Source organism: Pseudomonas sp. MPDS (assembly GCF_013283895.1).
Taxonomy (GTDB): domain Bacteria; phylum Pseudomonadota; class Gammaproteobacteria; order Pseudomonadales; family Pseudomonadaceae; genus Aquipseudomonas; species Aquipseudomonas rhizophila.
The window spans coordinates 6015892-6128925 of sequence record NZ_CP054128.1; the positions used below are offsets into that span (position 1 = coordinate 6015892).

Sequence of the window (113034 nt, forward strand, 5' to 3'; positions counted from 1 at the left end):
ATCGGGCCGCTGGTGGGGGCATTGTCGGCGGGCAACAGGGTGATGCTCAAGCTGAGCGAATCGACCCCTGCCACCGGGTTGCTGCTCAAACAACTGCTGGCGCGCATTTTCCCTCAGGATCTGGTGTGCGTGGTGCTCGGCGAGGCTGAGGTCGGCATGGCGTTTTCCAGGTTGCCCTTCGACCACTTGCTGTTCACCGGCGCCACCAGCATTGGCAAGCACGTGATGCGCGCCGCCGCCGAGAACCTGACCCCGGTCACGCTCGAACTGGGAGGCAAATCGCCCGCCATCGTATCCGCGGACGTGCCCGTCAAAGACGCCGCCGAGCGCATTGCATTCGGCAAAACCCTGAATGCCGGACAAACCTGTGTCGCGCCAGACTACGTACTGGTGCCGCAGAACCGTGTCGGCGAATTCGTTGAAGCGTATCGCGAAGCGGTTCGCGGGTTTTATCCGACCCTGACTGACAATCCGGACTACACCGCGATCATCAACGAACGACAATTGGCGCGACTCAACGGCTACATAAGCGATGCCACCAGCAAGGGCGCATTGCTGATCGAGTTGTTCGATCGAGGTCAGGGGCGACGCATGGCCCACAACCTGTTGCTCAACGTCAGCGATGACATGACCGTCATGCAGGACGAAATCTTCGGCCCGCTGCTGCCCATCGTGCCTTATCAGGACCTGGACCAGGCATTTGCCTACATCAATCAGCGGCCTCGCCCGCTGGCGCTCTACTACTTTGGCTACAACAAGGCCGAGCATCATCGCGTGCTCAACGAGACCCATTCCGGTGGCGTTTGCCTGAACGATACGCTGCTGCACGTCGCCCAGGACGACCTGCCCTTCGGCGGCATTGGCGCCTCGGGGATGGGGCACTACCACGGTCACGAAGGCTTCCTGACGTTCAGCAAGGCCAAGGGCGTACTGAGCAAACAGCGGTTCAACGCGGCGAAACTGATTTATCCACCATACGGCAAGCCCCTCCAGAAACTGATCCAGAAGTTGTTTGTCCGTTAGCAGCAGTCTTTCCGGGTAATAACAATAATGAATCCAAGCCTGACCGATACACCTGCCCTCTCACGACGCGGCCTGTTGCAGTTCAGCCTCGGCGCCAGCGCCTTCCTGGTCACCGTCGGGCTGGGTGCCAGCCTGAGCGGTTGCGGCCCCAGCCGCTCGGCCAGCGGTTTTGTAGCCTTGCGTGACAACGACCTGCCGTTTTTGCGCGCCGTCATTCCCGTGATGCTGGACGGCTCCGTGGTCGCTGAAAAGCTTCCTGGCGCCGCTGAAGCGACCTTGCAAAGCCTGGACACCACCCTGGCTCATCTGTCCCCATCCATGCTCAAGCTCACGCACCAGTTATTCGACGTGCTCACGCTGGGCGTTACCCGTGGGCCACTGACCGGAATCTGGGGCTCGTGGGAAAACGCCAGCGTCGATGACATCCAGAAATTTCTCGGTCGGTGGGAAAACAGCTCGCTGGACCTGCTTCGCCAGGGGCACAGCTCGTTGCTGCAAATGGTCATGATGGCGTGGTACAGCCAGGCCGAGGCCTGGGCGCATTGTGGATACCCGGGACCGCCAACGGTTTAACAGTCACATCCAAACCCTGTGGGAGCGAGCCTGCTCGCGATGGCGGTATGTCAGTCAATACAGGCGCAGCTGATCCGACGCCGTCGCGAGCAGGCTCGCTCCCACAAGGGGGCATCACATACTCATAACAATAAGAGAGCACCAACATGCCCGTACTCGACCCCTTCCGCGAAGGTCTTGCCCGCGGCTGGACCACCTACAACGGTGCGCAGTTGACCCAGGACCTGACCCTGGAAGCGGACGTTGCGATCATCGGCAGCGGCGCCGGCGGGGGCACCACGGCAGAAATTCTCAGCGCCGCCGGCTACAAGGTGGTGTTGATCGAGGAGGGCCCCCTCAAGACCAGCCATGACTTCAAGCTGCTCGAGGACCAGGCCTACACCAGCCTTTACCAGGAAGGCCTCGGACGCATGAGCAAGGACGGCGCCATCACCATTCTTCAGGGGCGCGCGGTGGGTGGCACGACATTGATCAACTGGACCTCCTGTTTCCGCACGCCCGATCAGACCCTGGATCACTGGGCCACCGAGCACAACGTCAAGGGCCACAGCCCCGAGGAAATGGCGCCCTGGTTCGAAAAAATGGAACAGCGCCTTGGGGTGGCGCCCTGGCAGGTTCCGCCCAATGCCAACAACGACGTGATCCGCAAAGGCTGTGAACAGCTGGGCTATAGCTGGCACGTCATCCCGCGCAATGTGCGCGGTTGCTGGAACCTGGGCTATTGCGGCATGGGCTGCCCGACCAACGCCAAGCAGTCGATGCTGGTCACCACCATTCCGGCCACGCTGGACAAGGGTGGCGCGCTGCTTTACCTGGCACGGGCCGAACGGCTGATGATCAAAAACGCTGCGGTTGTCGGCCTCGAATGCCTGGCCATGGACGAACGTTGTGTGGCACCGACAGGACGGCACGTCACGGTCAAGGCGCGGCACTACGTACTGGCCGGCGGCAGCATCAACAGCCCGGCCTTGCTGTTGCGCTCCGAAGCGCCCGACCCGCACGGACGCCTGGGTAAACGCACCTTCCTGCACTTGGTAAACATGTCGGCCGGTCAATTCGACGAGGTGATCAATCCGTTCTACGGCGCACCACAATCGATTTATTCAGATCATTTCCAGTGGCAGGACGGCGCCACCGGCAAGATGTCCTACAAACTGGAAGTTCCGCCCCTGCACCCGGCCCTCGCCGCCGCGCTACTGGGCGGGTTTGGCAGCGAGAACGCCGAGCATATGGCGCAACTGCCCCACACCCACGCCATGCTGGCGCTGTTGCGCGATGGTTTTCACCCCGACAGCAGCGGCGGCAACGTTCAGTTGCGCAGCGACGGCACACCTGTGCTCGACTATGCGGTGTCTCCTTATGCCTGGGACGGCTTGCGCCGGGCGTTTCACAGCATGGCCGAGATTCAGTTTGCCGGCGGCGCCAGGGCGGTCATGCCAATGCACAGTGACGCCCGTTACGTGAAAAACCTGGCCCAGGCCCGTACGCTGATCGACGGCCTGGACCTGGCCTTGTACCGCACGCGCCTGGGCAGCGCCCATGTGATGGGTGGTTGCGCCATGGGCGAAGATCCGAAAAGCGCCGTCACCGACAGCCTTGGGCGACATCATCAATTGAGTAATCTTTCCATCCATGACGGCTCGCTGTTCCCCACCAGCATTGGCGCCAATCCGCAATTATCGGTGTATGGGCTGACGGCACAATTGGCCACATCCCTGGCCGATCGCTTGAAAAACCCATGAGTTGGCGGATTATTCGCACTGTCTATAGTGCTTACTTACCTTACAGCCGACTTGGCCGACCGAGTAGGCTGCGATACCATCCGACTCCCCAACGGACACCCGCCAGGACGACGCGATGAACCGAGTGTTGTACCCAGGTACCTTCGACCCTATTACCAAGGGCCATGGCGATCTGGTCGAACGCGCCTCGCGCCTGTTCGACCATGTGATCATCGCCGTCGCCGCCAGCCCGAAGAAAAACCCGCTGTTCCCGCTGGAGCAACGTGTGGAGCTGGCCCGCGAGGTCACCAAACATCTGCCCAATGTGGAAGTGGTCGGCTTCTCGACGCTGCTGGCGCACTTTGCCAAGGAAAAGAACGCCAATGTGTTCCTGCGTGGCCTGCGTGCGGTCTCGGACTTCGAATACGAGTTCCAACTGGCCAACATGAACCGCCAGTTGGCGCCGGACGTCGAAAGCCTGTTCCTGACGCCGTCGGAGCGCTACTCCTTCATTTCCTCGACCCTGGTGCGGGAAATTGCGGCGTTGGGCGGCGATATCACCAAGTTCGTCCACCCGGCCGTGGCCGATGCGTTGACCCTGCGCTTCAAGAAATAACCCGCTGGCTGCGATCCGCTTCGCAGCCAACACAGCGCAGTCCATCGCGCCCGCGTGCACTGCGCTCGCCAATGCGGCACAATTGCGCACATACGTTTTTCAGATGCCCGGGCCCAACGCCCCGGCAGGAGCCTGCATGTCCCTGATCATCACCGACGACTGCATCAATTGCGACGTCTGCGAACCCGAGTGCCCGAACGAGGCCATCTCCCAAGGCGAAGAGATCTACGTCATCGACCCGAACCTGTGCACCCAGTGTGTCGGCCATTACGACGAACCTCAGTGCCAACAGGTCTGCCCGGTAGATTGCATTCCGCTGGACGAGGCCCATCCGGAAACGGAAGAACAGTTGATGGCGAAATATCGCAAGATTACTGGCAAGGTTTGAGCCAGGTAGTTCTGTAGGGCCTGTGCCGGCCTCATCGCGAGCAGGCTCGCTCCCACAGGGTTCTGTGGTGGCGACACCATTCATGTCTTAAGCAAAATCCCTTGTGGGAGCGAGCCTGCTCGCGATGAGGCCAGCAGCCACAGCGACATCACTCCTGCTCAAACCCCTCCCCAACACACCCCAGGCACCGCACAAACGTCGCCTTCGCCGGGTCCACCACCAACGCCTTCCCCGCATCGCCGACGCCAGCGCCCAACGCCGTAAAGGGTAACGACACCACAAATGCCCCGGCACCGATCACGGTGGCGGCGAGCAGCAGCGGACGGGCGATCAGCAGGTCGCCGATCATGGCGTAGGCCGGCGGATTCTGGATGGTGTAGCGCGGGTCGCCGCTGCCGCTGTTCGCCTGGGCAGGCAAACCGAGACACAACAGCAGCGCGAGAACGACAGGTCGGAGCAGATTCATCGGGCGATCCTTCGGCTAGGCAGTATGACAACTGACTATAAGACTATAGACCGCAGGACGGATCAGCTCTGACAGCGTGGGCACCAGACGCTGGCGCGCTGGCCCAGGCGAATCTCCCGCAGCCCCGTACCGCAGACCTTACATGACTCGCCGCCCCGGCCATACACGAAGAGTTCCTGCTGGAAGTAACCCGGCTGGCCGTCTCCCCCGATGAAATCACGTAGCGTCGTACCGCCGCGCTCGATGGCATGGGCAAGGATGCGTTTGATCTCGATCGCCAGTTTCAGATAGCGCGCCCGGGAAATGCCCCCGGCTTCGCGGCGTGGGTCGATCCCGGCGGCGAACAGCGCTTCGGTCGCATAGATATTGCCCACCCCCACCACCACCGCGTTATCCATGATGAACGGCTTGACCGCCATGGAGCGTCCTCGGGAAAGCTGGAACAGACGCTCGCCATCGAATAGATCGGTCAACGGTTCCGGCCCGAGGCGAATCAGCAATTCGTGGTTGAGCGGGTCGAGGCTCCAGAGCATCGCCCCGAAGCGGCGCGGGTCGGTGTAGCGCAAGGCCAGGCCGGATTCCAGTTCGATGTCCACATGCTCATGTTTGGCGGCAGGCATGCCGACTTCCACCAAGCGCAGGTTACCGGACATGCCCAAGTGGCTGATCAAGGTGCCAACTTCGGCGTTGATCAGCAGGTACTTGGCCCGCCGCTCCACCAGCACTATCCGCTGACCCGACAGTCGCACATCAAGGTCTTCGGGGATCGGCCAGCGCAAGCGCCGGTCGCGTACGACCACACGGCTGACACGCTGCCCTTCCAGGTGGGGCGCAATTCCGCGGCGGGTGGTTTCGACTTCCGGCAGTTCTGGCATGGGGGTTCTCGAATAAGGCGAAGGCCTGGTGCTGGTTTTCGATGCTTAGCGCGTGGCGAGGTCGCGAATTTCCTGCTTCTGGGTCTGGAAATCGTATTCCGACAAACCGATGTAATCGAGCACCAGAGCGCCGACACAGGCCCACTCATGATCGACCGGCTGATTGCCCAGGACCCGGTGCGATGAGCAGATGTTTTCGGACATTTTCAGGATCGCCAGCAGGTTTTTCAGCTGACTGTTGTTGCGTGACGTCTCATCGCTGAAAATCGCCAGGGCGTTGTGATGGTTGGCGATGGCCTGGCTGACATGGTCCGGCAGGCGCCAGGATTTGGAAGTGTAGTACCCGACCACCGCATGGTTGGTGTTGAATTCGCGGTTCTCGGTGTCCACCACCCGGCACTCGGCGCTGGCATTGGCGTAGGCCTGCTCCAGCACACTCATGTAGTTGGGGAACTGCTTGAGCATCAACGGCACGCCGCAATCATGGAACAGCCCCAAGGCGTAGGCTTCATCACCGTTTTCCAGACCGACGCGCTTGGCCAGGGTCAGGCAGGTCATCGCCACGTCCTGGGCCGTATCCCAGAAGCGATTGAGGGTGACGATGGCATCATCGTGCAGCTCGCCCTTGATCGACTGCGCGTTGATCAGGTTGATGATCGAACGGCTGCCCAGCAGGTTCACCGCGCGCTGGATCGAAGTGATCTTGTTGCGCAGGCCGTAGTACGGCGAATTGACGATCTTGAGCAAGGCACCCGAGAGGCCCGGGTCATGGGAGATCAGCTTGGCAATGGTCTCCAGGTCCGGATCAGGCATGTACTGCTCCATCTGCAGATCCACCATGATCTGCGGCTGGGGCGGCACACTGATGCCTTGCAGGGACTGTTGGATCTGTTCGGCGGAAAGCTCTTGGGACATGGGCATACACTCTGGGTCAGGCGGCGATTCTAACCCTTAAAGATGGATCCGATACACCGTCGGGCAAATCGCGCCACATGTCCATCACAAGCCCCGCACAGGCCGCAACACGCTATACTCCCGCTCTTTTTTCCGGAGCGACGTCATGTCCCTGCCCAGCCTGCGCCTCAAAGCCAACGCCGACCGTCGCCTGCGCGCCGGCCATCTGTGGGTCTACAGCAACGAAATCGATGTAGCCGCTACCCCGCTGCACGGCTTCAAGGCCGGCGACCAGGCCATCCTCGAAGCCGCTGGCGGCAAGCCGTTGGGCATCGTCGCGATGAGCCCCAACAACCTGATCTGCGCCCGCCTGCTGTCCCGTGACGTGAAGCTGCCGCTGGACAAATCCCTGCTGGTGCATCGTCTCAACGTGGCGCTGTCGTTGCGTGAGCGCTTGTTCGACAAGCCGTTCTATCGCCTGGTCTACGGCGACTCCGACCTGCTGCCTGGCCTTGTAGTCGACCGTTTCGGCGACATCCTGGTGGTGCAGATCGCCTCGGCCACCATGGAAGCCCACAAGGACGACGTGATCGCCGCCCTGACCCAGGTGCTCAAGCCCAGCGGCATCCTGTTCAAGAACGATTCCGCCGCCCGCGATGCCGAAGGCCTGAACCGCTACGTCGAGACAGTGTTCGGCCTCGTACCGGAGTGGGTCGCCCTGGAAGAGAACGGCGTGAAGTTCGAAGCTCCAGTCATGGCAGGTCAGAAAACCGGCTGGTTCTACGACCACCGCATGAACCGCGCACGCCTGGCGCCGTATGCCAAAGGCAAGCGCGTACTGGATCTGTTCAGCTACATCGGCGGTTGGGGCGTGCAGGCCGCGGCGTTCGGTGCCAGCGAAGTATTCTGCGTCGACGCCTCGGCCTTCGCCCTCGATGGCGTAGAGCGCAACGCGGCGTTGAATGGCTTTGCCGAAAAGCTGACCTGCATTGAAGGCGACGTGTTCGAAGCCCTGAAAGAACTCAAGGCCAGTGAAGAGCGTTTCGACGTCATCGTTGCCGACCCGCCAGCGTTCATCAAGCGCAAGAAAGACCTGAAAAACGGTGAAGGCGCCTATCGCCGCCTCAACGAACAGGCCATGCGCCTGCTCAGCAAGGATGGCATCCTGGTCAGCGCTTCGTGCTCGATGCACCTGCCCGAAGACGACCTGCAAAACATCCTGCTGACCAGCGCCCGGCACCTGGACCGCAACATCCAGCTGCTCGAACGCGGGGGCCAGGGACCGGACCATCCGGTACACCCAGCCATCGCCGAGACCCGCTACATCAAGAGCATCACCTGCCGGTTGCTGCCCAACAGCTGAATCATTTGCTGACCCTTATTAAACGCAGCCCTGGCTGCGTTTTTTTTGCACGTGTGAAAAGTTACCGAGCGCTTAAGCAAAAGCCTACAAAATAACTTTTTGTATGAGTCATCCCACATTATTACTGGAACTTTCCTACTCAATATCCGCTTGCCAAGCACTCATTAAAAACTATGATTGAACTGTCACTTCGCAAGTGATGACCCTCGAAAAAAACAACATTTATTCAAACCTCTTATTCAAAAAAGGAGCTGTATCATGAAAGCAATCAATCTGGAAGCTAACAAGATCGCAAACCTGGCCGGCCTGATTGTTCCAACAGGCCGCTAAGTAAGTAAAGGGTGGAGCTGAGGAGTGCCGGCGCCTCAGCCCATCCATGCTCGCCCCCTCAGCGGAAAACCTTAATGCATATAAATCCGTGCGTTTTCATACTTGCGCGCCCGCCGCACCAGATTGTATGGAACTATGAGCAGCACACTCAGTTCGAGCTCGATCTGCATTATTCAACGCGACTGGCACAACTTATTCACAACCCTTCACACTTCGACACTTGCAACCCCATCGACATTGAATTCCTGAATGCCGGCATATTGACTGCAGAACCCAAGGAAGCCCTCGAATGGCGATGGGACGAGTTATCCAGAATATTTCATATCGGCACAAAAAATATTCCTTGCGAAAGTGTTCCCCAAAATGTCGAGGAATGGGCAACCCTGTACCTGCAGCATTGCCAAGAGGTTCTATCATCACCGCCGCCGGCCTGCCGCATAAAACCGTGCCCGGTTGACCTGATTGCCTTGACGCCCTGCTCCCTGGTCGACATCGAGGACGTTTCGCTGGGGCAGACGCTTGTCAGTCGAAGCACCTCTCGCTCATTCAGCGAACGAGCCATTTCAATCGAGCAGGTCAGCACCCTCCTCTACCTGACCCTGGGTTACCTGAACGAGCGCCCTTTTGCTCACGAGACCGGTCATCCCGAAACGCTGGGCGCGCGACGCAGTAGCCCCTCGGGCGGCGGCCTGAATGCCTGCGAAGGTTACCTGTACGTGCGTCACGTGGCCGGGCTGGAACCGGGAATCTACGCCTACCACCCGGCCGAACATGCCTTGAGCCTGATCCGATCACTTCCGGATGAACCCCTGGGCCAATTGTTAGCCGGACAGCACTTCATCAATCCGTTGCCATTCGGGCTATTCATCACTTCGCGCTTCGACAAGCTCTGGTGGAAGTACGAACACTCGCGCGCCTATCGAATGGCGTTTGTCGAAACGGGCCACGTGTCCCAGACCTTTTTGATGGTGGCGACTGCGCTGGGCCTCAAGACCTGGCTGACCGGGGCATTGAGCGACCGTCAGGTAGAACGGCTGCTTGACCTTGAAGACACTCCCGAACAGCCGTTGTTTTTTGTCGGTTGCGGTCATGGCGATGGGCAGGTCCACTGCCAGGCGCTGATGGCGCTGGTCAATGGCCAGGACTCTGCATCATGACCTTCACTCAGAGGCCGCGCTACACCTTGGGCGACTGGGATAACAAAGCTGCGGTGCGCGTGCGCAAAAACCACTACCGCCTACCCGACGATCTGGAGCATCAACTCGCCAGTCGGGACTGGTTTGCGCCAGCCTTCATACCCTATATCGAACATCCGCTGATCAATAAGGCGGGGCGCGCCATTGCCCAACGCCTGGCGGCCAATCATCTGGTGTACTTCCTCGACTACACCACCTTGCTCGAACACCGGGTGGTCAATCGCGCAGTGGAAACCATCGTCCATGGCGAACTGAGCTTACCCATCCCCAGCCAGATGAAAACCGCCGCCCTGCAGCTCTACACCGACGAGGGTTACCACGCACTGTTTTCCAATGAAGTGGCCGAACAGATCGTCGCCCTGTACGACATCCGCGACCGCTCGCTCCCCAGGCGCATCGACCGCCTGGTGGGCGTGATCGAAGCCACAAGCCCCCCGGATCGCCCTCTGGCGTGGTTTCTGCTGGGGTTCGTTTCCGAAACGATCATCGCCAAGGAGCTGCTGTCCATTACCCGCGAGACCTTGGTCTCCACGGTTTACCAGATGCTCAGGGATCATCTCGAGGACGAGGCACGCCATAGTCGCTATTTCAGCGAGGTGTTCCAGTATCTGTGGTCCGCCCTGGCCCCTGACCAGCGTGCTCTGGCCGCAAAGCTGCTGCTGGACATCATCGGCCTTTACTTCGAGCCCGACATCCCTTGGTTAACGCGCAGCCTCGCCAGCGTCGGCTTTGACGAACAGGACGCGTTGAAGATCGTTGCAAACCTCCTGCAACCGGACGCTCACGCCCAGCGAGTTCGCTCGGGGGCAGTCTCGACCTTCACAGCCATGCAGCAGGCAGGTTTCTTCGAAGACGGCCCCAATCGGCAGAGGTTCTTCCAGGCGGGGTTTCTCGATGGCTGACACTCATGATCTCGCCACACGCAAAACGGCCACTGTCGGCTTATTGTTGATGCTGACCTTGCTCGGCGTATTCCCCATCGATGTGGTGCTGCCTTCGTTTCCGGCGCTGTCCGAACACTTTGAGCGTCCATCGCCCGATATTGCCCTGTCTGTCAGCCTGTTCGCAGTGGGGATCGCAATGTCCCAACTGCTGGTCGGCCCGCTTTCCGACGCCATGGGACGAAGGAACCTGTTGCTGATCGGGATCATCGTCTCGGCCATTGGCGCGACCGGGTGCGTCGTGGCCAATGACTACTGGTCCTTCCTGCTTTTCCGGGTCATCCAAGCCGTGGGATGCGGTTGTTTCGTGCTCTCTCAGGCACTGATCCAGGACCTGTTTACAGGTCAGGAGCAGCAGCGATTACGGATTTTCCTGGTCACCTGCGGCGGCATTTTCATTTCCGTTTCGCCCTTGGCCGGCACCGGACTGCAAAGCTGGATGGGCTGGCGCGGCAGCTTCCTGGTATTCATTGCCCTGGCTGTCAGTGTGTTCTTGAGCGCCAGTCTTCTACTCAAGCCTTTGCCAGCGGATAGCCAACCCAGGCGCCCGGACTTCATTGCGTCCTACCGGACGGTATGCAGTGACTTCAACTTCATGGCCTACTGGCTGACGTCAGCATTGGCTTTTTCCTGCCATTTCTCGTTCATCGTCATCTCACCGCTGGTTTTCATTGACCAGCTGCAACTGTCGCCGCAGGCATTTTCGCTGACGTTGCTGGGCTACGGGCTGGCCTATATCGGCGGTGGAGCGGTCGCGGCCGTGCTGAGCAACCGGATCGACCCACAGACGCAAATCCTCACGGGGCTGTGCCTGATCCTGACGGCGGGAGTGTTGATGCTTGGGCTCTCCAGCCATCTGGGCTTGTCGGTCACCACGCTGCTGCTGCCCATGATCGTGTGCACCGCCGGAACGACCATTGCTCGTGCGGCCGCCCACACCCGGGCGATGAATATCTTCCCCGAGCAAGCAGGTACATCGGCCTCGGCAGGCAGCGTGCTGATCTTCATTGTCGGCGGTTTGACCAGCGCCGCGCTCAGCCTCACTCCGCTGGACCTGCAAACCACCCTGGCTCTATGCCTGATGTTGCTCAGCCTCCTGGGGCTGGCACTCAATGGTCTGCTCCGGCATCGTCACAGGACGCTGTTGACGGGTTGAACATCGCCAGTCGTCATCCCGAGCACGACATTGGCACCCGATCAGCGCTTTGCGTCATTTCATCCTGACGCCAGGGGTGTAGAATCGCGACATTCATCGCCATTCATCCCCGGCGGGTTTATGAGCTCATGCTGAGGCGCGCAGCGATCCTGCAAAGTCATCGGCCACTTCCGGACACACGGCCAAACCCGGGTGTTCCAGACGTCAACAGAAGCTCACTTCCCATTGATACCTGATACGTACCTGATTTGCCGCCCGGAGTGCTCCATGCCTGATTACCGCTCGAAAACATCCACCCATGGCCGCAACATGGCCGGCGCCCGTGCATTGTGGCGCGCCACGGGGATGAAGGATGACGACTTCAAGAAGCCGATCATCGCCATTGCCAACTCCTTCACCCAGTTCGTGCCAGGCCATGTTCACCTCAAGGACCTGGGTCAACTGGTTGCCCGGGAAATCGAACGCGCGGGTGGCGTAGCCAAAGAGTTCAACACCATTGCCGTGGATGACGGTATCGCCATGGGCCACGACGGCATGCTTTATTCGCTGCCCAGTCGCGAGATCATCGCCGACTCCGTCGAATACATGGTCAATGCCCATTGCGCCGACGCCATCGTGTGCATTTCCAACTGCGACAAGATCACCCCCGGCATGCTCATGGCGGCCTTGCGCCTGAACATCCCGGTGATCTTCGTTTCCGGCGGCCCGATGGAAGCCGGCAAGACCAAGCTCGCCAGCCATGGCCTTGACCTGGTGGACGCCATGGTGATCGCCGCCGACTCCAGCGCTTCCGACGAAAAGGTCGCGGAGTATGAGCGCAGCGCCTGTCCGACCTGCGGTTCGTGCTCCGGCATGTTCACCGCCAACTCGATGAACTGCCTGACCGAAGCCCTTGGCCTGGCCCTGCCGGGCAACGGTTCGACCCTCGCCACCCACAGCGATCGCGAACAGCTGTTCCTGCAGGCCGGCCGGACCATCGTCGAGCTGTGCAAGCGTTACTACGGCGAGGATGACGAGTCGGTGCTGCCGCGCAACATCGCCAACTTCAAGGCGTTCGAAAACGCCATGACCCTGGACATCGCCATGGGCGGCTCCACCAACACCATCCTGCATTTGCTGGCCGCCGCCCAGGAAGCCGAGATCGATTTCGACCTGCGCGACATCGACCGTCTGTCCCGTCACGTGCCGCAGCTGTGCAAGGTCGCGCCGAACATCCAGAAGTACCACATGGAAGACGTGCACCGCGCTGGCGGGATCTTCAGCATCCTCGGCTCCCTGGCCCGTGGTGGCCTGTTGCACACCGACCTGCCGACCGTACACAGCAAAACCATGGCCGAAGCCATCGCCAAGTGGGACATCACCCAGACCACCGACGAAGCCGTGCATCATTTCTTCAAGGCCGGCCCGGCAGGTATTCCAACGCAAACGGCGTTCAGCCAATCGACTCGTTGGGAAACCCTGGACGATGACCGTGAAAACGGCTGCATCCGCAGCGTCGAGCACGCGTACTCCAAAGAAGGTGGCCTGGCTGTGCTGTACGGCAACATCGCTCTGGATGGCTGCGTGGTGAAAACCGCCGGCGTCGACGAATCGATCCATGTGTTCGAAGGCAACGCCAAGATTTTCGAAAGCCAGGATAGCGCCGTGCGCGGGATCCTCGCCGACGAAGTGAAGGCCGGCGATATCGTGATCATCCGCTACGAAGGGCCAAAAGGTGGTCCGGGCATGCAGGAAATGCTTTACCCCACGTCCTACCTGAAGTCCAAAGGACTGGGTAAAGACTGCGCACTGCTGACCGATGGCCGTTTCTCCGGCGGCACCTCGGGCCTGTCCATCGGCCACGCTTCACCGGAAGCCGCTGCTGGCGGTGCCATCGGCCTGGTGCGCGACGGCGACAAAGTCCTGATCGACATTCCGAACCGCTCGATCAACCTGCTGATCAGCGATGAAGAACTGGCCGGACGCCGTGTTGAACAGGACAACAAAGGCTGGAAGCCGGTGGAAGTGCGTCCGCGCAAAGTCACCACCGCCCTCAAGGCCTATGCCCTGCTCGCCACCAGCGCCGACAAGGGCGCGGTGCGTAACAAGGCGATGCTCGACGGGTTGTAAGCGTCCATAAACAGCAATAAAAATGCCCCACTCAAGGTGGGGCATTTTTTTGCAGTGAAACAAACCATCGGTGATCAACTGTGGAGCGAGCCTGCTCGCGATAACGTTCAGTAACATCTCAGTTGGCTGACACACCGTCATCGCGAGCAGGCTCGCTCCCACAAGGAGTCCTGGGGTTTACTGGATATCTTCCGGCTTGACGATCACCCAGTTCTTGTCCGCCGTCACTGGCAGCCCTTCCTTGGCCTGGGCCGCGGCGTGCTTGGCCATCATGCCGTTGATCTGGTCCATGTACTTGTCCTTGCGGTTGACCCACAGGTGAATGCCGCCCTTGGCCACGTTCACATCGTGGAACAGCATGTAGCCGTCGCTGCTGGGGGTGTCGCCAGCCACAAGCACCGGTTTTTTCCATTCGTCGATGTACGTCAGGATTGCCGCGTGCTTGCCGGCCATCCAGGTCGCCGGAGTCCACAGATACGGTGTGTACTCAAGGCTCAGGTTGGCCTTCTCGTCATATTTGCCATTGCTGATCTGCTTGCGGGCGGTGGTCAGTTCGCCGGTCTTGCGATCCTTGAGCAACGTGGTCACGCCGATGATGTTCTGCGGCTTGAGGTTGTAGCCGTACTTCGGATCGGCGGCGACCATGCGCACCAATTCTTCCGAAGCCGCGGTCATGACATAGACCTCGATGCCGTTTTCCATCAGTTTGTTGTACAGCTCGACCTGACCGGTGAAAATCTTCGGCGGGTTGACGTTGTAGTTGACCACCTTGTCGCCGTCGTAATACGTGGTCGGGACCGGCTTGCCAGAAGCCATCAATTCGTCGACGTAGCCTTTGAGTTCTTTGAGGGTAAAGCCGGAAAACACCTGGGCGACCCAGGGGTAGCAGACCATGTCGTCCACTTCGCACAAACGGTAGTAGTAGCTGAACAGGCTTTCCTTGTGTTCGGCCGTGTCTTTGAACGGCATCAGCTTCAGAGATGGGTCGAGGGTTTCGCGGGTGATGAGGCCCTTGTTCTCCATGAACGGCAGCAACGACTCTTCCAGGTCGTAGCGGTAACTGGTGTTGTCCATGTCGAACACCGCGTAGTTACCTTTGTTGGCGTTGGCCGCGATCATCGCGTCCAGCGCCTTGGCCTGTTCCGCTGGCCAGTGCTTGAGCTCAGTGGCGAGCGCCTGGCCAACGAGGCCCAGGCCCATGGCGACAACGAGAAGGTGAGGTGCAAGCTTCATCGGCGTTTCTCCAAGGTTCAAAGAACTCGACGCTAACAAATGCTCATGACGTTTCTCTCCTGCCCGCGACCGCTTGCGTCTTGATACCGCCAGCGGCATGCCCATAAACGTCATTGCCTTATTCCATAAACGACAATCTACATACCTTTTTATTATTAATTCATTAGATATCAGGCTGTTAGGCTTCCCGCCTCGCAGTCGCGGCTTCAGGCGACTGGCACAAGTCCTATCGGAGTTTTTTTGATGAATCTGCCGCTGATCCTCAATCTGCTGGTGTTCCTCGCCTTGCTGTTTGGTCTGGCGCAAACCCGTCACAGCACCTGGAGCCTGGCCAAAAAAGTCCTGCTGGCATTGGTGCTGGGCGTGGTGTTCGGCACCGTCCTGCACACGATTTACGGCGCCGGCAACCCGGTGTTGAAAGCCTCGATCGGCTGGTTTGACCTGGTGGGCAACGGCTATGTGCAGTTGCTGCAAATGATCGTGATTCCGCTGGTCTTCGCTTCAATTCTCAGCGCGGTAGCGCGCCTGCATAACGCCTCATCCCTGGGCAAGATCAGCTTCCTGACCATCGGCACACTGCTGTTCACCACCGCCATCGCCGCCCTTATCGGTATCGGCCTGACCAACCTGTTCGGTCTCACCGCCGAAGGCCTGGTGGCCGGCACCCAGGAAATCGCACGCCTGCAGGTGATCCAGAGCGACTATGCCGGCAAGGTCGCAGACCTGAATATCCCGCAGTTGCTGCTCTCGTTCGTTCCGCAAAACCCCTTTGCCGACCTGGCCCGGGCCAAGCCGACCTCGATCATCAGCGTGGTGATATTCGCGGCCTTCCTGGGTGTCGCGGCACTGCAATTGCTCAAGGATGACGTGGAAAAAGGTCAGAAAGTGATCAATGCCATCGACACCCTGCAAAGCTGGGTGACACGTCTGGTGCGGCTGGTGATGAAGCTGACCCCGTACGGCGTGCTGGCGCTGATGACCAAAGTGGTGGCCGGCTCCAACGTCCAGGACATCGTCAAGCTTGGCAGTTTCGTGGTGGTGTCGTACCTGGGGCTGGGCCTGATGTTCGTGGTTCACGGTCTGCTGGTGTCCGCCGCTGGGATCAACCCGCTACGCTTTTTCCGCAAGATATGGCCGGTCCTGACCTTCGCCTTCACCAGCCGCTCCAGCGCCGCGACCATCCCGCTGAGTATCGAAGCCCAGACCAGCCGCCTCGGCATTCCACGGGCCATTGCCAGCTTCAGCGCGTCGTTCGGCGCCACCATCGGCCAGAACGGCTGCGCCGGCCTCTACCCGGCCATGCTGGCGGTGATGGTCGCGCCGACCGTGGGCATCAACCCGCTGGATCCGGTGTGGCTCGCGACGCTGGTAGCGATCGTGACCTTGAGCTCGGCCGGGGTGGCCGGTGTCGGTGGAGGCGCGACATTTGCCGCGCTAATCGTGCTGCCGGCCATGGGCTTGCCGGTTTCACTGGTGGCGCTGCTGATTTCCGTCGAGCCACTGATCGACATGGGCCGCACAGCGTTGAACGTCAGCGGTTCGATCACTGCCGGGGTGATCACCAGCCAGGTGATGCAGCAGACCGACAAGGCTTTGCTGGATGCCGAGGAGCATGGGGAGTTGGTGCAGGCTTGATTGCCCGATACTTGTGGGAGTAAAGCTTGCTCGCGAAGAACGGATGCGGTTCGACTGAAGCGCCGCGTCGTCTGAATCGCGAGCAAGCTTTGCTCCCACATGGCTTACAGCTTTTCCCACACCTCAAAGCTGTAGGCCGGCTTGTCGCCCTCGGCCGGGTTCGGCTGGTTCGACACCTGTTTCCACTGGCTCGAATCGAACGCCGGAAACCAGGCATCGCCGTCCGGGCTCAGCGCCACACGGGTCAGGTACAGTCGGTCCGCCTGCTCCAGGGCCTGGGCGTACAACTGGGCGCCGCCGATCAACATCAGTTCGTCGACACCCTGCTGCAACGCCCACGCCTCGGCCCGTTCCACCGCTGCCTCCAGCGTGGAAAAGACTTCCGCGCCCTCCAGCACGAGGCCAGACTGACGACTGACCACGATGTTCAAGCGCCCCGGCAGCGGCCGCCCCAGGGAGTCCCAGGTCTTGCGGCCCATGATGATGGGCTTGCCCAAGGTGGTAGCCTTGAAGTATTTAAAATCCCCCGGCAAGTGCCAGGGCATGCTGTTGTCGACGCCGATCACACGGTTTTCACCGAGGGCTGCGATCAGGCTTAAAGGGAGTGTTTTTTTCATGCCGGCGAGGATACCAGAGGCCACAGCGGTTATGCTCAACCCTCATTTGCGACGGAAGCGCCTGTGTCTGAGCCTCTGACAGAACTGCACGACCTCTGGTTGACCGAGACGGTACGTCTGCGTGAAGAACACGCCGGCCCGCTCGAAGATCAGGAGGCCAATCGCCTGGCCCGCGCGGCGGGTGGCGATTTATCCAGCCGTATCCGTCACCGCGCCCGCTGGCTGGCCGAGCGCGACGGGCTCAGCCAGGCCTTGCATCACTGGCTGCAAGGGGCGCGCCTGGCGCTGATCATAATGGCTGTACTCGCCATCATCAGTGGCGCTGGCCTGGGCTTTGCCGCACTCGGCGACGGACGCACGCCGGTCAATGTGTTCTGGGCCCTGGGCAGCCTGTTGGCGTTGAACCTGATCTTGCTTATCGGCTGGGCCCTGGGCCTGATCTTTGCGGGTGAGCAAGGTGCAGCGCTGGGACGCTTGTGGTTGTGGCTCAGCGAAAAACTCGCCCGCGATGCCAAGGCTGCGCAACTGGCGCCGGCCCTGCTGCTGTTATTGCAACGACACAAGCTCAATCGCTGGGCCCTCGGTGCGCTGGTCAATGGTTTGTGGTTGCTGGCGATGCTCAGCGCGCTGGTCATCGTACTGATGCTGATGGCCACCCGGCGCTACGGTTTTGTATGGGAAACCACCATTCTCGGCGGTGAGACCTTTGTCGTCATGACCCAGGCCCTCGGCGCCCTGCCCGCCCTACTGGGTTTGAGCGGTCCAACCGAAGAGATGATTCGCGCCAGTGGCGACGCCGCGCTGAATATCGAAAGCGCCCGCCAGGCCTGGGCCGCTTGGCTGGTGGGCGTGACGCTGGTCTACGGCGTGTTGCCGCGCCTGTGTCTGGCGCTGTTGTGCCTGTGGCGCTGGCGTCGCGGCCGCGCCACGCTTCGCCTGGACTTGAACCTGCCAGGTTATGCCCAACTGCGGGAGCGGCTGATGCCCAGTAGCGAGCGCCTGGGCATCAGCGATGCCGCGCCCGCGCAATTGCATCAAATTGAAAGTGACGTTGGCGCGCTGCAAAGCGACGGTGCGCTGCTGGTGGCAATCGAACTGGACGACCGGCCTTGGCCACCGAAACTGCCAGGCACGGTGAAAAACGCCGGAGTGCTCGACAGCCGCGAATCGCGCCACAAACTCCTCGAACAACTGTCACGCTTTCCTCCCGCGCGCCTGGCGATTGCCTGCGACCCACGACGCTCACCGGATCGTGGCAGCCTGGCGCTGATCGCCGAGCTGGCCCGCAGCGCCAGCGCCACCCGCATCTGGTTGTTGCAGGCACCGCCCGGGCAAGCGCTGGACGCTGAACGCCTGGGCGATTGGCACAACGCGCTGCAACAGTTGCAATTGCCCTTCGCGGACTGCGCGCCTTTGAACTGGCTGGAGACCGGCCATGACTGAACCCACCAAGCCGCTGAAGCTGGCCGTGGTTGGCCACACCAATGTGGGCAAAACCTCCTTGCTTCGCACACTGACCCGGGACGTCGGCTTCGGCGAAGTGTCCCACCGCCCCAGCACAACCCGACACGTCGAGGGCGCGCGCCTGTCGGTGGACGGCGAAGCGTTGCTGGAGCTGTACGACACGCCGGGCCTGGAAGACGCCATCGCCCTGCTTGACTACCTCGAACGCTTGGAGCGCCCCGGTGAGCGCTTGGACGGGCCGGCACGCCTGGCGCGATTCCTGGACGGCAGCGAGGCACGACAACGCTTCGAACAGGAAGCCAAAGTGCTGCGACAATTGCTCGCCAGCGATGCCGGACTCTATGTGATCGATGCGCGAGAGCCGGTGCTGGCCAAGTACCGGGATGAGCTTCAAGTACTCGCCAGTTGCGGCAAACCGCTTCTGCCAGTGTTGAATTTCGTCAGCAGCGCCAGCCACCGCGAGCCCGACTGGCGTGAAGCCCTGGCACGGCTGGGGCTGCACGCTCTGGTACGTTTCGACAGCGTCGCCCCGCCCGAGGATGGCGAGCGACGCCTGTATGAAAGCCTGGCGCTGTTGCTGGAAAGCGCCCGTGGGCAACTGGAACGACTGGTCGCCGATCAACAGGCCCAACGCTTGGCCCGTCAGCAGAGCGCGCAGCGCTTGATCGCCGAACTGCTGATCGATTGCGCCGCTTGCCGACGCAGCGTAGCCAGCGATGCCGAGCTGGAACGACAGGCCATCAGCGAGCTGCGCAACGCCGTACGTCAACGGGAGCAGCGCTGCGTCGAAGCCTTGCTCAAGCTCTACGCCTTCCGTCCCCAGGACGCCGCGGCCAGCGATTTGCCTCTACTTGACGGCCGCTGGGGCGATGACCTGTTCAATCCTGACACCCTCAAACAGCTGGGTGTGCGTGTGGGTGGTGGGATCGCCGCGGGCGCAGCGGCCGGTGCCGGCGTGGATTTGCTGGTGGGCGGTCTGACCCTCGGCGCCGCCGCCCTGGCCGGCGCCATTGCCGGTGGCGCCCTGCAAACCGCCCGCAGCTACGGGAACAGGTTGATGGGCAAGCTCAAGGGCCAGCGGGAGCTGACAGTGGACGACAGTGTGCTACGCCTGTTGGCCCTGCGCCAACGGCAACTGTTGCAAGCCCTCAACCAGCGCGGCCATGCGGCAATGGACAGCATCCACATCGCCACACCCCAGGATAAAACCTGGCGCGAGGGCAAACTGCCCGAAGCGCTGAACAAGGCCAGAGCGTACCCGCAATGGTCGTCGCTTAATCCGCAGGCGCGGTTGAGCCAATCGGAACGCCAGGAACAGATCGAGCAGTTGGCCGAGCAGCTCTAGATGACACAACCCCTGTGGCAAGGGGATTTGTGGGAGCAAGGCTTGCCCGCGATGAGAGCGTCGCTACCGGTGCTTATTCGTCGGTCAAGGCCCTGAGCGCCGCCGCAGCGTCTGCCAATTCCAACTCACTGAACACTTGCACCCCATGACGTTTGAGCAAGGCCGCCGTCACGCCTTCGCCAGGCACTTTCACGCCGCTGAACGTGCCGTCGTAGGTCAACAGATTGCCGCACGACGGGCTGTTGGCCTTGAGCACGGCGATACGGATAGCGTGTTCGCGCACCCGCTCCAGCGCTTGATACGCGCCGGACAGAAACTGTTCACTGACGTCTTCACCCTCGGTGGTGATTACCGTCGCCTGGCCGGCGAGCACCTGCGTGCCTTGCCCACCGGGAATTTCTGCCGCCGCCCGAGGCGTGGGCAAGCCGCCGGCGACTTCCGGGCACAGCGGCACGACCCGACCTTCGTCGAGCCAACGTTGAAGCTGATCGAACGGGCCACTGGCACCGCCGTCGTAGCGCACGCGATGTCCGAGCAGGCAGCGGCTGACGAGGATCTTTTCCATGCTCAGAACACCTCGGTGCCGCGGCGCCGGAACCAGCCGGTCAAGGACAGGCGATCCCGCGCAGCAGGCAGGACTTCATGGGGGATGTCCCCCGACAGGAACACCACCAGACAACCGCCGGTGGGCACCACGTCGTGCTCCACGCCATCGTCCAGGTACATGCGTAACTGGCCGCCATGCTCCGGCAACCAGGCGTCGTTGAGGTAAAGCACCGCCGACACCATGCGTCGATCGTCATCGCGAAAGCGGTCGACGTGCTTGAGGTAGAAGGCGCCGGGAGGGTACAGCGCGAAGTGGCTTTCGAAATCCTCCAGCCCCAGGAACAACCCGCGATTGATCGCCTCCCGCAAGCTGTCCATCAAGCCCAGGTAACGGTCGCACGCTTGCGCCTGACCGGGCTCGATCCATTGGATACGATCACCCCGAATCCCTTCACGAATCTCCGAAAACGGCCCACGTCCGACCGCCGCCGGAGCCAGCTCGCCTTCGGCGGCGCGCTGGCGACATTCGGCTGCCAGGGCGCGGGTCAGCGCATCCGGCAGGAAGATATTCTGCTGCGACCAGCCGCGCTCGGCCAGGTCGTCGACGATACGTAACAGCAGTGGGTGATCAGAAGGTATTTGCATGGCGCGCATAGTATTCCTGTGCCTGCAAAACCGACAGCGCCGCGCAGCGGGTTTGTCACGCCTGATGGCGCAGGCGCAGGAACTTGATACGAATTCTCGACAAGTCCCCACACCCCACGGAGAATAGTCGGCTGCTGACAGGAGTCCCTATGCGCCGTTTGCTTTTCTCATTGTTGATGTTCTGTGCGTTGCCCGCCTGGGCAGACAGCTACGACCAGTTGTACAAGGTCGCCGGCTGGCCGGAACAACGGGCGCATTTCAATGACGCCTTGAGCGCCGCGCAGCAGCGTTACCAGAGCAGCCTGCCACCGGCAGTGTTCCAGGCACTGGTCAACAACAGCAATCAACGCTTTGCCCCCCAGGCCATGGACCAGCGGGCCGAGGCGCAATTGCGCAAGAACCTCACTGACCCAGCCCCGGCCCTGAGTTTTTTTCAGTCGCCCCTGGGCCGCAAAGTCGTGGCAGCCGAGCTGCTGGCGACCCGTCGCGACCAATTGGCGAAGAACGCCAAGGGCCTGCCGAAGATGCAAGTCAGTGACAACCGCCTATTGATCATCGGCCATCTGGCCCAGTCCCTGCCCGCCCGCGAGGCCGGCGCGGAAGTCAGCCTGGCGATCGCCGGCGTGGCGGCGGACAGCCTGAGCTCGATGATCCCCGGCCTGCTGGGTGCTGGCCAGGCCCAGGGCATGCTGAACGGTCAGCGCCAGCGTCTGATGGAGCAGATCGGCGCGGACTTGAACAACACGCTGCTGTACGTCTACCGCGACCTGACGGACACCGAGCTGGAGGAGTTCGCCACCTTCGCCGAGTCGGCTGAGGGCCAGGCTTATTATCAAGCGGCCTTGGCAGCGATTCGGGCGGGGTTGGCGGTGGGGCAAACTCTCGGGCAATAGATAGATCTTCAGCGCCCCTGACACCGCTATCGCGAGCAGGCTCGCTCCCACAGGGTGTTTGAGTGAACTCAGATTTTGTGATCGTCGAAAAACCCGTGTGGGAGCGAGCCTGCTCTGGATAGCAATAGCCCGGTCAGCGCCGAACCCGGCTCATCCGCTTCGTCAGAAATCCAAACATCTCCTGCCGCATCGCCAGCGCCTCATTCGCCAGGTGATGCCGACCTTCGGGCAACATCAGCACCTGGGGCCGATCGAACTTGCTGCGCAACACTTGCAGGTTATGCGCCCAATCCACCGTCATGTCCGCCTGGCCCTGCACGATCAAGGGCTGGCGCGGGCTGCTCGGGGCGACTTCGATACGCTTGATCCATTGCCCCAACGCTCCGACCCACGCGGTGGGCAGGCGCAGCGGTTGCAACGGGTCGGCTTGCAGGAATGGCAGGAAGTCCGGGTCGGTGGAGTTCTCGCTGAAACGTCGGGCGATGCCGGTTACAAAGGGTTTGAGCAAGTAGTAACTCAGGCGCGACCAGCCCCAGGCCCGCGGCCGTACCAAGGGCGACAGCAGTATGACCTGACCTTGGGCAGGGCTGTGCTGGCCTTGGTTGAGCACGTGATCAACCACGATGGCCCCTCCGGTGCTTTGTCCGCACAGATGCCAGGGTTGCGGCAGCTCCAGCGTCCCGGCCTCGGTCAGCAGGGCTTGCAACGTGGCCTGGTACTCGGCGAAATCACCGATGCTGGCGCGTTCGCCACTGGACAGGCCGTGGCCCGGCAGGTCGCAGGCGATCACGGCGAATTTCTGCTCCAGCGCCCACTCGATCAAGTGCCGGTACAACCCCATATGGTCGTAATAGCCGTGGAACAGAAACAGCGTCGCTAGCGCTTTTTCCGGCCACCAGACCTGACCGACCAGCTCATATCCGTCTATCTCGAAACGCCCCAGGCCCTTGCGCAACGTGCGGTGGGGGAAATCCAGGCCGTAGAACCGCTGATAAGCCAGCGCCTGCGCAGACAGCGGCTGCCACTGAGCCAAAGGTTGCAGGCTGGCACGCAGGTGATCGGGGTCGAAACTGACGGGCATAGGATTTCCACATAAAAGCGCAACGCGCGAAACAGACTTTGTAGGCCTGCGATATTCATCTGTCGCGCCAGGCATGGCAAGCTACGCGGCCTCAGAGGATCGACTCCATGCGCCCGTCCCACCGCACGACCTTGCTTGCCCTCGGGTGCGCCGCCGTGTTGTGGATCGCCTACGACTGGTTCCAGGGCCGCTTTCTGCGAGCGTTCAGCGAACACACGGCGGTATTTTCCGGCGACCCTTTGCGCCTCCCCCCCGGCCTGGCCGGCCCTGGCCCGATCCGTCTGGTGCATTTCTGGGATCCCGCCTGCCCATGCAACGTCGGCAACCAACAGCACCTTTCCGAGCTGGTGGAGAAATACGCCCCCCAAGGCGTCGAGTTTTATGCAGTCCAAAAAACCGGCAGTCAGGGCCAATTGCCGACCACGCTGAGCAGCCTCAAACCGCTTTCGGTGCTCCCCGGCTCAAGCCAGATTCCCGCCAGCCCGGCGGTGGCGATCTGGGATCGCAGCGGCAAACTGGCGTACTTCGGCCCCTACAGCGAAGGCCTGACCTGCAATTCGAGCAACAGCTTCATCGAGCCGATTCTCGAGGCCCTGAGCAGCGGCCGGGCGGTGAATGCGACCCACACGCTGGCGGTAGGGTGTTATTGCCCGTGGGGGCAGGACACATCCGCCAAAGAATAGGCCGCAGGGAAAATCCCCCAAGCAAGGATACGCAGACACCCGGCGGCATGTTAAACATGGGAATAAACAGCGAAACCATGGGACCGCTGTCACTCAATAAGGATTTAGCATGAAACGCAGCCTCATCGCCTTCCTGTCATTGGTCGTCACCGCCATCATCGTCGCGGGCGGCTACCTCTACAGCAAGCAGCCCACCCGCCAGGGCACGGTGCAGCTGCAAGGTCTGCAAGGCTCGGTGACCGTGCGCTACGACGAACGCGGCGTGCCGCATATCCGTGCTGAAAACGAAACCGACCTGTACCGCGCCCTGGGTTATGTCCATGCCCAGGACCGGCTGTTTCAAATGGAGATCATGCGCCGCCTCGCCCGTGGCGAACTGGCCGAGGTGCTCGGGCCGAAGCTGCTCGACACCGACAAACTGATGCGCAGCCTGCGCATTCGCGAACGCGCCGCGACCTATCTGACGGAACAGGACCCACAGTCCCCGGCCTGGATCGCGATGCAGGCGTACCTGGATGGCATCAACCGCTATCAGGAAACCCACACCAGGCCGGTGGAGTTCGATGTGCTGGGCATCCCCAAGCGTCCTTTCACCGCCGAGGACACCGTGAGCATTGCCGGCTACATGGCCTACAGCTTTGCGGCCGCGTTTCGCACCGAGCCGCTTTTGACTTACGTGCGCGATCAGCTTGGCAGCGACTACCTGAACATTTTCGACCTCGACTGGCAGCCCAAGGGCGTGCTGGCCGAGACTCGCAAGAGCGGCCTGCCCCTGGCCGCCGCCGACTGGAAAGACCTCAACACCCTGGCCCGTCTCAGTGAACAGGCCCTGGCCGAAAACGGCCTGCCGCAGTTCGAAGGCAGCAACGCCTGGGCGGTCTCCGGCAGCCGCACCCACAGCGGCAAACCGTTGCTGGCGGGCGACCCGCATATCCGCTTTTCCGCGCCCTCGGTGTGGTACGAGGCGCACCTGTCGGCCCCGGGTTTCGAGCTTTACGGGCATTACCAGGCGCTGATGCCCTTTGCGACGCTGGGCATGAACAAGGATTTCGGCTGGAGCGTCACGATGTTCCAGAACGACGACCTGGACCTGATCGTCGAACGGGTCAACCCGGATAATCCCGAGCAGGTCTGGTATCGCGACCAATGGGTGGACATGACCCGCAGCGAACAACAGATCGCAGTCAAGGGCCAGGCGCCGGTGACGCTGCAACTGCGCCAGTCGCCCCATGGCCCGATCGTCAACGACGCCCTCGGCGCCAACGCCGGCAAGACACCTATCGCCATGTGGTGGGGGTTCCTGGAAAGCCGCAACCCGATCCTCGAAGCCTTCTACCAGCTCAATCGCGCCGACACCCTGACCAAGGCTCGCAGCGCGTCAGCCAAGATCCACGCGCCAGGGCTGAATGTGGTGTGGGCCAACGCCAAGGGCGATATCGGCTGGTGGGCCGCGGCGCAATTGCCCAAGCGGCCGGCCGGCGTGAAGCCCGGTTTCATGCTCGATGGCGGCAGCGCAGAGGCGCAGAAGGAAGGCTTCTACCCTTTCAGCAGCAACCCCCAGGAAGAGAACCCGGCCCGAGGCTACATCGTGTCGGCCAATTTCCAGCCGGTATCGGCCAGCGGCATCGAGATTGCGGGTTACTACAACCTTGCCGATCGCGGCCAGAAACTCAACCTCCAACTGGGCGACAAGCAGGCCAAGTGGGACATCGAAACCACCCGCAAACTGCAATTGGGCACCACCACCGCCTACGGCCCGCGTTTGCTCGCGCCTTTGCTGCCGGCGCTGCGTAACGGGGTCAGCGACCCCCAGGAGCGCAAATGGGTGGAACAACTGGCCCAATGGCAGGGCGACTATCCGCTGGACTCCATAAGCGCCACGCTGTTCAACCAGTTCCTCTTCAACCTGGCCGACGCCGCGCTGCACGATGAATTGGGCGACGGGCTCTTCGAAACCGCGCTGTCGACCCGAGTGATCGACGCCGCGCTGCCACGCCTGGCGGCATCAGAGGATTCGCCCTGGTGGGACGATCGCACCACCCCCGGCAAGGAGACCCGTGCCGACACGGTGATGAGGGCCTGGGGCAAGAGTCTGGCGCACCTGAAGGCCACCCTGGGTGACGATGCCAGCCAATGGCAATGGGGCAAGGCGCACACCCTCACCCACGGTCATCCGCTGGGCCTGCAAAAGCCGCTGGATCGGATCTTCAACGTCGGCCCCTTTGCTGCTCCCGGTACCCATGAAGTGCCCAACAACCTCTCGGCCAAAATCGGTCCGGCGCCCTGGCCAGTGACCTATGGCCCGTCCACCCGACGCATTATCGACTTTGCCGATCCGGCCCACAGCATCACGGTCAACCCCGTCGGCCAAAGCGGCGTGCCGTTCGACGCGCATTACGCGGATCAGGCCGAGGCTTACATCGAAGGGCTGTACTACCAGGCGCATCTGGCCGAAATAGAAGTGATGGCCAATACCCGCAGCACCTTGAAGCTGCTGCCGGTCGGGGCTAAGCCTTGAGCCCAATGACGGGTAACGCTTTTCATCAATCAACAGGCTTGGACGCTATTTATGGTCAAGACTGGAAGGGTTTAACAACTACCCCCTCTTTATGGAGTCAACCCCATGTTCATCAACTGGTCCGAACTGCTGCCCACCATCAAAAGTGCCTTCGGCGCCCTGGGCAAAAGCAATCCGAAAATGGTCAAGGCCTACATGGCCCTGGATGAAGCCGCGGCCGATAACAACGTGCTGGATGCCAAGACCCGGGAGCTGATCTCCATCGCCGTGGCGATCACGACCCGCTGCGACGGCTGCATCGGCGTGCATACCGATGCGGCCATCAAGGCCGGCGCCACCCGCGAAGAGATCGCCGCCACCCTGGCCACCGCGGTTTCTCTGAATGCCGGCGCGGCGTATATCTACTCCCTGCGGGCGCTGGAAGCACATGATGCGTTGAAGAAGTGAGAGGCGATCACTGAGATCTTCATTGACTGCTACGCCGCTATCGCGAGCAGGCTCGCTTCCACATTGGATTTGGGCCTGATCCCGGATTTGTGGGCAACAAAAAGACCTGTGGGAGCCTCGCTGTCCCTGGAAAGGATGGCTAAATAAACCATCCAAGACAGTTGCTCCCACAGTGACTCAGCGTCCGGTCAGACCGGCGCGGCTGCCCGGCGCGGGTCTGGCTGTTTCCAGGAGTCGGCGGCGCTTTCTTCGATGGCTTGCTGGATCGCCCGCTTGCGGTTTTCTTCGGCGCGGTGGCTGAAGTACCAGACCAGGAAAGTCACCAACGATACGGCCAGCAGGATCAGGCTCGCCACGGCATTGATTTCCGGTTTGACCCCCAGGCGTACCGCCGAGAACACTTCCATCGGCAACGTTGTCGAGCCCGGGCCGGAGACGAAACTCGCCAGCACCAGATCGTCCAGCGACAAGGCGAACGACATCATGCCCCCCGCCGCCAGCGATGGCGCGATCATCGGGATGGTGATCAGGAAGAACACCTTCCACGGCCGCGCCCCCAGGTCCATGGCCGCTTCTTCGATAGACAGGTCCAGTTCACGCAAGCGTGCCGAGACCACCACCGCCACATAGGCCGAGCAGAACGTGGTGTGGGCGATCCAGATCGTGACGATGCCACGTTCCTGGGGCCAGCCGATCATCTGCGCCATCGCCACGAACAGCAGCAACAGCGACAGACCGGTGATCACCTCCGGCATCACCAATGGTGCGGTGACCAGGCCGCCGAACAGCGTGCGACCCTTGAAATGGGTAATACGGGTCAACACGAAGGCCGCCAGTGTCCCCAGGGCCACTGCGGCGATCGCCGTATAGCAGGCGATTTCCAGCGAGCGCACCACCGAGCCCATCAACTGGCTGTTGTCCAGCAGACCGACGTACCACTTGATCGACCAGCCGCCCCACACCGTCACCAGTTTCGAAGCGTTGAAGGAGTAAATCACCAGGATCAGCATTGGCGCATAGATGAACAGCAGACCCAGCACCAGCATCAGGCTTGAAAAACTGAAGCGCTTCATTCCTTGCCCTCCATTTCTTTGGCCTGACTGCGGTTGAACAGGATGATGGGCACGATCAGGATCGCCAGCATCACCACTGCCAGCGCGGACGCCACCGGCCAGTCACGGTTGTTGAAGAATTCCTGCCACAGCACTTTGCCGATCATCAGGGTTTCCGGGCCACCCAGCAGTTCCGGGATCACGAACTCGCCCACCACCGGGATGAACACCAGCATGCAGCCGGCGATGATGCCGTTCTTGGACAACGGTACGGTGATTTTCCAGAAACTGTTGAAGGTGCTCGACCCCAGGTCGGACGCCGCCTCCAGTAGGCTCGGGTCGTGCTTCACCAGGTTGGCGTAGAGCGGCAGGATCATGAACGGCAGGTACGAGTAGACGATGCCGATGTAGACCGCCAGATTGGTGTTGAGGATCTGCAGCGGTTCGCTGATCCAGCCCATGCTCATCAAAAAGCCGTTGAGCAGACCGTTGTTGCTGAGGATACCCATCCACGCATAGACGCGGATCAGGATCGCGGTCCAGGTCGGCATCATGATCAGCAGCAGGAGCACCGTTTGCAGGTCCGGGCGGGCCTTGGCGATGGCGTAGGCCATCGGGTAGCCGATCAGCAGGCACAAGACGGTGCTGATCAGGGCCATCTTCAGCGAGCCGAGGTAGGCGGCGATGTACAGATCATCTTCGCTGAGCAGCACATAGTTACTGAAGTTGAGCAGCACCTGCAGCTTCTGGTCGATGTAGCTGTAGATCTCGGTGTACGGCGGAATGGCCACGTCGGCTTCGGCAAAACTGATCTTCAGGACGATGAAGAACGGCAGCATGAAGAACAGGAACAGCCAGATGAAGGGCACCCCGATGACCAGTTGACGGCCACCGGGCGTTATTCGGTCGAGTCGGCGTTTGAATTTGCGCATGTTCATGAGCGAAGCACCACGCCGCTGTCGTCTTCCCACCACACGAATACCTGGTCGCCCCAGGTCGGACGCTGACCCCGGCGCTCGGCGTTGGCGACAAAGGACTGCACCAGTTTGCCGCTCGGCAATTCGACGTAGAACACCGAATGGCCGCCCAGGTAGGCGATGTCGTGGACCTTGCCGCTGGACCAGTTGTGCTCGCAGTCCGGCTGCTCGGCGGTGACCAGCAGTTTTTCCGGGCGGATGGCGTAGGTGACCGATTTGTCCTGCACCGAGGTACTGATGCCGTGGCCCACGTAGATGTTGCGGTCCAGGTCCTTGCAAGTCAGCACCGCGTGGCCTTCGGCGTCGTCCACCACTTCGGTCTCGAAGATGTTGACGTTGCCGATGAACTCGCAGACCAGCCGGCTGGTGGGGGTTTCGTAGATGTCGATCGGGCTACCGATCTGGGCGATCCAGCCCAGGTGCATGATCGCGATGCGCTCGGCCATGGTCATGGCCTCTTCCTGATCGTGGGTCACCATGACGCAGGTTACGCCGACCCGCTCGATGATCTCGACCAGCTCAAGCTGCATCTGCGAGCGCAGCTTCTTGTCCAAGGCACCCATCGGTTCGTCGAGCAGCAACAGCTTGGGCCGTTTGGCCAGGGAACGGGCCAGGGCCACACGTTGACGCTGGCCGCCGGAGAGCTGATGCGGCTTGCGCTTGGCGTACTGGCTCATCTGCACCAGCTTGAGCATTTCGGCCACGCGGGCGTCGATCTCGGCTTTCGGGATTTTGTCCTGCTGCAGGCCGAAAGCAATGTTCTGCGCCACGGTCATGTGGGGGAACAGGGCGTAGGACTGGAACATCATGTTGATCGGCCGCTCATAGGGCGGCATGTCGGTGATGTCTACACCGTCGAGGAAAATGCGCCCCTCCGTGGGCCGTTCGAAACCCGCCAACATGCGTAGCAAGGTGGATTTGCCCGATCCCGAACCGCCGAGCAGGGCGAAGATTTCGCCTTTCTTGATTTCCAGGGACACATCGTCCACGGCAATCGTCTCGTCGAACTTTTTCGTGACCCGGTCGATTTTGACCAACACCTGCTTGGGTGTCTGGTCGCCCTCGAGGGCTTTCTTATAGGCGCCGGAGGCAACTGCCATTTACGAAACTCCCACAAAATTTGCAGCTCGCCCTGCGCGGACGAGCCTTGGAATAGTTAAAGCGCTTGACCCTATTTGCCTGACTTGACCCTGGTCCAGCTGCGGGTCATGACGCGCTGGATCTTGGGCGGCAGCTCGGAGTTGACGTACAGCTTGTCAACGACCGCTTGCGGTGGGTAAACCGCTTCGTCGGTGCGCACTTGCTGGTCCATCAACTCGCCGGCCTTGGGATTGGGGTTCGCATAGCCGACGGCGTCACTGACTTGGGCGATCACCTCAGGCTTGAGTAAATAGTTGATGAAGGCGTGGGCTTCTTTGACGTTGGAGGAATCGCGCGGGATCGCCAGCATGTCGAACCAGAGGTTGGCGCCTTCCTTGGGAATCACATAAGCGATCTCGATGCCCTTTTTCGCTTCTTCAGCACGTTCGCGGGCCTGGAAGATGTCACCGGAGAAACCGGCAGCCACGCAGATCTCGCCATTGGCCAGATCGGAGATGTATTTGGAAGAGTTGAAGTAGGTGACGTAAGGCCGGATCTTAAGAAGTTGAGCCTCGGCCTTCTTGTAGTCTTCAGGGTTCTGGCTGTTGGGGTCCAGGCCCAGGTAATTGAGCATCGCCGGGATCATCTCGTCGCCCGAATCGAGGAACGAAACGCCACAGCTGGAGAGTTTCTTGATGTTTTCCGGTTCGAACAGCATGGCCCACGAGTCGATCTTGTCGACGCCCAGCGCAGCCTTGACCTTCTCGACGTTGTAGCCGATGCCGTTGGTGCCCCACAGATAAGGCACGGCGTACTGATTGCCCGGATCATTCTTTTCCAGGCGCTTGAGCAGCACCGGGTCCAGGTTGGCGTAGTTGCTCAACTGCGACTTGTCGAGCTTCTGGAACGCCCCGGCCTTGATCTGCTTGCCCAGAAAATGGTTGGACGGCACGACCACGTCGTAGCCGGTACGACCGGCCAGCAGTTTGCCTTCCAGGGTTTCGTTGGAGTCGAAGACGTCGTACACCGGCTTGATCCCCGTGGCCTTTTCAAAGTCCGCCAGGGTGGTCTCGCCGATGTAATCCGACCAGTTATAAATATGCACGGTGGAGGCAGCCTGGACGCTGACGGCAAGCGTCAGTCCGGCACCGATCAGCATGGCATTGCGTAACAAAGAAAAAACAGGCACGTGGAGGTCCTCTTAAATAGTTGGGCCCAAGTTGCCCCCGTTACCTGGCAGCGATGTGCCCTGCAACAAAACCGGCGCGCAACTTACCCTCGATAAACCGATCCAGCAAAACTTTTAGTCATTTAATTATTCCCGTTGCCGCCGCCGCGATGCCGGCGACAACAGGAAGATGCCTCAGACCGGCTTACTTGCCAGACTTGATCTTGGTCCAGCTGCGGGTGATCAGACGCAACGTGCCGGCATCCAGATCACTGATTGCATACAGCTGCTTCTTCACTTCGTCAGACGGGTAGATGCTCGGATCGCTGGTGATGTCCTTGTCCACCAGTGGCGTGGCCGCCTTGTTGCCGTTCGGGAAACGTACGGCGTTGGTGATTTCAGCCATGATCTGCGGCTGCATCAGGAAGTTCATGAACTTGTAGGCGGATTCGACGTTCTCGGCGTCCTTGGGAATGGCGACCATGTCGTAGAAAGTGCCGGCGCCTTCTTTTGGAATGACGTAGCTGAGCTTGACCTTGTCTCCCGCTTCCTTGGCGCGCTCCTTGGACTGCTCCAGGTCACCGGAGTAACCCACAGCCACGCAGATGTTGCCGTTGGCCAGGTCCGAGATGTATTTGGAGGAGTGGAAATAGGCAACCGAAGGACGAATCTTCAGGAACAGGTCTTCAGCGGCCTTCAAGTCAGCCTTGTCCTTGCTGTCGGTCGGCTTGCCCAGGTAATGCAGTGCCGCCGGGATCATCTCGGTCGGTGCATCGAGGAAGCTCACGCCGCAGCTCTTGAGCTTGGCCATGTTTTCCGGTTTGAACACCACGTCCCACGAATCGATCTTGTCGATACCCAGTGCGGCCTTGACCTTCTCCGGGTTGTAGCCAATACCGATGGAGCCCCACATGTAGGGGAAGGCATATTTGTTGCCCTTGTCGCTGGCATCGCCCACGGCCTTGAGCAGGTCGGTGTCCAGGTTCTTCCAGTCCGGCAGCTTGGACTTGTCCAGCTCCTGGTAAACACCGGCCTTGATCTGCTTGGCCAGGAAGTTGTTCGACGGCACCACGATGTCATAGCCGGACTTGCCCGCCAGCAACTTGGCTTCCAGGGTCTCGTTGCTGTCGAACACGTCGTAGACGACCTTGATCCCCGTCTCTTTCTCGAACTTGGCGACCGTGTCCGGTGCAATGTAATCGGACCAGTTATAGACGTGCAGCACTTTGTCGTCCGCCTGAACAGCACTCGCCATCACGCCCGTCAGGGACATGGCGAGGAGGGTCTTGCCAGCCATCTTCATACCTAATGTCTTCATGCCTAATGCCTTCATGAAAAATGCTCCAGTTATTCTTCTTAGCCGTCGTTCAGTAGCCGGCTCGCGGGCAACTTGAACAGCCGGTAGTCTGGCAAGTTACAGGCCAGCCTTTCAACAAAAGCCCAGCCTTTTGTTTACGCCGGACGAGGCCCGTACGGGCGCCTCGCTCAGAGCCTAGCACTTAGCCTTGCAACGCACTGAGCGTCAGGTCCAGGCAGTGCCGCGCCTTGGTCACCAGTTCATCGATCTCGGCCTTGCTGATCACCAGCGGCGGCGCAATGATCATGGTGTCACCCACGGCGCGCATGATCAGCCCATTATCAAAACAGAACTGCCGGCAGATCATGCCCACACCCCTGCCTTCGTAGCGCTTGCGCGTGGCCTTGTCCTGTACCAGTTCGATCGCCCCCAGCAAGCCGACACCGCGTACCTCACCCACCAGCGGATGATCGTTCAGTTCCCTCAGGCGCTGTTGCAAATAGGGTGCCGTTTCGCCATGAACACGCTCGACGATCTTTTCGTCGCGCAGAATGCGGATGTTTTCCAAGGCCACCGCAGCGGCTACCGGGTGACCGGAATAGGTAAACCCGTGGTTGAAGTCGCCGCCTTCGTTGAGCACCGCCACCACATCGTCACGCACGATCAGGCCGCCCATGGGGATGTAACCGGAGGTCAGGCCCTTGGCGATGGTCATCATGTGGGGTTTCAACCCGTAATGATCGGTACCGAACCACTCACCGGTGCGACCGAAACCACAGATCACTTCATCGGCCACGAACAGGATGTCGTACTTGGCGAGGATTTCCTTCATGCGCGGCCAGTAGCTGTCCGGCGGCACGATGACTCCGCCCGCGCCCTGGATCGGCTCGGCGATGAAGGCACCCACGTTGTCCACGCCGATTTCCAGGATCTTTTCTTCCAGCTGGTTGGCCGCCCATACGCCGAACTCTTCCGGGCTCATGTCGCCGCCCTCGCCGAACCAGTAGGGTTGGGCGATGTGGACAATGCCGGGGATCGGCAGGTCGCCCTGCTCGTGCATGTACGTCATGCCGCCCAGGCTCGCGCCGGCCACGGTCGAACCGTGATAGCCGTTCTTGCGGCTGATGATGACTTTTTTGTTCGGCTGGCCCTTGATCGCCCAGTAGTGGCGGACCATGCGCAGCATGGTGTCGTTGCCTTCGGAGCCGGAGCCGGTGAAGAACACGTGGTTCATGCCTTCAGGGGCGATGTCGGCGATGGCTTTGGACAATTCCAGCACCGGCGGGTGAGCGGTCTGGAAGAACAGGTTGTAGTACGGCAGCTCGCGCATCTGCTGGCTGGCGGCGTCGGCCAGTTCGTCGCGGCCGTAGCCGACGGCCACACACCAGAGGCCGGCCATGCCATCGAGGATCTTGTTGCCTTCACTGTCCCACAGGTAAACGCCCTTGGCGTGGGTGATGATGCGCGGGCCTTTCTCTTTGAGCTGCTTGAAGTCGCTGAATGGCGCCAGGTGGTGATCGTTGCTCAGGGCCTGCCATTTACGGGTTTGCGGATTGTTGCCGGTCATGCGAATTCTCCTTGTAGATCGGTGGGGACGGAACTGCCTGAAGCAGTCCCGTCCGGCGCTTCAGACGGCAAAGAGCAGGAATTCCCGCTCCCACGAACTGATGACGCGCTTGAAGTTTTCATGCTCGGCCCGCTTGACCGCGACGTAGCCTGTGATGAATTTCTTGCCCAGGTATTTCTCGATGGTGGCGCTGTTTTCCATGCGCTCGAGGGCATCTTCGATGGTCAGTGGCAGGCGCAGGTTGCGACGTTCATACCCTCGCCCCACCACCGGCGCGCTCGGGTTGATGCCTTCGACCATGCCGATGTAGCCGCACAACAGGCTGGCGGCGATCGCCAGGTACGGGTTGGCGTCGGCGCCCGGCAAACGGTTTTCCACCCGACGGTTCTGCGGCCCGGCTTCCGGCACGCGCAGGCCCACGGTGCGGTTCTCTTCACCCCATTCCACGTTCACCGGCGCCGACGTATCCGGCAGGAAGCGGCGGAACGAGTTCACGTTGGGGGCAAACAGCGGCAGCAGCTCGGGGATGAACTTCTGCAGACCTCCAATGTGATTCAGGAACAGCGTGCTCATGGTCCCGTCTTCATTGGAAAAGACGTTCTTGCCGGTGTCTTTGTCGATGATGCTCTGGTGCAGGTGCATCGCACTGCCGGGCTCGCCGGTCATGGGCTTGGCCATGAAAGTGGCGGCTACGTTGTGCTTGAGCGCCGCTTCGCGCATGGTGCGCTTGAACACCAGGATCTGGTCGGCCAGGGACAAGGCGTCGCCGTGACGGAAATTGATCTCCATCTGCGCCGTGCCGTCCTCATGGATCAGCGTGTCGAGGTCCAGCTCCTGCAGTTCGCACCAGTCGTAGACGTCTTCGAACAACGGGTCGAATTCGTTGGCCGCTTCGATCGAGAACGACTGACGGCCGGTTTCCGGGCGACCGGAGCGGCCAATGGGCGGCTGCAACGGGAAGTCCGGGTCGTCGCTGCGCTTGGTCAGGTAGAACTCCATTTCCGGCGCGACGATCGGCTGCCAGCCCTTGTCGGCATAGAGCTTGAGCACTTTCTTGAGCACGTTGCGCGGCGACAGTTCGATGGGATTGCCATGCTTGTCGTAGGAGTCGTGGATAACCTGGGCGGTGGGCTCGATGGCCCAGGGCACAAGGAACACTGCGTTTTCGTCCGGGCGGCACATCATGTCGATGTCGGCAGGGTCGAGCAGTTCGTAATAGATGTCGTCTTCGACATAGTCGCCCGTAACGGTCTGGAGCAGAACGCTCTCGGGCAGGCGCATGCCTTTTTCGGCAATGAACTTGTTGGTCGGCGAAATCTTGCCCCGGGTGATGCCGGTCAGGTCGCCAATCATGCATTCGACTTCTGTGATCTTATGGTCTTTCAACCAATCGGTGAGCTGGTCGAGGTTGTTACTCATAAATGCCTCTAGGCGTGAGTTTCCTGGCTGCTATTTAGTAGTCAGGCGTTGTTTGACGCATCGGCGTCGCGTTGTGTTGCCCTTGCCCGGCAGGCATCGCCAAATGCCTGGAAAATCGCAAGGTAGTACGGGTTGGAGCTTACCTCCCATTCAGGGTGCCATTGCACACCTAAAGCAAAAGCCTTGCCTCCTGGCACCGAAACAGCCTCGATCAGGCCATCCGGCGCCACCGCTTCGGCCTGCAACCCAGGTGCCAGACGCTCGATACCCTGGCTATGGATCGAATTGACCTGAATCGCCAGCGGCAGCCCCAGCCCTGCCAGAATACCGCCAGGCTGGATATGCACAGCGTGGGCAGGACCGTATTGGACATCCACCGCTTGAGTGTCGTCTTCACGATGATCGATGAACGTTCCGACTTCATGAACTTTCTGATGCAGGCTGCCGCCAAAGGCTACGTTCATCTCCTGGAACCCACGGCAGATACCCAGCACCGGGATGCCGGCCGCTACAGCGGCGCGGATCAACGGCAGGGTGGTGGCATCCCGTGCAGGATCATGAGCAGTGCCCGGCGCGCTGGCGGGGCCCTGATAGTGAAAAGGTTCTACATTAGAAGGAGAGCCGGTAAAAAGAATGCCGTCCAGGGCGTCCAGAATATCGGACGGCGGGAACAGATCCGCCAGGGACGGAATCAGCACTGGCAAGCCCTTGGCGGCTGTCGCGACAGCCCGGGAATATTTATCGCCACTGACGTGATACGCATGCAGACCCATCTGCCTGGAGCAGGTGGTGACGCCGATTAACGGCAGGCGAGACATGAAGCACCCCGGTATTATTGCTGTTATGGGTTTGAATCGAGCTTAGCCTTGTTCATTTTTTTACACAACACCCCCGTAAAAAATACAACACGGCCCGCTCAAGCCTGCGGGCGCCATCTCCTCCAAAGGGAAAAAAACGCCCCAAATTGCCTCAAAAAAGCCCCGCAGGTGCTTTTTTAGAGCAAAAAAGGCCCAGCTTGACTTCGGCATGCCGTTCGGGTTGACTGGGTTTAGAAGAGATCAATGATTGATATTTTTAACAACAAAGGTGTTGCATCATGTCGGTACCCCCGCGTGCCGTTCAGCTTAACGAAGCGAACGCGTTCCTTAAGGAACATCCTGAGGTTCTGTACGTTGACCTTCTGATTGCGGATATGAATGGTGTGGTGCGCGGCAAGCGCATTGAACGCACCAGCCTCCACAAGGTTTACGAGAAAGGCATCAACCTGCCGGCCTCTTTATTTGCCCTGGATATCAACGGCTCCACGGTGGAAAGCACCGGCCTGGGCCTGGACATCGGCGACGCTGACCGGATCTGTTATCCAATCCCTGACACCCTGTGCAACGAGCCCTGGCAGAAGCGCCCTACCGCGCAACTGCTAATGACCATGCACGAACTTGAAGGTGACCCTTTCTTCGCCGACCCTCGCGAAGTCCTGCGCCAGGTCGTGACCAAGTTCGATGAGCTGGGCCTGACCATCTGCGCGGCATTCGAACTGGAGTTCTACCTGATCGACCAGGAGAACGTGAATGGACGCCCACAACCGCCCCGCTCGCCGATCTCCGGCAAACGCCCGCACTCGACACAGGTCTACCTGATCGACGACCTCGACGAATACGTCGATTGCCTCCAGGACATTCTGGAGGGAGCCAAGGAGCAAGGCATTCCCGCCGATGCCATCGTCAAGGAAAGTGCCCCGGCGCAGTTCGAAGTGAACCTGCACCACGTGGCCGACCCGATCAAGGCCTGCGACTACGCGGTACTGCTCAAGCGCCTGATCAAGAACATCGCCTACGACCATGAAATGGACACTACCTTCATGGCCAAGCCGTATCCGGGCCAGGCGGGCAATGGCCTGCACGTCCACATTTCGATCCTGGATAAAGATGGCAAGAATATTTTTGCCAGCGAGGATCCCGAGCAGAACGCCGCACTGCGTCACGCGATCGGCGGTGTGCTCGAGACCCTGCCGGCGCAGATGGCTTTCCTCTGCCCGAACGTGAACTCCTACCGTCGTTTCGGCGCACAGTTCTACGTGCCGAACTCGCCGACCTGGGGCCTGGACAACCGCACCGTGGCCCTGCGCGTACCCACCGGCTCCGCCGATGCGGTGCGTCTGGAACACCGCGTGGCCGGCGCCGACGCCAACCCGTATCTGCTGATGGCCGCCGTACTGGCTGGCGTGCACCATGGCCTGGTCAACAAGATCGAGCCCGGTGCGCCGGTGGAAGGCAACAGCTACGAGCAGAACGAGCAAAGCCTGCCGAACAACCTGCGCGATGCCCTGCGCGAGCTGGACGACAGCGAAGTCATGGCCAAGTACATCGATCCGAAATACATCGATATCTTCGTGGCCTGCAAGGAAAGCGAGCTGGAGGAGTTCGAACACTCCATCTCCGACCTTGAGTACAACTGGTACCTGCATACCGTGTAAGCGGGTTGCAGTAAAAAAACGCCGCAGGCCTTCGAGGCTGCGGCGTTTTTTTATGCCTTGGGGTGGATGGCCGCCTTCGGCGGATCGCGAGCAGGCTCGCTCCCACAGGGAACTGTGGTGAGCATGATTAACTGACCACCAAAGATCCAATGTGGGAGCGAGCCTGCTCGCGATGACGGCCTTGAAGACAACACTGAACCCGGCTCGTACAATGCCCGGCAGCCCCGCAGGAGACACCGATGACGCGCACCGCCACCCCTCGCAAGCCTCGCGCCCGCAGCCAGGCCCGGATCGACTCGATTCTCGATGCCGCCCGCACGCTGCTCGCTGCCGAAGGCGTGGCCAGCCTGTCGATCTACAGCGTCGCCGAACGCGCCGGGATCCCGCCCTCCTCGGTGTATCACTTCTTCGCCAGCGTCCCGGCCCTGCTGCAAGGGCTGACCGCCGACGTCCACGCGGCCTTTCGCGCCTGCCTGCAAGTGCCGATCGATCATGCGCAACTGAACCACTGGCACGACCTGTCGCGGCAGGTGGAGCAGCGCATGCTGACCATCTACAGCCAGGACGCCGCCGCCCGCCAACTGATCCTGGCCCAACATGGCCTGACTGAAGTCATCCAGGCCGACCGTCAGCACGATCTCGAACTCGGCGAATTGTTGCACAAGCTCTTCGCTCGCCATTTCGAACTGCCGGCACTGCCCCATGACGTTGATGTGTTCGCCCTGGCCATGGAACTGGGCGACCGCGTCTACGCGCGCTCGGTGCAGCAACACGGCCAGATCACCCCGCGCATGGCCGAAGAAGGCATGCGGGTGTTCGATGCTTACCTGGGGTTGTATCTGCCGCCGTATTTGCCCAAGCGTGATGCCCCCTGAAACATCGCTCACAACTTGGCGATAGACACCTCCGTGGATTTGACGAAGGCGATCACTTCGCTGCCGATCGCCAGCTCCAGCTCCTTGACGGAACGAGTGGTGATGACCGAGGTGACAATACCCGAGGCAGTCTGGACGTCGATTTCCGACAGCACGTCGCCCTCGACGATTTCCTTGATGGTGCCTTTGAACTGGTTGCGTACGTTGATGGCTTTGATAGTCATGGTGTCGATTCCTGTCTGGATGAAGTTATTGCGCCCAACGCAGTTGCGTAGGCAAGGGTGAAATCGGTTCGGGCTCCGGCGGTTGGCCGGGCAAGGACAGCACGCGGTTGAGAACTTCGGTTTCCAGGCTCGCCAGCCGATGAGAGCCGCGAGCCCGTGGGCGTGGCAGGTCGATGGCCAAGTCGAGGCCGATCCGGCCGTCCTCGATCAGGATCACCCGGTCGGCGATGGCCACCGCCTCGCTGACGTCATGGGTCACTAGCAGCACGGTGAAGCCGTGTTGCTGCCACAAGCGCTCGATCAATTGCTGCATCTCAATCCGGGTCAGGGCGTCCAGCGCCCCCAAGGGTTCGTCGAGCAGCAACAGGCGTGGCTGATGAATCAGCGCGCGGGCCAGGGCCACCCGTTGTTTCTGTCCGCCAGACAGCGCCGCCGGCCACTCATGAGCGCGGTCGGCCAAACCGACGGCTTCCAGTGCTTGCAACGCCTGCGGGCGCCAGTTGCCCTTTAGGCCGAGGCCAACGTTGTCGATGATTTTTTTCCAGGGCAGCAAACGCGCCTCCTGGAACATCAACCGCGTGTCCTGTTGTGCGGCACTCAACGGTGCCGAACCCGCCAGTAATTGGCCGTCAGTGGGTTGATCGAGGCCAGCCAGCAAGCGCAGCAAAGTACTTTTGCCGCAGCCGCTGCGCCCGACCACTGCCACGAACTGCCCGGCCGGTATATGCAGGTCAATGTCACGCAGAACCTGGCGCGAACCGAAGTTTTTTTGCAATTTGCGCACGGCCAGCGGGATACCGCGCAGCAAGCGTGGAGGTTGTTGGGCGGTCATGCGGGACCTCCCTTGCTCACTTGATACGCCGGGTGCCAGCGCAGCCAGACCCGCTCAAGCCCGCGGGCGGCAAGGTCGGCCAGTTTGCCGAGCACGGCGTACAGAAGAATCGCCAGGACCACCACGTCGGTCTGCAGGAATTCCCGGGCATTCATCGCCAGATAACCGATGCCGGCACTGGCTGAAATGGTTTCCGCCACGATCAGCGTCAGCCACATGAAGCCCAACGCAAAGCGCACGCCCACCAGGATCGAAGGCAAGGCGCCGGGCAGGATCACTTGGCGAAACAGGCTGAAGCCGGACAAGCCGTAGCTGCGCGACATTTCCACCAGCGCCGGATCGACGTTACGAATCCCGTGGTAGGTGTTGAGGTAGATGGGGAACAGCGTGCCCAGCGCCACCAGGAAAATTTTCGCTGACTCATCGATGCCGAACCACAGGATCACCAGCGGAATCAGCGCCAGGTGCGGCACGTTACGCACCATCTGCACCGAGCTGTCCAACAGTCGCTCGCCCCATGTCGACAAACCGGTGATGAAACCCAGGGTCAGGCCAATGCCGCCGCCGATCAGGAAGCCCACCGCTGCGCGCCAACCGCTGATGGCCAAGTGCGTCCAGATTTCGCCGCTGCGCACCAGGTTGATCCCGGCTTCGATGACGGCCACGGGGGCCGGCAGGATCCGCGTGGACAACCAGCCTGCCGATACCGACAGTTGCCACACCGCCAGCAACAGCAGCGGCACCGCCCAGGGCGCCAGGTTGTGGATAATTTTCTTCATGGCCGCCTCAGCTCTGGGACGCGGCTTTGGGAAGAATGTCGTTGGCGACCATTTCACCAAACGGGCTCACATAGCCCTGGCTCTTCGGCAACTCCGGGCGCTCCACGTCCAGGTGTGGGAACAGCAGTTCCGCCACGCGATAGGACTCTTCCAGGTGTGGATAACCGGAGAAGATAAAGGTGTCGATACCAAGGTCGGCGTACTCCTTGACCCGGGCCGCCACGGTCGGGCCATCGCCCACCAACGCCGTTCCGGCGCCGCCGCGCACCAGGCCGACACCGGCCCACAGGTTGGGGCTGACTTCCAACTTGTCGCGTCGGCCGCCATGCAACGCGGCCATACGTTGCTGGCCCACCGAATCGAAACGCGCCAGGGAGGCCTGCGCACGGGCAATGGTGTCGTCGTCCAGGTGGGAGATCAGCCGGTCGGCCGCTCGCCAGGCTTCGGCGTTGGTTTCACGCACGATCACATGCAGGCGGATGCCGAAGCGCACGGTACGGCCAAGCTTCGCGGCCTTGGCCCGCACTTGTTCGATTTTTTGCGCGACGGCTGCGGGCGGCTCACCCCAGGTCAGCACCATTTCCACCTGTTCGGCCGCAAGATCCTGGGCAGCTTCCGACGAGCCGCCGAAATACAGCGGCGGACGCGGTTGCTGAATTGGCGGATAGAGCAGCTTGGCGCCCTTCACACTGATGTGCTCACCGTCATAATCCACGGTTTCGCCTTCCAGCACCCGGCGCCAGATGCGGGTGAATTCCACCGACGCCTGGTAGCGTTGCTCGTGGTCCAGGAACAGGCCGTCGCCAGCCAGTTCGTCCGGGTCGCCGCCGGTCACCAGGTTGAACAGCGCACGTCCACCGGACAACCGGTCGAGCGTCGCGGCCTGGCGCGCCGCCACCGTCGGGGAAATGATCCCGGGGCGCAGGGCGACGAGGAACTTCAGGCGCTGGGTCACCGGAATCAACGAAGCGGCCACTAGCCAGGAGTCCTCGCAGGAACGCCCGGTAGGAATCAGCACACCGCCGAAACCCAGTCGATCCGCCGCCTGGGCTACCTGCTGCAGGTAGCCGTGATCGACGGCGCGGGCGCCTTCAGCAGTGCCAAGGTAATGGCCATCGCCGTGGGTGGGCAGGAACCAGAAAATATTGAGGCTCATGGAGTGGTCTCCTAAGGGATCGAATTACTGCGCTTTCGCAACGGCCGCCGGCGGCGTCCAGATCACGTCCTTGATGCTCAAGGGTTTGGGGATCAATTTGAGCTGGTAGAAGCGGTCAGCGATTTTCTGCTGCGCCGCCACCACTTCCGGCGTGAGGAACAACGCCCCGTAGCCTTGGCGTTTCACCGCCGTCAGGGTGATGTCCGCCGGCAGGCCGAGCAGCGGCGCTACCTGCTGGGTCACCTCTTCAGGGTTGGCCTTGGACCACTCCCCCACCGCGCGCACTTCTTCCACCAGCGTCGTGATGACCTGGGGATTTTTTTGCGCATAGGGTTTGGTGGCGAGGTAGAACTGGTGGTTATCGACGATGCCTTTGCCGTCACGCAGGGTGCGTGCCTGCAACTGTTGCTCAGCGGCCGCCTGATACGGATCCCAGATCACCCAGGCGTCCACGCTGCCACGTTCGAACGCCGCACGGGCATCGGCCGGTGGTAGGAAAACGGTCTGGATATCGGCGTACTTGAGGCCTGCATCTTCGAGTGCCCGGACCAGCAGGTAGTGGACGTTGGAGCCTTTGTTCAGCGCGACTTTCTTGCCCTTGAGGTCCTGCACCGACTGGATGGGCGAGCCCTTGGGCACCAGGATCGCCTCGCTGTCAGGCGCGGGCGGCTCGTAAGCCACATAAAGCAGGTCAGCGCCGGCCGCCTGGGCGAATACCGGAGGGGTTTCGCCGGTCACACCAAAATCGATGGAGCCGACGTTCAAGCCTTCAAGCAGTTGGGGGCCGCCGGGAAACTCGGTCCATTGCACGTCCACGCCCTGGGCGGCGAGGCGCTTTTCCAAAGTACCCTTGGCCTTGAGCAGCACCAACGTGCCGTATTTTTGGTAACCGATCCGAAGGGTCTCGGCTTGAGCCTGGGTGATGGCGCCGAAGGACACAGCCGCAGCAAACAGAGCGACCAGCCCGCGACGCAAAATGACAGTGCGCATGGCGCCTCTCCTTTTGCTGTGGGGTTTTGGCTGCACCTGCTTGGCCGTTGGCGGCTGAGTAAGGTGGAGTTGAATCAGTGATGTATCGGGTCAGATGCTCCAGCGAGCATTCAATAGGCGTTCATTCAATACGCTGGGGTCCAGCGGCTTTGGCCGACGAGCCATGGCGCTGTAGAACTGCTCCAGCGCTTCGCTCAGGCGCGCTTGCAGGGCCGGGGCCAACTGCGCCTGGGCACTGCCTTCGCCATAAGCGATCTGGCTGTCTTCGGCGAAAATCCCATGGAGCATTTCCTGGGCCTTGAGCGCCGACAGCACCGGCTTGAGGGCGTAATCCACCGCCAGCATATGGGCGATGCTGCCGCCCGTGGCCATGGGCAATACCACCTTATGGGCCAGGGCACGTTCCGGCAGAAGGTCCAGCACTGTCTTCAATGCACCGGAAAAAGACGCCTTGTAGACCGGCGTGGCGATCAACAGCCCGTCGGCGTTTTCGATCTGGGCGAGCAGGTCCACCACCTTGGGGCTGCCGAAGCGGGCATGGAGCAAATCCTCGGCGGGAAAATCCCGCACCTGATAGCTCACCACTTCCACCCCCTGTTGTTGCAACCAACGTTGTGAGCGCTCCAGCAGCACTCCTGAACGGGAGCGCTGGCTAGGACTGCCGCCGAGCGAGACAACCAACATACCAACCATTCCTTAACTGTCACGTGCGATGCGCAGTGGGCGATCTCGCGGGATGGAGCAAACCATAACAGTCGGTTTATATACCTTTAAATCATATTTTTTCATTTGTTTATTCGATAAAGAGATATAAACATCAAGACGTAAAAAAGGCCGTCGGAACGGCCAAAACCCTTAGTGCACAGAGATCCTCTTTGTGGGAGCGAGCCTGCTCGCGATGGCGGCCGGCGGCGATGTCGACTGATAGACCACTATCGCGAGCAGGCTCGCTCCCACAGGTTCAGGTTTTGCGTCAGCGATTGGGCTGCGGAGTGAGGCGCAGGTAAGGTTTTACCGCGCGGTAACCCTTGGGAAAGCGCTGTTTGATTTCGTCCTCATCCTTGAGCGACGGCACGATCACCACTTCATCGCCGTCCTGCCAGTTGGCCGGTGTGGCCACCTTGTAGTTGTCGGTCAGTTGCAATGAGTCGATCACCCGCAGGATCTCGTTGAAATTGCGCCCGGTGCTGGCCGGATACGTGATAGTCAGGCGGATTTTCTTGTTCGGATCGATTACGAACAGGGAGCGCACGGTCAGCGTGTCACTGGCGTTGGGGTGGATCAGGTCATACAGGTCTGACACCTTGCGGTCGGCGTCGGCCAGGATCGGGAAATTGACCACCGCATTCTGAGTTTCGTTGATGTCCTCGATCCACTTGTGGTGTGAGTCCACCGGGTCTACCGAGAGAGCAATGGCCTTGACTCCACGTTTGGCGAACTCGTCCTTGAGCTTGGCGGTCAGGCCCAGTTCGGTGGTGCACACCGGTGTGAAATCCGCAGGATGGGAAAACAGCACTCCCCAGCTATCGCCGAGCCACTCGTGGAAGCGAATCTTGCCGGCGCTGGAATCCTGTTCGAAATCGGGGGCGATGTCGCCGAGTCTGAGGCTCATGGTGCGGCTCCTGGTGGTTTTTGTGAGTCCAAACTGTGCACCGGTTTTGATTGCTTTAAAAAGAATCAATATCCATTTATCTAGATCAATAGCGAATATAAAAAACTGTTCACTGGCGGCTTCGGGCCTAGCCGCTCATGATTATTTCCGAGGCTTCGAGAAGGCCTCGAGTTGCTGAAAGAGGAGAAGGTTCGGAGAAGGCTACAGGGGTGGGCCTGATCCGAAGACGCAAAAGCCCCGCCCGGCGTGCTGCCGGGCGGGGCTTCTTTACTTCGCTACGTCTTACATGAAGTTGTAAGTGTAGTTGAAGATCACGCGAGTCTGATCCTGATCATCGCCAACACCGCTGCTGCGGTAGGAGCCGTGACGCACGGTGGTACCGAAGCCTTTCAACGCACCCTGCTGGATGACGTAATCCACACGCATGTCGCGTTCCCACTCGGAGTAATCGCTTGAGCCGCTGACGGTTTTAACCTCATCACCACGCAGGTAGGAAACCGAGGCTTTCAGGCCTGGAACGCCCAAGGAAGCGAAGTCGTAGGAGTATTGGCCGAAGGTGGTATTTTCACCGGCACGGACAAACCCGTTGATCATGCTGTCGGTGAACAGGTAGAAGCTCGCACCACCGGCACCTTCGGGGCGACCGTTGCCATCAACTACGTTGCCCTGGTTCAGGTAGACAAAACCACCGTCATCGCCGACTTGCTGGTGACCCAACAGGAAGGCACTGCCGCCGAGGGTGTAAGTGAACATCGCGCTCCAGGTCTTGTTATCGACCTCGCCCGGGTTCTTGGCATAGCCACTGTTGTTGTTGAAGCGATAGCCCGCGTCGCCGTTACGGCCATCCGAGCTGCTGTCGAAATAGCGCAGGTCGGTCTTGAAGGATTGCCCCTCGCTGATCGGGAAAACGTGTACCGCGCCCAGGAAGTGCTGCTTGTAGTAATCCTGCAGGTTGGCGTAGTAGTACTGCAGGGTCAGGTCTTTGGTGACCTTCCAGTCAGCACCGGCGTAACGGAACTGGTTGCTTTCCTCGGTACCGCCCGCCACTGCCAGACCAGTGCTGTTGCTCGATGCACGACCTGTGGCGTGTTCCAACTGACCAGCGTTGAAAGTAACGTTGTCGATTTCCTTGGAGGTGATGGTGCCACCTTCAAAGGTCTGTGGCAGCAGACGGCTGTCGTTGGCAACCAGGATCGGCAGGTTTGGTGCCAGGGCGCCACCCACGTGAGCTTCGGTTTTGGAGAAAAGTGCCTTTACGTTGCCGGACAAACGGCTCCACTCATGCACAGCCGAACCATCAGTATCGGCTGGCATATAGGAGCCGGCGTTACGACCCCTCCCCCCATCGAGACGAATACCAACCAGCGCCTGAGCGTCGATGCCGAAACCAACCACACCTTGCGTGAAGCCAGATTTGTAGTCGAATTTGAGGCCGGTGCCCGTTTCGCGCAGATCTTCAGTGCCCGTTTCACGGTTATCGTTATTGAAATACAACGTACGAGAACTGACAGACGCCTTGCTGTCCTCGATAAAACCCGCGGCGCCTGCCTGCTGCGCCAGAACCCCAACGGCCACAGCCAGGGCCAAGGTGGACTTGTTCATGCTTCGCTCCTCTCGTTTTCTAATTCTTGTGTGTCTTTGGTTCCGGATCGAACGCCCGGAATCCGCGGATGCGTGATTAGCGCCAGACCGTGACTGGCAAGTCAATCGTAAGCATTTGTGATTACGACCATCGTCTAACCCCGCGACATCGGCCCGCAGAATAATGGTTTGTTTATAAATCTAAAAAGAATTGTTTCATAAGTTTTCAGCTCATTTGGAAATATCACCGCCATCAAAGCGTCATCCAACGGTGACATGGCATATCGGCCAGTCTGTGAATTACTGAATGTTTTTATTGATGGCGGTTCTGCACTGTGGCGATCCTGGGAAACGCAGCAGGCTCCCAAGCATTCCAAATGCAGCACTCATGGACAAAACAGCGTAGCTGCGATCTTGATGGATTCCAGCCTGACGGATCATTGTCTGGAATCAAGAAGGTCGCAGCTACGCGGTTCGCTCCGATGTGCGGCTCCCCCAGGCAGGACGCCTAGAGGGCTTTTTCGAAGATTTTCGAGTTGCGCTGATAGTTGTACAGCGATGCCCGCGCCGCTGGCAGGCGCTCGACACTGCTGGGCTCAAAGCCCCGCTCGCGGAACCAATGGGCCGTACGGGTGGTGAGTACGAAGAGCGTCTTGAGCCCTTTGGCCCGAGCCCGGGTTTCGATCCGCTCCAGCAGCTCATCGCCACGACCGCCGTGGCGGTATTCCGGATTCACCGCCAGGCACGCCAGCTCCCCGGCATCCGAATCGGCGATCTGATAAAGCGCCGCGCAGGCGATGATCATGCCTTCGCGTTCGACCACGCTGAACTGCTCAATCTCACGCTCCAGCACTTCGCGGGAACGACGCACCAGAATCCCCTGTTCTTCCAGCGGGCTGATCAGGTCCAGCAAACCGCCGACATCCTCGATGGCCGCTTCGCGCACCACCTCGAATTGTTCCTGGGCCACCAGCGTACCGCTGCCATCGCGGGTAAACAGTTCGGCCAGCAACGCACCGTCTTCGACGTAGCTGACGATATGACTGCGCGCCACACCGCCGCGACAGGCCTGGGCCGCCGCATCCAGCAGCTCGGCCTGATAGTCGCTGCCCAGCCGTTGCATGTGGGCCGGGACCTGTTGCGGGCGCAACTCGCGCACTAAACGACCGTCTTCGCCGATCAGCCCCTGCTCGGCACCGAACAGCAGCAGTTTGTCGGCTGCCAGGTCGATGGCCGCCCGGGTCGCCACGTCTTCGCAGGCGAGGTTGAAAATCTCCCCGGTCGGCGAATAGCCCAATGGTGACAGCAGGACGATGGAGCGTTCGTCCAGCAGGCGATTGATGCCCTTGCGATCGACCCGACGGACTTCGCCGGTGTGGTGATAATCCACGCCTTCCAGTACGCCGATGGGCCGTGCCGTCACCAGGTTGCCGCTGGCGACCCGCAGGCGCGAACCCTGCATCGGCGAGGACGCCATGTCCATCGACAGGCGCGCTTCAATGGCGATGCGTAGCTGGCCGACAGCGTCGATCACGCACTCCAGGGTTGCAGCGTCGGTGATGCGCATACCGTGGTGGTAATGGGGCGTCAGGCCCCGCGCGGCGAGGCGGGTTTCGATCTGTGGACGCGAACCATGAACCAGCACCAGGCGCACGCCAAGGCTGTGCAGCAGCACCAGGTCGTGGACGATGTTGCCGAAGTTCGGATGTTCCACACCATCGCCGGGCAGCATGACGATGAAGGTGCAATCGCGGTGGGCGTTGATGTAGGGCGAAGCGTGACGAAGCCAATTGACGTATTCGGGCATGAACCTGGGCCTGTAAATAAATAGCAGCCGAAAAAAGACGAAACGGAACGCACAGCGGGCTGATGGTTATCGTCGGAACAGGCTTGGCGACACGCGCGCTCTCCTCATGAATACGGGCCCGGATGTGGGCAATTTAGCCGGCCGTGGCCGGTGTCAGGCAGTAATGTTCGATCAGTTGCCGCAATAGCTGCACGGTAGGTTGCAAACGTGACATTTCAAGGTACTCGCCCGGTTGGTGGGCACAGGCGATATCGCCGGGGCCAAGTACCAGGGTTTCGCAGCCAAGACGCTGAAGATAAGGCGCTTCGGTGCCAAACGCCACTGCTTCGGCACGATGGCCGGTGAGTCGCTCGGCCACTCGCACCAGTTCGCAGTCTTCGGCCTGCTCGAAGGGGGGCACTTCGGGGAACAGCGGTGCGTAGTCGATCTTGACTTTATGGCGCTCGGCGATGGGATTGAGCTTCTGCTGGATCGCCGCCCGCAAGACATTCGGGTCCATGCCGGGCAATGGCCGCAGGTCGAACTCCATGGAGCACTGACCGCAAATCCGGTTGGGGTTGTCGCCACCGTGGATGCAGCCGAAATTCAGGGTTGGCTGTGGCACGGTGAATTGCGGGTTACGAAATTCGCGCTGCCATTGCAGACGCAGGCCACGCAACTCGCCCATGGCGTCGTGCATCGCTTCAAGGGCGCTGTGACCCAGGCTCGGGTCGGAGGAATGACCGCTGCGCCCGAGGATGTCGATGCGCTCCATCATGATGCCTTTGTGCATCCGAATCGGCTTGAGGCCGGTCGGCTCGCCGATCACCGCCGCACGCCCCAACGGCCTTCCGGCATCGGCCAGGGCACGGGCGCCGGCCATGGAGCTTTCTTCGTCGCAAGTGGCCAGGATCAGCAAGGGCTGCTTGAACGGTTGCTCCAGCAAGGGCTTGACCGCTTCGATGGCGAGGGCGAAAAAACCCTTCATGTCGCAACTGCCCAGGCCAACCCAACGACCATCGACCTCGGTGAGCTTCAGCGGATCGGTCTGCCACAACTGGCCATCGAACGGCACCGTGTCGCTGTGCCCGGCCAGTACCAGGCCTCCGGGACCGCTGCCGAAACTGGCCAGCAAATTGAACTTGCCGGGGCTGACCTGCTGGATATCGCAGGAGAACCCCAGATCGACGAGCCAACCCGCCAGCAGCTCGATCACGGCACTGTTGGACTGGTCCAGCCCAGGTTGGGTACAACTGACCGAAGGCGCGGCGATCAGGGCAGCGAACTGATCTTTCAGGGTGGGCAAAGGCATCGCTGGCTCCGGACTTACAAATTGATGTCCATCATAGAACCATCTTGCGCGAGTGTCCTGTCTCACCAAAAAGGAACAGTATTGGTGAGACAGGACACTCCCATAAACCGCCGCGGCGCGTAGAATGGATGAGTCCTGTACACTGCACGGCCTTGGCAGCCACACCTTCCCCCGGCTGCGCACCCGATCCCTGGATTTTCCGGCCATGCAGAAAGAAACCGAAATCAAACTCCGCGTCAGCCGCGAGACCCTGGCAGCCTTGCGCGAGCACCCATTGCTCAAGAAACGCAACAAAAGCGGCTGGGAACGCCACGAACTGATGAACCAGTATTTCGACACGCCAGAGCGTGACCTGGCCGGGGCCAAGGTCGCCCTGCGCCTGCGTCGCGACGGCGAAGAGGTGATCCAGACCCTCAAGACTCGCGGCCAGAGCATCGCCGGCCTGTCCGAGCGCAACGAGTACGACTGGCACCTGCCCAAAGCCAAGCTCGACCTGAAGAAACTCGATGGCGAATGCTGGCCAGAGGCGTTGGCCGAACTGGACAAGAAAACCCTCAAGGCCATCTTCACCACCGATTTCGTGCGTGAACGCGCGGAAATCGCCTGGGGCCGCGGCAAAAGCAAAGTGGTCATCGAGGCCGCGCTGGACCTGGGCCACGTCGTGGTCGGCAAGCAGAAGGAAGAAATCTGCGAGCTGGAGCTGGAATTGCGCGAAGGTGAACCCGCTGCCCTGCTGGAACTGGCCGCCGAGCTGGCCGCGACCCTGCCCTTGATGCCGTGTGATATCAGCAAGGCCGAGCGCGGTTATCGCCTGCATGATGCGAACAGCTATGCCCTGAGTCTGCCGGCCCCGCAATTGACCGCCGAGATGCCACTCGATGATGCCTTTGCCGCGCTGAGCTGGCATTTGCTGAGCAGCAGCCAGCGTCTGGCCGAACAGTATCGTTTCAACGGCCACTGGCGCCTGCTGCAGGACTGGGTGGAAAACCTGGCCGAATTGCGCGCCCTGCTCAGCAGTCTCGGCCAGGCCGCACCACGCCAATCAACGCATGACTTGCGCGTCGCCCTGGACGCACTGCTGGAAGACTGGCGCCCGTTGGTCCAGGCCGGCCTGGATGACGAAGACGTGCGCAAGGCCGCGCCGGAACAGTTCCTTGAAGAGCTGCAAGACCCGCGCTGGGGCCAATTCTCCCTCAACACTTCACGCTGGCTGCTGGCCCGCAGCTGGGCCGCCGAGCGCAACACCCGCGGCAATCGCCAGGGTGCCGCCCAACTGGCTAGCTGGCTGCCGCGCCTGCTGGGCGAAGAGTCCTCGTCGCTGCAACTGCAACGCTATCAGCAACAGCCGGAAGACCTGGCCGAACAGCTGCCGCGCATTGAACGCATCCAGGCCTGGCTGCACCACGCTCGCCATGTGCTGGAAATCCCGGAAATGGACCGCCTCTACGGTGAGCTGAACAAACTGGCACAACTGGCCAACGAACCGATTACCGAAGAAGCCCTGGAGGCGCGCAAGCAACAGGCGATTGCGGTTTATCAGAATCGGGCCTGGAAGACTTTGCTGCGCCTGTAACATCGCCATCGCGAGCAGGCTCGCTCCCACAATGGATCTTCGGCGAACAGAGATCCCATGTGGGAGCGAGCCTGCTCGCGATGGGGGCCAGCACAAACACCGCAAAAACAAGCTCAGCGCACCACCGGCAAACTCGTCGTCGATTTGATCTCCGACAGCGCCACAATCGAGTTCACTTCCTGGATCCCCGGCACCATCGACAGCTTTTCGAAGAAGAAGCGTTCATACGCCTCGATGTCCGCCGTGACGATGCGCAGCAGGAAATCCACCGACCCCATCAGCACGTAGCATTCCAGCACCTCGGGAAAGCCGCGAATGGCTTCGGTGAACTCGGTGAAGTTCGAACGTCCGTGCGCGTTGAGTTTGATTTCGGCGAATATCTGCGTGTTGAGGCCGATTTTCTTGCGATCGAGCAAGGTCACCTGACCGCGAATAATCCCCTCCTCCTTCATCCGTTGAATCCGCCGCCAGCAGGGTGATTGGGACAAGCCCACCTGTTCGGCGATCTGCGCGCTGGACAGCGAAGCATCCTCTTGGAGCAGCGCCAGGATCCTGCGGTCGTAGCCGTCCAACTCTCCGTGCATAAATAAACCTCTTCTAGGCTTAATCCAGAATCATACGATTCACCGGATCTGAATAATCATTCATATTAGATAAGAAATACCCCGTCGCGCATGTAAACATTTCTCCACATCCCCGGAGACCGTCCATGCCCCCTCTCGAAGCCGTCACCTCCAACCGACCCGATGTCTGGCACGCCCAGAATCGCCATTGTCGCGCCCACTACCATCTGCGGGCCGAAGCCGAACCGGATCTGCTGTGCCGGGCGCTGAATCTGTTTGCCTTGCAAGGCCTGACACCCCGGCAGGTCCACGTCGAACGCGACGACGATCTGCTGTCGATGGAGATCCTCATGGACGGGTTGAGCTGGCACCGTGCCCAAGTGCTCGCTGAAAAATTACGTAACCTGATCAGCGTGTGCTCCGTGGACCTGCAAGACGCTGACAGTGCGCGCCTTGAGCCGGCCCAGGCGGCAGGCTGAACGGCTGCCGGCAAGAATTCGAAACGCATTGGTCGGGTAGTGGCCCAACGGTCCATAGTGTCGGGACTATTCTTTTGCAGACCGAGCGAGGACGCCGAAGCGTCTGTATCGCGGCTTTGCTGCAATTGTCCAATAGGAACCCGCATGTCCACCAAACACGCCACTCAGGACCGCTGGCTGGACCTCAATGATCTGCTGCGCCAATTGGTCGCCCAGGGCTTCATCAGCCAGGACTGCGCCGAAACCGCACTCAATGCGCGCCGGCGCCATAGCGCCAGCGCCCAGCTGCACCCACTGGAGTTCATCGCCAACCAGCATCTGGACGATCTCAGCCGCCCCGGCAAGCGCCTGGACCTGGAAAGCCTGACCCTCTGGCTGTCGCAACAGGCCGGCCAGCCCTACCTGCGCATCGACCCGCTGAAAATCAACGTGGCGGCCGTCACGCCGCTGATGTCCTACGCCTTTGCCCAGCGCCACAAGATTCTCGCGGTGGCTGTGGACCGCGACGCGGTCACGGTGGCCAGCGCCCAGCCTTACGTCAGCAGTTGGGAAGCGGACCTGACCCATGTACTCAAGCTGCCGATCCAGAGGGTCGTTGCCAACCCGGTGGATATCCAGCGCCTGAGCGTGGAGTTCTATCGCCTGGCCAAATCGGTCAGCGGCGCCACTACGGTCGACCAGCAACCGAGCAACCTGAGCAACTTCGAACAACTGCTCAACCTGGGCGCCAGCGATCAGGAGCCGGACGCCAACGACGCCCATATCGTCAACATTGTCGACTGGCTGTTCCAATACGCCTTCCAGCAACGTGCCAGCGATATCCACATCGAACCGCGTCGCGAGCAGGGCACGGTGCGCTTTCGCATCGACGGGGTGCTGCACACCGTCTATCAGTTCCCGCCGCAGGTGACGATGGCGATCATCAGTCGCCTCAAGAGCCTGGGGCGGATGAACGTCGCGGAAAAGCGCAAGCCCCAGGACGGTCGGGTCAAGACCAAGACTCCGGACGGTGGCGAAGTGGAATTACGCCTGTCGACGCTGCCCACGGCGTTTGGCGAAAAAATGGTCATGCGGATCTTCGATCCCGAAGTACTGCTCAAGGACTTCGACCAGCTCGGCTTCTCCGCCGATGACCTGCGCCGCTGGCAAGACATGACCCGTCAGCCCAACGGCATCATCCTGGTGACCGGCCCCACCGGTTCGGGCAAGACCACCACCCTCTACACCACCCTCAAGAAGCTGGCGACACCAGAGGTAAACCTTTGCACCATCGAGGACCCGATTGAAATGGTCGAGGCGTCCTTCAACCAGATGCAGGTGCAGCACAACATCGACCTGACCTTCGCCGCCGGGGTCCGGGCGCTGATGCGGCAAGACCCGGACATCATCATGATCGGCGAGATCCGCGATCTGGAAACCGCTGAAATGGCGATCCAGGCGGCGCTCACCGGACACCTCGTCCTCTCGACCCTGCACACCAACGATGCACCGAGCGCCATCAGTCGCTTGCTGGAGCTAGGCGTGCCCCATTACCTGATCAAAGCCACGGTGCTCGGCGTCATGGCCCAGCGCCTGGTGCGCACGCTGTGCCCGCACTGCAAGGCCCCTCTGACCCTGGATGAAGACGATTGGCAGACCCTGACACGCCCCTGGCAGGCCCCGTTGCCGGCCAATGCCCAACAGGCCGTCGGCTGCCTGGAATGCCGTGACACCGGCTATCGCGGCCGCGCCGGGGTCTACGAAATCATGCAATTGACCGACAGCGTCAAAGGCTTGATTCACCCCGACACCGACCTGCTGGCGGTGCGTCGCCAGGCATTCAAGGAAGGGATGCGCAGCTTGCGGTTATCGGGCGCACAAAAAGTCGCCGCAGGGCTGACGACCGTTGAGGAAGTCCTGCGCGTGACCCCGCAGAGCGAGCAGAAGTAGCTGTGGGGAGAGGCTGTGGGAGCAAGGCTTGCCCGCGATGAAAATGACGCGGTCTCCCAGGGAAGCAAGGCGCCTGCATCGCGAGCAAGCTTTGCTCCCACTGAGTGATGACAATGGCCGTTTGCCCTACACTCAGGGCGCGCAAGTCATTTTCAATCAGAACAGGGAACAGTCATGCAGATCGGTAGCGTACTTTTACTTTTTATCGGCCTCGTGGTCGCCATTCTATTCATGGGCTTCAAGGTCGTGCCCCAGGGCTACCAATGGACTGTCGAACGGTTCGGCCGCTACACCAACACCCTCAAGCCCGGCTTGAACATCATCATCCCAGTGATGGATCGCATCGGCCGCAAGATCAATGTCATGGAAAGCGTACTGGACATCCCACCTCAGGAGGTCATCACCGCCGACAACGCCACGGTGCAGATCGACGCGGTGTGCTTCTTCCAGGTGGTCAACACCGCCCAGGCTGCGTACGAGGTCAACAACCTCGAGCACGCGATCCGCAATCTGCTGCAAACCAATATCCGCACCGTGTTGGGGTCCATGGAGCTGGACGCGATGCTGAGCCAGCGTGATGGCATCAATGAAAAACTGCTGCGCACTGTCGATGAAGCTACAGCACCGTGGGGCATCAAGATCACCCGGATCGAGATCAAGGACATCAGCCCACCGGCCGACCTGATGGCCGCCATGTCAGGGCAGATGAAAGCCGAACGCATCAAGCGTGCCCAAATCCTGGAAGCCGAGGGCTTGCGAGCGTCGGCGATTCTCACCGCCGAGGGCAAGAAGCAGGCGCAGATCCTCGAGGCAGAGGGCAGCCGCCAGGCCGCGTTCCTGGAGTCCGAGGCCCGCGAGCGTCAAGCGCAAGCCGAAGCGCTGGCCACCCAGGTGGTATCCCAGGCAATCGCAGACGGCAACGTCCAGGCCGTGAACTACTTCGTCGCGCAAAAATACATTGATGCGCTGGGCCGCCTGGCGTCGGCCAACAACAGCAAAGTGATCCTGATGCCGCTGGAAGCCAGTCAGGTCATCGGAGCGGTTGGTGGCATCGGTGAGATCGTCAAGGCCACCTTCGACAGCAAGAAAGCCTGAGGCGCCAATATGTGGGTGTTCCTGCAACAACTATCGTACTGGGACTGGCTGGCGCTGGGCGTCATCCTGCTGATCCTCGAAGTGTTTGGCGCCGGCGGCTACCTGCTGTGGATCGGCATAGCCGCCGCCGCGGTCGGCGTGCTCACGTTCATCCTGCCGCAGATGCCGTGGGAAATGCAGTTCCTGTTGTTCGGCCTTTTCGCCATCGCGACAGCACTGTACTGGTGGCGACGCCAGCGCAGCGCAGTACGCCAAAGCGATCAACCGCTCCTGAACCTGCGCGGGCAGGAACTGATCGGCAAGGTCTTTCAGATTCATGAAGCGATTATCGATGGACGCGGCAAGATCAAGGTGGCGGACAGTGTCTGGCTGGCCAAGGGGCCCGAGTCGCCCGTGGGCACGCGGGTCAGGGTGGTGGCACAGGAAGGCGCGGTGCTGCTGGTAGAACGGGCTGACTGAGACGTCATGGAACTCAATCGAGGAGTTGGTTATCCAAAGTCATAGTTAACCCAGTGGAGTCACCTATCATGCGTCTCAAACTTGCTGTCGCGACCTTGGCCTTGCTTGCTCTTCCTGTCGGCTCGGCAATGGCCGACACGTTTTGGCGTAACGTCATCTCGTCCGGTGCAACCACCGGTTCCACCTACCTGACTTTCAAGGATAACAAGCTGATCGTCGCCGCTCAGGACGACGCCGGCAGCTTCGTTGCCAGCGACGGCGGTATCCGTGGTCCATACCTGGAAGCTGCGATGCAGAAAGTCCGTGCCGACAACCCGGGCTTGCAGGCCACCGACATGGAACTGGCCAACGCGATCCTGGCGAAAAACGCCGTCGCCCAGGACTGATTCCAGACCGATGGAAAATGCCGCTCGATTGAGCGGCATTTTTTTGCCTGGCAATTCTCTCCAAGGCACTTAAACCTGTGGGAGCGAGCCTGCTCGCGATAGCGGTGGATCAGTGGCAGCCATATTGACTGACCCACAGCTATCGCGAGCAGGCTCGCTCCCACAGGTTTGTTGCTTATTCGCCGATAGCGGCCTTGTAGCCTGCTGCATCAAGCAGCTTGTCCAGCTCGGCCTTGTCGCTTGGCTTGAGCTTGAAGATCCATGCACCGTAGGGATCGGAGTTCAGCAGTTCCGGTGAACCGCCCACGTCTTCGTTGATTGCGATCACTTCGCCACTGATCGGCGAGTAGATGTCGGAAGCGGCTTTTACCGACTCCACCACACCGGCCTGGTCACCCGCGGAATAAACCTTACCGACCTCGGTCAGTTCGACAAACACCACATCACCCAGAGCTTCCTGCGCATGATCGCTGATGCCCACGGTGACGGTACCGTCAGCTTCCAGGCGCGCCCACTCGTGGCTTTCGGCAAAATGCAAATCGGTAGGGATAAAACTCATACTCTGTGTCCTCAAGAGAAGTGTCAGCGGCCAGCGGCCCGCCGCAAAAGGTTAGATCAGGGTTTTGCCATGGCGGACGAAGGTCGGCTTGACCACTCGTACCGGGTACCACTTACCACGAATTTCTACCTCGGCACGATCGGCGGTGGCCATCGGAACGCGTGCCAAGGCAATTGACTTGCTAAGCGTAGGAGAAAAACTACCACTGGTGATCTCCCCTTCGCCAACATCGGCGATGCGGACCACCTGATGAGCGCGCAGAACGCCGCGTTCTTCCAGCACCAGGCCCACCAGTTTTTGCTGTACACCGCCGGCCAGCTCGGCTTCCAGAGCACTGCGCCCGATGAACTGACGGCTCGCCGGTTCCCAGGCGATGCTCCAGGCCATGTTCGAGGCCAGCGGAGAAACGTCCTGGTGGATGTCCTGGCCATACAGGTTCATGCCAGCTTCCAGGCGCAAGGTATCGCGAGCGCCAAGGCCGATGGGAGAAATGCCGGCGCCCACCAGATCATTGAAAAAACTTGGGGCTTCGTGGGCAGGCAGGACGATTTCCAGGCCATCTTCGCCAGTGTAGCCGGTACGGGCGATGAACCAGTCACCGTCGGCACGGCCTTCGAAAGGCTTGAGTTGCTGGATCAGTTGGCCGCGCGATTGCGAAACCAGTTCGGCAATCTTGTGCCGGGCCTGGGGGCCCTGGATCGCCAGCATTGCCAGTTCGGGGCGTTCAAGCAGGTGCACATCGTATTCACCAAGCTGTGCCTGCATCCAGGCCAGGTCCTGATCGCGGGTCGAGGCGTTGAAGACCAGCCGATAGCCGTGCTCGACCCGATAAATGATCATGTCGTCGACGATGCCGCCGCGCTCGTTAAGCATGGTGCTGTACAAGGCACGTCCCGTGTCCTGCAAGCGATCGACATCGTTGGCCAGCAAGCGCTGCAACCAGACCTTGGCCTGGGGACCGGCGACATCGATAACGGTCATGTGGGATACATCGAACACACCGCAGTCGCGACGCACCTGATGGTGCTCCTCAACCTGCGAGCCGTAATGCAAAGGCATATCCCAACCGCCAAAATCGACCATCTTCGCGCCGAGGGCGAGATGAAGGTCATACAGAGGCGTACGCTGTCCCATGGGTGTCTCCTTCCGGGATTGGCGAAGGTGCGGACGAGCACTGCACAGCGTGAACGCCAAAAACGTTTTCAGACGCTATCAGTTGCCCGGTCCGACAGACGGACCGCACCGAATGCCGCGCATTGTAGCCGCATGATGTAGGACTGACACCTAGCTGTTTCGATGGGCCGAGCGTCGTATCAATCCGATGACCGGCAACAACCCCACCAGCACCAGGGTCAGCGCCGGTAACGCGGCCCGGGCCCACTCCCCTTCACTGGTCATTTCAAAGATCCGCACCGCCAGCGTGTCCCAGCCAAACGGGCGCATCAGCAGCGTCGCGGGCATTTCCTTGAGCACATCGACGAACACCAGCAACGCCGCACTCAAGGTGCCCGGCAACAGCAACGGCAGATACACTTTGAAAAACAGTCGCGGCCCACTGACCCCAAGGCTGCGTGCTGCCTCAGGCAAAGAAGGACGGATTCGCGCGAGGCTGCTTTCCAGTGGACCGTAGGCCACGGCCAAAAAGCGCACCAGATAGGCCAGCAGCAGGGCCGACAGGCTGCCCAACAGCAACGGTTTGCCGGCACCGCCAAGTAGCGTTGACAGGGGGATGACCAGTTCGCGGTCCAGATAGCTGAAGGCAAGCATGATCGATACCGCCAGCACCGAACCGGGCAAGGCGTAGCCCAGGTTCGCCAGGCCAACACCGGCGCGAATGGGACGGGTCGGCGCCAGACGCCGAGCGAAGGCCAACAGCAAGGCGACGCAAACGGTGACCAGTGCCGCCAGCCCACCCAGATAGAGGGTATGGACGATCAGCCCGGCATAACGCTCATCCAGATCGAACCGGCCACGCTGCCAGAACCACACCAGCAGTTGCAGCATCGGAATAACAAATGCGCAGGCAAACACCAGGGCGCACCAGCCGCTGGCCGCCACCGCCTTGAGACCGCGCAAGTGATAAAGCGCCTTGACCCGGGGTCGCTCGTTGCTCGCCCGCTGGGCGCCTCGGGCGCGGCGTTCGCCGTAAAGCACCAGCATCACCGCCAGCAGCAACAGGCTGGCCAGTTGCGCGGCGCTGGAGAGGCTGAAGAAGCCGTACCAGGTTTTGTAGATGGCCGTGGTGAAGGTGTCGAAGTTGAACACCGACACCGCGCCGAAATCCGCCAGGGTTTCCATCAACGCCAGCGCCACGCCGGCACCAATGGCCGGTCGGGCCACCGGCAACGCCACTCGCCAGAACGCCTGCCACGGCGACTGCCCGAGCACCCGGGCCGCTTCCATCAATCCCTTGCCTTGGGCCAGGAACGCACTTCGCGCCAGCAAATAAACGTAAGGGTAAAAGACCAGGACCAGCACCAGGATCACTCCGCCGGTGGAGCGTACCCGGGGCAGGCGCAGGTTGCTGCCGAACCATTCGCGCATCAATGTCTGCACCGGACCGGCAAAGTCCAGCAGGCCCACGAAGACAAACGCCAGCACGTAGGCCGGAATCGCAAACGGCAACATTAACGCCCAGTCGAGCCAGCGTCGCCCGGGGAACTCACACAGGCTGGTGAGCCAGGCAAGGCTGACGCCCAGCAACGTTACACCGACACCCACACCGACAATCAGCGTCAGGGTGTTGCCCAACAAGCGTGGCATCTGGGTATCCCACAGGTGGGACCAGATTTGCTGATCGATGTTTTGCCAGGACAGCAGCAGGACGCTCAAGGGCAACAGCACCAGCGCGGCGATAGCAAAAACCAGAGGGTACCAGCGGCGTTGGACGGGGTGGGCCAAGGGGGAATCTCGGGGCAGTCAGCAAACGCCTATTAAACCGCAAAAAAAAGATCGCAACCTGCGCCACCTTCTACATTGGAACGCGATCCCCTGTAGAAGCTGTCGCAGGCTGCGATCTTGAGTGTTTTTTTAGTTCCAGCCAGCGCGATCCATCAAGCGGATAGCTTCGGCCTGGCGTTTACCCGCCACTTCAACCGGCAGGGTGTCAGCCTTGAACTTGCCCCAGGCGGCGACTTCCTTGGAAGGCTCCACGTTCGGATTGGCCGGGAACTCCTGGTTCACGTCGGCAAAGATGTTCTGGGCTTCGGGCGTGGTCATCCACTCCACCAGTTTCTTCGCGGCTTCCGGGTGCGGTGCGTACTTGGTCAGGCCGATGCCCGAGAGATTGATGTGCACGCCACGGTCGGCCTGGTTCGGCCAGAACAGCTTGACCTTCAGGTCCGGCTTCTGCTGGTGCAGGCGACCGAAGTAGTAAGTGTTGACGATACCGACGTCGCACTGCCCGGCATTGATGGCTTCAAGCAGTGCCGTGTCATCGGAGAACACATCGGTGGACAGGTTCTTGACCCAGCCCTTGATGATTTCTTCGGTTTTTTCCGCGCCGTGGGTTTCGATCAGGGTGGCGGTCAGGGACTGGTTGTAGACCTTCTTCGAAGTGCGCAGGCACAGACGGCCTTCCCACTCTTTACCCGCCAGGGCTTCATAGGTGGTCAGTTCGCTCGGTTTGACCCGGTCGGTGGAGTAGACAATGGTCCGCGCCCGCAGGCTCAGGCCGGTCCAGGCGTGGGAAGACGCACGGTATTGGGCCGGGATGTTGGCGTCGATCACCTTGGAGGTGAACGGTTGGAGAATCCCCATCTGCTCGGCCTGCCAGAGGTTGCCGGCGTCGACGGTCAGCAACAGGTCCGCGGTGGCGTTTTCACCCTCGGCCTTGATCCGCTGCATCAATGGCGCTTCCTTGTCGGTGATGAACTTCACCGAGACGCCCGTCTTTTTGGTGTAGGCATCGAAAACCGGCTTGATCAGCTCATCGATACGCGAGGAGTAGACCACTACCTCATCGGCAGCCTGGGCGGCGGTAGCGCCGATCAGGGTCAAGGCGAGGACGGACAGCAGACGCTTGGGTGCCAACATGGGAGCGGTCTCTCGATTGTTATAAGTGCGCGAATGATAAGGACTCACATTTGCCTTCTCAATCGAACAGTGTCCAGAAACGTTTCAAAATGTTGCAACTATGAGAGGTGCTGTGTTTTTGCGTCCGCCATCGCGGGCAAGCCGTGCTCCCACAAAAGCTCGTCCCACATTGCCCCTGTGGAAGCAAGAGCTTGTGGGAGCAAGGCTTGCCCGCGATAGGGCCATAAGCCCCAACCCATCTCTCAGACCTTGGCCAAATCCGGCAAATCCCCGGTCAACCCCAACGCCTCACGTACGAACAACGCCTTGGCCTCGGGCAGACCGTCCACCAGTTTCAGCCCGGTATTACGCAGCCAACGCACTGGCAACGGATCGGCCTGGAACAGCCGCTCAAACCCTTCCATCGCGGCCATCAGCGCCAGGTTATGGGGCATGCGTCGGCGTTCGTAGCGGCTCAGTACCTTCACGTCCGCCAGCCGTTCACCGCGCCCGGCCGCCTGCAACAGCACTTCGGCCAGGACGGCGGCATCCAGGAAACCCAGGTTCACCCCCTGTCCGGCCAGCGGATGGATGGTGTGGGCCGCATCGCCGATCAGCGCCAGCCCTTCGGCCACGTAGCGCTTGGCATGGCGCTGGCGCAGCGGTACGCACAAGCGCGAATCGGCGCTCAGCACCGTCCCCAGTTGCCCCTCGAAGGCCCGCTCCAGCTCGTTGCAGAAATCCGCTTCCTCAAGCGCCATCAACCGCTGAGCCTCGCCAGGGGTGGTGGACCAGACGATCGAGCACCAGTCGTGCAGGCCGTCGCGCTCCAGTGGCAGGAATGCCAAGGGACCGTTATCGGTAAAGCGCTGCCATGCGGTCATCCGATGAGGCCGGGCGCTGCGCACACTGGTTACGATGGCGTGGTGCAGGTAATCCCATTCCCGGGTGGCAACCCCCGTCAAGCGACGCACGGCGGAGTTCGCACCGTCGGCGGCGATCACCAGCGGTGCCCGCAGGGTGCGGCCATCGGCCAGGGTCAGCAACCAGTCATCGCCGGAGCGGCGCATCTGCTCAAGCCGAGCGTTGGCCAGCAGACCCAGATCGCAGTCATGCAGGCGGTCCAGCAGGGCATCCTGCACGACGCGGTTTTCGACGATGTGCCCCAGGACCTCGGCATGCAGGCTGGCCGCCGAGAAATGGATCTGCCCGGTGCCGCTGCCATCCCAGACGTGCATGTTGGTATAAGGACTGGCGCGCCGGGCGATAATACCGTCCCAGACCCCAAGACGATCAAGGATCCGCTGGCTCGCCGCCGACAATGCACTGACCCGAGGTTCGAAGGCAGCCTGGGGATCGAAGGGTTTGACGCTCATCGGGCTGCCGTCGAGCAACAGCACTTGCAGGCCACTACCCTGCAACGCCAGCGCCAGGGCGCTGCCGACCATTCCGGCGCCGACAATCAGCAGATCTGCACGCAATTCCATGCTTTAAGCCTGTTGTGCTGGCGACATGAGTCGCCCATGAGAAAAAAGATCGAACCAAGCCTCACGCATCGGGACGCGTCCCCAACCCCATGGCCTGGCGGGCGAACCAGCGCTTGGCCGGAGGCAGCAGGTCGAGCCCCAGCAGGCCAAGGTTGCGGCCCAGGGACACCAGCGGCAGGTTGCTGCTGAACAGCCGCGTAACCTGGTCGGAAAACCCGACGGTCAGCGTCTGATCCATCCGCTGACGCTCGCGATAGGCTTGCAGCACGGCGAAATCCCCCGGCGCGCTGTCGCTGTCGAGCAAGGCGTCGGCCAGGGCCTGGGCATCGCGCAGGGACAGATTGAACCCCTGGCCGGCAATCGGATGCAGACTGTGGGCCGCGTTGCCCAGGATCGCCAGATGCGGGCGGACCTGCTCTTCGGCTTCCACCAGCGCCAACGGATAAAGATGCCGAGCGCCAACTTGTTTCAGGGTGCCCAGGCGATAACCGAACACGCCCTGCAATTCGCTGAGAAAGCTGCGCTCATCCAGGACCGCCAGACGTTGCGCATCCATGCCCTGGCGGGTCCAGACCAACGCGCAACGGTTTTCCGGCAGCGGCAGCAAGGCCATCGGGCCGTCGTCGGTGAAGCGCTCGAAGGCCATGCCGTTGTGGGCTTCGCCGGGTGTGATGTTGGCAATCAGCGCGCTCTGCCCATAAGGTCGATTGCGCACGCCAATACCCAGCTGTTCGCGCAGGCTGGAACGACCACCGTCAGCCAGCACGGCAAGGTCGCATTCCAAGGTGGTTTCGTCATCGAGCGTCAGGCGATAGCCGCCGACCATGGGCTCCATCCGGGTAACTTGTGCCGGACAGTGCCAACTGACCACCTCGGTGTCCAACCCTTGCCACAGGCACTGGCCGAGCCAGGCGTTTTCCACCACATACCCCAGGGCCGGCACCCCTTCTTCCATGGCCGACAACCGCGCCGTGGAAAATCGCCCGCGATCAGACACGTGGATCTGCTTGATCGGCTCGGCGCGACGAGACACTTCCTGCCAGATACCCAGGCGTTGATAAATCTGCCGGGACCCGAACGACAAGGCCGAGGAACGGGCATCGTAGCTCGGCTGCCAGGCATCGCCGGGGGCGAAGGGTTCGATCAGCATGATCTTCCAACCCCGGGCCTTGGCGCCGGCTTGCAGGGCCAGGGCCAGGCTCGCGCCTACCAGGCCACCGCCGACGATCGCCAGATTGACCCGGCTCATGCCGCATCAGCCCGGGCGGCGGCCATCAGGGCCTCGATTTCGGCGACCGTCTTGGGTACGCCGTGACTCAGGATTTCACAACCGGTTTTGGTCACTACCACGTCATCCTCGATGCGCACGCCAATGCCGCGCCATTTTTTCGCTACGTTGCGGTTGTTCGGGGCGATGTAGATGCCCGGCTCCACGGTCAACGTCATACCGACTTCCAGTACCCGCCATTCGCCGCCGACCCGGTACTCGCCAACGTCGTGCACGTCCATGCCCAGCCAGTGGCCGGCGCGGTGCATGTAGAAGGCCCTGTGGGCTTCGCTGGCGATCAACTCGTCCACTTCGCCCTCCAGCAGGCCCAGGCGCACCAGCCCTTCGGTAATGACTCGCACTGTTGCTTCGTGGGCCTGGTTCCAGTGTTTGTCCGGCGCAATTTCGGCGAACGCCGCTTCCTGGGCGGCCAGCACCACTTCGTAGATCGCCTTCTGCTCGGGCGAAAACTTGCCGCTGACTGGCCAGGTACGGGTGATATCACTGGCGTAGCAGTCGATTTCACAACCGGCGTCGATCAATACCAGGTCGCCGTCCTTGAGCAGTGCGTCGTTCTGCTGGTAATGCAGGATGCAGCTGTTGCGACCCGCCGCGACGATCGACCCGTAGGCCGGCATTTTCGCCCCGCCCTTGCGGAACTCATAATCCAGCTCGGCCTCCAGGCTGTATTCGTACAACCCCGTGCGCGCGGCCTGCATGGCCCGGATGTGCGCCTGGGCGGAAATCCGCGCCGCTTCGCGCATCACCTTCACCTCTGCCGCCGATTTATACAGGCGCATGTCGTGCAGCAGATGATCCAGGGCAACGAATTCGTTCGGCGGCTGGGCACCGAGATGGGCCTTGGAGCGAATCACGTTGATCCACTCCATCAGGTGCCGATCGAATTCCGGGTTGCTGCCCATGGCCGAATACACCCGGTCACGGCCCTCGATCAGGCCCGGCAGGATGTCGTCGATGTCGGTGATGGGAAATGCATCGTCGGCGCCATAGTCACGCATCGCCCCTTCCTGGCCGGCTCGCAGGCCATCCCACAACTCCCGCTCGGCGTTGCGTTCGCGGCAGAACAGGATGTATTCGCCATGGGCCCGGCCGGGCATCAGCACGATCACCGCTTGCGGCTCGGGGAAGCCGCTGAGGTATTGAAAGTCGCTGTCCTGGCGGTAAACGTGCTCGACGTCGCGGTTGCGGATGGCAACGGCGGCGGCGGGCAGGATTGCGATGCTGTTGGGTTCCATCTGCGCCATCAGGGCCTTGCGGCGACGGCTGTATTCCGATTTCGGGATATGAATCATGGGCAGACGGTGTTCCCTTTCAAGCAATCAGTGCAAGGACGGCTTGGCGGCCGGTTCAGCGGTTTTCTTGGTTTCGGTGAACAGGAGCAATGGCGCGACCCGCAGGTACTCCATCACTTCCATGTAGTCGCTTTCACCGTCATCGGATTCTTCCAGGGCGTCCTGGACCTGAGAGATCGCCGCCAGGTCTTGCAATACTTCCTTGGCCTCGTCACTCAACGCATATTCGCGGCGGGTCAGGCCGAAGCCGGCGAGGAAGCCCTGGCACCACTGGCCCAGCGCTGCGGCGCGTTCGGCCAGCGGAGCGTCATCGGTAGGCAGCAGCAGGACGACGGTCATGTCATCGCTGGTCAACTCACCCTTGACCATTTCCTGCAGGCCGATGAGCGCATTGCGCACGTTGTCCGCCGGCTCGCCTTCCAGCAACTCGGCGGCGTCAGCCAGCCAGCCGTCGGCATCGAAGCCGGCGCCGGCGCAACTGCGCCCAAGCAACAGGCCATGCAGTTCAGCAGGCGAGACAGGATGACCGCTGGTGCTCAGCAGGGTGGCAAACGCTTGATACGGGGAATTCTGAATGGGCATGGGCAGCTAGGCGCCAGACGGCGCTATGTCTAGAATGGAGGCCTTGTATCCTACATCGACAGACTCGCCAAGACTATCAGAGGCTGTGCGACCCTATCCCCATCAGACACAATCTTCAGTGGACACAATGGAAGACACCGACCTGCAAGCGCTGATGGCCAGACTCGAATTGCTAATTGAGCGGGTCGAGCAACTTAAGAGCCAAAACGGACTCCTATTAGCTCAGGAAAAGACCTGGCGCGAGGAACGCGCGCACCTCATTGAAAAAAACGAAATCGCCCGGCGTAAGGTCGAATCGATGATTTCGCGCCTCAAGGCCCTGGAGCAAGACTCATGAGTTCAAGCAATAGCGTAACCGTGCAGATCCTCGATAAAGAATATTCGATCATCTGTCCCCAGGAAGAGCGCAGCAACCTGGTAAGCGCCGCCCGTTACCTGGACGGCAAGATGCGCGAGATCCGCAGCAGCGGCAAAGTCATCGGCGCCGACCGCATTGCTGTAATGGCTGCCTTGAACATCACCCACGAGCTGTTGCACCGCCAGGATACGCCGGACGTGCAAGTCAGCGGCTCGACCCGTGAACAGGTGCGCGACCTGCTCGATCGGGTGGATCTGGTACTGGCCACCGACCCGGACGTCAGCAAGGGCTGATTCGCGAGGCTGCCTGGGGTATACTTGCGTCACTCCCTGGGGTGCTTGCCAGTTGGTGATGTCCCTGAGCCGATACGCACAACCACGGGAGTTGCACGTTGGGGCCGGTGTGCATGTCCGCTTGACGGAAAGCCTTAACGCCCCCTGCAACTTCCACCTTGAACTTTCGGGTTCAAGGGCTAAGCCGACAGCGGTTCATCCGGGGAGCCTGATTCTCACAATGCCAGTCATCAAGACTGGCATTGTTGTGTCTGGCGCAGGCATTTCTGAGCGCGCTGTTTTGCGGTTACGCTGTGCTGTCGCCTCCGATTGCGTGAAATATCGATATGACCGAACCCGCGCTGCTGCCGCGCCCGCAACTCCGCCGCCTGCTACGCCAGGCCCGTCGCGCCCTGACACCTGCCCAGCAGCGTGAAGCCGCTCGCGGGCTCTATAGGCAACTGGCCCAGCACCCGCTGTTTCGCCGGGCAAGACACATCGCCCTGTACCTGCCCAACGATGGCGAGATCGACCCGCGCCTGTTGCTGCGCGCCGCTCAGCGCCGGGGCAAGGCCACTTATCTGCCGGTACTGAGCCCATGGCCGCAGACCAAGATGGTGTTCCAGCGCATCCGCCCCGGCGAAAAGCTGCGGCCCAATCGTTTTCGTATTCTGGAGCCGCGGATGAACATCGCCCGGCAACGCAAGGTCTGGACTCTGGACCTGGTGCTATTGCCGCTGGTGGGGTTTGACGATGCGGGAGGTCGGCTGGGCATGGGCGGTGGCTTTTATGACCGCAGCCTGGCGTATCTGGCGCGACGCAAGCAATGGCGCAAGCCGACACTGCTGGGACTGGCCCATGAATGTCAGAAAGTCGAACGGTTGGCGCAGGCGAGCTGGGACGTGCCGCTGCAGGGAACGGTCAGCGACCGGCATTGGTATATCGCGGGGTAGACGCCGCAGGGAAACAGCGGCGTCCGCAAGACCGGCTCAGCGTTTGAGCGAAGGCGCGGGCTGGGTGATTTCCATCGGTGTATCGGTCTTGCTGGCCCACAGACTCTGAGCGTATCCCGTGGTAACGACCCCCAGGCCGAACAGAATGACCAAGATCCACAACAAATCCGGTTTGCGTTTCATCGATTGCCCCCCTCAAGGCATATCACACACGATGACAGCAGCGGTTTTCTTATTGGCCGTGCAGCAGCGTAAAGCTTGGAAGGCCGGCATTTTGCGGCAACCTGCTGCAACACGCAAACTCTGGCGTCAACCGACTGTCGGTTTGTCATAAGATCGCTGAACTTTTTTTATCATTACCGCCCAGGAGTAGAAATCATGGCCTATTGGCTGATGAAATCCGAGCCCGACGAATTGTCCATCCAGGGTCTGGAAAAGCTCGGCCAGGCGCGATGGGATGGGGTGCGCAACTACCAGGCGCGCAACTTCCTGCGGGCCATGGCGGTGGGCGATGCGTTCTTTTTCTACCACTCCAGTTGCCCCGAGCCAGGCATTGCCGGGATCGGCCGAATCGTCCGCGCGGCCTACCCTGACCCAACGGCGCTGGAACCCGACAGCCATTACTTCGACCCCAAGGCCGGGCCGGATAAAAACCCCTGGACCGCGATCGACGTGGCCCACGTCGAAACATTCCCCCGCGTGCTGAAGCTCGACTACCTCAAGCAACAGACCGCCCTGGCTGAAATGCCGCTGGTGCAGAAAGGCTCACGGCTGTCGGTGATGCCCGTCACGGCCGAACAATGGGCAGCGGTGATTGCGCTGCGCTGATCGCCGATGAGTTGATGGACATCAAGCGGGGTCGGTCGCTGATCCTGCAGACTTCGATGCTACAGCCGCAGGATGCCGGACATGTCGACGAACCATCGTACCTCTCGCTTTTTTGCCTTCGCCTTGATGGCTCTGTTGCTGGCCGCCGGTGGATTTGGCTATTGGAAGTCACGCCAGGATCGCCTGCCGGAAGGCTTGAGCATGGGCAATGGCCGCCTTGAGGCCACCGAAGTCCAGATCGCCAGCAAGACACCCGGGCGCCTGGCCGACGTTCAGGTCGACGAAGGCGACAACGTCATCAAGGGCCAAGTGCTGGCGCGCATGGACACCCGCACACTGGAGGCCCAGCGCAACCAGGCCGAAGCCGAAGTCACCCGGGCCCGGCAGAACCTCGCCGCCACCGAAGCCAACGTGCAACTGCGCCAGAGCGAACAATTGCTCGCCCATCAAGAACTCAAGCGAACCCAGGAACTGTTCAAGCGCGGTTACGCCAGCGGCCAGATCCTCGACCAACAACAAGCCCGCGTCGACACCGCCAACGCGGCGGTCAACGCCGCCCGGGCCCAGGTATCGGCGGCGAATGCGGCCATCGGCGCGACCCTGGCCCAGGTGGCCCAGCTCACCAGCGAAATAGATGACAGCACCTTGCGGGCCCCCCTCGACGGCGTGATCCAGTTGCGCCTGGCCGAGCCAGGTGAAGTGCTCGGCGCCGGCGGTCGAGTATTGCTGATGATCGATCCGAGCGACCAGTACATGAACCTCTACCTGCCGGCGTCGGTGGCCGGGAAACTGGCGGTGGGCGATGAAGCGCGACTGTTGCTCGACGCCTTGCCCGAGCGGCCGCTACCGGCCAAAGTCAGCTTCGTCGCGGCCAAATCCCAGTTCACCCCCAAGGAAGTCGAAACCCGTGATGAGCGCCAGAAACTGGTGTTCCGCGTCAAAGTGCACCTGACCCGTCCCGGCGAAGTGCCCCAGGCAAAACCGGGTATGCCCGGGGCCGGTTACGTGCGCACGGCGCCCATTGACTGGCCGGCCAACTTGCGATGAGCGCCACCGCCGGCGAGGCATTGCACGCCTCGGGTCTCGAACATCGCTACGGCCAGCATGTGGCGCTGAGCGAAATCGCCTTCAGCCTGCCCGCCGGCACTCGCTGTGGCCTGATCGGCCCGGACGGTGCCGGCAAATCGAGCCTGCTGGGGCTGATTGCCGGGGTGAAGAAGCTCCAGCATGGCCAACTGGATGTGCTCGGCGCCTCGATTGACGATCGACGCCATCGCAAGACTCTCTACCGACGCATTGCCTTCATGCCCCAAGGGTTGGGGGGCAACCTTTACCCGGACCTGTCGATAGGCGAGAACATTCGGTTCTTCGGCACATTGTTCGGGCTATCGCGAGCAGAATGCGAACAACGCATGGGGACCTTGCTGCTGGCCACCGATCTGCAGCGTTTTGCCGACCGTCCAGCAGGCAAACTGTCCGGCGGCATGAAACAAAAGCTCGGCCTGTGTTGTGCGCTGATCCATGAACCGGACCTGCTGATTCTCGACGAACCCACCACGGGCGTGGACCCGCTGTCCCGGCGACGCTTCTGGGAACTGATAGAAAGCGTGCGTCGGCAAAGACCGCAACTGACCCTGCTGGTCGCCACGGCATACATGGAAGAGGCCGAGCAATTCGAGCACTGCCTGATGCTCGACAACGGTCGCTTGATCGCCAAGGGCTTGAGTGCGGAGCTGGCCAAGGTCACCCAGGACGGTAAGCTCGATTCGGCCTTCACCCACTTCCAGGGCGGCAGCGGCCATGACGCCGAACCGCTGGTGATCCCCCCCAGGGCCGCCAACACTACCGACATTGCCATCCAAGCCCACGATCTCACCTTGCGCTTCGGCGATTTCACCGCCGTCGATAACGTCAGCTTCGCGATTGGTCGCGGTGAAATCTTTGGCTTCCTGGGTTCCAACGGTTGCGGCAAGACCACCACCATGAAGGTGCTGACCGGACTGATCCCCGCCAGCGAAGGCAGTGCCCGGCTGCTGGGTAACCCGGTCAACGCCAAGGACCTCGCCACCCGCAAGCGGGTGGGTTTCATGTCCCAGAGCTTTTCGCTCTACGGCGAACTGAGCGTGCGCCAAAACCTGGAGCTGCACGCCAAGCTGTTCGATCTGCCCACTACAGACAGCCGCCAGCGCATCGATGAGCTTATCCAGCGCTTCAATCTCCAGGAACTGGCGGACCAAACGTCCGGGGCGCTACCACTGGGCCTGCGGCAGCGCCTGTCCCTGGCGGTGGCGGTTTTGCATCGCCCGGAAGTACTGATCCTCGACGAGCCGACCTCAGGCGTCGATCCGGCCGCGCGGGATGATTTCTGGCGACTGTTGATCGAGTTGTCTCGCGAGCAAGGTGTGACGATTTTTCTTTCCACGCACTTCATGAACGAGGCCCAGCGCTGCGATCGCATTTCGCTGATGCACGCCGGCAAGGTCCTGGCCTGCGACACGCCAGCGGCCTTGCAAGCGCAGTTCAGCGGTCAGACGCTGGAAGCCGCGTTCGTCACCTGCCTGGAAAACGCCCAGGGCGAAACGCAGCAAGACGCCGCCCCAGTGACCCTTGAGAACGCCGGCGCGCCCCGGGACCGGCGCGGCCTGAGCCTCGGTCGCCTGTGGGCCGTCGCCAGCCGGGAGGGCAAGGAGTTGCTGCGCGACAAAGTGCGGATGGCATTCGCCCTGCTGGGGGCATTGTTCATGATGGTGGTCTTCGGCTTCGGTATTTCCCTCGACGTGGAGAAACTGGCCTTCGCCGTGTATGACCAGGATCAGAGCCCGCAAAGCCGTGCCTACCTGGAGGCGTTCCGCAGCTCGCGCTACTTCGAAGAACGACCGATAATCCGCGATGCAAAGGAGCGACACCGACGCTTGCAGCGCTCGGAGATCAAGCTGGCCCTGGAAATCCCCCCCGGCTTCGGTCGAGACCTCTACGCCGGCCGCCAACCGACAGTGGGCGCCTGGTTGGATGGCGGCATACCGTTTCGGGCCGAGACCAGTCGCAACTACGTCCAGGCGGTGCACCAGGGCAACCTTGAGCAACTGGCTGAATCCAGCAGTCGCGCGCCCACCCGGCAACCCAGCGCGAAGCTGGAGACACGCTTTCGTTATAACCAGGACGTGGTCAGCGTCAACGCCATCGGCCCAGGGGTCATGGCGCTGATCCTCGCATTCATTCCGGCCATGTTGACGGCGCTGGGCATCGTGCGGGAAAAGGAACTGGGCTCGATCACCAACTTCTACGCTACGCCGCTGACCCGCCTGGAGTTCCTGCTGGGTAAACAAGTGCCCTACCTGGCGGTAAGCCTGATCAACCTGGCCCTGCTGACCGCGATGAACCGCTGGCTGTTTGGCGTGCCATTCAAGGGCAGCGCCCTGACGCTGGCGTTGGGCGGCCTGCTCTATGTGCTGGCGACCACCAGCATGGGGCTGTTGATCTCGGCATTCACCCGCACCCAGATCGCCGCGATCCTCGGCACCATGATCATCACCAGCCTCCCGACCATCCAGTTCTCAGGGCTGATCGTGCCGCGCTCATCCCTGGACGGTGCAGCCTCGGTGATGGGCCAGCTGTTTCCCGCCGGGCACTTCCTCGACATCGCCGTCGGCACCTTCACCAAGGCCCTTGATCTGCGCCAGCTATGGCCACAATGCCTGGCGTTGTTCGGGTTTTTCCTGGGCTTCACCGGGCTCAGCCTGATCATGCTGAAGAAGCAGGAGGCCTGATGCATACGCTTTCACATATCTGGCGTCTTGGGCTCAAGGAACTGACCAGCCTGCGCTACGACTCCGTTCTGCTGCTGTTCCTGGGCTACGCCTTCACCGTGGCGATCTACATGCCGGCCGCCGGTTCGGTGATCGGCGTGCACAACGCCAGTGTCGCAATAGTGGACGAAGACCAGAGCCATCTCTCGCGCCAATTGGCCCTGGTCCTGCAACCGCCGGAGTTCCAGAGCCCGGTGGCACTGCCCTACGCCGAACTGGACAAGGTCATGGACAATGGCCGCTACACCTTCGTCATTAACGTGCCCGCCAATTTCCAGGCCGACCTGCTCGCAGGACGCGAACCGACGCTGCAACTCAACGTCGATGCCACGGCCATGAGCCAGGCGTTCATGGGAGCCGGCTACATCGGACGGATTTTCCAACAGGAACTGACGACCTATGCCGGCCAGGCACAAGCGAGCGAACAAACGCCCGTGAGATTGACCACTCGTTCGCTGTTCAATACCAATCTGGAAGGTGGCTGGTTCCTCGCAGTGATCCAGATCGTCAACAACATCACGATCCTGGCCATCATCCTGACGGGCACGGCGCTGTTGCGCGAGCGCGAGCACGGCACCCTCGATCACTTGCTGGTGCTGCCGCTCACGGCCTTGGAAATCATGCTGGCGAAAATCTGGAGCAACATGCTGGTGGTGGTGCTATGTACCTGGGCGTCGCTGGAAATCATCGTCAAGTTCGCACTGGGCGTTCCGCTCGCCGGCTCCATGCTGCTCTTCCTGCTGGTGACTGCGCTCTACCTGTTCGCCAGCACCGCCCTGGGTATTTTTCTCGCCACCCTTGCCCGTTCGACGCCCCAGTTCGGCTTACTGTCGATCCCGGTCATCATTCCGATGCTGCTGTTGTCGGGCGGCAGCACGCCGCTGGACAGCATGCCGCAATGGTTGCAATGGGTGATGCAAGGTTCGCCTTCGACCCATTTCGTCAGCCTCAGCGCGGCGATCCTGTTCCGTGATGCAGGCGTGAGCGTGGTATGGCCAGACCTGCTGGCACTGGCGGCGATCGGGCTGTTGTTCTTCGCAATCGCCCTGGGCCGGTTTCGCAAAAGCCTGGCGTCTTGACGAAAAAAAGCAGCCTTGGGTAGCGCCTGGGGATCCGGGCACTGCCAAAGGCTGCGATCTAGCGGGTTTATTGAATGATCAGGTTATTGAACAACAGGTCATCCACCATCGGCTTGCCGGTTTCGTCGTTCATGATCTGCTGGGTCTGCTTCAAGGCTTCCTGACGCAGTTTTTCCTTGGCTTCGATATTGTTCATGGCCTCGGTGGTCTGTTGGGCGAACAGCGCAACCAGCTGATTACGGATCAGCGGCTCGTTGGCCTTCACCGCTGCAGCGGCGGCATCCCCCGTGACACGCAGGGCCACATCGGCCTTGTACACCCTCAGCTTTGCCGAGCCGTCCAAGCCATAGTTGCCCACGAACGGCGGGCTGAGGGTGATGTAACTGACCTTCGGCGCCTCGCCTTCTTTGGCTTCCTCGGCCGTTGCCGTCACAGGCAACGACAGGGCCAGCATCAACATGATCCACGCTTTCACATTCGACTCCTCATACGGTTTGCGGCCCAGCATACCGACCCGCCGTTCAAGCACAAGCTTATGGCCGGCTATCAGGGCAGGGCATGCTCGTTGACCCATTGACTCTCACACCTACACTTATCGGCCATCACTCCCAAAGGAATAGCCCTGATGAAAGCCGTGCTGTGCAAAGAATTCGGTCCTGCCGAATCGCTGGTGCTGGAAGACGTCGCCAGCCCCGTCGCGAAGAAGAACGAAGTGCTGCTGGATGTGCATGCCGCCGGCGTGAACTTCCCTGACACGCTGATCATCGAGGGCAAATACCAATTCAAACCACCCTTCCCGTTTTCCCCCGGCGGCGAAGCAGCGGGCGTCATCAGCGCCGTGGGCGAAAAGGTCAGCCACCTGAAGGTCGGTGACCGGGTCATGGCGTTGACCGGCTGGGGCAGCTTTGCCGAACAGGTGGCCGTGCCAGGCTACAACGTGTTGCCCATCCCCTCGTCCATGGACTTCAACACCGCCGCCGCCTTCAGCATGACCTACGGCACGTCGATGCATGCCCTCAAGCAACGGGCCAACCTGCAACCCGGCGAAACCCTGCTGGTGCTCGGTGCATCGGGCGGCGTCGGCCTGGCGGCCGTGGAGATCGGCAAGGCCATGGGCGCCCGGGTGATTGCCGCCGCCAGCAGTGCAGAGAAGCTGGCCGTGGCCAAGGCTGCCGGTGCCGACGAACTGATCAACTACAGCGAAACCAGCCTCAAGGATGAAATCAAACGCCTCACCGACGGCCAAGGCGCCGATGTGATTTACGACCCGGTGGGCGGCGATCTGTTTGACCAGGCCATTCGCGCCATCGCCTGGAACGGCCGGCTATTGGTGGTCGGCTTTGCCAGCGGACGCATCCCCGAGCTTCCGGTAAACCTGGCCCTGCTCAAGGGCGCCGCCGTGGTCGGCGTGTTCTGGGGCTCCTTCGCCCAACGCCAACCCCAGGACAACGCCGCCAACTTCCAGCAATTGTTTAGCTGGTTCACCGAAGGCAAGCTCAAGCCACTGGTCTCGCAGGTGTATCCATTGAGCAACGCCGCCCAGGCGATCAATGACCTGGGCCAGCGCAAAGCCGTGGGGAAGGTGGTGGTGCAGGTGCGTTGATAGTCAATCAAGCGGTCCGCGTGCCAAAAGCGGCGGACCGCGTGACGATTGAATCTGGCGATCAAGGCAAAACGCCCGGCGCCCGGCATCTACTTGCCGAAAAACACATCGGACACGTAGCGGCGCGTGTAATGGAACGAGCGCAACTTCTGCACCCATGGTTGGCGCCATGCACGTTGATGTCCGAGCACTCCCAGGCCTCGGCCAATTTGTCTGCATCGATCGGCTCGCCCTCCGGATGGAATTCCAACGATTCCACGGCTTGCGTCTGCGCTGCCGGGGAGGCTGGCTCGGGATTGTTCTCGGGCACCCATAAAACCTGAGCGGCCCAACTCGCACTGCCCAAGCACAGCAGCATCACAGCACACCCCCTCATACCGTTCCTCACCTGAATGCCAGCTCCGGCAGAAACGTGAAGTGTAAAGAGCGAGGCTCATTAGTTGAATGGCGAGATTTCTGTGTTGGTTGAAGGACGTTTCCTACTTTCTTGTCCCGCAACGATGGAGTGCAGGAGTAAAGAGACCTTACAAGGCAATTCCTACAACGCCATCGGCGTATGTCTGAGCGACATGTTCATTTAAGAACATTCATTCAGGGAAATTCCCATTGTTTAAGTGATGAGAAGCGATGCTATTTTCGGTAACGAAACTGTAACATTCGCATCCGCAGTCATAACAAGAATCTGGAGCCCTTGAATGTTTGCTTTCTTTCGTCCTGCCGTACATCAGGCGCCCCTGCCTGAAGAAAAAATAGACAGCACCTACCGACGCCTTCGCTGGCAGATTTTCGCCGGCATCTTCATCGGCTACGCCGGTTATTACCTGCTGCGCAAAAACTTCTCCCTGGCCATGCCATACCTGATCGACGAGGGCTACACCCGGGGTCAGTTGGGCCTGGCCATGTCGGCCATTGCCATCGCCTACGGGCTTTCGAAGTTCCTGATGGGCCTGGTGTCCGACCGTTCCAACCCGCGCTATTTCCTGCCATTCGGTTTGCTGGTCTCGGCGGGGGTGATGTTCATTTTCGGTTTCGCGCCTTGGGCAACATCCAGCGTAACCATGATGTTCATCCTGTTGTTCATCAATGGCTGGGCCCAGGGCATGGGTTGGCCACCCAGTGGCCGGACCATGGTGCACTGGTGGTCGCAGAAAGAACGCGGCGGTGTGGTGTCCGTCTGGAACGTGGCGCATAACGTCGGCGGTGGCTTGATTGGGCCGTTGTTCCTGCTGGGGATGGGCTGGTTCAATGACTGGCATGCGGCGTTTTATGTACCGGCGGCCGTGGCGCTACTGGTGGCGCTGTTTGCCTTCGCGACCATGCGCGACACCCCGCAATCGGTAGGCCTGCCGCCGATCGAAAAATACAAGAACGATTACCCGGAAGGCTACGACGCCAGTCACGAGAACGAGTTCAGCGCCAAGGAAATCTTCGTCAAGTACGTGCTGCGCAACAAAATGCTCTGGTACATCGCCATGGCAAACGTCTTTGTTTACCTGCTGCGCTACGGCGTGCTGGACTGGGCGCCCACCTACCTCAAGGAAGCCAAAGGCTTCACGGTGGATAAAACCTCCTGGGCGTACTTTTTGTATGAGTGGGCAGGCATCCCCGGCACGTTACTGTGCGGCTGGATGTCGGACAAAATCTTCCGCGGCAACCGGGGCCTGACGGGCATGGTGTTCATGGCGCTGGTGACCGTGGCGACACTGGTGTACTGGCTGAACCCGGCCGGCAACCCGACCGTGGACATGATCGCCCTGGTTTCCATTGGCTTTCTGATCTACGGCCCGGTGATGCTGATCGGTTTGCAGGCTCTGGAACTGGCGCCGAAAAAGGCCGCTGGTACCGCCGCAGGTTTCACCGGGCTGTTTGGCTACCTGGGAGGCTCGGTCGCGGCCAGTGCTGCCATGGGCTACACGGTGGACCATTTCGGCTGGAACGGTGGTTTTGTATTGCTGGTGGGTGCTTGCCTGCTGGCGATGGCGTTCCTCGCGCCAACCTTGTGGCACAAGCAAATCGCCAGTCAGAGCCGCGAAGCGGTGGCCTGATCCAGGGCTGATTTACAGCGTTTGAGCCGCGCCTCCAGATTCCGGTCTGGCATGGCGTGGCTGCGCAGGGCGTGGATGGTCTGCTCGACATAATCGCGAGTGGTGCCATAGCGCCCACAGGCGCTTTCGAACACCTGGCTCAGCACATGATCCGGCAAGTTGCCGGCATAGCTGGGCAGGTGCCGCTCCAGCACAAACCCCAAGGCCTGCACCCGACTGCCATCTTCGAGACGGCAACTGAGCCAGTGCGGACGATAGGACGGGAACGGCATCTCGCGCTGCCACAGGGCGAACAGCGAATCCTCAAGATTGTCCTGCGGCAATCGATAGGCAAAACCGCTGCACGAACCGCCGCGATCCAGTCCAAACACCAGCCCCGGCAATTCGGGGGTGCCACGGTGTTCGTGAGACCACAAATACAAACCGCGATGATAACCATGGACGCGGCCGCGCACCCGTTCCACCGCCGTGCATTCCGGCCGCCAGATCAACGAACCATAAGCGAACAACCACACAGGCCCGCCCTGGTGCAGACTCATGGTCGATTGCATCGACGTGCGCAGCTGCTCATGGGTCAGCTGCGGCCCCAGGTCGAGGCGTGGCGGGTATGGGGCGCTGGCAAAGGCGGATTCGATAGCGGTCATGGCCGGTAGCAGTTGGCTCCTCGCGGGTCGGAAGTTGGTAGCGCCGTCATGACACTGACGCTGATCAGAATCAAGGCAAGTTGGATGCCATGAATGCCTGAAACTCAGGCATATACCTTAACGACATCTAGTGTGCGTACTAAATATCGAATCGATATATCGCCAGGTATATGACCCTGTGGGAGCAAGGCTCGCCCGCGATGAAAGCGATGCTGTCTTTCAGAGACCGAGGTGCCTGTTTCGCGAGCAAGCTTTGCTCCCACAAAGCTGAAATCCTCTCGCTACAAAAAACGGACCTCAATCAAGCTTCAAGAGCCGCTCAAGAGCCGCTCAAGAGCTCGGCTCAAGAGCGCGGCGCATAGGCAAACACGTCGGCGCGCATTTGGTGGGCGTCCATTCCGGCTTCTACCAAAGCATCGAGCGTGGCATAGATCATGGCCGGCGAACCGCTGGCGTAGACATGCACATCCTTGAGATTGCTGATGTCCTCGCACACAGCTTCGTGAAGCATCCCGCAACGACCTGTCCAGCCGCACAGGTCGCTGACGACTTTGTGCAGATACAGGTTCGGCAGTTTTTTCCACTCATCCCAATGCTCGATTTCATAGAAATCTTCCGGACGCCGCACCCCCCAATACAGATGCACCGGGTGCTTGAAACCCGCTGCGCGGCAATGTTCGATCAGGCTGTGCATCTGCGCCATGCCGGTACCGGCGGCAATCAACACCAGTGGGCCCTCCGGCAACTCGGACAAATGGGTGTCGCCAAAGGGCATTTCGATGCGCACATTGGGGTTACGCTGAAGTTGCTCCAACAATGTCTGCGCACTGTTTTCGCGCACTAATACGTGCAATTGCAGCTCGCGCCCCGAATGCGGCGCCGAGGCCAGGGAAAACGCCGATTTCTCGCCATTCTCCCGCTCGATCATCAGGTACTGCCCCGCGTGATAGCGCGGCGGCTTGCCCGCCGGCGCGCGCAGGCGTACTCGCCAGACATCACCGCCCACGTCGGCGCATTCAGTGACCTGGCACGCCAGGCTGCGCACCGGCAACTCGCCCGGTGACAGCACGCCATCCCAGAGCACCACGCAGTCCTCCAGGGGCTCGGCAATGCAGGTGAAAATCTCACCGTGATCGCGCACTTCACCCGCCTGCTCCACGCGGCCTTCCACTAACAGCGCACCACAGACATGGCAGTTGCCATTGCGGCAGCTTTGCGGGCACTCGTAGCCCAGGCGTCGCGCGCCATCGAGAATCCGCTCGGCGGGCCGGATATCCAACACCGCCCCGGAAGGCTGCAAGGTTACACGCATCAATCTATTCCTAACTGATTCCAGATGGCATCGATCCGTTGGGTAACGGCTTCATCCTTGACGATCACCCGGCCCCACTCACGGGTGGTTTCACCGGGCCATTTGTGCGTGGCATCGAGTCCCATCTTCGACCCCAGGCCGGACACCGGCGAGGCAAAGTCGAGGTAATCGATCGGCGTATTATCGATCATCACCGTGTCACGCTTGGGGTCCATGCGCGTGGTGATGGCCCAGATCACGTCGTTCCAGTCTCGTGCGTTGATATCGTCGTCAGTGACAATAACGAACTTGGTGTACATGAACTGTCGCAAAAACGACCAGACCCCCAGCATGACCCGCTTGGCATGCCCCGGGTACGACTTCTTCATGGTCACCACGGCCATGCGGTAAGAGCAGCCTTCCGGCGGCAGGTAGAAGTCGGTGATCTCGGGAAATTGCTTCTGCAGGATCGGCACGAACACTTCGTTCAGAGCCACCCCGAGAATGGCCGGCTCATCAGGCGGACGGCCAGTGTAGGTACTGTGGTAAATCGGCTTGATCCGATGCGTAATGCGCTCGACGGTGAACACCGGAAAGCTGTCGACTTCATTGTAGTAGCCGGTGTGGTCGCCGTACGGACCTTCATCGGCCATTTCGCCGGGATGGATCACGCCTTCAAGAATAATCTCGGCAGTGGCCGGCACTTGCAGGTCGTTGCCGCGGCATTTCACCAGTTCGGTGCGGTTGCCACGCAACAGCCCGGCGAAAGCATATTCGGAGAGGCTGTCAGGCACTGGCGTGACAGCGCCGAGAATGGTCGCCGGGTCCGCGCCGAGGGCCACGGACACCGGAAACGGTTGCCCAGGATGTTTTTCACACCATTCCCGGTAATCCAGTGCACCGCCACGGTGGCTCAGCCAGCGCATGATGACCTTGTTCCGGCCAATGACCTGCTGACGGTAGATACCGAGGTTCTGACGGTCCTTGTTCGGACCTTTGGTGACGGTCAGGCCCCAGGTAATCAGCGGCCCCACGTCGCCCGGCCAGCAGGTCTGCACCGGCAACATTGCCAGGTCGACATCGTCGCCTTCGATCACCACTTCCTGGCAGATGGCGTCCTTGACGACTTTCGGCGCCATGGAAATGATCTTGCGGAAAATCGGCAGCTTGGACCACGCATCCTTCAGGCCTTTGGGCGGCTCAGGCTCCTTGAGAAACGCCAGCAGCTTGCCGATCTCGCGCAATTCGCTGACGGCTTCGGCGCCCATGCCCAAGGCCACGCGCTCCGGCGTGCCGAACAGGTTGCCCAGCACCGGGATGTCATAACCGGTCGGGTTTTCAAACAACAGCGCCGGGCCTTTGGCTCGCAGCGTACGGTCGCAGACCTCGGTCATTTCCAGTACGGGGGACACCGGCACCTGGATGCGCTTGAGTTCGCCGCGCTGTTCCAGACCGCTGATAAAGTCGCGCAAGTCGCGATACTGCATGCAAAAGCCTCATGGTAGCCGTGGCGTTCGGGGGCCCGAGTTTAACGCCGCCCGTTCAAAATAGTGAATGCACGGATAGCAAAAAGCCGGGTTTCCCCGGCTTTGCTGCCCTGCCTGATCGATTACTTGCGCTTCATCGACAGGAAGAACTCATCGTTGGTCTTGGTCTGCTTCAACTTGTCGACCAAAAACTCGATGGCAGCGACTTCATCCATAGGATGCAGGAGCTTGCGCAGGATCCACATACGCTGCAGCTCGTCGTCGGCGGTCAGCAACTCTTCGCGGCGGGTGCCGGAACGGTTGATATTAATGGCCGGGAAGACGCGCTTTTCAGCGATCTTGCGATCCAGAGGCAGTTCCATGTTACCGGTGCCTTTGAATTCCTCGTAGATCACTTCGTCCATCTTCGAGCCGGTTTCAACCAGCGCGGTGGCGATGATGGTCAGCGAGCCGCCTTCTTCGATGTTGCGCGCGGCGCCGAAGAAACGTTTCGGTTTCTCCAGGGCGTGGGCATCGACACCACCGGTCAGCACCTTGCCGGAGCTCGGGATCACGGTGTTGTAGGCACGAGCCAGGCGGGTGATGGAGTCCAGCAGGATCACCACGTCTTTCTTGTGTTCGACCAGGCGCTTGGCCTTCTCGATCACCATTTCGGCAACCTGCACGTGGCGGGTCGGCGGCTCGTCGAACGTCGAGGCAACCACTTCGCCGCGCACGGTGCGCTGCATCTCGGTCACTTCTTCCGGACGCTCGTCGATCAGCAGCACGATCAGATGAACTTCAGGGTTGTTACGAGCGATATTGGCCGCGATGTTCTGCAGCATGATCGTCTTGCCCGCTTTCGGCGGCGCCACGATCAGACCGCGCTGGCCCTTGCCGATAGGTGCGCACAGGTCGATGACCCGGCCGGTGAGGTCTTCAGTGGAACCGTTACCGGCTTCCATCTTCATGCGCACGGTCGGGAACAGCGGGGTCAGGTTCTCGAAGAGAATCTTGTTCTTCGCGTTTTCCGGACGATCGAAGTTGATCGTGTCGACCTTGAGCAGCGCGAAGTAACGCTCGCCTTCCTTCGGAGGGCGGATCTTGCCAACGATGGTGTCACCGGTGCGCAAGTTGAAACGACGGATCTGGCTCGGCGAGACGTAGATATCGTCTGGGCCGGCAAGATAGGAAGCGTCTGCGGAGCGGAGAAAGCCGAAGCCGTCCTGGAGAATCTCCAGCACGCCATCACCGGAGATTTCCTCGCCGCTTTTCGCGTGCTTTTTGAGCAGGGAGAAAATCACGTCCTGCTTGCGCGAACGGGCCATATTTTCTATGCCCATCTGTTCGGCCAATTCGAGCAGTTCGGTAATCGGCTTTTGCTTGAGTTCAGTCAGATTCATATAGGAATGACGTAATCATTTATGGAGGGGGGAAATTAAGCTTTTGGCTTAATGAGGCCGCGCCGCGGAGAAGGCGACAGGATCGCGTACTTATTCGAAAGGAGTGCGTCGGCGACGGCTTGCAGGGGGCAAAGGAGAAACCAGTGCGGGGCCGAATGTAACACCTGGGTTTGCGAGCGTCTAGCCCCGAGTAACGAAAAAAGCCCCGCGATTAGCGGGGCTTTTTCAACAGCATTCGGCGCTTAGATGTTGGCGTCGATGAAAGCAGCCAGTTGCGACTTCGACAGTGCGCCAACCTTGGTGGCTTCGACATTACCGTTCTTGAACAGCATCAGCGTCGGGATACCACGCACGCCATACTTGGGCGGGGTTTCCTGATTCTCGTCGATATTGAGCTTGGCAATGGTCAGCTTGCCAGCGTAGGTGTCAGCGATTTCGTCCAGGACCGGGGCGATCATTTTGCATGGACCGCACCACTCAGCCCAATAGTCGACCAGTACCGCGCCTTCGGCCTTGAGTACGTCAGCCTCGAAGCTAGCGTCGCTAACATGTTTGATCAGATCGCTGCTCATGGAATCTCCGGGATTGTCAGCAAAAAAACGTGGCCCATCATAGCTGCCCTTACCGGGTTCAGGAAGCCGCAGTTGATTGAGTCTCGCTATGGTGTCTGATGTATTTAGGTATGACGCCCGTCATGGGGCAGCCGGGGCCACGAAGGAAATTCCGGTGCGCAGTGCGGCGTTACGTACGTGTTCCTGCATGGCTTTTTGCGCGCCACCCGAAGCGCGACGGGCCAGGGCCCGAAGGATCTTGCGATGCTCCTGCCAGGTCTCCATCGCCCGCTCCGCCCTGATGAACGGCAGTTTCTGGCTCTCCAGGAAGATGTCGGCGCTGGCGGTGAGAATACTCAGCATCGCCTGGTTGCCGCTGGCCTGCAGGATGCGCCGATGGAACTCGAAATCCAGCCGCGCCGCTGCGTCGAAATCCCCTGCCTTGAGCTCCCGACGCATGGCCTCGACGTTGTCCTCCAATGTGTCGAGTTCATCGGCGCTCAACGTCACCGCCGCCAACCCGGCCGCGAAACCCTCCAGGGCATAACGCAACTGGAAGATATCCACCGGCGAAGCCTGGGCCGCGAACGGCCAGCCCGGGGCCAGTTCGCTGCGCGAAACCTCCACCGACGACTGCACGAACACACCCTTGCCCGGCTGTACGCTGATGACGCCCAGCGCACTCAACGATGAAAGCGCTTCACGCAGCGAGGCGCGACTCACCCCCAGTTGCAACGCCAGGTCCCGTTGCGACGGCAGCGCATCCCCGGGAGCGAAGCCTTCATCGATGATCAGTTTACGGATGGCTTGCAGCGCCACTTCGGGCACCGCGCGAGAGATGGAATTCATGGTTTTTCAGACGAACCGGGCCAGTGAGCGACCAGTTGTAAAGCTAAACGCCGCGCCCGGCAAGTCGTGCTCCACTTGGGTTCGGCGGCAAATACCAACGCTCGATAACGGTGCGAAACGCGGCGCAACTGTTCAGACCAGTAAGACCTCATCCCGCCAGTAAAACCGTGGCTTTGGCAGATTAAAAACCAGCTTGGCATGGCCTGTGCTCTGTCCGAACGCAGAAATCACATCACCGATGCGGAGATTCGCCATGATCAAGCGTTACAGCGCCCTGCTTACCGCCCTGTTCGCCAGCCTGATGCTCACTCATCTGCCCGCTCAAGCGGACGGCCTGGAAGACGTGGTCAAGCGTGGCACCCTCAAAGTCGCAGTCCCCCAGGACTTCCCGCCGTTCGGCTCGGTTGGCCCGGACATGAAGCCGCGCGGCCTGGACATCGACACCGCACAACTGCTGGCCGATCAGCTCAAGGTCAAGCTTGAACTGACCCCCGTCAACAGCACCAACCGCATTCCGTTCCTGACCACCGGCAAGGTTGACCTGGTGATCTCCAGCCTGGGCAAGAACCCCGAGCGTGAAAAAGTCATCGACTTCTCCAGCGCCTACGCGCCGTTCTACCTCGCGGTATTCGGCCCGCCCGAGGCCGCCATCAATGGCCTGGACGACCTCAAGGGCAAGACCATCAGCGTCACCCGCGGCGCCATCGAAGACATCGAGCTGACCAAGGTAGCTCCCCAAGGCGCCACGATCAAACGCTTTGAAGACAACAACTCGACCATCGCCGCCTACCTGGCCGGTCAGGTGGACCTGATCGCCAGCGGCAACGTGGTGATGGTCGCAATCAGCGAACGCAACCCCAAGCGCGTCCCGGCGCTGAAAGTAAAACTCAAGGATTCGCCAGTGTATGTGGGCGTGAACAAGAACGAGCCGGCGCTGCTGGACAAGGTCAACCAGATCCTGGCCACTGCCAAGACCGATGGCAGCCTGGAGAAAAACTCCCAGACCTGGCTCAAGCAGCCGCTGCCGGCCGATCTCTGACCGTCGCCTGAGAGGTTGAGCATGGCTTATCAGTTCGATTTTATGCCGGTGGTGCAGAACACCGAGCTGCTGTTGCGCGGTGCCTTGTTCACCTTGGAGTTGACGGCCATCGGCGCGCTGCTCGGGGTTGGCCTGGGCATCGTCGGTGCCGTGGTGCGGGCGTGGCATATTCGTCCGTTCTCGGCGATCTTCGGCGTGTACGTGGAGCTGATCCGCAACACGCCATTCCTGGTGCAGCTGTTTTTCATTTTCTTCGGCCTGCCGTCCCTGGGCTTGCAGATATCCGAATGGCAGGCAGCGGTACTGGCAATGGTGATCAACCTCGGCGCCTACTCCACCGAGATCATCCGCGCCGGCATCCAGGCCATTCCGCGTGGGCAGCTGGAAGCCGCCGCGGCCCTGGCGATGAGCCGTTTCGAAGCCTTTCGTCATGTGGTGCTGCTGCCGGCGCTGGGCAAGGTCTGGCCGGCCCTGAGCAGCCAGATCATCATCGTGATGCTCGGCTCGGCGGTCTGCTCGCAGATCGCCACTGAAGAGCTGAGCTTTGCCGCCAACTTCATTCAGTCCCGTAATTTCCGCGCGTTCGAAACCTATGCACTGACCACGCTGATCTACTTGTGCATGGCGCTGTTGATCCGCCAGTTCCTGAACTGGGTGGGGCGCCGCTACATTGCCAGGAGCAGCCAATGAGCGATTTCACTTTCTGGGACGTGGTGCGCAACCTGCTCACGGGCCTGCAATGGACCCTGGCATTGTCGCTGGTGGCGTTTATCGGGGGCGGCGTGATCGGCTTGCTGGTGATGGTGCTGCGCATTTCCAAAAGCGCCCTGCCCCGCAATATTGCTCGCACCTACATCGAGCTGTTCCAGGGCACACCGCTGTTGATGCAGCTGTTCCTGGTGTTCTTCGGCGTCGCCCTGGCCGGGGTGGAAATCTCGCCGTGGATGGCAGCGGCAATTGCCTTGACGCTGTTTACCAGTGCCTATCTGGCGGAGATCTGGCGTGGCTGCGTCGACGCGATATCCAACGGCCAGTGGGAAGCCTCGGCGAGCCTGGCCCTCAACCCGCTGGAGCAGTTGCGCTACGTGATCCTGCCCCAGGCCTTGCGCATCGCCGTGGCGCCGACCGTGGGGTTTTCGGTGCAAGTGGTCAAGGGCACGGCAGTGACCTCGATCATTGGCTTTACCGAACTGACCAAGACCGGCGGCATGCTCGCCAACGCCACGTTCGAGCCGTTCATGGTGTACGGCCTGGTGGCCCTCGGTTACTTCCTGCTTTGCTACCCCTTGTCCCTCAGTGCGCGCTACCTGGAAAGGAGACTGCATGCCTCTGCTTAGAATTTCCGCCCTGCATAAATACTACGGCGATCACCACGTGCTTAAAGGCATCGACCTGAGCGTCGAGGAAGGCCAGGTCGTGGCGATCATCGGTCGCAGCGGTTCGGGCAAATCCACCCTCTTGCGCACCCTCAATGGTTTGGAGTCGATCAACGACGGCGTGATTGAAGTCGACGGCGAATACCTCGACGCCAGCCGCGCCGATCTGCGCAGCCTGCGACAGAAAGTCGGGATGGTGTTCCAGCAATTCAACCTGTTCCCGCACCTGACCGTCGGTGAGAACGTGATGCTCGCGCCGCAGGTTGTTCAAAAAGTACCCAAGGCCAAAGCGGCTGAATTGGCACGCCAGATGCTGGAGCGAGTCGGACTCGGGGAGAAATTCGACGCCTTTCCGGACCGCCTGTCCGGCGGCCAGCAACAGAGGGTCGCCATCGCCCGCGCCCTGGCGATGTCGCCAAAAGTACTGCTGTGCGACGAAATCACCTCCGCCCTGGACCCGGAACTGGTCAATGAAGTGCTCGGCGTGGTGCGACAGCTGGCCAAGGACGGCATGACCCTGATCATGGTCACCCACGAGATGCGCTTCGCCCGTGAAGTAGGGGACAAGCTGGTGTTCATGCACCAGGGCAAGGTGCATGAGACGGGGGACCCCAAGGTGCTGTTCGCCGATCCGCAGACGGTGGAACTGGCGAATTTTATCGGGACGGTCGAGTCGGCGACCTGAGGTTCTGCTGCGCCGTTTCTGGCCTCATCGCGAGCAGGCTCGCTCCCACTTCGATCGCGACTCGGTCACTTGTGGGAGCGAGCCTGCTCGCGATTGACGCGAAGCGGTCGCCTTTGCGTTGGCGTAAGCGGTTGATCGTGGCAGGATGGCAAGGTTATCGACCGAGACTTTTTGACCATGCCGCCATCCCAAGCCAAGAATCTGTCCCTGATCGCAGCCATAGACCTGGGCTCCAACAGCTTCCACATGGTCGTCGCCAAGGCCCAGAACGGGGAAATCCGAATTCTTGAGCGGCTCGGCGAGAAGGTCCAACTGGCCGCCGGCATCGACGAAGAGCGCCAGCTGAGCGAAGAATCCATCCAGCGCGGGCTCGATTGCCTCAAGCGGTTCGCCCAACTGATCAACGGCATGCCCCTGGGCGCGGTACGGATCGTGGGCACCAACGCATTGCGCGAGGCGCGCAACCGCGGCGAATTCATCCACCGCGCCGAAGAGATCCTCGGCCATCCGGTGGAAGTCATTTCCGGGCGTGAAGAAGCCCGTCTGATTTACCTCGGTGTCTCCCATACGCTGGCAGACACACCGGGCAAACGCCTAGTGGCGGACATCGGTGGCGGCAGTACCGAATTCATCATTGGCCAGCGCTTCGAGCCGCTGCTGCGCGAAAGCCTGCAAATGGGTTGCGTCAGCTACACCCAGCGTTATTTCCGCGACGGCAAGATCACCCCGGCGCGCTACGCCCAGGCCTATACGGCGGCTCGTCTGGAAATCATGAGCATCGAACATGCCCTGCACCGCCTGACCTGGGATGAAGCCATTGGCTCCTCGGGCACCATTCGCGCCATTGGCCTGGCCCTCAAGGCCGGCGGCCATGGCACTGGCGAGGTCAACGCCGAAGGCCTGGCCTGGCTCAAGCGCAGGCTGTTCAAGCTCGGCGACTCGGACAAAATCGATTTCGAAGGCATCAAGCCTGACCGCCGGGCGATTTTCCCGGCGGGCCTGGCGATCCTCGAAGCGATTTTCGACGCCCTCGAACTGCAACGCATGGACCACTGCGAGGGTGCCCTGCGCGAAGGCGTGCTCTATGACCTACTCGGGCGCCATCACCATGAAGACGTCCGTGAGCGCACCCTGGGCTCGCTCATGGAGCGTTACCACGTCGATCAGGAACAGGCCGCACGGGTCGAACGCAAAGCGCTGCACGCCTTCGACCAGGTGGCCGACGACTGGGATCTGAACGACGGGGTCTGGCGCGAATTGCTGGGCTGGGCCGCCAAGGTGCATGAGGTGGGCCTGGACATCGCCCACTATCACTACCACAAACACGGCGCCTACCTGATCGAGCATTCGGACCTGGCAGGCTTCTCCCGCGAAGACCAGCAGATGCTCGCGCTATTGGTGCGTGGCCACCGGCGCAATATTCCCAGGGATAAATTCGCCGAGTTCGGCAATGACGGCATCAAACTGATTCGCCTGTGCGTGCTGCTGCGCTTTGCGATCCTGTTCCACCACATCCGCGGTACCCAGGAAATGCCCCAGGTGGTCCTGCGCGCCGACGGAGCTCAACTGGATGTGCTGTTTCCCGAAGGCTGGCTGGAAGAGAACCAACTGACCCAGGCTGACTTCGCCCAGGAAGCCGAATGGCTTACCCGAGTCGGGATTGTGCTGAACATCCACTGATTGCTCACTGGAATGAGCTGCAATCCCTGTGGCGAGGGAGCTTGCTCCCGCTGGAGGGCGAAGCCCTCCCAAGAATTCAGGGCCGCTTTGCAGCCCAGCGGGAGCAAGCTCCCTCGCCACAAAAGCTAAGCCTACCTCTACCTCTTAACGAACCGTCAGCAACGGGCTGCCCAAGCGCTCCAGCAATGTCGCCTGGGCGCTGCGGGCATTCTGGTTGCCGGTCGGCGTGTTGCGGATATAGCGACCGTCCGATTGCAGGCTCCAGCTGTGGGTGTTGTCGGTGAGGTAGCTTTCCAGCTCCTTCTTGACCCGCAGGATCAGCTTCTTGCCTTCCACCGGGAAGCAAGTCTCGACGCGCTTGTCGAGGTTGCGCTCCATCCAGTCGGCGCTGGACAGGAACATCTGCTCCTCCCCACCGTTGAGGAAGTAGAACACCCGGGTATGTTCCAGGAAGCGACCGATGATCGAGCGTACATGGATGTTGTGGGAAACCCCCGGGATACCCGGCCGCAGGCAGCACATGCCGCGCACCACCAGGTCGATGCGCACGCCCGACTGGCTGGCCTTGTACAACGCGCGGATGATCTTCGGATCGGTCAGCGAGTTGAATTTGGCGATGATGTGCGCCGGCTTGCCGTCCAGGGCGAACTGCGTCTCCCGGGCAATCATGTCGAGCATGCCCTTTTTCAAGGTGAACGGCGCGTGCAGCAGTTTTTTCATGCGCAGGGTCTTGCCCATGCCGATCAACTGACTGAACAGCTTGCCGACGTCTTCGCACAAGGCATCGTCGGAGGTCAGCAGACTGTAGTCGGTGTACAGACGGGCGTTGGCGGCGTGATAGTTGCCGGTGCCCAGGTGGGCGTAACGCACGATCTCGCCGGCCTCGCGCCGCAGGATCAGCATCATCTTGGCGTGGGTCTTGAAGCCGACCACACCATAAATCACCACCGCACCGGCCGCTTGCAGACGACTGGCCAGTTGCAGGTTGGACTCTTCATCGAAGCGCGCCCGCAATTCGATCACTGCCGTGACCTCTTTGCCGTTACGCGCCGCGTCCACCAAGGCGTCGACGATTTCCGAGTTGGCGCCGCTGCGATACAGGGTCTGGCGCACCGCCAATACGTGGGGATCCTTGGCCGCCTGGCGCAGCAGGTCGACCACGGGCGTGAACGACTCGAACGGGTGCAGCAGCAGAATGTCCTGCTTGCTGATCACGCTGAAAATGTTCTCGCTGTTTTGCAGCAACTTCGGGATCTGCGGCGTGAACGGCAAATATTGCAGTTCCGGATGGCTGTCCAGACCGGTGATGCTGAACAGTCGGGTCAGGTTGACCGGACCGTTGACCTGATACAGCTCGGTCTCATGCAGGTTGAACTGCTTGAGCAGGTAGTCGGACAGGTGTTTGGGGCAAGTGTCGGCCACTTCCAGGCGCACCGCATCACCGTAGCGACGCGAGAACAGCTCGCCGCGCAGGGCGCGGGCCAGGTCTTCGACGTCTTCGGTGTCTACCGACAGGTCAGCGTTACGGGTCAGGCGGAACTGGTAGCAACCCTTCACCTTCATGCCCTGGAACAGGTCATCGGCGTGAGCGTGGATCATCGACGACAGGAACACATAATTGTCACCGGGGCCGCCGACGTCTTCCGGCACGCGGATGATGCGCGGCAACAAGCGTGGCGCGGGGATGATCGCCAGGCCGGAATCGCGACCGAAGGCGTCGATGCCTTCGAGCTCGACGATGAAGTTCAGGCTCTTGTTGACCAGCAGCGGGAACGGGTGCGTCGGGTCGAGGCCGATCGGGGTGATGATCGGGGCGATCTCGTCGCGGAAATAGCGGCGCACCCAAGTCTTGAGCTTGGTGGTCCAGTAGCGGCGACGAATGAAGCGAACCTGATGCTTTTCCAGCTCGGGCAACAGAATGTCATTGAGAATCGCGTACTGGCGGTCAACGTGGCCGTGGACCAGCTCGCTGATGCGGGCCAGAGCCTGGTGCGGCTGCAGGCCGTCGGCACCGGCCTGTTCACGGGCGAAGGTGATCTGCTTTTTCAGGCCGGCGACGCGAATCTCGAAGAACTCGTCCAGGTTGCTGGAAAAGATCAGCAGGAACTTGAGCCGCTCCAGCAGCGGGTAGGACTCGTCCAGCGCCTGCTCCAGCACGCGGATGTTGAACTGCAGTTGCGACAGCTCGCGATGGATGTACAGGCTGCTGTCATCCAGGTTGGGAATGACAATCGCAGGGGCCACGGGGGCCTCGGGCACCACCGGCGGCGTAGGCACGGCCTCATGCTCCGGCGGTGTTTCGGCGACCTGCTCGACCACGGGCTGAGCGTCTTTTACGGCAACTTCAGAGAGTCCTTCGGTATTCATCACAAGTTCCTGGGAGGCTATTTCTGCTCTCGTAACAATTGGGCGGCGCGCACAGCAAAGTAAGTCAGGATGCCATCAGCTCCTGCACGTTTGAAAGCGGTCAAGGACTCAAGGATCACTCCTTCGCCCAACCAGCCGTTCTGGATTGCCGCCATGTGCATGGCGTACTCGCCGCTGACCTGATAGACAAAGGTCGGTACTTTGAATTCGTCTTTGACCCGGCAAAGAATGTCGAGGTAAGGCATGCCCGGCTTGACCATGACCATATCAGCCCCTTCTGACAAGTCCGCCGCCACTTCGTGCAAGGCTTCCTCGCTGTTGGCCGGGTCCATCTGATAAGAGGCCTTGTTGGCCTTGCCCAGATTCAGCGCCGAGCCGACCGCATCACGGAACGGGCCGTAATAGGCGCTGGCGTACTTGGCCGAGTAGGCCATGATCCGCACATTGACATGACCGGCCACTTCAAGCGCCTCACGGATCGCCTGGATGCGACCGTCCATCATGTCCGACGGCGCCACCACCTGGGCACCGGCCTCGGCGTGAGACAACGCCTGCCTGACCAGTGCATCGACGGTAATGTCATTCTGCACATAGCCTTCTTCATCGAGAATGCCGTCCTGCCCATGCGTGGTGAACGGGTCCAGCGCCACGTCGGTGATCACGCCCAGTTCCGGGAAACGGGCACGCAGGGCACGGGTCGCGCGCTGGGCGATGCCATCGGGGTTCCAGGCTTCGGCGGCGTCCAGGGACTTGAGCCCGGCAGGCGTGACCGGGAACAGCGCCAGCGCCGGAATACCCAGCTCGACCCACTTGGCGGCTTCTTCAAGCAACAGGTCGATGGTCAGGCGCTCTACCCCGGGCATCGAGGCCACGGCCTCGCGACGGTTCTCACCGTCCAGCACGAACACCGGCAGGATCAGGTCATCAGTGGTCAGCACGTTTTCACGCACCAGCCGACGAGAGAACTCATCACGGCGATTGCGACGCAGACGGGTAGCGGGGAACAGACGATTGGCGGGGGTAAAGCTCACGGCAGACTCCTGAGCCCGCGCTGACGGGCGAGCGTGACAGTTATAGACGGCCATTATGACGAACAGATGACAGATATGTGCACCTGCGTCCCGTCGTCGCAGTCATTGTCGTTGCAGGAAATGTTCACGTCGAGACACATCTCGATACTTTCCTGAATGTGTCCGAAGGGTTAGGCTGCGCGTTCATTTCGCCAGCACCCAGACAATGCTCCAGCAATTTCTCCATGACTTCGGCTACCTGGCCTTGTTTATCGGCACGTTCTTCGAAGGCGAAACCATCCTCGTGCTCGCAGGCTTCCTGGCGTTCCGTGGCTACATGGACATCAATCTGGTGGTGGTGGTGGCGTTCTGCGGCAGCTACGCGGGCGATCAGTTGTGGTACTTCATGGGGCGCAAGCACGGCCGCAGGCTACTGGCGCGAAAACCTCGCTGGCAGTTGATGGGCGATCGGGCGCTGGAGCACATTCGCCGGCATCCGGACATCTGGGTCCTGAGTTTTCGCTTCGTCTACGGCTTGCGCACAGTCATGCCGGTGGCCATCGGGCTGTCGGGCTATCCGCCGGGCCGCTATCTGTTGCTCAATGGTATCGGCGCGGCGATCTGGGCCACTGCCCTGGCCGCCGCCGCGTACCACTTCGGCGCGGTGCTCGAAGGCATGCTGGGCAGCATCAAGAAATATGAGTTGTGGGTACTCGGTGCCCTGCTGGTGCTGGGGCTATGCCTGTGGCTGCGTCGACGTATCAAGAATGCACGGCTGGCCAGGAAAGTCCTCGAAGCCGAACGGCTGGAGCAAGCCAGGACCCACGAGCCTACGACGCCAGCCGAGTGACCCGGCTGCGACAGCAATACAGCCCGATGCCACTGAGCAGGCTGTAGCTGAGCAACCCAACCCAGGCCACGGGGCTGGCCGGCCACAACCCCACCAGCGGCGCCAGCCACACCAGTGGTAAATTCAGGACCAGCCGCAACAGCTCCAGCCTCAGGGCCCACGGGCGATTCTCCAAGGCCACGCCCAACACAAACAAACCCAGCGCCACCGTGCCCCAACCCAACACCAGGGCAGCAACCGACAGGCTGTTCTCCAGGTTCATCAAGTAACTGCCCAGCGCAATGTAGGTACAGAACTGCAACGCCACGTACCACTGCTGGCGGCCGTCCAGCGGCACCTCGAATTTGCGGAACTGACTCAGGTCCGGCTTGTTCAGCGGGTACCGCGCCGCCACATCCGCCGGACGCCAACCGGTGGGCATAAACCAGATCCGCAGCTTGTCTCGCCAGCGCTCTGCCCGTCGCGCATCCGCCCACAATTGCGCATAGAACTGCAGGTTGGCCCACAACGGATTCCAGCTCGCCAGCGGCGTGGTCACGCCAAAAATCACCGGTTCGTTAGCGTCTTCTTCCTGAAAGGTGCGAAACAGACGGTCCCAAATAATGAACACCCCGCCGTAATTGCGATCCATGTAAAGAGGGTTCTGTGCATGGTGGGCGCGATGATTGGACGGCGTAACGAAACACCACTCCAGCCAGCCGAGCTTGGGGATGTGTTGGGTGTGGACCCAGAACTGATACAGCAGATTCAACGCCGCCACGCTGACGAACACCACCAGCGGCACGCCGGCCACCGCCAGCGGCAGGTAGAAAATCCAGCTCAACACAAACCCGGTGCTGGTCTGGCGCAACGCCGTGGAGAGGTTGTAGTCCTCACTCTGATGATGGACCGAATGGGCCGCCCAGAGGATGTTGCGCTCATGGCCCATGCGGTGCAGCCAGTAATAACAGAAGTCGTAGAACACGAAGGCCAATACCCAGACCCAGGCCTGGTCGGCAGACAAGTGGATAACGGCCAGGTGTTCCAAGGCAAACGCGTAGGTCACCAACCCCACGCCCTTGGTCAGCAAACCGGTCGTGGTGGAGAGCACGCCGGTGCTCAGGCTGTTGATGGCGTCTGCCACGCGGTAATGGCTCACACCCCGCCAGCGGTCGGCCAGCAACTCGACGGCAATCAGCACAAAGAAAAACGGCACGGCATACAGAATGAAATTCATGACGCAACCCGAGCAGACAAAGCAGGGAGATAGTCGGCAGATTAGGTGTAGCTGCTCGATAACCCTATGGCAACGAGTGACAAATTAGTGGACATTTAACGCCATGAATCTGGAGAAAAGCCCATGAGCAAAAAAGTTGCAGTGATCCTTTCCGGCTGTGGCGTGTATGACGGTGCAGAGATCCAAGAAAGCGTGATCACCTTGCTGCGCCTCGACCAGCGCGGCGCACAGGTGCAGTGTTTCGCCCCCGACATCGCGCAGTTGCAGGTCATCAATCACCTGACCGGCGAGCAGATGCCCGAGAGCCGCAACGTATTGGTGGAGTCCGCCCGGATCGCTCGGGGCAATGTAAAGGATTTGCGCGAAGCCAACGCCGAGGACTTCGACGCGCTGATCGTGCCTGGCGGTTTCGGCGCGGCGAAGAACCTCTCCAACTTTGCCGTCGAAGGCGCGGGCTGCACCGTCCAGCCGGAGGTTCTGGCGCTGACCGAAGCCTTTGCCGAGGCCGGAAAACCGGTGGGGCTGATCTGCATTTCCCCGGCCCTGGCGGCAAAAATCTATGGTCCGGGGGTGACCTGTACCATTGGCACAGATACCGACACTGCCGCCGCCGTCACCAAAATGGGCGGCATCCACGAAGACTGCGCTGTCACCGATATCGTCGAAGACACTGCGCGCAAGCTGGTCAGCACGCCGGCCTACATGCTGGCGCAGAACATCAGCGAAGCGGCTTCGGGGATCAATAAACTGGTGGACCGGGTGCTGGAGTTGACTCACGAGAATGACGAGTAACACCACCCTTCAATGTGGGAGCGAGCCTGCTCGCGATGGCGTCAGTTCAGTTGATGTATCTGTTTGCTGACACACCGTCATCGCGAGCAGGCTCGCTCCCACAAGAGGTCCGAGCAAGACTCAGGAAGTTCGGGCCAAGCGCGTCAGTATCCGATCCAGCGCATTGGCGAACCCTTGCTTGTCCCGCTCGCTGTACGCTGCCGGCCCGCCGCCCATATGGCCCTGCTCACGCAAGTCGGTGAACAGGTTGCGCACCGCCAGCCGATCACCCATGTTCTGCGCATCGAACTCCTTGCCCCGCGGATCCAGTGCCGCAACCCCCTTCTTCACCAGCCGGTCAGCCAACGGTACGTCGCTGCAGATCACCAGCTCACCCGGTACGGCATGCTCCACCAGGTAATCGTCCGCCGCGTCAGGCCCGCTGGGCACCACGATCAGCTTCACGCAGGCCAAGGCCGGCTTGATCTGCGGTTGGCCGGCCACCAGCACCACTTCGAAGCGGCGTTTCAAGGCGAACTTGACCACCAGTTCCTTCGCGGCCTTGGGACAGGCGTCGGCGTCGATCCATACACGCATTGAGTTTTTCCTCTAATTAAAAGCATCGCGGGCAAGCCTTGCTTCCACAGGCGAATACTGACTGTGGGAGCAAGGCTTGCCCGCGATTATGAGCGCAGCGAATGCTGTTCAGGAAACCTGGACCCTACGCTTCTCCGCCACCCGACTGCGCCCGTACAACACCACAATCGCCACGATCGCCACCACTTGGGCGGCCAAGGAATAAGCATCGGCGTGAATGCCCAGCCAGTCGAAATCGAAGAACGCCACCGGACGGGTGCCAAAGATCCCGGCTTCCTGCAGCGCCTTCACGCCATGACCGGCAAAAACCACCGACAGCGCGCAGAGCAATCCGGCATTGATGCTGAAAAACAACGCCAGCGGCAGTTTCGCCGAGCCGCGCAGAATCACCCAGGCCAACCCCACCAACAGCACCAGCGCCGTGGCGCCGCCAGCCAATACGGCATCATGCCCGGCGGGACCGGCTTGCAGCCACAGGGTTTCGTAGAACAGGATCACTTCGAACAGCTCGCGATAGACCGAGAAAAACGCCAGGATCGCAAAACCGAAACGTCCGCCGCCGCCCACCAGACTGCTCTTGATGTAATCCTGCCAGGCCGCCGCGTGACGTCGGTCGTGCATCCACACACCCAGCCACAGCACCATCACACTGGCAAACAAGGCCGTTGCGCCTTCGAGCAATTCGCGCTGGGCGCCGCTGACGTCAATCACATAAGCGGCCAGCCCCCAAGTCGCCAGACCAGCCAGCAGCGCCAGCCCCCAACCGACGTTGACGCTGCGAACCGCTGACTGTTGACCGGTATTGCGCAGGAACGCCAGGATCGCCGCCAGCACCAGAATCGCTTCCAGCCCTTCGCGAAGCAGAATCAGCAAGCCCGAGATGTAGCTCAGCGACCAGCTCAAACCGTCGCCACCCAGCAGATCCGCCGACTCCGTCAGCTTGGCCTTGGCCGCGTCCAGGCGCTGCTCGGCCTGCTCGACCGACAAGCCATCCTGCAACGACTGACGGTAGGCCATCAGCGCTTTTTCAGTGTCCTTACGCACATTGGCATCGACGTTATCCAGCGAACTTTCCACCAGCTCGAAACCTTCCAGGTAAGCCGCTACCGACAAGTCATAGGCTTGGTCGTGATCACCGGCGCGATACGCCGCGATGCTCTTGTCCAGGGTGGTGGCGGTGTAGTCGAGCAACTGCGCCGGGCCACGCTGCACTTGTGGCGGCTGGGCACGCTGGGCACGAAAGGTGGCTGCCGCTTCAGGGCCCTGCGCCGCGAGGATTTCGGTCGGTGTCTGGCGCGCGAGATCAGCGAGGTTGAAGGTCTGTCCGCTTTTAGCGGCCGCCGGGTCGGCGCTGAAGCTGGCGATGTACGTCGCCAGGTCCCAGCGCTGACGGTCGTCGAGCTGATCGGCAAAGGCCGGCATGTCAGTGCCTTCGACGCCCATGCCAAGCGTGTTGTAGATCGCGTAGAGACTCAGATGATCCAGGCGCGCCCCATCGCGCAGGTTGGCGGGTGCAGGCTCCAGGCCGACACCGGCAGGACCGTCGCCGGCCCCGCTGTCACCGTGGCACACCGAGCAATTCTGCGCATATAGCGGCGCACCGCGGGCCGGGTCCGGGGTGATCACCGGCGCCTGACTGACCTCATACGCCACCGCCAGTCTGGCCCCCAGTTGCCGCGCCAGGCGGGCGACCTCATCGCCGTCCTGATGCGCGGTGATGGCGCTGCGCAAGGCGGCGACGCCTTGTGTCAGCTCTGCTTTCTCAGGTTTGGCTGGCAGCGCAACGATCAGCCCTTCCAGGCGCTGGGTAAATTCCAGTTGCTCGCGGTATTCAGACTCGTCGACAACCTTGCCCGCCTGCACCGTCGCCGGATAATCCGCCCCGATGTAATCCAGTAAATGCAGCGCCTGGGGGGCGCCCTCCAGGGTGTCGGCCAATAGATTGGCGCTGCATAGCGCAAACAACGGCAGCGCTAGCCAGGCCAGAAAACGGTACGGGGCAGTCATGAATGACTCTCAGATGGAAATAAGAAGTAACACATTGTTCACTTCCAATGACCTTGACTCAAGGGTTGATGTGTTTCTGAAGCAGATTTCATCGGATCTTCACGCTTGGAAGTGATGTCACAAAAACTGCATTACGAGATTAAAAAGCCATTACATAGCCAACGGCCATGTTTATAATCCCGCCGCCCTCTTATTGTCCGAAGGCATAAAAGCTCCTCCGGTTATGAGGAACCGACAGCGCCCAGCGCTCGTCCGTGGATCGTCCCAGCCCGACCCGCACCCCCGGCTGATACCTCAGGGAAGAAGTATTCATGGCATCCCGTGCCGCTCTTTCGATCGCCCTCGGCGCGATCACCTTGTTGTCTGGCTGCTCTGCGTTTCGCAACTACGACAGCGAATTGGCCCAGACCAATCAGCAACTGGCTTCCGGCAACGTCGACGCGGCGTTGACCCTGCTGGAGAAGAACAACACCAGCCAAGACAAAGACCTGCTGTATTTCTTCGAAAAAGGCGAACTGTTGCGCGCCAAGGGCGACCTGCCCGGCAGTCAGGCTGCCTGGTCCAGCGCCGATCAGCAGGTGGGTCAGTGGGAAGATGCAGTCAAGCTCGACACAGGCAAATATCTGGCACAGTTCGGCAGCTTTCTGGTCAACGATAAAGTTCGACGCTACGAAGGCTATGACTACGAAAAGGTCATGCTGACCACGCAGATGGCCCTGAACCAGCTGGCCGTGAACGACTTCGACGGCGCGCGGATGCAGATCAAGAAAACCCACGAGCGCGAAGCGGTGATTGCCGACCTGCGGGACAAGGAATACCTCAAGCGCGAGGAAGACGCCGAGAAGCAAGGGGTCAAGACCGAGTACAAGGACCTGCAGGGCTACCCGGTGGCCAGCCTCGACGCGCCGGAAGTGATCAGCCTGAAAAACAGCTATCAGAGTGCGTTCAGCCATTACCTGGCCGGGTTCGTCTATGAAGCCTTGGGCGAAAAAGACCTGGCCGCTCCGGGTTATCGCAAAGCCGCCGAACTGCGTCCGAATACGCCGTTGCTGGAGCAGGCATTGATCAACCTCGACAAGCCCGCTGGCAAGAAAGATGAAAGCGACATCCTGATTGTGGTGCAGAGCGGCCTGGCGCCGTCACGGGACTCGATCCGCATTCCCCTGCCCCTGCCCATCAGCGGCAATGTGGTGATCACGCCACTGTCATTCCCCCTGATCAAGCCTGACACCTCCACCGCCACGTTCACTCAAATCGGTGTCGACGGTCGTCAACTGGACCTGACCCAGCTCAACAGCACCACAGCCATGTCCCGCCGCGCCCTGCGCGACGACATGCCCGGCATCATCCTGCGCACAACCGTGCGCGCGATCACCCGGGGCGTGGCGCAAAAACAGATCAACGAAACCAATCCCCTGGCCGGCCTCGCGGTGGGCCTGACCTCGGCCGTGCTGGAAGGCGCGGACACCCGGACCTGGCGCACCCTGCCGGACTACACCCAAGTGGTGCGTCTGCGCCTGAAAAAAGGTGAACACCACGTCACCTTGCCGAGCGCGGTGGGCGGTTCGGTGGTCAAGGTTACCGTCGATCAGCGTTACCAGGTCATCAGCCTGCGGGCGGTGGGCAATCAGGTCTTCGCCGGTGGCCTGGCCGCCCAGGTGATCCCGAGCACCAACCCGACCGCCGTCGCCAGCATCAAGCAACCTTAAGAACGGAGTCTTGTTCAAATGCGTTTAAAATTGATCACCCTCGGTGTCCTGGCCTTGCTGGCCGGTTGCGCCACCCCTGCGCCGCCGGAGCCGGGCAGCGCCGCCAGCAAAGTCGTGGCCATGGGCAAGCAGAAAAACATCGTGGTCGGCGCCATGCGCGTGGCCCGGGAAAACGGCTACCTGACCGTCAATGTGCAGTTGAGCAACACCAGCTTCAACAACAAGACGATGTACTACCGCTTTGCCTGGTTGGGACCGGAAGGCTTTCCGGTTGCCGAGGAAGAAACCTGGAAAAGCCTGACGCTGTACGGCGAACAAACCAGTTTCCTGCCGGCTATCGCACCGACCCCCAAGGCTGTGGATTTCCGATTGGAAATCAATACGCCTTGAGCCACACACCTGTGGGAGCGAGCTTGCTAGCGATAGCAATGCATCAACCAGCAATGCGCTTGGCTGACAGACCGCTATCGCGAGCAGGCTCGCTCCCACAAAAGGCTCTACTGACTGGCACCACGCGTTAACCCTAATTTTTCAGCTTTCGAGAGCACTCCCATGTTTGTACGCATTTCATCCCTCGCCCTTGCCGCCCTGCTGGTCAGCGGCTGTGCCAACAACTCTCCGGTCCTGGGCAACAAGAACATCAGCTACGGCGACACCAAGGCCGTGGAAACCGTGACCAACGAATTCGGTTCCACCGATCTGCAAATGATCGCCGAGTCCATGACCCGCTCCCTGGCCCAGTCCGGCATTCTGCAGGGCCGCCCGGTGGTTCAGGTCTATGACGTGAAGAACAAGACCAGCGAGTACATCGACACCCGCGAGATCACCACCAGCATCAAGACCCAATTGATGAAGACCGGTGCGGCACGTTTCGCCAGCGACAACAACGCCATGGACAGCCAGGTTGACCAGCTCAAGCTGCAAAACCAGAGCGGCCTGTACAAGAAAAGCACCGTGGCCAAGACCGGCAACATGATCGCGGCCAAATACCGCCTCGAAGGCTCCATCAGCTCGATCGTCAAGCGCAGCAGCGACTACAAGGACGTCTTCTACAAATTCAGCCTGCAATTGATCGACGTCGAAAGCGGTCTGGCCGAGTGGATGGACGAGAAAGAAATCCGCAAGACCACGGAGCGCTAAGCCATGCGCACATGGATCGGCATCATGGCCCTGGCCTGCGCGTTCGGCGCCCAGGCGGCCCCGAAAGTCGCGGTCACTGACCTGGCGTACCAGCAACGGGTGGAGGAATACATCCACACCGTTTCGGCCCAGAGCAACTTCCAGGCGAACCCTTACAGCGCCAGCGCTTCGTCGAGCTACGACGAGATGGAAGCCACCACCAGCTACATCGAGCAGGGCGAACTGCGCAAGTTCACCGGCGACATCAAGGGCGAAATCCTGCGCAGCGGGATGTTCCAGCTCGTGCAAGGCACGCCCCACACCGCTTCGTCCACGGGCGACGTCTATGACGTGATCAAGCGAATCAAGGCTGGGCACTTCAAGGGCGCCGATTACGTGCTGTTCGGCACCGTATCGGACATCGACTTCACCCGCGACATCAATGAACTGGCCAATACCAACAGCTACTCGGCCGTGCTCGCCTTGACCCTGGTGGCGGACTTCAGCCTGATCAACACCAAAACCTACGAAATCACCTCGGCCTTCACCGCCATGGGTGAAGGCCAGGACACCAAGCTGCTGAATCATCGGGACGTACGCATCAACCTCAACCGCCCGCGAGTCGTGCGCGAGGTGTCCAAGGCCCTGGGTGAGGACGTAGCGCGGCAACTGAGCGAACAACTTGGCGGGCCGAACTACGAACAAGCCGGCGAGCCTGCGCCGCGCAACAACCTGCCACGGGATACCGCGCCGGTCATTTTGCGCTAAGCGGTTCAGCGATTATTTTGTGGCGAGGAAATTTATCCCCGCCACATTGGAACCGTCGGGTTAGACCGAGGCTTTGCGAATTGTCGCCAGCAACCCCGCTGCACCAATGAACAGCCCGGCAAAGGTGCGGTTCATTCGACGCTGCTGTTTCGGAGTGCGCAGCAGGCGCAGGACTTTGGATGCCAGCCCGGTGTACCCGGCCATGACGATGAGGTCGACGCAAACCATGGTCACGCCCAGGATCAGGTATTGCTTGATCAGCGGGGCATGCGGGTCGATGAATTGAGGCAACACCGCAAGCATGAACACCAATGCCTTGGGGTTGCTGATGTTGACCAGAAAACCGCGAAACACCAGCGCCAAAGGCTTGCCGATAGGCCGCACGGCCGCGTCATCACTGAGATCGCCCGGGATGGCTCGCCACTGCTTGACGCCCAGATAAACCAGATAGGCCACACCAAACCACTTGATCGCATAAAACGCGGTCGCCGATGCGGTGAGGACCGCGCCGACACCGGCGGCGACAATCACGATTTGCAACGCCAGACCCAATTGCAGGCCCAGGGCATTCCAGTAGCCGCGCCAGAAACCGTATTGCAGACCGCTGGACATCGATGCGATGGCACCAGCACCCGGTGAAAGACTGATCACCCAGCAAGCGGCGAAAAACGCCAGCCATGTTTCCAGCACCATTGCACACCTCGGCTCAGATTCGTTGAAACCACTAAGCTAATGCGCCGCCGGACGGTTGACCACAGATATTTAACGATCGAGACCCGCTTATTCGACGAACCCGCCGACCGGAAACGCCTCGTTGCCGCGCCAGCGTCGAACTGAACGTTGGAAGAACAGGCTGTTGGGCACTTGCACCATGGAACTGCCCGTACCGAGTTCCTCGGGTTCGATCAAGGTGGTGTAAAGCAGGTTGATGGCCACCACCCGCCCCTTGATGCCGGGCTTGTCGGTGGACTCCACCAGCTCAACTACATCGCCCAGACGAAACGGCCCGACGGTGTAGATCAAAATGGCGCACAACAGATTGGACAGTACGCTCCAGATGGCGAAGAACGCCACCGCCGCCACCGCGACGAACCCCGACAGCGCGGTCCACAGCACCGTGGCCGAGACGCCCAGGCGCTCAAGTACCACCAGCACCGCGCTGCCCATGATCAGCCAGCGCAGCACACCCCGCAGGATGATCACCAACTGGGACGGTAACGGGTAGCGCTCAGCAAGGCCCGTGAGGGCCCGCGCCACGCAACGCTGTGCGATGTAACCGGCCAGCAGGATCAGCAGTATTTGCACACCGAGCCAGATCGGCTCGACCCACATGACGGGTATCGGCAGAGCCAAGGCTTCCATCAGGACAGTGCCTCCAGCTCCGCTTGCAGGTTTTCCAGCAGTTCCAGGGCTTGCATCCACGCCTCCTCAAGCTCCGCTTCCCGAACCTTCAGCCTGGCCTGTTCGGCCAGCAGATCGCGCAACTCATCCTTGCGCGCCGCTTCGTAGAGACCGCTGTCGCCGAGGCTGGTTTCGATCTTTTGCAGTTTTTCATGCAGCTTGCCCAGTTCGACTTCGAGCTTGTCGGCCTCACGCTTGTGAGGCGCCAACTGCTGACGCAATGCGGCGGCGGCCTGGCGCTGGGCTTTCTTGTCGGTCTTGTCCGGGTTAGCCGGCGTGGTACTGACCGGTGCGTTGCGCTGACGGTAATCCACCAGCCAACGGGCATAGTCTTCCAGATCACCGTCGAACTCTTCGACCTTGCCGTCGGCCACCAGGAAAAAATTATCCGTGGTGCTCTTGAGCAAATGCCGGTCGTGAGACACCACCAGCACCGCGCCGCTGAATTCCTGCAAGGCCATGGTGAGGGCCAGGCGCATTTCCAGATCGAGGTGGTTGGTCGGTTCGTCGAGCAGCAACAGGTTCGGCCGGCCCCAGGCGATCAATGCCAGCGCCAGGCGAGCCTTTTCACCACCGGAAAAATTCAGTACCGGCTCATCGATGCGCGCACCACGAAAGTCGAAACCACCGAGGAAATCACGCAGGGTCTGCTCGCGTTCGTTCGGTGCCAGACGCTGCAAATGCAGCAGCGGGCTGGCCTTGGCGTCGAGAGAATCGAGCTGATGTTGGGCGAAGTAACCGACCACGGTGTTCTCGCCCCGGGTCAGACGCCCGGCCAGGGGCTCGAGCTCGCCGGAGAGATTCTTGATCAGGGTCGACTTACCAGCACCGTTCGGGCCCAGCAGGCCGATCCGCGCACCAGGGGTCAGCTGCAGCTTGACCTTCTCCAGCACGGTCTTGTCGCCATAGCCCAGACGCGCATCCGACAGGTCGATCAGCGGGCTGGAAATCTTGGTCGATTCGCGGAAAACAAAATCAAACGGTGAATCGACGTGGGCCGCGGACAGTTCTTCCATCCGCTCCAGTGCCTTGATCCGGCTCTGGGCCTGACGGGCCTTGGTGGCCTGGGCCTTGAACCGGGCGATGTAGCTTTCCATGTGCGCACGCTGCGCCTGCTGCTTCTCGTAGGCCTGCTGTTGCTGGGCCAGGCGTTCGGCACGGGCGCGCTCGAATGCGCTGTAGCCGCCACGGTACAAGGTGAGCTTGCGCTGGTCGACATGGGCGACATGATCCACCACCGCGTCGAGGAAATCGCGGTCATGGGAAATCAGCAGCAATGTGCCGGGATAGCTCTTGAGCCAGTCTTCGAGCCAGATGATGGCGTCGAGGTCCAGGTGGTTGGTGGGCTCATCAAGCAGCAGCAGGTCCGAAGGGCACATCAGGGCCTGGGCCAGGTTCAAGCGCATCCGCCAGCCACCGGAGAAATCCCCAACCTGACGGTCCATCTGCTCATTGGTAAACCCAAGGCCTGCCAGCAGCTTGCGTGCGCGGGCATCGGCGGTGTAGCCGTCGGCGCTGTCGAGCTCCGCGTGCAGACGGGCCTGTGCGGCGCCATCGTGTGCCGCCTCGGCCGCCGCCAGGTCGCGTTGGACCTGACGAAGGCGCAGGTCGCCGTCAAGCACGTAGTCCACCGCCAGGCGCTCAAGGGTGTCGACCTCTTGGCGCATGTGGGCGATACGCCAATCGGCGGGCAGCAGGCAATCGCCCGAGTCCGGGTGCAGTTCACCTCGAAGCAGGGCGAACAGGCTCGATTTGCCGGCGCCGTTGGCACCGATGAGGCCAGCTTTGTGGCCGGCGTGCAGGGTCAGCTCGGCGTCTTCTAGCAGACGTTGCGGGCCACGCTGTAAAGTCAGGTTCTGAAGTCGAATCATAATGGCGGCGGAGTCTACCAGCTTCGCTCGCAACTGGCGCGAGTAGCACGATGTCCTCTGATCTATGGAGCTTTTCCCTCGACCTCTACGCCAAGCCTGGTGTGGAACAAACCTGCCTGGCGCTGCAGGGCGCCGGCGCCAATGTCTGCCTGCTGCTTTGCGGGCTGTGGCTGGAACAGCGCGGGGTAGCCTGCACTGAACAAAGACTGCAACAGCTTCAGCAATGGGTCGGCCCTTGGGACACGGACGTCGTTCAGCCCTTGCGCACGCTCCGTAACCAATGGAAAGCCCGCGCCCTTCAAGACACGGCACTCGATAGCCTGCGCGAGCAGGTCAAGCGACTGGAACTGGAAGCCGAGCGACGATTGCTGGAGCGACTGGAGACTGCGACCAGGGACTGGCCTGGGGAACAACCCAAAGATTCAGCGCAATGGCTGCAAGGACTCGTGGCGGGCGCCGACCAAGGGAACCGCGACGCGCTGCATCAGCTGCGCGTCGCGGCGTCCAGCACTTAGGAAGCGCGGGTTGGGGTGTTGCTGCTCGGCGCCGGGGCGGCGCTCGGGTTCAGCGCCGGGGTCGCAGTGCTGGCGGTTGGCGCAGGGGTCGCTGCAGGAGCCGGAGTCGATGTCGCAGGCTTGGCCGCCGGAGCAGTCGAAGGTTTTGCGGCAGCAGGCGTTTTCACGGCGGGTTTCGCAGCAGGCTTGGCCACAGGCTTGGCGGCGGCAGGCTTCGCGGCGGGTTTGGCAGCAGCCGGCTTGGCAGCCGGTTTAGCCGCAGCTTTGGCAGGTGCTTTGACAGCGGCTGGCTTGGCAGCGGGTTTAGCTGCAACTTTGGCGGGCGCTTTGGCAGCGGCTGGCTTGGCAGCCGGTTTGGCGGCGGGCTTGGCAGCAGCCGTTTTTGTAGCAGCTGGCTTGGCAGCCGGTTTAGCCGCGGCGGTTTTTGTCGCTGCGGGTTTGGCGGCGGCTGTTTTAGCGGTCGGTTTAGCAGCTGGCTTGGCGACAGGTTTAGCGGCTGGCTTGGCCGCCACTTTGGCCGCCGGCTTGGCGACAGCTTTAACGGCGGTTTTTTTCGCAGCAGGTTTTGCCGCGCTGGCAGCAACCGGTTTTTTCGCAGCCGGTTTAGCGGCTGGTTTGCTCGCTGCTTTGGCCGGCGCTTTTGCGGCCGGTTTGGCAGCTACTTTGGTCGGTGTTTTTGTCGCGACAGGTTTAGCGGCCGGTTTTCTGGCCGATACAGCGGCAGCGGCAGGCTTGGCAGCACGAAGGCTCAGTGCCTTGCCCACGGCTTCTTGCACACGACCGACGCCTTGGGCCAGTTTCAGGCTTTCCTGGGCATCACGCTTGAGTTGCAGAATATAGGCGCGGGTTTCGGACTGACGATCCTTCAAGGCATCGAGCAGATCTTCGAGTTCTTTCACAGCGTCTTTGGCCTTGGCTTGTGCCTTGGCCTTGCCAGCGGTGGCCGCGTCTTGCAGTTTGGTGCGCGACTTGTGCAGTTTTTCCTGCGCTTTGCCGCGTTGTTTTTCCAGTTTGGCGAGCAGTTTTTCAGCATCAGCCAGGGCTTGGGAGCAGGCGTTTTCCAGATGCTCGAGCAGACTGCCCGAAAGTTGTTGGAGCAAGTGCAACGGAGTGTTTACTGGCTTCTTGGTGGCCGACATGGTTTACCTCCTGACTGACGTGAGTGCGGCTCATACTAGACCTCTGCTGCAACCGCCGCTAGGGCATGTTGACAGTACACAAGACGTTGCGTTGCAAGGGACGAAAAATCTTCTACCCCACTGCCGGGGCAAACCACCTTTGCGGATATCGGCACTGGCATAATCCCCTCCATTCGAGGCCGGAGAACACTACATGTCGCGTCACTTGTTTTTATTCCTTTGCATGGTTTGCTCCATGGCTCAGGCCGCAGAAAAAACCAGCGCAAACGACGCTCATGACTTGGCGTACAGCCTGGGGGCAAGCCTGGGTGAACGTCTGCGCCAGGATGTGCCCGACCTGCAGATCCAGGCGTTGGTCGAGGGTCTGCAACAGGCCTATCTGGGCAAACCGCTGGCCCTGAAAGATGAGCGCATCGAACAGATACTGGCCGACCATCAGGCACGGCTGACGTCGTCATCGGCGACGCCGCAGATCGAAGCGGCACTGAAAACCGAGCAGAAATTTCTTGAGGAGGAAAAAGCCCGGCCCGGTGCACAGCAACTGGCAGATGGCATTCTGTTGACCGAACTCAAGCCCGGCAATGGCGCCAAGGCCGGCCCTCACGGCAAGGTCCAGGTGTTGTATGTCGGTCGATTGCCAGACGGCACCGTGTTTGATTCCAACGGGCAAGCGCAGTGGTTCAGTCTCGACAGCGTGATTGACGGTTGGCGCAGTGCATTGCCGCAAATGCCGGTAGGCGCAAAATGGCGACTGGTCATTCCTTCGACCCTGGCCTACGGCGCCGAAGGAGCCGGGGATGTCATCCCCCCGTTCACGCCGCTGGTGTTTGAAATCGAGTTGCTGGGCGCGACGACCTGAAGTTGACTCCAAAAAAAAACGGTGCGCAATGCGCACCGTTCTTTTGATTCTGCAAAAATCCTCAAGCCTGGGCCGGCGCTTCTTCCTTGTGGGAGTTGTGCAGCACTTCGATCAGGCAGTCTTCCAGTTCGAAACGCTCGTGCAGCAAGCCACCCAGTTCCTTGAATTTTTCCGCTACGCATTTGCCTTCATCACACAGGTCATTGAAGGCCAGCAGTTTTTCGGTGATGACGTCGATACGCGGGTAGATTTGCTCGGCGAGCTCCAGGCCACGTTTATCGTTGAAGGCCTTGGCCTCACTCGTCAGTTGTTCGTATATCTCGAAATGACCGGCAGACACGTAGTCGACCAGCACACCGCAGAACTCTTGCAACGGCTTGCGGCTTTCACTCAGCGCTTCAGGCCTGTCGCCGAGAGCATCATAGGCCCGAACCAGTTCGTGACGCTCCTGCAACCAGCGGTCGATCAGCAGATGCACCCCACCCCAGCGTTCCTGAGCATTCTGACAACTTTCGAGCATGGTGATTTCTTCCCTTGTGAGTCATGCCCCTCGCAGCCTGCGCACCGCCTGAAATGATCAGGGACAAGCCAGACACAACATGATCGAGCGGCATAAATCCGATAACACGTGCGGGCCAGATTATGCCCGCACGACAACCGCTTCAAGGTACGCAGGAGATAAAGTTCATACAAGTGTTTAATCCATGACCCGGACCAGTTGCGACGTTGTGCCGCTGAGCGGTCGTATCAGAGCGTTCCAGACAAGGCGCAGCAACAGATAGGACATCACAAAAGACACGGCGAGAAAAAACAACAGGCTCCATTCGGGAAGACTCAGATCGAACAGGGTCCAAGTGATGCTCGCGCAGTCGATCGCCCCCTCGAGTACACGATGTACAGCGCCCCACCACGAACTCACTGCCTTGAGGTGATCGATACAATCGGGCAACTGCTCCAGCGAGTCGCCTTGCACCAGAACCTGACGCCATGCCAGCGTCAACCCGCTCGACGCGAAAACCAGTCCCATCGCCCCGTAGCAGATGCTGCCTTTCTGAGCAGGACCATGCAGGCATGCGGCGAGACAGTTCATCAAAAACAGCATCAGGCACAACCGTTGCAAAACACACAGGCTGCAAGGCGTCAGACCTACCGCATATTCAAGGTAACTGGCGATACCAAAAACCAGAGCGGCGGCGATGAAAGCCATGAAAAACAAGAAGCGTGAGCAAGCCAAAGACATGGCGGTTCCGTAACAGAAGAGACAGGCCGTTACGGTAGAGGAAAGGCCGCCGGCCTTTCAAGGCGGGGCCGTGCAGACACTTCACCAGGGGTGTAGGGAATTCCCGACAAGCAAGAGAAGATTAAGCGCAGCTTGCTGTAGGACTTTACCGAAGGCATTGCTAACGCCATTAGGGGCATCAATAAACACGTGGCGAGGGAGCTTGCTCCCTCGCCACAATGACATGCAATCCTCAAGAACGACTCACTCTCTCTCAAGTGGCCAAGACCTGAGCCGGGACCGGCAGCGGCGCGGCCAGCAAGCGCTCATCCAGTAACCCCAAGCCTTCCTGGAAGAGCTGGTTGCTGCGCTCGGCATCCCCCAGTTGCGCCAGCAGTCGCGCCAGTTCGGCGCAGGCCTCGGGATTGCGCTGCAGGCGCAAACTGCTTTCCAGATAATCCCGTGCCTTGCCCCACAAACTGTTTTGCAGGCACAGGCGGCCCAGTGTCAGCAGCAGGCCAGGGTCGTTCGGGTGATCCTTGAGCCAGCCTTCTGCCGCTTGCAGTTGGCGGCCCGGATCATTGCCGCGGACCAACCCGTACAGGCGCGCCAGGTGACTGTCATAGTGACGTTTGAGCGCCGCCCGCAGCACCTCTTCGGCCTCGGCCTGCGCCCCGAGTTGCCGCAGTTGCTCGGCATAGGCCAACACCAGCGCCGATTCCTGGCGTTGTGCGGACGACAGTTGTTGCCAGGCACGGTTAAGCGATTGCAACCCGACACTGCCGTCTTCGTCACGGTGGGCCGCCAGGGTGAGGTTTTCGCCCCAGGCCCGACGCTCCAGTTCAGCCAGCTCAGCCGGCGGCAGGACTTTGTCCTTGCGCAGCTCCGGCAACAACCGGACCACCGCAGACCAATCCCCGCGCTGCTGATGCAGACGTTGCAACTGACGCAGGGTCTGGGCGTTATGTGGGTGGCGATCATGCATGGCTTGCAGCGTGTTCAATGCACCGTCGGTGTCGCCGCGATCCATCTGCAATTGTGCGTGCGTCAGGGCAATCGCCAGCTCAGCCTGGGGCTGACGTTCAAGGGCACGTTCCAACAGGCTGTCGCACTGCTCGTAAAGACCTTGCTCATTGGCCGCACGGGCGGCGCCAAGGTAATACAGCAACGGTTGGCGCTCGGCTTCAGCGGCGCGATGCAGGTGGCGCTGGGCACTGGCCCAGCGACCTTCGGCCAGGTCCAGTTGCCCGTGCTCGATGGCCACCTGCACCCGCCGGCTGCGGTTGCGGCGCGACCATGGGTTGACCACGCCAGTGGAGGTCGTCACCAGGCCAACCAAGGCGCTCACGCCCCGCCACACCAGCCAGAGCACCGCCACCAGCGCCAGGGTGACCCAAAGGCCGGCCTCGTATCGGAAGTTCTTGTATGCCACCAGCACGTAACCCGAATGTTCGGCGATCGCCACGCCCAGCAAGGCAGCGACAGCGATGACCACGAACATAATCACGTAGAGGCGTTTCATGGCGTGGCCTCCTGCTCATCAGGTTTGGCCAGCGGCTTGACCGACTCTTCGGCGTTCAGGTTGCGGCGCTCCAGATAGGCCTGAACGCTGCTCAGGGTCCCTGTCAGATCCGGGGTTGCAACCGTCACCGGCTGCCTGGCCAGCTCGGCCACGCGCTCAAGCATGATTTTGCTTTGCGGGTTGTCCTGGTTGAAGTTGTTCTTGAGCACATCATGCGCTTGAGCCAGCGCTTGGGTGTACACCGGGGCCTGGCCGTTGAGAGCGGCCCATTGCGCCTGCTCCAGGGCCAGGCTCAAGGCCAGGCGCACCTGCACCAGACTCTGCCCGGCCAAGAGCGGACGGACATTCTCATCCGCGTTGAAATCGATACGGATATAGCGCGATATCTGGTCCCACCACTGCGCCCAGCGGCTGGCGCCATCGCCATCGGCGGTCAAGCCCAGCAACGACTCACCACGATCCTTGTATTCGGGTGCCAGCTCCGTGAGTTGCAGCACCTGGTCACGCAAGGCCCCCAACTGCAGGAACAGCCCGGTACGATCCGGCTGCTCGGTACTGCGCAACGCAGCAAGGGTCTTGGCCAGTTGCTCGCGAGCGGCGAATGAGCCAGGGTCGTTTTGCTCGCGCAGGATTTCGTCAGCACCCTGGACCAGGGCCTGGGCACTGCTGATGTCCTGCAGGGCGGAAAGACGCAGGCTGGCCAGGCGCAGCAGATGTTCGGCTTCGGCCAGGCGCCAGTCCTTGCGGCTGGCACCGAGCACGGTTTCCAGGCGCTGGTTCAGTCGTTGTTGATCACCCTGCAACTGGGCGACCTGACGCCGACGCTCTTCCAGCTCTTGCGCCGCAGGCAATTGAGCCAGACGCTCACTCAGGCGTTGCTCATTGAGCTTGAGGGTCTGGGCCTGATCATTGAGCGCCTGAACCTGACTGGCCTGCTGCTGGTTATTGGCTTGCAGATGACGCACCTGCCACACGCCCCAACCACCAACGGCCACGCCGGCGGCTCCCAACAACAACGCGACAATGGCCAGCCCGTTGCCGCGACGCGGCGCCTTCGGAGCAGGGGTTTCAACCGGCGTATCGATCGCGGGTTGGTCTTGATCTTTTGGCAAGGCTGTTTCGCTCACGTATCCATCCTTTGCATTAGAAAACGGCACGGACTGATCCCGTAACGCCGCCAGCAAAGCCGCAGCACTGGCGCCACGGCAATCCACAACTGTCAGGGCCCCGGCGGCACGGGCCATCTCGGCAACCCTTGGGCTTGGAACGAACAACGGTAACCGCGCCAGCGCGGGCCACTCATCGCCAGCCAACCGCTGCAGATGCTCGAAGCTCTGCCCACTGCTGACCACCAGCGCGTTCAAGCGTTCCGCTTTGACCCTTGCCGCCAACTCACCTTCTCGGTAATGCGGCAGGCTGCGCCGGTACAGTTCCAGATAATCGACACTAGCACCTTGCTCGCGCAAGCGCTCCGCCAGCAAGCCGCGCCCGCCCTCGCCACGCACAATCAAAACCTTGGGATTGGGTCGGGTGATAGCCTGGCGTAACACCAGATGCTCCAGCAAGGCTTCGCTGTCATCGCCGTGGTCGGGATAAAACACAGTGAGGCCGGCATCGATAAGGATCTGCCCGGTCGCCGCCCCCACGCTGAACCATGGCTGGTCTGGCGGCTGGGGCCAATATTGGCGCAGCAGCTCCACACACAAACGTGCGGCGGGCTTGCTCACCACAATCACGGCACAGTACTGGTCCAGCCGTTGAAAAGTCTCCCCCATGGCGTCGGACATGGGGACCGGCTCGATATCCAGCAACGGCAGGCTGCTGCTGTAGATCCCGGCCTCGGCCAGGACAGCCGCCAGGGCCGACGACTCGTCGACCGGCCGGGTCAGCAGCAGCCGCCAGCCCGTCACGCGTGGCCCGCCTCGCCGTAGACCTTCTTGAGAATGTCGTCGGCACCCTGGCTGAGCAGGTCTTCGGCTACCCGGACACCCAGCGCTTCGGCATCGCGGCGCGGCGCACGGGCCTCGGCACTGAGCAGTCGGCCACCGTTCGGATCACCCACCAGACCGCGCAACCAGACCTGCTCGCCTTCGAGTACGGCGTAACAGGCGATCGGCACCTGGCAACCGCCATTGAGGTGTTTGTTGAGGGCGCGCTCGGCGAAGACCCGGGTGGCGGTGTCGTCGTGATGCAGCGGTGCCAACAGGGCATGGATCTCGCTGTCGGCGCTGCGACATTCGATACCCACCGCCCCCTGCCCACCGGCCGGCAGGCTGTCATCGACGCTGATGGCCGACGTGATGCGATCTTCAAAACCGAGGCGGATCAGGCCGGCGGCGGCAAGGATAATTGCGTCGTACTCACCGGCATCGAGTTTGGCCAGGCGGGTATTGACGTTGCCCCGCAGAAAGCGGATTTGCAGGTCTGGGCGGCGGGTCAGCAACTGCGCCTGGCGACGCAGGCTGGAGGTGCCGACCACACTCCCGGCGGGCAGGGCGTCGAGGCTTGCAAACGTGTTGGAAACGAACGCATCGCGTGGATCTTCTCGCTCGCAGATGCAAAACAGGCCCAGGCCTTCCGGAAAGTCCATGGGCACATCTTTCATCGAGTGCACGGCGATATCGGCTTCGTTGTCCAGCAGCGCGGTTTCCAGCTCCTTGACGAACAGGCCCTTGCCGCCGATTTTCGACAGCGGCGAGTCCAGCAGCTTGTCGCCGCGACTGACCATGGGCACCAGCGTCACGATCAGGCCGGGATGGGCCTCTTCCAAACGGGCTTTGACGTATTCGGCCTGCCAGAGGGCCAAGGCGCTTTTACGGGTGGCGATGCGGATCTCGCGAGGGGACATGGATCAATCCGTACTTAAAAGATACGGCGGATAATAACAGCTCAGTCAAATTCGCTTTGACTTGAATCACGACCCCAAGGCCTCCCTGGCCGTCAATGTCCTGGAAATGGAACGCGCTAAACGGCTTGGACGCCTTGGAACCTCAAGCTAAAGCTGTTGCATCATCTTCCGCACGCCGGCCACGTGCCGCCGGCTGACAATCAGCGCGTCGCCATTGAGGCCTTTGAGAAACAACTGGAAATGCCCAAGGGGTGTGCGCTGCAAACGCTCGATACGCTCGCGAGCCACCAAGGCGTTGCGGTGGATGCGCACGAAGCGTTCACCGAACTCGTCTTCAAGAGCCTTGAGTGGTTCGTCCAGCAACACCTCGCCGCTCTCGTGACGCAAGGTCACGTATTTATGGTCGGCGATAAAGTAGACCACCTGATTCAATGGGATCAGTTCAATGCCTTTGCGAGTGCGCGCACTGATGTGGCTGCGCGGGCCGCTGCCGCTTTCGGCGGCCGGACGGGTCAACGCCGCCAGTTGCACGCGGTTGGGCCGCTCGGCCTTGCGCAAGGCCTCGACCAGCGCCTCGGCAGTGACCGGCTTGATCAGATAGCCCACGGCGCCGGCCTGCAGCACCTCCGGCGGGAAGTCGTCCCGAGTGGTGCAGAACACCACCGCGGGCGGTGACTCACGCTCGCACAACTTCGCCGCGACCTGCAAACCGTCCAGGCCAGGCATGCGAATGTCGAGCAGCACGATATCCGGCTTGTGGCTGTCAATAAGGGCCAACGCCTCTTCGCCATTGGTGGCGCTCGGCTCCAGGACACTGTAACCCTCGAGTTCGCCAACCATTCGGCTCAGGCGCTCACGGGCCAGTGGTTCGTCATCAACGATCAGGACATTCATATTGCGCTGGATTCCTGCGTGAGTCTCGCACAAGGATAGCGTAGACAGGGGAAGTGACATCCGTCACCGCGATCCACGCTAAGACTCGTTCGAGGGCCAAAAAGTGCCGCGAGGCGGTTACCTATCTTTACCCGCGCCTGCCAATCGATGCTTGAGGCCTGTTGTCGCACGGCGCCGTCGTAGGAATTGTTAACACTCCATCTGACCAATACGAGCCCCCCTCTTCTATTCGTCCAATGCTCCGTGGATGAAAAAGTAAAAGTCCTACAGTCCACTGTAGACGGTTGCCGCGCCGATATTGCTCAATCGAAAAATATCGTTGTGCAAAAAACCCATTAAATGCTCGGGTTGTGCGCAAAAAACCTGCCGACCAGTGCCAGCGCCAGTCCCGGCAACCCTGCTATCATCCGCCGCAGCCTTTAACCGCTACTTTTTCCACAGCCGATCACGAGCGAATTCATGAGCACTGACAAGACCAATCAGTCCTGGGGCGGCCGCTTCAGTGAACCCGTCGACGCCTTCGTCGCCCGCTTCACCGCCTCCGTCAACTTCGACCAGCGCCTGTATCGCCACGACATCATGGGCTCGATCGCCCACGCCACCATGCTGGCCAAGGTCGGCGTACTGACCGATGCCGAGCGCGACAGCATCATCGATGGCCTGAAAACCATCCAGGCTGAAATCGAGGCCGGCCAGTTCGACTGGCGCGTCGATCTCGAAGACGTGCACATGAACATCGAAGCGCGCCTGACCGATCGCATCGGCGTGACCGGCAAGAAGCTGCACACCGGCCGCAGCCGAAACGACCAGGTGGCCACCGACATTCGCCTGTGGCTGCGCGATGAGATTGACCTGATCCTGGGCGAGATCACCCGTCTGCAAGAAGGCTTGCTGGAGCAGGCCGAGCGCGAGGCCGAGAGCATCATGCCGGGCTTCACGCACCTGCAAACCGCTCAACCTGTAACGTTTGGGCATCACATGCTGGCCTGGTTCGAAATGCTCAGCCGCGACTACGAGCGCCTGGTGGACTGCCGCAAGCGCACTAACCGCATGCCCCTGGGCAGCGCCGCGCTGGCCGGCACCACGTACCCGATCGATCGTGAATACACCGCACAGTTGCTGGGTTTCGACGCCGTGGGCGGCAACTCGCTGGATAACGTTTCGGACCGCGATTTCGCCATCGAATTCTGCGCCGCCGCGAGCATTGCGATGATGCATCTGTCGCGCTTCTCCGAAGAACTGGTGCTGTGGACCAGCGCGCAATTCCAGTTCATTGACCTGCCGGATCGCTTCTGCACCGGCAGTTCGATCATGCCGCAAAAGAAAAACCCCGACGTGCCGGAGCTGGTACGCGGCAAGAGTGGTCGGGTGTTCGGTGCGCTGATGGGCCTGCTGACCCTGATGAAGGGCCAGCCGCTGGCCTACAACAAGGACAACCAGGAAGACAAGGAACCGCTGTTCGATGCCGCCGATACGCTGCGTGATTCGCTGCGGGCCTTTGCCGACATGATCCCGGCGATCAAGCCCAAGCATGCAGTGATGCGCGAAGCGGCCTTGCGCGGCTTCTCCACCGCCACCGACCTCGCTGATTACCTCGTACGCCGTGGCCTGCCGTTTCGTGATTGCCACGAAATCGTCGGCCATGCCGTGAAGTACGGCGTGGACAACGGCAAGGACCTGGCGGAGATGAGCCTGGACGAGTTGCGCAAGTTCAGTGACCAGATCGAGCAGGACGTGTTTGCCGTGCTGACTCTGGAAGGTTCGGTCAATGCCCGCGACC

Annotated in this window: 106 protein-coding genes, 1 other RNA gene and 1 pseudogene (2 of these 108 cut by a window edge); 49 read left to right on the top strand and 59 right to left on the bottom strand. The window is 60.9% G+C overall.

The window, feature by feature from the left end; translation table 11 throughout:
• The 5 genes from HQ912_RS26720 to HQ912_RS26740 form a co-directional block, all read left to right on the top strand.
• Positions 1-1023, top strand: the 3' portion of a protein-coding gene (locus HQ912_RS26720) for a coniferyl aldehyde dehydrogenase (protein WP_173407478.1). 408 nt of this gene lie to the left of the window's left edge; the window shows 1023 of its 1431 coding nt (coding positions 409-1431); its start codon lies beyond the left edge, outside the window; the stop codon is at positions 1021-1023.
• A gap of 27 nt (positions 1024-1050) precedes the next feature.
• On the top strand, positions 1051-1596 hold the full coding sequence (locus HQ912_RS26725) for a hypothetical protein (RefSeq protein ID WP_047226029.1): 546 nt from the start codon (positions 1051-1053) through the stop codon (positions 1594-1596).
• Positions 1597-1742: 146 nt separating this feature from the next.
• Positions 1743-3338 carry a GMC family oxidoreductase gene (locus HQ912_RS26730; RefSeq protein WP_047226030.1) on the top strand — a complete coding sequence of 532 codons (1596 nt, stop codon included), beginning with the start codon at positions 1743-1745 and terminating at the stop codon, positions 3336-3338.
• A 115-nt stretch (positions 3339-3453) separates the two neighbouring features.
• Complete coding sequence (gene coaD, locus HQ912_RS26735; protein ID WP_007897855.1) at positions 3454-3933, top strand: pantetheine-phosphate adenylyltransferase; 480 nt, start codon at positions 3454-3456, stop codon at positions 3931-3933.
• 136 nt (positions 3934-4069) lie between these two features.
• Complete coding sequence (locus HQ912_RS26740; RefSeq protein ID WP_047226031.1) at positions 4070-4321, top strand: YfhL family 4Fe-4S dicluster ferredoxin; 252 nt, start codon at positions 4070-4072, stop codon at positions 4319-4321.
• A gap of 148 nt (positions 4322-4469) precedes the next feature.
• Here HQ912_RS26740 and HQ912_RS26745 read toward each other — a convergent pair whose 3' ends face one another.
• From HQ912_RS26745 to HQ912_RS26755, 3 genes are all read right to left on the bottom strand, one after another.
• The gene (locus HQ912_RS26745) at positions 4470-4787 is read right to left on the bottom strand and encodes a multidrug transporter (RefSeq protein ID WP_173407479.1); all 318 of its coding nucleotides are present in this window, start codon (positions 4785-4787) and stop codon (positions 4470-4472) included.
• A 62-nt stretch (positions 4788-4849) separates the two neighbouring features.
• Positions 4850-5662, bottom strand: a complete 813-nt coding sequence (gene mutM, locus HQ912_RS26750; protein ID WP_047226033.1) for a bifunctional DNA-formamidopyrimidine glycosylase/DNA-(apurinic or apyrimidinic site) lyase — start codon at positions 5660-5662, stop codon at positions 4850-4852.
• Between the two features lie 45 nt (positions 5663-5707).
• Positions 5708-6523 carry an HDOD domain-containing protein gene (locus HQ912_RS26755; RefSeq protein WP_171061309.1) on the bottom strand — a complete coding sequence of 272 codons (816 nt, stop codon included), beginning with the start codon at positions 6521-6523 and terminating at the stop codon, positions 5708-5710.
• A gap of 199 nt (positions 6524-6722) precedes the next feature.
• Between HQ912_RS26755 and HQ912_RS26760 the strand changes: the two genes are divergently transcribed.
• The 5 genes from HQ912_RS26760 (at position 6723) to ilvD (ending at position 13651) form a co-directional block, all read left to right on the top strand.
• The gene (locus HQ912_RS26760; RefSeq protein ID WP_047226035.1) at positions 6723-7919 is read left to right on the top strand and encodes a class I SAM-dependent rRNA methyltransferase; all 1197 of its coding nucleotides are present in this window, start codon (positions 6723-6725) and stop codon (positions 7917-7919) included.
• A 404-nt stretch (positions 7920-8323) separates the two neighbouring features.
• On the top strand, positions 8324-9406 hold the full coding sequence (locus HQ912_RS26765) for a SagB family peptide dehydrogenase (RefSeq protein ID WP_047226036.1): 1083 nt from the start codon (positions 8324-8326) through the stop codon (positions 9404-9406).
• Positions 9403-10347, top strand: coding sequence for a diiron oxygenase (locus HQ912_RS26770; RefSeq protein WP_173407480.1), 945 nt, complete (start codon positions 9403-9405; stop codon positions 10345-10347). The genes HQ912_RS26765 and HQ912_RS26770 overlap by 4 nt, the downstream gene beginning before the upstream one ends.
• The gene (locus HQ912_RS26775) at positions 10340-11542 is read left to right on the top strand and encodes an MFS transporter (RefSeq protein ID WP_173407481.1); all 1203 of its coding nucleotides are present in this window, start codon (positions 10340-10342) and stop codon (positions 11540-11542) included. Before HQ912_RS26770 ends, HQ912_RS26775 begins: the two co-directional genes overlap by 8 nt.
• A 267-nt stretch (positions 11543-11809) precedes the next feature.
• On the top strand, positions 11810-13651 hold the full coding sequence (ilvD, locus tag HQ912_RS26780) for a dihydroxy-acid dehydratase (protein WP_047226039.1): 1842 nt from the start codon (positions 11810-11812) through the stop codon (positions 13649-13651).
• 177 nt (positions 13652-13828) lie between these two features.
• Here the strand turns inward: ilvD and HQ912_RS26785 are convergent, their stop codons facing one another.
• The gene (locus HQ912_RS26785) at positions 13829-14884 is read right to left on the bottom strand and encodes a phosphorylcholine phosphatase (protein WP_107321390.1); all 1056 of its coding nucleotides are present in this window, start codon (positions 14882-14884) and stop codon (positions 13829-13831) included.
• A gap of 243 nt (positions 14885-15127) precedes the next feature.
• Here HQ912_RS26785 and HQ912_RS26790 point away from each other — a divergent pair, with 243 nt between their 5' ends.
• Positions 15128-16519, top strand: coding sequence for an L-cystine transporter (locus HQ912_RS26790; RefSeq protein WP_047226041.1), 1392 nt, complete (start codon positions 15128-15130; stop codon positions 16517-16519).
• Positions 16520-16623: 104 nt separating this feature from the next.
• Here HQ912_RS26790 and HQ912_RS26795 read toward each other — a convergent pair whose 3' ends face one another.
• Complete coding sequence (locus HQ912_RS26795) at positions 16624-17136, bottom strand: dihydrofolate reductase (protein WP_173407482.1); 513 nt, start codon at positions 17134-17136, stop codon at positions 16624-16626.
• A 75-nt stretch (positions 17137-17211) separates the two neighbouring features.
• Between HQ912_RS26795 and HQ912_RS26800 the strand changes: the two genes are divergently transcribed.
• Together HQ912_RS26800 and HQ912_RS26805 are read left to right on the top strand one after the other, a co-directional pair.
• A complete protein-coding gene (locus HQ912_RS26800) occupies positions 17212-18579 on the top strand; it encodes a DUF2868 domain-containing protein (RefSeq protein WP_160893902.1) in 1368 nt (455 codons plus the stop codon).
• Positions 18572-19945 (top strand): GTPase/DUF3482 domain-containing protein, encoded by a 1374-nt coding sequence (locus HQ912_RS26805; protein ID WP_160893846.1) that lies wholly within the window; start codon positions 18572-18574, stop codon positions 19943-19945. Before HQ912_RS26800 ends, HQ912_RS26805 begins: the two co-directional genes overlap by 8 nt.
• Before the next feature lie 73 nt (positions 19946-20018).
• Here HQ912_RS26805 and HQ912_RS26810 read toward each other — a convergent pair whose 3' ends face one another.
• Together HQ912_RS26810 and HQ912_RS26815 are read right to left on the bottom strand one after the other, a co-directional pair.
• Positions 20019-20510 (bottom strand): DUF523 domain-containing protein, encoded by a 492-nt coding sequence (locus tag HQ912_RS26810; RefSeq protein ID WP_173407483.1) that lies wholly within the window; start codon positions 20508-20510, stop codon positions 20019-20021.
• Between the two features lie 2 nt (positions 20511-20512).
• Positions 20513-21145 (bottom strand): 2OG-Fe(II) oxygenase, encoded by a 633-nt coding sequence (locus HQ912_RS26815; protein ID WP_047226044.1) that lies wholly within the window; start codon positions 21143-21145, stop codon positions 20513-20515.
• Between the two features lie 140 nt (positions 21146-21285).
• Here HQ912_RS26815 and HQ912_RS26820 point away from each other — a divergent pair, with 140 nt between their 5' ends.
• Complete coding sequence (locus tag HQ912_RS26820) at positions 21286-22029, top strand: DUF2059 domain-containing protein (protein ID WP_047226045.1); 744 nt, start codon at positions 21286-21288, stop codon at positions 22027-22029.
• A 133-nt stretch (positions 22030-22162) separates the two neighbouring features.
• On the opposite strand, the gene HQ912_RS26825 is transcribed toward HQ912_RS26820, so the two are convergent.
• Positions 22163-23110: an alpha/beta hydrolase gene (locus HQ912_RS26825; RefSeq protein WP_160893850.1), complete on the bottom strand. Its 948-nt coding sequence runs from the start codon at positions 23108-23110 to the stop codon at positions 22163-22165.
• Between the two features lie 107 nt (positions 23111-23217).
• On the opposite strand from HQ912_RS26825, the gene HQ912_RS26830 reads away from it, so the two are divergent.
• The 3 genes from HQ912_RS26830 (at position 23218) to HQ912_RS26840 (ending at position 26758) form a co-directional block, all read left to right on the top strand.
• The gene (locus HQ912_RS26830; protein WP_173407484.1) at positions 23218-23793 is read left to right on the top strand and encodes a DUF6436 domain-containing protein; all 576 of its coding nucleotides are present in this window, start codon (positions 23218-23220) and stop codon (positions 23791-23793) included.
• A gap of 109 nt (positions 23794-23902) precedes the next feature.
• Complete coding sequence (locus tag HQ912_RS26835) at positions 23903-26311, top strand: penicillin acylase family protein (RefSeq protein ID WP_173407485.1); 2409 nt, start codon at positions 23903-23905, stop codon at positions 26309-26311.
• 105 nt (positions 26312-26416) lie between these two features.
• Positions 26417-26758, top strand: coding sequence for a carboxymuconolactone decarboxylase family protein (locus HQ912_RS26840; protein ID WP_047226049.1), 342 nt, complete (start codon positions 26417-26419; stop codon positions 26756-26758).
• A 188-nt stretch (positions 26759-26946) separates the two neighbouring features.
• Here HQ912_RS26840 and HQ912_RS26845 read toward each other — a convergent pair whose 3' ends face one another.
• From HQ912_RS26845 to HQ912_RS26880, 8 genes are all read right to left on the bottom strand, one after another.
• Positions 26947-27831 carry an ABC transporter permease subunit gene (locus HQ912_RS26845; RefSeq protein ID WP_047226050.1) on the bottom strand — a complete coding sequence of 295 codons (885 nt, stop codon included), beginning with the start codon at positions 27829-27831 and terminating at the stop codon, positions 26947-26949.
• On the bottom strand, positions 27828-28748 hold the full coding sequence (locus HQ912_RS26850; RefSeq protein ID WP_047226051.1) for an ABC transporter permease subunit: 921 nt from the start codon (positions 28746-28748) through the stop codon (positions 27828-27830). Before HQ912_RS26850 ends, HQ912_RS26845 begins: the two co-directional genes overlap by 4 nt.
• Positions 28745-29887, bottom strand: a complete 1143-nt coding sequence (locus HQ912_RS26855; protein ID WP_047226052.1) for an ABC transporter ATP-binding protein — start codon at positions 29885-29887, stop codon at positions 28745-28747. The genes HQ912_RS26850 and HQ912_RS26855 overlap by 4 nt, the downstream gene beginning before the upstream one ends.
• A 71-nt stretch (positions 29888-29958) precedes the next feature.
• Positions 29959-31026 carry a polyamine ABC transporter substrate-binding protein gene (locus HQ912_RS26860; RefSeq protein WP_076386497.1) on the bottom strand — a complete coding sequence of 356 codons (1068 nt, stop codon included), beginning with the start codon at positions 31024-31026 and terminating at the stop codon, positions 29959-29961.
• Positions 31027-31240: 214 nt separating this feature from the next.
• Complete coding sequence (locus tag HQ912_RS26865) at positions 31241-32353, bottom strand: polyamine ABC transporter substrate-binding protein (protein WP_076386499.1); 1113 nt, start codon at positions 32351-32353, stop codon at positions 31241-31243.
• A 181-nt stretch (positions 32354-32534) separates the two neighbouring features.
• Positions 32535-33899, bottom strand: coding sequence for an aspartate aminotransferase family protein (locus HQ912_RS26870; protein ID WP_047226055.1), 1365 nt, complete (start codon positions 33897-33899; stop codon positions 32535-32537).
• A gap of 60 nt (positions 33900-33959) precedes the next feature.
• Positions 33960-35318 carry a glutamine synthetase family protein gene (locus tag HQ912_RS26875; RefSeq protein ID WP_047226056.1) on the bottom strand — a complete coding sequence of 453 codons (1359 nt, stop codon included), beginning with the start codon at positions 35316-35318 and terminating at the stop codon, positions 33960-33962.
• A gap of 41 nt (positions 35319-35359) precedes the next feature.
• On the bottom strand, positions 35360-36136 hold the full coding sequence (locus HQ912_RS26880; RefSeq protein WP_076383050.1) for a gamma-glutamyl-gamma-aminobutyrate hydrolase family protein: 777 nt from the start codon (positions 36134-36136) through the stop codon (positions 35360-35362).
• Positions 36137-36414: 278 nt separating this feature from the next.
• On the opposite strand from HQ912_RS26880, the gene HQ912_RS26885 reads away from it, so the two are divergent.
• Positions 36415-37791 (top strand): glutamine synthetase family protein, encoded by a 1377-nt coding sequence (locus tag HQ912_RS26885; protein ID WP_047226058.1) that lies wholly within the window; start codon positions 36415-36417, stop codon positions 37789-37791.
• Between the two features lie 239 nt (positions 37792-38030).
• Positions 38031-38666: a TetR/AcrR family transcriptional regulator gene (locus HQ912_RS26890; protein ID WP_107321384.1), complete on the top strand. Its 636-nt coding sequence runs from the start codon at positions 38031-38033 to the stop codon at positions 38664-38666.
• Between the two features lie 8 nt (positions 38667-38674).
• On the opposite strand, the gene HQ912_RS26895 is transcribed toward HQ912_RS26890, so the two are convergent.
• The 10 genes from HQ912_RS26895 to argE form a co-directional block, all read right to left on the bottom strand.
• The gene (locus HQ912_RS26895; protein ID WP_003177394.1) at positions 38675-38890 is read right to left on the bottom strand and encodes a molybdopterin-binding protein; all 216 of its coding nucleotides are present in this window, start codon (positions 38888-38890) and stop codon (positions 38675-38677) included.
• A 25-nt stretch (positions 38891-38915) separates the two neighbouring features.
• Positions 38916-39722, bottom strand: a complete 807-nt coding sequence (gene ssuB, locus HQ912_RS26900) for an aliphatic sulfonates ABC transporter ATP-binding protein (RefSeq protein ID WP_107321383.1) — start codon at positions 39720-39722, stop codon at positions 38916-38918.
• On the bottom strand, positions 39719-40501 hold the full coding sequence (ssuC, locus tag HQ912_RS26905) for an aliphatic sulfonate ABC transporter permease SsuC (RefSeq protein WP_047226061.1): 783 nt from the start codon (positions 40499-40501) through the stop codon (positions 39719-39721). Before ssuC ends, ssuB begins: the two co-directional genes overlap by 4 nt.
• Before the next feature lie 7 nt (positions 40502-40508).
• Complete coding sequence (gene ssuD / locus HQ912_RS26910) at positions 40509-41657, bottom strand: FMNH2-dependent alkanesulfonate monooxygenase (protein WP_160893856.1); 1149 nt, start codon at positions 41655-41657, stop codon at positions 40509-40511.
• Positions 41658-41681: 24 nt separating this feature from the next.
• Positions 41682-42647 carry a sulfonate ABC transporter substrate-binding protein gene (locus HQ912_RS26915; protein WP_173407486.1) on the bottom strand — a complete coding sequence of 322 codons (966 nt, stop codon included), beginning with the start codon at positions 42645-42647 and terminating at the stop codon, positions 41682-41684.
• Positions 42648-42737: 90 nt separating this feature from the next.
• Positions 42738-43331, bottom strand: coding sequence for an NADPH-dependent FMN reductase (gene ssuE / locus HQ912_RS26920; RefSeq protein ID WP_173407487.1), 594 nt, complete (start codon positions 43329-43331; stop codon positions 42738-42740).
• Between the two features lie 289 nt (positions 43332-43620).
• Positions 43621-44259: a peroxiredoxin gene (locus HQ912_RS26925; protein ID WP_047226065.1), complete on the bottom strand. Its 639-nt coding sequence runs from the start codon at positions 44257-44259 to the stop codon at positions 43621-43623.
• A 282-nt stretch (positions 44260-44541) separates the two neighbouring features.
• The gene (locus HQ912_RS26930) at positions 44542-45861 is read right to left on the bottom strand and encodes an OprD family outer membrane porin (RefSeq protein ID WP_173407488.1); all 1320 of its coding nucleotides are present in this window, start codon (positions 45859-45861) and stop codon (positions 44542-44544) included.
• Between the two features lie 487 nt (positions 45862-46348).
• Positions 46349-47647 carry an amino-acid N-acetyltransferase gene (argA, locus tag HQ912_RS26935; RefSeq protein WP_047226067.1) on the bottom strand — a complete coding sequence of 433 codons (1299 nt, stop codon included), beginning with the start codon at positions 47645-47647 and terminating at the stop codon, positions 46349-46351.
• A gap of 133 nt (positions 47648-47780) precedes the next feature.
• A complete protein-coding gene (gene argE / locus HQ912_RS26940) occupies positions 47781-48938 on the bottom strand; it encodes an acetylornithine deacetylase (protein ID WP_173407489.1) in 1158 nt (385 codons plus the stop codon).
• A 205-nt stretch (positions 48939-49143) separates the two neighbouring features.
• Here argE and HQ912_RS26945 point away from each other — a divergent pair, with 205 nt between their 5' ends.
• Complete coding sequence (locus HQ912_RS26945) at positions 49144-50511, top strand: inorganic triphosphatase (protein ID WP_173407572.1); 1368 nt, start codon at positions 49144-49146, stop codon at positions 50509-50511.
• A gap of 113 nt (positions 50512-50624) precedes the next feature.
• On the opposite strand, the gene HQ912_RS26950 is transcribed toward HQ912_RS26945, so the two are convergent.
• On the bottom strand, positions 50625-51095 hold the full coding sequence (locus HQ912_RS26950; protein WP_047226070.1) for an Lrp/AsnC family transcriptional regulator: 471 nt from the start codon (positions 51093-51095) through the stop codon (positions 50625-50627).
• A gap of 125 nt (positions 51096-51220) precedes the next feature.
• Between HQ912_RS26950 and HQ912_RS26955 the strand changes: the two genes are divergently transcribed.
• The 5 genes from HQ912_RS26955 (at position 51221) to HQ912_RS26975 (ending at position 55422) form a co-directional block, all read left to right on the top strand.
• The gene (locus tag HQ912_RS26955) at positions 51221-51553 is read left to right on the top strand and encodes a hypothetical protein (RefSeq protein WP_047226071.1); all 333 of its coding nucleotides are present in this window, start codon (positions 51221-51223) and stop codon (positions 51551-51553) included.
• A gap of 144 nt (positions 51554-51697) precedes the next feature.
• Positions 51698-53482, top strand: coding sequence for a GspE/PulE family protein (locus tag HQ912_RS26960; protein WP_047226072.1), 1785 nt, complete (start codon positions 51698-51700; stop codon positions 53480-53482).
• A 174-nt stretch (positions 53483-53656) separates the two neighbouring features.
• Positions 53657-54577 (top strand): SPFH domain-containing protein, encoded by a 921-nt coding sequence (locus HQ912_RS26965; protein ID WP_047226073.1) that lies wholly within the window; start codon positions 53657-53659, stop codon positions 54575-54577.
• 9 nt (positions 54578-54586) lie between these two features.
• Entirely contained in the window at positions 54587-55036 is a 450-nt protein-coding gene (locus HQ912_RS26970; RefSeq protein WP_047226074.1) for an NfeD family protein, read from the top strand.
• 65 nt (positions 55037-55101) lie between these two features.
• Positions 55102-55422, top strand: coding sequence for a DUF2388 domain-containing protein (locus HQ912_RS26975; RefSeq protein WP_171061308.1), 321 nt, complete (start codon positions 55102-55104; stop codon positions 55420-55422).
• Positions 55423-55597: 175 nt separating this feature from the next.
• Here the strand turns inward: HQ912_RS26975 and gcvH are convergent, their stop codons facing one another.
• From gcvH to HQ912_RS27015, 8 genes are all read right to left on the bottom strand, one after another.
• A complete protein-coding gene (gcvH, locus tag HQ912_RS26980; protein WP_047226076.1) occupies positions 55598-55981 on the bottom strand; it encodes a glycine cleavage system protein GcvH in 384 nt (127 codons plus the stop codon).
• 51 nt (positions 55982-56032) lie between these two features.
• On the bottom strand, positions 56033-57115 hold the full coding sequence (gcvT, locus tag HQ912_RS26985) for a glycine cleavage system aminomethyltransferase GcvT (RefSeq protein WP_047226077.1): 1083 nt from the start codon (positions 57113-57115) through the stop codon (positions 56033-56035).
• Positions 57116-57265: 150 nt separating this feature from the next.
• Positions 57266-58882: an ABC transporter permease gene (locus HQ912_RS26990; protein ID WP_173407490.1), complete on the bottom strand. Its 1617-nt coding sequence runs from the start codon at positions 58880-58882 to the stop codon at positions 57266-57268.
• A gap of 129 nt (positions 58883-59011) precedes the next feature.
• Complete coding sequence (locus HQ912_RS26995) at positions 59012-60016, bottom strand: extracellular solute-binding protein (protein ID WP_076383055.1); 1005 nt, start codon at positions 60014-60016, stop codon at positions 59012-59014.
• A gap of 242 nt (positions 60017-60258) precedes the next feature.
• A complete protein-coding gene (locus HQ912_RS27000) occupies positions 60259-61476 on the bottom strand; it encodes a 2-octaprenyl-3-methyl-6-methoxy-1,4-benzoquinol hydroxylase (RefSeq protein ID WP_171061307.1) in 1218 nt (405 codons plus the stop codon).
• A gap of 67 nt (positions 61477-61543) precedes the next feature.
• Positions 61544-62731: a 2-octaprenyl-6-methoxyphenyl hydroxylase gene (ubiH, locus tag HQ912_RS27005; RefSeq protein ID WP_107321379.1), complete on the bottom strand. Its 1188-nt coding sequence runs from the start codon at positions 62729-62731 to the stop codon at positions 61544-61546.
• Entirely contained in the window at positions 62728-64062 is a 1335-nt protein-coding gene (gene pepP, locus HQ912_RS27010) for a Xaa-Pro aminopeptidase (protein ID WP_047226082.1), read from the bottom strand. The genes ubiH and pepP overlap by 4 nt, the downstream gene beginning before the upstream one ends.
• Positions 64063-64089: 27 nt before the next feature.
• A complete protein-coding gene (locus HQ912_RS27015) occupies positions 64090-64644 on the bottom strand; it encodes a YecA family protein (protein WP_047226083.1) in 555 nt (184 codons plus the stop codon).
• A gap of 127 nt (positions 64645-64771) precedes the next feature.
• Between HQ912_RS27015 and HQ912_RS27020 the strand changes: the two genes are divergently transcribed.
• From HQ912_RS27020 to HQ912_RS27035, 4 genes are all read left to right on the top strand, one after another.
• Positions 64772-64981 carry a TIGR02449 family protein gene (locus HQ912_RS27020; protein ID WP_030138125.1) on the top strand — a complete coding sequence of 70 codons (210 nt, stop codon included), beginning with the start codon at positions 64772-64774 and terminating at the stop codon, positions 64979-64981.
• Positions 64978-65295 (top strand): cell division protein ZapA, encoded by a 318-nt coding sequence (locus tag HQ912_RS27025; RefSeq protein WP_047226084.1) that lies wholly within the window; start codon positions 64978-64980, stop codon positions 65293-65295. The genes HQ912_RS27020 and HQ912_RS27025 overlap by 4 nt, the downstream gene beginning before the upstream one ends.
• A gap of 30 nt (positions 65296-65325) precedes the next feature.
• Positions 65326-65505, top strand: a non-coding RNA gene (ssrS, locus tag HQ912_RS27030) — 6S RNA.
• 116 nt (positions 65506-65621) lie between these two features.
• Entirely contained in the window at positions 65622-66227 is a 606-nt protein-coding gene (locus HQ912_RS27035; protein WP_047226085.1) for a 5-formyltetrahydrofolate cyclo-ligase, read from the top strand.
• A 36-nt stretch (positions 66228-66263) separates the two neighbouring features.
• Here HQ912_RS27035 and HQ912_RS27040 read toward each other — a convergent pair whose 3' ends face one another.
• Positions 66264-66410 (bottom strand): hypothetical protein, encoded by a 147-nt coding sequence (locus HQ912_RS27040; protein ID WP_092395219.1) that lies wholly within the window; start codon positions 66408-66410, stop codon positions 66264-66266.
• A 195-nt stretch (positions 66411-66605) separates the two neighbouring features.
• Here HQ912_RS27040 and HQ912_RS27045 point away from each other — a divergent pair, with 195 nt between their 5' ends.
• The 4 genes from HQ912_RS27045 (at position 66606) to HQ912_RS27060 (ending at position 71940) form a co-directional block, all read left to right on the top strand.
• The gene (locus HQ912_RS27045; RefSeq protein ID WP_047226086.1) at positions 66606-67055 is read left to right on the top strand and encodes an EVE domain-containing protein; all 450 of its coding nucleotides are present in this window, start codon (positions 66606-66608) and stop codon (positions 67053-67055) included.
• 81 nt (positions 67056-67136) lie between these two features.
• A complete protein-coding gene (locus HQ912_RS27050) occupies positions 67137-68102 on the top strand; it encodes an HlyD family secretion protein (protein ID WP_173407491.1) in 966 nt (321 codons plus the stop codon).
• On the top strand, positions 68099-70822 hold the full coding sequence (gene rbbA, locus HQ912_RS27055; protein WP_173407492.1) for a ribosome-associated ATPase/putative transporter RbbA: 2724 nt from the start codon (positions 68099-68101) through the stop codon (positions 70820-70822). The genes HQ912_RS27050 and rbbA overlap by 4 nt, the downstream gene beginning before the upstream one ends.
• Positions 70822-71940: an ABC transporter permease gene (locus HQ912_RS27060; protein WP_047226089.1), complete on the top strand. Its 1119-nt coding sequence runs from the start codon at positions 70822-70824 to the stop codon at positions 71938-71940. Before rbbA ends, HQ912_RS27060 begins: the two co-directional genes overlap by 1 nt.
• Before the next feature lie 67 nt (positions 71941-72007).
• Here the strand turns inward: HQ912_RS27060 and HQ912_RS27065 are convergent, their stop codons facing one another.
• Entirely contained in the window at positions 72008-72415 is a 408-nt protein-coding gene (locus HQ912_RS27065; RefSeq protein WP_076386501.1) for a flagellar basal body-associated protein FliL, read from the bottom strand.
• A gap of 150 nt (positions 72416-72565) precedes the next feature.
• Between HQ912_RS27065 and HQ912_RS27070 the strand changes: the two genes are divergently transcribed.
• Together HQ912_RS27070 and glpT are read left to right on the top strand one after the other, a co-directional pair.
• Positions 72566-73543 (top strand): NADPH:quinone oxidoreductase family protein, encoded by a 978-nt coding sequence (locus HQ912_RS27070; protein ID WP_076383061.1) that lies wholly within the window; start codon positions 72566-72568, stop codon positions 73541-73543.
• Positions 73544-74238: 695 nt separating this feature from the next.
• On the top strand, positions 74239-75588 hold the full coding sequence (gene glpT, locus HQ912_RS27075) for a glycerol-3-phosphate transporter (RefSeq protein WP_047226091.1): 1350 nt from the start codon (positions 74239-74241) through the stop codon (positions 75586-75588).
• On the opposite strand, the gene HQ912_RS27080 is transcribed toward glpT, so the two are convergent.
• The 6 genes from HQ912_RS27080 to HQ912_RS27105 all read right to left on the bottom strand — a co-directional run bounded on the left by HQ912_RS27080 (position 75564) and on the right by HQ912_RS27105 (position 81792).
• Positions 75564-76232, bottom strand: coding sequence for a gamma-glutamylcyclotransferase (locus tag HQ912_RS27080; RefSeq protein ID WP_047226092.1), 669 nt, complete (start codon positions 76230-76232; stop codon positions 75564-75566). The two genes, glpT and HQ912_RS27080, sit on opposite strands and share 25 nt — an antisense overlap.
• A gap of 343 nt (positions 76233-76575) precedes the next feature.
• Entirely contained in the window at positions 76576-77544 is a 969-nt protein-coding gene (locus HQ912_RS27085) for a CDP-6-deoxy-delta-3,4-glucoseen reductase (RefSeq protein WP_076383063.1), read from the bottom strand.
• Positions 77544-79010, bottom strand: a complete 1467-nt coding sequence (ubiD, locus tag HQ912_RS27090; RefSeq protein ID WP_173407493.1) for a 4-hydroxy-3-polyprenylbenzoate decarboxylase — start codon at positions 79008-79010, stop codon at positions 77544-77546. Before ubiD ends, HQ912_RS27085 begins: the two co-directional genes overlap by 1 nt.
• 122 nt (positions 79011-79132) lie before the next feature.
• The gene (gene rho, locus HQ912_RS27095) at positions 79133-80392 is read right to left on the bottom strand and encodes a transcription termination factor Rho (protein WP_025216061.1); all 1260 of its coding nucleotides are present in this window, start codon (positions 80390-80392) and stop codon (positions 79133-79135) included.
• A gap of 242 nt (positions 80393-80634) precedes the next feature.
• Positions 80635-80964, bottom strand: a complete 330-nt coding sequence (gene trxA / locus HQ912_RS27100; RefSeq protein ID WP_047226095.1) for a thioredoxin TrxA — start codon at positions 80962-80964, stop codon at positions 80635-80637.
• Between the two features lie 120 nt (positions 80965-81084).
• The gene (locus HQ912_RS27105) at positions 81085-81792 is read right to left on the bottom strand and encodes a FadR/GntR family transcriptional regulator (RefSeq protein ID WP_173407494.1); all 708 of its coding nucleotides are present in this window, start codon (positions 81790-81792) and stop codon (positions 81085-81087) included.
• Between the two features lie 253 nt (positions 81793-82045).
• On the opposite strand from HQ912_RS27105, the gene HQ912_RS27110 reads away from it, so the two are divergent.
• From HQ912_RS27110 to ppx, 5 genes are all read left to right on the top strand, one after another.
• Positions 82046-82831, top strand: coding sequence for a transporter substrate-binding domain-containing protein (locus HQ912_RS27110; RefSeq protein WP_173407495.1), 786 nt, complete (start codon positions 82046-82048; stop codon positions 82829-82831).
• Positions 82832-82852: 21 nt separating this feature from the next.
• Positions 82853-83521 (top strand): amino acid ABC transporter permease, encoded by a 669-nt coding sequence (locus HQ912_RS27115; RefSeq protein ID WP_047226098.1) that lies wholly within the window; start codon positions 82853-82855, stop codon positions 83519-83521.
• Positions 83518-84168, top strand: a complete 651-nt coding sequence (locus HQ912_RS27120) for an amino acid ABC transporter permease (protein ID WP_076383065.1) — start codon at positions 83518-83520, stop codon at positions 84166-84168. Before HQ912_RS27115 ends, HQ912_RS27120 begins: the two co-directional genes overlap by 4 nt.
• Positions 84155-84892: an amino acid ABC transporter ATP-binding protein gene (locus HQ912_RS27125; protein WP_076383066.1), complete on the top strand. Its 738-nt coding sequence runs from the start codon at positions 84155-84157 to the stop codon at positions 84890-84892. Before HQ912_RS27120 ends, HQ912_RS27125 begins: the two co-directional genes overlap by 14 nt.
• A gap of 177 nt (positions 84893-85069) precedes the next feature.
• Positions 85070-86572, top strand: coding sequence for an exopolyphosphatase (gene ppx, locus HQ912_RS27130; RefSeq protein WP_047226101.1), 1503 nt, complete (start codon positions 85070-85072; stop codon positions 86570-86572).
• A gap of 144 nt (positions 86573-86716) precedes the next feature.
• On the opposite strand, the gene ppk1 is transcribed toward ppx, so the two are convergent.
• Entirely contained in the window at positions 86717-88939 is a 2223-nt protein-coding gene (ppk1, locus tag HQ912_RS27135; protein ID WP_047226102.1) for a polyphosphate kinase 1, read from the bottom strand.
• Between the two features lie 17 nt (positions 88940-88956).
• Positions 88957-89970 (bottom strand): porphobilinogen synthase, encoded by a 1014-nt coding sequence (hemB, locus tag HQ912_RS27140; RefSeq protein WP_047226103.1) that lies wholly within the window; start codon positions 89968-89970, stop codon positions 88957-88959.
• A 205-nt stretch (positions 89971-90175) separates the two neighbouring features.
• Here hemB and HQ912_RS27145 point away from each other — a divergent pair, with 205 nt between their 5' ends.
• The gene (locus tag HQ912_RS27145) at positions 90176-90799 is read left to right on the top strand and encodes a DedA family protein (protein ID WP_047226104.1); all 624 of its coding nucleotides are present in this window, start codon (positions 90176-90178) and stop codon (positions 90797-90799) included.
• Here the strand turns inward: HQ912_RS27145 and HQ912_RS27150 are convergent.
• Complete coding sequence (locus tag HQ912_RS27150) at positions 90780-92015, bottom strand: sterol desaturase family protein (RefSeq protein WP_047226105.1); 1236 nt, start codon at positions 92013-92015, stop codon at positions 90780-90782. The two genes, HQ912_RS27145 and HQ912_RS27150, sit on opposite strands and share 20 nt — an antisense overlap.
• A gap of 123 nt (positions 92016-92138) precedes the next feature.
• On the opposite strand from HQ912_RS27150, the gene elbB reads away from it, so the two are divergent.
• Positions 92139-92807, top strand: coding sequence for an isoprenoid biosynthesis glyoxalase ElbB (elbB, locus tag HQ912_RS27155; RefSeq protein WP_173407496.1), 669 nt, complete (start codon positions 92139-92141; stop codon positions 92805-92807).
• 120 nt (positions 92808-92927) lie between these two features.
• On the opposite strand, the gene HQ912_RS27160 is transcribed toward elbB, so the two are convergent.
• Together HQ912_RS27160 and HQ912_RS27165 are read right to left on the bottom strand one after the other, a co-directional pair.
• Complete coding sequence (locus tag HQ912_RS27160; protein ID WP_047226107.1) at positions 92928-93383, bottom strand: YaiI/YqxD family protein; 456 nt, start codon at positions 93381-93383, stop codon at positions 92928-92930.
• Between the two features lie 108 nt (positions 93384-93491).
• Positions 93492-95390: an FTR1 family protein gene (locus HQ912_RS27165; RefSeq protein WP_107321373.1), complete on the bottom strand. Its 1899-nt coding sequence runs from the start codon at positions 95388-95390 to the stop codon at positions 93492-93494.
• Positions 95391-95701: 311 nt separating this feature from the next.
• Here HQ912_RS27165 and HQ912_RS27170 point away from each other — a divergent pair, with 311 nt between their 5' ends.
• From HQ912_RS27170 to HQ912_RS27185, 4 genes are all read left to right on the top strand, one after another.
• Positions 95702-97099 (top strand): COG3014 family protein, encoded by a 1398-nt coding sequence (locus HQ912_RS27170; RefSeq protein ID WP_047226109.1) that lies wholly within the window; start codon positions 95702-95704, stop codon positions 97097-97099.
• An 18-nt stretch (positions 97100-97117) separates the two neighbouring features.
• Positions 97118-97489, top strand: coding sequence for a YcfL family protein (locus HQ912_RS27175; RefSeq protein ID WP_047226110.1), 372 nt, complete (start codon positions 97118-97120; stop codon positions 97487-97489).
• A gap of 162 nt (positions 97490-97651) precedes the next feature.
• Positions 97652-98239, top strand: a complete 588-nt coding sequence (gene lpoB, locus HQ912_RS27180) for a penicillin-binding protein activator LpoB (protein WP_173407497.1) — start codon at positions 97652-97654, stop codon at positions 98237-98239.
• Between the two features lie 3 nt (positions 98240-98242).
• The gene (locus tag HQ912_RS27185; RefSeq protein ID WP_047226112.1) at positions 98243-98986 is read left to right on the top strand and encodes a hypothetical protein; all 744 of its coding nucleotides are present in this window, start codon (positions 98243-98245) and stop codon (positions 98984-98986) included.
• 60 nt (positions 98987-99046) lie between these two features.
• Here HQ912_RS27185 and rhtB read toward each other — a convergent pair whose 3' ends face one another.
• The 3 genes from rhtB to HQ912_RS27200 form a co-directional block, all read right to left on the bottom strand.
• Positions 99047-99679 carry a homoserine/homoserine lactone efflux protein gene (rhtB, locus tag HQ912_RS27190; RefSeq protein WP_047226113.1) on the bottom strand — a complete coding sequence of 211 codons (633 nt, stop codon included), beginning with the start codon at positions 99677-99679 and terminating at the stop codon, positions 99047-99049.
• Between the two features lie 87 nt (positions 99680-99766).
• Positions 99767-100348, bottom strand: a complete 582-nt coding sequence (locus tag HQ912_RS27195) for a mechanosensitive ion channel family protein (protein ID WP_047226114.1) — start codon at positions 100346-100348, stop codon at positions 99767-99769.
• A complete protein-coding gene (locus tag HQ912_RS27200; protein WP_173407498.1) occupies positions 100348-102258 on the bottom strand; it encodes an ATP-binding cassette domain-containing protein in 1911 nt (636 codons plus the stop codon). Before HQ912_RS27200 ends, HQ912_RS27195 begins: the two co-directional genes overlap by 1 nt.
• A gap of 50 nt (positions 102259-102308) precedes the next feature.
• Here HQ912_RS27200 and HQ912_RS27205 point away from each other — a divergent pair, with 50 nt between their 5' ends.
• The gene (locus HQ912_RS27205) at positions 102309-102773 is read left to right on the top strand and encodes a TIGR02444 family protein (protein WP_076383072.1); all 465 of its coding nucleotides are present in this window, start codon (positions 102309-102311) and stop codon (positions 102771-102773) included.
• Here the strand turns inward: HQ912_RS27205 and HQ912_RS27210 are convergent.
• A complete protein-coding gene (locus HQ912_RS27210) occupies positions 102770-103912 on the bottom strand; it encodes an AlgP family protein (protein ID WP_107321371.1) in 1143 nt (380 codons plus the stop codon). The two genes, HQ912_RS27205 and HQ912_RS27210, sit on opposite strands and share 4 nt — an antisense overlap.
• A 193-nt stretch (positions 103913-104105) precedes the next feature.
• Between HQ912_RS27210 and HQ912_RS27215 the strand changes: the two genes are divergently transcribed.
• Positions 104106-104771 carry an FKBP-type peptidyl-prolyl cis-trans isomerase gene (locus tag HQ912_RS27215; RefSeq protein WP_047226118.1) on the top strand — a complete coding sequence of 222 codons (666 nt, stop codon included), beginning with the start codon at positions 104106-104108 and terminating at the stop codon, positions 104769-104771.
• 61 nt (positions 104772-104832) lie between these two features.
• Here HQ912_RS27215 and HQ912_RS27220 read toward each other — a convergent pair whose 3' ends face one another.
• From HQ912_RS27220 to HQ912_RS27245, 7 genes and pseudogenes are all read right to left on the bottom strand, one after another.
• Complete coding sequence (locus HQ912_RS27220) at positions 104833-105291, bottom strand: Rsd/AlgQ family anti-sigma factor (protein ID WP_047226119.1); 459 nt, start codon at positions 105289-105291, stop codon at positions 104833-104835.
• Positions 105292-105468: 177 nt separating this feature from the next.
• Entirely contained in the window at positions 105469-106011 is a 543-nt protein-coding gene (locus tag HQ912_RS27225) for a disulfide bond formation protein B (RefSeq protein WP_047226120.1), read from the bottom strand.
• Positions 106012-106264: 253 nt separating this feature from the next.
• Positions 106265-107512, bottom strand: coding sequence for a heme biosynthesis protein HemY (locus tag HQ912_RS27230; RefSeq protein ID WP_047226121.1), 1248 nt, complete (start codon positions 107510-107512; stop codon positions 106265-106267).
• Positions 107509-108639, bottom strand: coding sequence for a uroporphyrinogen-III C-methyltransferase (locus HQ912_RS27975; protein ID WP_231990615.1), 1131 nt, complete (start codon positions 108637-108639; stop codon positions 107509-107511). Before HQ912_RS27975 ends, HQ912_RS27230 begins: the two co-directional genes overlap by 4 nt.
• Before the next feature lie 36 nt (positions 108640-108675).
• Positions 108676-109422: pseudogene (locus HQ912_RS27980) on the bottom strand (uroporphyrinogen-III synthase); the annotation flags it as partial.
• Positions 109419-110360 carry a hydroxymethylbilane synthase gene (gene hemC, locus HQ912_RS27240; RefSeq protein WP_047226122.1) on the bottom strand — a complete coding sequence of 314 codons (942 nt, stop codon included), beginning with the start codon at positions 110358-110360 and terminating at the stop codon, positions 109419-109421. The pseudogene HQ912_RS27980 and the gene hemC, both read right to left, overlap by 4 nt.
• Positions 110361-110507: 147 nt before the next feature.
• A complete protein-coding gene (locus tag HQ912_RS27245) occupies positions 110508-111254 on the bottom strand; it encodes a LytR/AlgR family response regulator transcription factor (protein WP_047226123.1) in 747 nt (248 codons plus the stop codon).
• 459 nt (positions 111255-111713) lie between these two features.
• Here HQ912_RS27245 and argH point away from each other — a divergent pair, with 459 nt between their 5' ends.
• Positions 111714-113034 carry the 5' portion of an argininosuccinate lyase gene (gene argH / locus HQ912_RS27250; RefSeq protein ID WP_173407500.1) on the top strand. The gene runs 74 nt beyond the window's last position, so the window shows 1321 of its 1395 coding nt (coding positions 1-1321); it begins with the start codon at positions 111714-111716; its stop codon lies off the right edge, out of view.

What these genes read in the sequence shown, in the direction of transcription:
- HQ912_RS26725 (WP_047226029.1), top strand. Translation starts at nt 1,051, where the DNA reads ATGAATCCAAGCCTGACCGATACACCTGCCCTCTCACGACGCGGCCTG.
- HQ912_RS26730 (WP_047226030.1), top strand. Translation starts at nt 1,743, where the DNA reads ATGCCCGTACTCGACCCCTTCCGCGAAGGTCTTGCCCGCGGCTGGACC.
- coaD (WP_007897855.1), top strand. Translation starts at nt 3,454, where the DNA reads ATGAACCGAGTGTTGTACCCAGGTACCTTCGACCCTATTACCAAGGGC.
- HQ912_RS26740 (WP_047226031.1), top strand. Translation starts at nt 4,070, where the DNA reads ATGTCCCTGATCATCACCGACGACTGCATCAATTGCGACGTCTGCGAA.
- HQ912_RS26745 (WP_173407479.1), bottom strand. Translation starts at nt 4,787, where the DNA reads ATGAATCTGCTCCGACCTGTCGTTCTCGCGCTGCTGTTGTGTCTCGGT.
- mutM (WP_047226033.1), bottom strand. Translation starts at nt 5,662, where the DNA reads ATGCCAGAACTGCCGGAAGTCGAAACCACCCGCCGCGGAATTGCGCCC.
- HQ912_RS26760 (WP_047226035.1), top strand. Translation starts at nt 6,723, where the DNA reads ATGTCCCTGCCCAGCCTGCGCCTCAAAGCCAACGCCGACCGTCGCCTG.
- HQ912_RS26765 (WP_047226036.1), top strand. Translation starts at nt 8,324, where the DNA reads ATGCATATAAATCCGTGCGTTTTCATACTTGCGCGCCCGCCGCACCAG.
- HQ912_RS26770 (WP_173407480.1), top strand. Translation starts at nt 9,403, where the DNA reads ATGACCTTCACTCAGAGGCCGCGCTACACCTTGGGCGACTGGGATAAC.
- HQ912_RS26775 (WP_173407481.1), top strand. Translation starts at nt 10,340, where the DNA reads ATGGCTGACACTCATGATCTCGCCACACGCAAAACGGCCACTGTCGGC.
- ilvD (WP_047226039.1), top strand. Translation starts at nt 11,810, where the DNA reads ATGCCTGATTACCGCTCGAAAACATCCACCCATGGCCGCAACATGGCC.
- HQ912_RS26785 (WP_107321390.1), bottom strand. Translation starts at nt 14,884, where the DNA reads ATGAAGCTTGCACCTCACCTTCTCGTTGTCGCCATGGGCCTGGGCCTC.
- HQ912_RS26790 (WP_047226041.1), top strand. Translation starts at nt 15,128, where the DNA reads ATGAATCTGCCGCTGATCCTCAATCTGCTGGTGTTCCTCGCCTTGCTG.
- HQ912_RS26795 (WP_173407482.1), bottom strand. Translation starts at nt 17,136, where the DNA reads ATGAAAAAAACACTCCCTTTAAGCCTGATCGCAGCCCTCGGTGAAAAC.
- HQ912_RS26805 (WP_160893846.1), top strand. Translation starts at nt 18,572, where the DNA reads ATGACTGAACCCACCAAGCCGCTGAAGCTGGCCGTGGTTGGCCACACC.
- HQ912_RS26810 (WP_173407483.1), bottom strand. Translation starts at nt 20,510, where the DNA reads ATGGAAAAGATCCTCGTCAGCCGCTGCCTGCTCGGACATCGCGTGCGC.
- HQ912_RS26815 (WP_047226044.1), bottom strand. Translation starts at nt 21,145, where the DNA reads ATGCGCGCCATGCAAATACCTTCTGATCACCCACTGCTGTTACGTATC.
- HQ912_RS26820 (WP_047226045.1), top strand. Translation starts at nt 21,286, where the DNA reads ATGCGCCGTTTGCTTTTCTCATTGTTGATGTTCTGTGCGTTGCCCGCC.
- HQ912_RS26825 (WP_160893850.1), bottom strand. Translation starts at nt 23,110, where the DNA reads ATGCCCGTCAGTTTCGACCCCGATCACCTGCGTGCCAGCCTGCAACCT.
- HQ912_RS26830 (WP_173407484.1), top strand. Translation starts at nt 23,218, where the DNA reads ATGCGCCCGTCCCACCGCACGACCTTGCTTGCCCTCGGGTGCGCCGCC.
- HQ912_RS26835 (WP_173407485.1), top strand. Translation starts at nt 23,903, where the DNA reads ATGAAACGCAGCCTCATCGCCTTCCTGTCATTGGTCGTCACCGCCATC.
- HQ912_RS26840 (WP_047226049.1), top strand. Translation starts at nt 26,417, where the DNA reads ATGTTCATCAACTGGTCCGAACTGCTGCCCACCATCAAAAGTGCCTTC.
- HQ912_RS26845 (WP_047226050.1), bottom strand. Translation starts at nt 27,831, where the DNA reads ATGAAGCGCTTCAGTTTTTCAAGCCTGATGCTGGTGCTGGGTCTGCTG.
- HQ912_RS26850 (WP_047226051.1), bottom strand. Translation starts at nt 28,748, where the DNA reads ATGAACATGCGCAAATTCAAACGCCGACTCGACCGAATAACGCCCGGT.
- HQ912_RS26855 (WP_047226052.1), bottom strand. Translation starts at nt 29,887, where the DNA reads ATGGCAGTTGCCTCCGGCGCCTATAAGAAAGCCCTCGAGGGCGACCAG.
- HQ912_RS26860 (WP_076386497.1), bottom strand. Translation starts at nt 31,026, where the DNA reads ATGCTGATCGGTGCCGGACTGACGCTTGCCGTCAGCGTCCAGGCTGCC.
- HQ912_RS26865 (WP_076386499.1), bottom strand. Translation starts at nt 32,353, where the DNA reads ATGAAGACATTAGGTATGAAGATGGCTGGCAAGACCCTCCTCGCCATG.
- HQ912_RS26870 (WP_047226055.1), bottom strand. Translation starts at nt 33,899, where the DNA reads ATGACCGGCAACAATCCGCAAACCCGTAAATGGCAGGCCCTGAGCAAC.
- HQ912_RS26875 (WP_047226056.1), bottom strand. Translation starts at nt 35,318, where the DNA reads ATGAGTAACAACCTCGACCAGCTCACCGATTGGTTGAAAGACCATAAG.
- HQ912_RS26880 (WP_076383050.1), bottom strand. Translation starts at nt 36,136, where the DNA reads ATGTCTCGCCTGCCGTTAATCGGCGTCACCACCTGCTCCAGGCAGATG.
- HQ912_RS26885 (WP_047226058.1), top strand. Translation starts at nt 36,415, where the DNA reads ATGTCGGTACCCCCGCGTGCCGTTCAGCTTAACGAAGCGAACGCGTTC.
- HQ912_RS26890 (WP_107321384.1), top strand. Translation starts at nt 38,031, where the DNA reads ATGACGCGCACCGCCACCCCTCGCAAGCCTCGCGCCCGCAGCCAGGCC.
- HQ912_RS26895 (WP_003177394.1), bottom strand. Translation starts at nt 38,890, where the DNA reads ATGACTATCAAAGCCATCAACGTACGCAACCAGTTCAAAGGCACCATC.
- ssuB (WP_107321383.1), bottom strand. Translation starts at nt 39,722, where the DNA reads ATGACCGCCCAACAACCTCCACGCTTGCTGCGCGGTATCCCGCTGGCC.
- ssuC (WP_047226061.1), bottom strand. Translation starts at nt 40,501, where the DNA reads ATGAAGAAAATTATCCACAACCTGGCGCCCTGGGCGGTGCCGCTGCTG.
- ssuD (WP_160893856.1), bottom strand. Translation starts at nt 41,657, where the DNA reads ATGAGCCTCAATATTTTCTGGTTCCTGCCCACCCACGGCGATGGCCAT.
- HQ912_RS26915 (WP_173407486.1), bottom strand. Translation starts at nt 42,647, where the DNA reads ATGCGCACTGTCATTTTGCGTCGCGGGCTGGTCGCTCTGTTTGCTGCG.
- ssuE (WP_173407487.1), bottom strand. Translation starts at nt 43,331, where the DNA reads ATGTTGGTTGTCTCGCTCGGCGGCAGTCCTAGCCAGCGCTCCCGTTCA.
- HQ912_RS26925 (WP_047226065.1), bottom strand. Translation starts at nt 44,259, where the DNA reads ATGAGCCTCAGACTCGGCGACATCGCCCCCGATTTCGAACAGGATTCC.
- HQ912_RS26930 (WP_173407488.1), bottom strand. Translation starts at nt 45,861, where the DNA reads ATGAACAAGTCCACCTTGGCCCTGGCTGTGGCCGTTGGGGTTCTGGCG.
- argA (WP_047226067.1), bottom strand. Translation starts at nt 47,647, where the DNA reads ATGCCCGAATACGTCAATTGGCTTCGTCACGCTTCGCCCTACATCAAC.
- argE (WP_173407489.1), bottom strand. Translation starts at nt 48,938, where the DNA reads ATGCCTTTGCCCACCCTGAAAGATCAGTTCGCTGCCCTGATCGCCGCG.
- HQ912_RS26945 (WP_173407572.1), top strand. Translation starts at nt 49,144, where the DNA reads ATGCAGAAAGAAACCGAAATCAAACTCCGCGTCAGCCGCGAGACCCTG.
- HQ912_RS26950 (WP_047226070.1), bottom strand. Translation starts at nt 51,095, where the DNA reads ATGCACGGAGAGTTGGACGGCTACGACCGCAGGATCCTGGCGCTGCTC.
- HQ912_RS26955 (WP_047226071.1), top strand. Translation starts at nt 51,221, where the DNA reads ATGCCCCCTCTCGAAGCCGTCACCTCCAACCGACCCGATGTCTGGCAC.
- HQ912_RS26960 (WP_047226072.1), top strand. Translation starts at nt 51,698, where the DNA reads ATGTCCACCAAACACGCCACTCAGGACCGCTGGCTGGACCTCAATGAT.
- HQ912_RS26965 (WP_047226073.1), top strand. Translation starts at nt 53,657, where the DNA reads ATGCAGATCGGTAGCGTACTTTTACTTTTTATCGGCCTCGTGGTCGCC.
- HQ912_RS26970 (WP_047226074.1), top strand. Translation starts at nt 54,587, where the DNA reads ATGTGGGTGTTCCTGCAACAACTATCGTACTGGGACTGGCTGGCGCTG.
- gcvH (WP_047226076.1), bottom strand. Translation starts at nt 55,981, where the DNA reads ATGAGTTTTATCCCTACCGATTTGCATTTTGCCGAAAGCCACGAGTGG.
- gcvT (WP_047226077.1), bottom strand. Translation starts at nt 57,115, where the DNA reads ATGGGACAGCGTACGCCTCTGTATGACCTTCATCTCGCCCTCGGCGCG.
- HQ912_RS26995 (WP_076383055.1), bottom strand. Translation starts at nt 60,016, where the DNA reads ATGTTGGCACCCAAGCGTCTGCTGTCCGTCCTCGCCTTGACCCTGATC.
- ubiH (WP_107321379.1), bottom strand. Translation starts at nt 62,731, where the DNA reads ATGAGCCGGGTCAATCTGGCGATCGTCGGCGGTGGCCTGGTAGGCGCG.
- pepP (WP_047226082.1), bottom strand. Translation starts at nt 64,062, where the DNA reads ATGATTCATATCCCGAAATCGGAATACAGCCGTCGCCGCAAGGCCCTG.
- HQ912_RS27015 (WP_047226083.1), bottom strand. Translation starts at nt 64,644, where the DNA reads ATGCCCATTCAGAATTCCCCGTATCAAGCGTTTGCCACCCTGCTGAGC.
- HQ912_RS27020 (WP_030138125.1), top strand. Translation starts at nt 64,772, where the DNA reads ATGGAAGACACCGACCTGCAAGCGCTGATGGCCAGACTCGAATTGCTA.
- HQ912_RS27025 (WP_047226084.1), top strand. Translation starts at nt 64,978, where the DNA reads ATGAGTTCAAGCAATAGCGTAACCGTGCAGATCCTCGATAAAGAATAT.
- HQ912_RS27035 (WP_047226085.1), top strand. Translation starts at nt 65,622, where the DNA reads ATGACCGAACCCGCGCTGCTGCCGCGCCCGCAACTCCGCCGCCTGCTA.
- HQ912_RS27040 (WP_092395219.1), bottom strand. Translation starts at nt 66,410, where the DNA reads ATGAAACGCAAACCGGATTTGTTGTGGATCTTGGTCATTCTGTTCGGC.
- HQ912_RS27045 (WP_047226086.1), top strand. Translation starts at nt 66,606, where the DNA reads ATGGCCTATTGGCTGATGAAATCCGAGCCCGACGAATTGTCCATCCAG.
- HQ912_RS27050 (WP_173407491.1), top strand. Translation starts at nt 67,137, where the DNA reads ATGTCGACGAACCATCGTACCTCTCGCTTTTTTGCCTTCGCCTTGATG.
- rbbA (WP_173407492.1), top strand. Translation starts at nt 68,099, where the DNA reads ATGAGCGCCACCGCCGGCGAGGCATTGCACGCCTCGGGTCTCGAACAT.
- HQ912_RS27060 (WP_047226089.1), top strand. Translation starts at nt 70,822, where the DNA reads ATGCATACGCTTTCACATATCTGGCGTCTTGGGCTCAAGGAACTGACC.
- HQ912_RS27070 (WP_076383061.1), top strand. Translation starts at nt 72,566, where the DNA reads ATGAAAGCCGTGCTGTGCAAAGAATTCGGTCCTGCCGAATCGCTGGTG.
- glpT (WP_047226091.1), top strand. Translation starts at nt 74,239, where the DNA reads ATGTTTGCTTTCTTTCGTCCTGCCGTACATCAGGCGCCCCTGCCTGAA.
- HQ912_RS27080 (WP_047226092.1), bottom strand. Translation starts at nt 76,232, where the DNA reads ATGACCGCTATCGAATCCGCCTTTGCCAGCGCCCCATACCCGCCACGC.
- HQ912_RS27085 (WP_076383063.1), bottom strand. Translation starts at nt 77,544, where the DNA reads ATGCGTGTAACCTTGCAGCCTTCCGGGGCGGTGTTGGATATCCGGCCC.
- ubiD (WP_173407493.1), bottom strand. Translation starts at nt 79,010, where the DNA reads ATGCAGTATCGCGACTTGCGCGACTTTATCAGCGGTCTGGAACAGCGC.
- rho (WP_025216061.1), bottom strand. Translation starts at nt 80,392, where the DNA reads ATGAATCTGACTGAACTCAAGCAAAAGCCGATTACCGAACTGCTCGAA.
- trxA (WP_047226095.1), bottom strand. Translation starts at nt 80,964, where the DNA reads ATGAGCAGCGATCTGATCAAACATGTTAGCGACGCTAGCTTCGAGGCT.
- HQ912_RS27105 (WP_173407494.1), bottom strand. Translation starts at nt 81,792, where the DNA reads ATGAATTCCATCTCTCGCGCGGTGCCCGAAGTGGCGCTGCAAGCCATC.
- HQ912_RS27110 (WP_173407495.1), top strand. Translation starts at nt 82,046, where the DNA reads ATGATCAAGCGTTACAGCGCCCTGCTTACCGCCCTGTTCGCCAGCCTG.
- HQ912_RS27115 (WP_047226098.1), top strand. Translation starts at nt 82,853, where the DNA reads ATGGCTTATCAGTTCGATTTTATGCCGGTGGTGCAGAACACCGAGCTG.
- HQ912_RS27120 (WP_076383065.1), top strand. Translation starts at nt 83,518, where the DNA reads ATGAGCGATTTCACTTTCTGGGACGTGGTGCGCAACCTGCTCACGGGC.
- HQ912_RS27125 (WP_076383066.1), top strand. Translation starts at nt 84,155, where the DNA reads ATGCCTCTGCTTAGAATTTCCGCCCTGCATAAATACTACGGCGATCAC.
- ppx (WP_047226101.1), top strand. Translation starts at nt 85,070, where the DNA reads ATGCCGCCATCCCAAGCCAAGAATCTGTCCCTGATCGCAGCCATAGAC.
- ppk1 (WP_047226102.1), bottom strand. Translation starts at nt 88,939, where the DNA reads ATGAATACCGAAGGACTCTCTGAAGTTGCCGTAAAAGACGCTCAGCCC.
- HQ912_RS27145 (WP_047226104.1), top strand. Translation starts at nt 90,176, where the DNA reads ATGCTCCAGCAATTTCTCCATGACTTCGGCTACCTGGCCTTGTTTATC.
- HQ912_RS27150 (WP_047226105.1), bottom strand. Translation starts at nt 92,015, where the DNA reads ATGAATTTCATTCTGTATGCCGTGCCGTTTTTCTTTGTGCTGATTGCC.
- elbB (WP_173407496.1), top strand. Translation starts at nt 92,139, where the DNA reads ATGAGCAAAAAAGTTGCAGTGATCCTTTCCGGCTGTGGCGTGTATGAC.
- HQ912_RS27160 (WP_047226107.1), bottom strand. Translation starts at nt 93,383, where the DNA reads ATGCGTGTATGGATCGACGCCGACGCCTGTCCCAAGGCCGCGAAGGAA.
- HQ912_RS27165 (WP_107321373.1), bottom strand. Translation starts at nt 95,390, where the DNA reads ATGACTGCCCCGTACCGTTTTCTGGCCTGGCTAGCGCTGCCGTTGTTT.
- HQ912_RS27170 (WP_047226109.1), top strand. Translation starts at nt 95,702, where the DNA reads ATGGCATCCCGTGCCGCTCTTTCGATCGCCCTCGGCGCGATCACCTTG.
- HQ912_RS27175 (WP_047226110.1), top strand. Translation starts at nt 97,118, where the DNA reads ATGCGTTTAAAATTGATCACCCTCGGTGTCCTGGCCTTGCTGGCCGGT.
- lpoB (WP_173407497.1), top strand. Translation starts at nt 97,652, where the DNA reads ATGTTTGTACGCATTTCATCCCTCGCCCTTGCCGCCCTGCTGGTCAGC.
- HQ912_RS27185 (WP_047226112.1), top strand. Translation starts at nt 98,243, where the DNA reads ATGCGCACATGGATCGGCATCATGGCCCTGGCCTGCGCGTTCGGCGCC.
- rhtB (WP_047226113.1), bottom strand. Translation starts at nt 99,679, where the DNA reads ATGGTGCTGGAAACATGGCTGGCGTTTTTCGCCGCTTGCTGGGTGATC.
- HQ912_RS27195 (WP_047226114.1), bottom strand. Translation starts at nt 100,348, where the DNA reads ATGGAAGCCTTGGCTCTGCCGATACCCGTCATGTGGGTCGAGCCGATC.
- HQ912_RS27200 (WP_173407498.1), bottom strand. Translation starts at nt 102,258, where the DNA reads ATGATTCGACTTCAGAACCTGACTTTACAGCGTGGCCCGCAACGTCTG.
- HQ912_RS27205 (WP_076383072.1), top strand. Translation starts at nt 102,309, where the DNA reads ATGTCCTCTGATCTATGGAGCTTTTCCCTCGACCTCTACGCCAAGCCT.
- HQ912_RS27210 (WP_107321371.1), bottom strand. Translation starts at nt 103,912, where the DNA reads ATGTCGGCCACCAAGAAGCCAGTAAACACTCCGTTGCACTTGCTCCAA.
- HQ912_RS27215 (WP_047226118.1), top strand. Translation starts at nt 104,106, where the DNA reads ATGTCGCGTCACTTGTTTTTATTCCTTTGCATGGTTTGCTCCATGGCT.
- HQ912_RS27220 (WP_047226119.1), bottom strand. Translation starts at nt 105,291, where the DNA reads ATGCTCGAAAGTTGTCAGAATGCTCAGGAACGCTGGGGTGGGGTGCAT.
- HQ912_RS27225 (WP_047226120.1), bottom strand. Translation starts at nt 106,011, where the DNA reads ATGTCTTTGGCTTGCTCACGCTTCTTGTTTTTCATGGCTTTCATCGCC.
- HQ912_RS27230 (WP_047226121.1), bottom strand. Translation starts at nt 107,512, where the DNA reads ATGAAACGCCTCTACGTGATTATGTTCGTGGTCATCGCTGTCGCTGCC.
- hemC (WP_047226122.1), bottom strand. Translation starts at nt 110,360, where the DNA reads ATGTCCCCTCGCGAGATCCGCATCGCCACCCGTAAAAGCGCCTTGGCC.
- HQ912_RS27245 (WP_047226123.1), bottom strand. Translation starts at nt 111,254, where the DNA reads ATGAATGTCCTGATCGTTGATGACGAACCACTGGCCCGTGAGCGCCTG.